At 35.2% G+C, this 115,343-nt stretch carries 99 protein-coding genes, 5 tRNA genes and 1 pseudogene; 41 read left to right on the top strand and 64 right to left on the bottom strand.

Annotated features, from left to right (window positions below):
- Positions 1 to 298: 298 nt before the first annotated feature.
- The 19 genes from ACODST_RS15280 to ACODST_RS15190 all read right to left on the bottom strand — a co-directional run bounded on the left by ACODST_RS15280 (position 299) and on the right by ACODST_RS15190 (position 17,912).
- On the bottom strand, positions 299 to 610 hold the full coding sequence (locus ACODST_RS15280) for a DUF3467 domain-containing protein (RefSeq protein ID WP_008466913.1): 312 nt from the start codon (positions 608 to 610) through the stop codon (positions 299 to 301).
- An 11-nt stretch (positions 611 to 621) separates the two neighbouring features.
- Positions 622 to 4,929 (bottom strand): DNA-directed RNA polymerase subunit beta', encoded by a 4,308-nt coding sequence (gene rpoC, locus ACODST_RS15275; protein WP_488932966.1) that lies wholly within the window; start codon positions 4,927 to 4,929, stop codon positions 622 to 624.
- 289 nt (positions 4,930 to 5,218) lie between these two features.
- Positions 5,219 to 9,031, bottom strand: a complete 3,813-nt coding sequence (rpoB, locus tag ACODST_RS15270; protein ID WP_111422298.1) for a DNA-directed RNA polymerase subunit beta — start codon at positions 9,029 to 9,031, stop codon at positions 5,219 to 5,221.
- Between the two features lie 270 nt (positions 9,032 to 9,301).
- Positions 9,302 to 9,673 (bottom strand): 50S ribosomal protein L7/L12, encoded by a 372-nt coding sequence (gene rplL, locus ACODST_RS15265; RefSeq protein WP_320566427.1) that lies wholly within the window; start codon positions 9,671 to 9,673, stop codon positions 9,302 to 9,304.
- A gap of 93 nt (positions 9,674 to 9,766) precedes the next feature.
- On the bottom strand, positions 9,767 to 10,270 hold the full coding sequence (rplJ, locus tag ACODST_RS15260; protein WP_488932965.1) for a 50S ribosomal protein L10: 504 nt from the start codon (positions 10,268 to 10,270) through the stop codon (positions 9,767 to 9,769).
- 22 nt (positions 10,271 to 10,292) lie between these two features.
- Complete coding sequence (gene rplA / locus ACODST_RS15255; RefSeq protein WP_025572415.1) at positions 10,293 to 10,982, bottom strand: 50S ribosomal protein L1; 690 nt, start codon at positions 10,980 to 10,982, stop codon at positions 10,293 to 10,295.
- A gap of 13 nt (positions 10,983 to 10,995) precedes the next feature.
- Positions 10,996 to 11,433 carry a 50S ribosomal protein L11 gene (gene rplK, locus ACODST_RS15250; protein WP_008466923.1) on the bottom strand — a complete coding sequence of 146 codons (438 nt, stop codon included), beginning with the start codon at positions 11,431 to 11,433 and terminating at the stop codon, positions 10,996 to 10,998.
- 67 nt (positions 11,434 to 11,500) lie between these two features.
- Positions 11,501 to 12,052 (bottom strand): transcription termination/antitermination protein NusG, encoded by a 552-nt coding sequence (gene nusG, locus ACODST_RS15245; RefSeq protein WP_488933011.1) that lies wholly within the window; start codon positions 12,050 to 12,052, stop codon positions 11,501 to 11,503.
- Between the two features lie 10 nt (positions 12,053 to 12,062).
- A complete protein-coding gene (gene secE, locus ACODST_RS15240; protein WP_008466927.1) occupies positions 12,063 to 12,260 on the bottom strand; it encodes a preprotein translocase subunit SecE in 198 nt (65 codons plus the stop codon).
- Positions 12,261 to 12,278: 18 nt separating this feature from the next.
- A tRNA-Trp gene (locus ACODST_RS15235) sits at positions 12,279 to 12,349 on the bottom strand.
- A 56-nt stretch (positions 12,350 to 12,405) separates the two neighbouring features.
- Complete coding sequence (gene tuf, locus ACODST_RS15230; protein WP_012024011.1) at positions 12,406 to 13,593, bottom strand: elongation factor Tu; 1,188 nt, start codon at positions 13,591 to 13,593, stop codon at positions 12,406 to 12,408.
- A 55-nt stretch (positions 13,594 to 13,648) separates the two neighbouring features.
- Positions 13,649 to 13,720: transfer RNA gene (locus tag ACODST_RS15225), tRNA-Thr, on the bottom strand.
- Between the two features lie 92 nt (positions 13,721 to 13,812).
- Positions 13,813 to 13,896 (bottom strand) — tRNA-Tyr (locus ACODST_RS15220).
- A gap of 121 nt (positions 13,897 to 14,017) precedes the next feature.
- Positions 14,018 to 14,091 (bottom strand) — tRNA-Thr (locus ACODST_RS15215).
- A gap of 90 nt (positions 14,092 to 14,181) precedes the next feature.
- Positions 14,182 to 14,484: a ribosome hibernation-promoting factor, HPF/YfiA family gene (hpf, locus tag ACODST_RS15210; protein ID WP_488932964.1), complete on the bottom strand. Its 303-nt coding sequence runs from the start codon at positions 14,482 to 14,484 to the stop codon at positions 14,182 to 14,184.
- A gap of 34 nt (positions 14,485 to 14,518) precedes the next feature.
- The gene (locus tag ACODST_RS15205; protein WP_488932963.1) at positions 14,519 to 15,412 is read right to left on the bottom strand and encodes a tyrosine-type recombinase/integrase; all 894 of its coding nucleotides are present in this window, start codon (positions 15,410 to 15,412) and stop codon (positions 14,519 to 14,521) included.
- 106 nt (positions 15,413 to 15,518) lie between these two features.
- On the bottom strand, positions 15,519 to 15,713 hold the full coding sequence (gene rpsU / locus ACODST_RS15200; RefSeq protein WP_012024008.1) for a 30S ribosomal protein S21: 195 nt from the start codon (positions 15,711 to 15,713) through the stop codon (positions 15,519 to 15,521).
- A gap of 156 nt (positions 15,714 to 15,869) precedes the next feature.
- On the bottom strand, positions 15,870 to 17,012 hold the full coding sequence (locus tag ACODST_RS15195) for an acyl-CoA dehydrogenase family protein (protein WP_488932962.1): 1,143 nt from the start codon (positions 17,010 to 17,012) through the stop codon (positions 15,870 to 15,872).
- Positions 17,013 to 17,024: 12 nt separating this feature from the next.
- Positions 17,025 to 17,912: a ComEA family DNA-binding protein gene (locus ACODST_RS15190; protein WP_488932961.1), complete on the bottom strand. Its 888-nt coding sequence runs from the start codon at positions 17,910 to 17,912 to the stop codon at positions 17,025 to 17,027.
- A 274-nt stretch (positions 17,913 to 18,186) separates the two neighbouring features.
- Here ACODST_RS15190 and ACODST_RS15185 point away from each other — a divergent pair, with 274 nt between their 5' ends.
- On the top strand, positions 18,187 to 19,641 hold the full coding sequence (locus ACODST_RS15185; RefSeq protein ID WP_488932960.1) for an amino acid permease: 1,455 nt from the start codon (positions 18,187 to 18,189) through the stop codon (positions 19,639 to 19,641).
- A gap of 74 nt (positions 19,642 to 19,715) precedes the next feature.
- Here the strand turns inward: ACODST_RS15185 and ACODST_RS15180 are convergent, their stop codons facing one another.
- From ACODST_RS15180 to ACODST_RS15165, 4 genes are all read right to left on the bottom strand, one after another.
- The gene (locus ACODST_RS15180; protein ID WP_029273438.1) at positions 19,716 to 19,943 is read right to left on the bottom strand and encodes a PspC family transcriptional regulator; all 228 of its coding nucleotides are present in this window, start codon (positions 19,941 to 19,943) and stop codon (positions 19,716 to 19,718) included.
- Between the two features lie 89 nt (positions 19,944 to 20,032).
- On the bottom strand, positions 20,033 to 21,304 hold the full coding sequence (locus ACODST_RS15175; protein ID WP_488932959.1) for a DUF2851 family protein: 1,272 nt from the start codon (positions 21,302 to 21,304) through the stop codon (positions 20,033 to 20,035).
- Between the two features lie 159 nt (positions 21,305 to 21,463).
- Positions 21,464 to 22,825 (bottom strand): pyridoxal-phosphate dependent enzyme, encoded by a 1,362-nt coding sequence (locus tag ACODST_RS15170; protein ID WP_488932958.1) that lies wholly within the window; start codon positions 22,823 to 22,825, stop codon positions 21,464 to 21,466.
- Between the two features lie 46 nt (positions 22,826 to 22,871).
- Positions 22,872 to 24,845: a putative porin gene (locus ACODST_RS15165; protein ID WP_488932957.1), complete on the bottom strand. Its 1,974-nt coding sequence runs from the start codon at positions 24,843 to 24,845 to the stop codon at positions 22,872 to 22,874.
- 170 nt (positions 24,846 to 25,015) lie between these two features.
- On the opposite strand from ACODST_RS15165, the gene rnhB reads away from it, so the two are divergent.
- A complete protein-coding gene (gene rnhB / locus ACODST_RS15160) occupies positions 25,016 to 25,678 on the top strand; it encodes a ribonuclease HII (protein ID WP_488932956.1) in 663 nt (220 codons plus the stop codon).
- A gap of 50 nt (positions 25,679 to 25,728) precedes the next feature.
- Here the strand turns inward: rnhB and ACODST_RS15155 are convergent, their stop codons facing one another.
- The 11 genes from ACODST_RS15155 to ACODST_RS15105 all read right to left on the bottom strand — a co-directional run bounded on the left by ACODST_RS15155 (position 25,729) and on the right by ACODST_RS15105 (position 37,754).
- Positions 25,729 to 27,228: a SusD/RagB family nutrient-binding outer membrane lipoprotein gene (locus ACODST_RS15155; protein WP_488932955.1), complete on the bottom strand. Its 1,500-nt coding sequence runs from the start codon at positions 27,226 to 27,228 to the stop codon at positions 25,729 to 25,731.
- Positions 27,229 to 27,231: 3 nt separating this feature from the next.
- Positions 27,232 to 30,519: a SusC/RagA family TonB-linked outer membrane protein gene (locus ACODST_RS15150; protein WP_488932954.1), complete on the bottom strand. Its 3,288-nt coding sequence runs from the start codon at positions 30,517 to 30,519 to the stop codon at positions 27,232 to 27,234.
- A gap of 213 nt (positions 30,520 to 30,732) precedes the next feature.
- The gene (locus ACODST_RS15145) at positions 30,733 to 31,473 is read right to left on the bottom strand and encodes an SDR family oxidoreductase (protein WP_488932953.1); all 741 of its coding nucleotides are present in this window, start codon (positions 31,471 to 31,473) and stop codon (positions 30,733 to 30,735) included.
- Between the two features lie 63 nt (positions 31,474 to 31,536).
- Entirely contained in the window at positions 31,537 to 32,112 is a 576-nt protein-coding gene (locus tag ACODST_RS15140) for a Crp/Fnr family transcriptional regulator (RefSeq protein WP_488932952.1), read from the bottom strand.
- 13 nt (positions 32,113 to 32,125) lie between these two features.
- Entirely contained in the window at positions 32,126 to 32,980 is an 855-nt protein-coding gene (locus ACODST_RS15135; RefSeq protein ID WP_488932951.1) for a nuclear transport factor 2 family protein, read from the bottom strand.
- Positions 32,981 to 33,146: 166 nt separating this feature from the next.
- Positions 33,147 to 33,746, bottom strand: coding sequence for an NAD(P)H-dependent oxidoreductase (locus ACODST_RS15130; RefSeq protein ID WP_488932950.1), 600 nt, complete (start codon positions 33,744 to 33,746; stop codon positions 33,147 to 33,149).
- A gap of 78 nt (positions 33,747 to 33,824) precedes the next feature.
- Entirely contained in the window at positions 33,825 to 34,643 is an 819-nt protein-coding gene (locus ACODST_RS15125; protein WP_488932949.1) for an AraC family transcriptional regulator, read from the bottom strand.
- 19 nt (positions 34,644 to 34,662) lie between these two features.
- Complete coding sequence (lipB, locus tag ACODST_RS15120) at positions 34,663 to 35,364, bottom strand: lipoyl(octanoyl) transferase LipB (RefSeq protein ID WP_488932948.1); 702 nt, start codon at positions 35,362 to 35,364, stop codon at positions 34,663 to 34,665.
- 5 nt (positions 35,365 to 35,369) lie between these two features.
- On the bottom strand, positions 35,370 to 36,122 hold the full coding sequence (locus tag ACODST_RS15115) for a hypothetical protein (RefSeq protein WP_488932947.1): 753 nt from the start codon (positions 36,120 to 36,122) through the stop codon (positions 35,370 to 35,372).
- A 71-nt stretch (positions 36,123 to 36,193) separates the two neighbouring features.
- Positions 36,194 to 36,970, bottom strand: coding sequence for a hypothetical protein (locus ACODST_RS15110; protein WP_488932946.1), 777 nt, complete (start codon positions 36,968 to 36,970; stop codon positions 36,194 to 36,196).
- A gap of 58 nt (positions 36,971 to 37,028) precedes the next feature.
- Positions 37,029 to 37,754, bottom strand: coding sequence for a hypothetical protein (locus tag ACODST_RS15105; protein WP_488932945.1), 726 nt, complete (start codon positions 37,752 to 37,754; stop codon positions 37,029 to 37,031).
- Positions 37,755 to 38,080: 326 nt separating this feature from the next.
- Here ACODST_RS15105 and lysS point away from each other — a divergent pair, with 326 nt between their 5' ends.
- Both lysS and ACODST_RS15095 read left to right on the top strand, forming a co-directional pair.
- Complete coding sequence (lysS, locus tag ACODST_RS15100) at positions 38,081 to 39,781, top strand: lysine--tRNA ligase (RefSeq protein ID WP_488932944.1); 1,701 nt, start codon at positions 38,081 to 38,083, stop codon at positions 39,779 to 39,781.
- A gap of 36 nt (positions 39,782 to 39,817) precedes the next feature.
- Positions 39,818 to 40,090: a hypothetical protein gene (locus ACODST_RS15095; protein WP_488932943.1), complete on the top strand. Its 273-nt coding sequence runs from the start codon at positions 39,818 to 39,820 to the stop codon at positions 40,088 to 40,090.
- 98 nt (positions 40,091 to 40,188) lie between these two features.
- On the opposite strand, the gene ACODST_RS15090 is transcribed toward ACODST_RS15095, so the two are convergent.
- The gene (locus ACODST_RS15090) at positions 40,189 to 40,785 is read right to left on the bottom strand and encodes a hypothetical protein (protein ID WP_488932942.1); all 597 of its coding nucleotides are present in this window, start codon (positions 40,783 to 40,785) and stop codon (positions 40,189 to 40,191) included.
- A 75-nt stretch (positions 40,786 to 40,860) separates the two neighbouring features.
- Positions 40,861 to 41,862, bottom strand: coding sequence for a 2-hydroxyacid dehydrogenase (locus ACODST_RS15085; RefSeq protein ID WP_488932941.1), 1,002 nt, complete (start codon positions 41,860 to 41,862; stop codon positions 40,861 to 40,863).
- Positions 41,863 to 42,045: 183 nt separating this feature from the next.
- Here ACODST_RS15085 and ACODST_RS15080 point away from each other — a divergent pair, with 183 nt between their 5' ends.
- Together ACODST_RS15080 and ACODST_RS15075 are read left to right on the top strand one after the other, a co-directional pair.
- Positions 42,046 to 42,474, top strand: coding sequence for a DUF4890 domain-containing protein (locus ACODST_RS15080; protein ID WP_488932940.1), 429 nt, complete (start codon positions 42,046 to 42,048; stop codon positions 42,472 to 42,474).
- Positions 42,475 to 42,636: 162 nt separating this feature from the next.
- Positions 42,637 to 43,380 (top strand): DUF4890 domain-containing protein, encoded by a 744-nt coding sequence (locus ACODST_RS15075; protein ID WP_488932939.1) that lies wholly within the window; start codon positions 42,637 to 42,639, stop codon positions 43,378 to 43,380.
- A gap of 43 nt (positions 43,381 to 43,423) precedes the next feature.
- On the opposite strand, the gene hemL is transcribed toward ACODST_RS15075, so the two are convergent.
- From hemL to ACODST_RS15050, 5 genes are read right to left on the bottom strand one after another with little or no spacing between them, the layout of a single operon-like run.
- Positions 43,424 to 44,710, bottom strand: coding sequence for a glutamate-1-semialdehyde 2,1-aminomutase (hemL, locus tag ACODST_RS15070; RefSeq protein ID WP_488932938.1), 1,287 nt, complete (start codon positions 44,708 to 44,710; stop codon positions 43,424 to 43,426).
- Positions 44,711 to 44,745: 35 nt separating this feature from the next.
- Positions 44,746 to 44,997, bottom strand: a complete 252-nt coding sequence (locus ACODST_RS15065) for a hypothetical protein (protein ID WP_488932937.1) — start codon at positions 44,995 to 44,997, stop codon at positions 44,746 to 44,748.
- 41 nt (positions 44,998 to 45,038) lie between these two features.
- Positions 45,039 to 45,905: a glucosaminidase domain-containing protein gene (locus ACODST_RS15060; RefSeq protein ID WP_488932936.1), complete on the bottom strand. Its 867-nt coding sequence runs from the start codon at positions 45,903 to 45,905 to the stop codon at positions 45,039 to 45,041.
- A complete protein-coding gene (locus ACODST_RS15055; RefSeq protein WP_488932935.1) occupies positions 45,898 to 46,806 on the bottom strand; it encodes a 1-aminocyclopropane-1-carboxylate deaminase/D-cysteine desulfhydrase in 909 nt (302 codons plus the stop codon). The genes ACODST_RS15060 and ACODST_RS15055 overlap by 8 nt, the downstream gene beginning before the upstream one ends.
- Positions 46,803 to 47,138: a hypothetical protein gene (locus ACODST_RS15050; RefSeq protein ID WP_488932934.1), complete on the bottom strand. Its 336-nt coding sequence runs from the start codon at positions 47,136 to 47,138 to the stop codon at positions 46,803 to 46,805. The genes ACODST_RS15055 and ACODST_RS15050 overlap by 4 nt, the downstream gene beginning before the upstream one ends.
- 114 nt (positions 47,139 to 47,252) lie before the next feature.
- Here ACODST_RS15050 and ACODST_RS15045 point away from each other — a divergent pair, with 114 nt between their 5' ends.
- The 5 genes from ACODST_RS15045 (at position 47,253) to ilvA (ending at position 53,071) form a co-directional block, all read left to right on the top strand.
- The gene (locus tag ACODST_RS15045) at positions 47,253 to 47,435 is read left to right on the top strand and encodes a C1orf53 family protein (RefSeq protein ID WP_012023986.1); all 183 of its coding nucleotides are present in this window, start codon (positions 47,253 to 47,255) and stop codon (positions 47,433 to 47,435) included.
- Between the two features lie 16 nt (positions 47,436 to 47,451).
- The gene (locus ACODST_RS15040) at positions 47,452 to 48,426 is read left to right on the top strand and encodes a 2-hydroxyacid dehydrogenase (protein WP_488932933.1); all 975 of its coding nucleotides are present in this window, start codon (positions 47,452 to 47,454) and stop codon (positions 48,424 to 48,426) included.
- Between the two features lie 497 nt (positions 48,427 to 48,923).
- Complete coding sequence (hutU, locus tag ACODST_RS15035; RefSeq protein WP_488932932.1) at positions 48,924 to 50,900, top strand: urocanate hydratase; 1,977 nt, start codon at positions 48,924 to 48,926, stop codon at positions 50,898 to 50,900.
- A gap of 30 nt (positions 50,901 to 50,930) precedes the next feature.
- Positions 50,931 to 51,470 carry a DUF4136 domain-containing protein gene (locus ACODST_RS15030; protein ID WP_488932931.1) on the top strand — a complete coding sequence of 180 codons (540 nt, stop codon included), beginning with the start codon at positions 50,931 to 50,933 and terminating at the stop codon, positions 51,468 to 51,470.
- Between the two features lie 356 nt (positions 51,471 to 51,826).
- Positions 51,827 to 53,071, top strand: coding sequence for a threonine ammonia-lyase IlvA (gene ilvA, locus ACODST_RS15025; RefSeq protein WP_488932930.1), 1,245 nt, complete (start codon positions 51,827 to 51,829; stop codon positions 53,069 to 53,071).
- An 81-nt stretch (positions 53,072 to 53,152) separates the two neighbouring features.
- Here ilvA and ACODST_RS15020 read toward each other — a convergent pair whose 3' ends face one another.
- Positions 53,153 to 55,561, bottom strand: coding sequence for an RICIN domain-containing protein (locus ACODST_RS15020; protein WP_488932929.1), 2,409 nt, complete (start codon positions 55,559 to 55,561; stop codon positions 53,153 to 53,155).
- A gap of 386 nt (positions 55,562 to 55,947) precedes the next feature.
- Between ACODST_RS15020 and ACODST_RS15015 the strand changes: the two genes are divergently transcribed.
- From ACODST_RS15015 to ACODST_RS15005, 3 genes are all read left to right on the top strand, one after another.
- Positions 55,948 to 56,358, top strand: a complete 411-nt coding sequence (locus ACODST_RS15015) for a group III truncated hemoglobin (protein ID WP_488933010.1) — start codon at positions 55,948 to 55,950, stop codon at positions 56,356 to 56,358.
- Between the two features lie 72 nt (positions 56,359 to 56,430).
- Positions 56,431 to 56,874, top strand: coding sequence for a hypothetical protein (locus tag ACODST_RS15010; protein WP_488932928.1), 444 nt, complete (start codon positions 56,431 to 56,433; stop codon positions 56,872 to 56,874).
- 137 nt (positions 56,875 to 57,011) lie between these two features.
- On the top strand, positions 57,012 to 58,775 hold the full coding sequence (locus ACODST_RS15005; RefSeq protein ID WP_488932927.1) for an aromatic amino acid hydroxylase: 1,764 nt from the start codon (positions 57,012 to 57,014) through the stop codon (positions 58,773 to 58,775).
- Positions 58,776 to 59,001: 226 nt separating this feature from the next.
- Here the strand turns inward: ACODST_RS15005 and ACODST_RS15000 are convergent, their stop codons facing one another.
- The 5 genes from ACODST_RS15000 to ACODST_RS14980 form a co-directional block, all read right to left on the bottom strand.
- Positions 59,002 to 59,631: a DUF4230 domain-containing protein gene (locus ACODST_RS15000; RefSeq protein ID WP_488932926.1), complete on the bottom strand. Its 630-nt coding sequence runs from the start codon at positions 59,629 to 59,631 to the stop codon at positions 59,002 to 59,004.
- 207 nt (positions 59,632 to 59,838) lie between these two features.
- A complete protein-coding gene (gene tamL, locus ACODST_RS14995; protein WP_488932925.1) occupies positions 59,839 to 62,157 on the bottom strand; it encodes a translocation and assembly module lipoprotein TamL in 2,319 nt (772 codons plus the stop codon).
- Complete coding sequence (locus ACODST_RS14990) at positions 62,141 to 67,240, bottom strand: translocation/assembly module TamB domain-containing protein (RefSeq protein WP_488932924.1); 5,100 nt, start codon at positions 67,238 to 67,240, stop codon at positions 62,141 to 62,143. Before ACODST_RS14990 ends, tamL begins: the two co-directional genes overlap by 17 nt.
- A gap of 308 nt (positions 67,241 to 67,548) precedes the next feature.
- Positions 67,549 to 68,505, bottom strand: a complete 957-nt coding sequence (locus ACODST_RS14985; RefSeq protein ID WP_488932923.1) for a GSCFA domain-containing protein — start codon at positions 68,503 to 68,505, stop codon at positions 67,549 to 67,551.
- A gap of 96 nt (positions 68,506 to 68,601) precedes the next feature.
- Positions 68,602 to 69,375, bottom strand: coding sequence for a hypothetical protein (locus tag ACODST_RS14980; protein ID WP_488932922.1), 774 nt, complete (start codon positions 69,373 to 69,375; stop codon positions 68,602 to 68,604).
- A 401-nt stretch (positions 69,376 to 69,776) separates the two neighbouring features.
- Here ACODST_RS14980 and ACODST_RS14975 point away from each other — a divergent pair, with 401 nt between their 5' ends.
- Positions 69,777 to 70,934 carry a matrixin family metalloprotease gene (locus ACODST_RS14975; RefSeq protein ID WP_488932921.1) on the top strand — a complete coding sequence of 386 codons (1,158 nt, stop codon included), beginning with the start codon at positions 69,777 to 69,779 and terminating at the stop codon, positions 70,932 to 70,934.
- A gap of 33 nt (positions 70,935 to 70,967) precedes the next feature.
- Here the strand turns inward: ACODST_RS14975 and ACODST_RS14970 are convergent, their stop codons facing one another.
- Positions 70,968 to 71,717: a hypothetical protein gene (locus ACODST_RS14970; protein WP_488932920.1), complete on the bottom strand. Its 750-nt coding sequence runs from the start codon at positions 71,715 to 71,717 to the stop codon at positions 70,968 to 70,970.
- Positions 71,718 to 72,136: 419 nt separating this feature from the next.
- Here ACODST_RS14970 and ACODST_RS14965 point away from each other — a divergent pair, with 419 nt between their 5' ends.
- A complete protein-coding gene (locus ACODST_RS14965; RefSeq protein WP_488932919.1) occupies positions 72,137 to 73,882 on the top strand; it encodes an ABC transporter ATP-binding protein in 1,746 nt (581 codons plus the stop codon).
- A 274-nt stretch (positions 73,883 to 74,156) separates the two neighbouring features.
- Here the strand turns inward: ACODST_RS14965 and alaS are convergent, their stop codons facing one another.
- A complete protein-coding gene (gene alaS, locus ACODST_RS14960; RefSeq protein WP_488932918.1) occupies positions 74,157 to 76,796 on the bottom strand; it encodes an alanine--tRNA ligase in 2,640 nt (879 codons plus the stop codon).
- Between the two features lie 276 nt (positions 76,797 to 77,072).
- Between alaS and ACODST_RS14955 the strand changes: the two genes are divergently transcribed.
- From ACODST_RS14955 to ACODST_RS14915, 9 genes are all read left to right on the top strand, one after another.
- Positions 77,073 to 78,050 carry a peptidoglycan DD-metalloendopeptidase family protein gene (locus tag ACODST_RS14955; RefSeq protein ID WP_488932917.1) on the top strand — a complete coding sequence of 326 codons (978 nt, stop codon included), beginning with the start codon at positions 77,073 to 77,075 and terminating at the stop codon, positions 78,048 to 78,050.
- A 45-nt stretch (positions 78,051 to 78,095) separates the two neighbouring features.
- Complete coding sequence (locus ACODST_RS14950; protein WP_012023968.1) at positions 78,096 to 78,428, top strand: MerR family transcriptional regulator; 333 nt, start codon at positions 78,096 to 78,098, stop codon at positions 78,426 to 78,428.
- Between the two features lie 37 nt (positions 78,429 to 78,465).
- Complete coding sequence (locus ACODST_RS14945; protein WP_488932916.1) at positions 78,466 to 79,056, top strand: LemA family protein; 591 nt, start codon at positions 78,466 to 78,468, stop codon at positions 79,054 to 79,056.
- Positions 79,057 to 79,133: 77 nt separating this feature from the next.
- The gene (locus ACODST_RS14940) at positions 79,134 to 79,571 is read left to right on the top strand and encodes a TPM domain-containing protein (protein WP_488932915.1); all 438 of its coding nucleotides are present in this window, start codon (positions 79,134 to 79,136) and stop codon (positions 79,569 to 79,571) included.
- Between the two features lie 3 nt (positions 79,572 to 79,574).
- A complete protein-coding gene (locus tag ACODST_RS14935) occupies positions 79,575 to 80,384 on the top strand; it encodes a TPM domain-containing protein (protein ID WP_488932914.1) in 810 nt (269 codons plus the stop codon).
- Positions 80,385 to 80,478: 94 nt separating this feature from the next.
- The gene (locus ACODST_RS14930; RefSeq protein WP_135221884.1) at positions 80,479 to 80,892 is read left to right on the top strand and encodes an RrF2 family transcriptional regulator; all 414 of its coding nucleotides are present in this window, start codon (positions 80,479 to 80,481) and stop codon (positions 80,890 to 80,892) included.
- A 250-nt stretch (positions 80,893 to 81,142) separates the two neighbouring features.
- Positions 81,143 to 83,689: a TonB-dependent receptor gene (locus ACODST_RS14925; protein WP_488932913.1), complete on the top strand. Its 2,547-nt coding sequence runs from the start codon at positions 81,143 to 81,145 to the stop codon at positions 83,687 to 83,689.
- A gap of 209 nt (positions 83,690 to 83,898) precedes the next feature.
- A complete protein-coding gene (locus tag ACODST_RS14920; RefSeq protein WP_488932912.1) occupies positions 83,899 to 84,444 on the top strand; it encodes a hypothetical protein in 546 nt (181 codons plus the stop codon).
- Positions 84,445 to 84,569: 125 nt separating this feature from the next.
- Positions 84,570 to 85,307 (top strand): DUF2490 domain-containing protein, encoded by a 738-nt coding sequence (locus ACODST_RS14915; protein ID WP_488932911.1) that lies wholly within the window; start codon positions 84,570 to 84,572, stop codon positions 85,305 to 85,307.
- 106 nt (positions 85,308 to 85,413) lie between these two features.
- Here ACODST_RS14915 and ACODST_RS14910 read toward each other — a convergent pair whose 3' ends face one another.
- Positions 85,414 to 88,176 carry an outer membrane beta-barrel protein gene (locus tag ACODST_RS14910; RefSeq protein WP_488932910.1) on the bottom strand — a complete coding sequence of 921 codons (2,763 nt, stop codon included), beginning with the start codon at positions 88,174 to 88,176 and terminating at the stop codon, positions 85,414 to 85,416.
- A 342-nt stretch (positions 88,177 to 88,518) separates the two neighbouring features.
- On the opposite strand from ACODST_RS14910, the gene ACODST_RS14905 reads away from it, so the two are divergent.
- Entirely contained in the window at positions 88,519 to 90,390 is a 1,872-nt protein-coding gene (locus tag ACODST_RS14905) for a transthyretin-like family protein (RefSeq protein ID WP_488932909.1), read from the top strand.
- 69 nt (positions 90,391 to 90,459) lie between these two features.
- Here ACODST_RS14905 and der read toward each other — a convergent pair whose 3' ends face one another.
- Together der and era are read right to left on the bottom strand one after the other, a co-directional pair.
- A complete protein-coding gene (der, locus tag ACODST_RS14900) occupies positions 90,460 to 91,770 on the bottom strand; it encodes a ribosome biogenesis GTPase Der (RefSeq protein ID WP_488932908.1) in 1,311 nt (436 codons plus the stop codon).
- Between the two features lie 260 nt (positions 91,771 to 92,030).
- Positions 92,031 to 92,912, bottom strand: a complete 882-nt coding sequence (gene era / locus ACODST_RS14895) for a GTPase Era (protein WP_488932907.1) — start codon at positions 92,910 to 92,912, stop codon at positions 92,031 to 92,033.
- A gap of 116 nt (positions 92,913 to 93,028) precedes the next feature.
- Here era and ACODST_RS14890 point away from each other — a divergent pair.
- A tRNA-Met gene (locus ACODST_RS14890) sits at positions 93,029 to 93,101 on the top strand.
- 49 nt (positions 93,102 to 93,150) lie between these two features.
- On the opposite strand, the gene ACODST_RS14885 is transcribed toward ACODST_RS14890, so the two are convergent.
- The 5 genes from ACODST_RS14885 to ACODST_RS14865 form a co-directional block, all read right to left on the bottom strand.
- The gene (locus tag ACODST_RS14885) at positions 93,151 to 94,728 is read right to left on the bottom strand and encodes a recombinase family protein (protein WP_488932906.1); all 1,578 of its coding nucleotides are present in this window, start codon (positions 94,726 to 94,728) and stop codon (positions 93,151 to 93,153) included.
- The gene (locus tag ACODST_RS14880) at positions 94,685 to 94,957 is read right to left on the bottom strand and encodes a hypothetical protein (RefSeq protein ID WP_488932905.1); all 273 of its coding nucleotides are present in this window, start codon (positions 94,955 to 94,957) and stop codon (positions 94,685 to 94,687) included. Before ACODST_RS14880 ends, ACODST_RS14885 begins: the two co-directional genes overlap by 44 nt.
- 229 nt (positions 94,958 to 95,186) lie before the next feature.
- Complete coding sequence (locus ACODST_RS14875) at positions 95,187 to 95,504, bottom strand: hypothetical protein (protein ID WP_263524476.1); 318 nt, start codon at positions 95,502 to 95,504, stop codon at positions 95,187 to 95,189.
- 21 nt (positions 95,505 to 95,525) lie between these two features.
- Positions 95,526 to 95,864: a hypothetical protein gene (locus ACODST_RS14870; protein ID WP_488932904.1), complete on the bottom strand. Its 339-nt coding sequence runs from the start codon at positions 95,862 to 95,864 to the stop codon at positions 95,526 to 95,528.
- A gap of 11 nt (positions 95,865 to 95,875) precedes the next feature.
- Positions 95,876 to 96,730 carry a hypothetical protein gene (locus ACODST_RS14865; protein ID WP_488932903.1) on the bottom strand — a complete coding sequence of 285 codons (855 nt, stop codon included), beginning with the start codon at positions 96,728 to 96,730 and terminating at the stop codon, positions 95,876 to 95,878.
- Positions 96,731 to 96,903: 173 nt separating this feature from the next.
- Here ACODST_RS14865 and ACODST_RS14860 point away from each other — a divergent pair, with 173 nt between their 5' ends.
- Complete coding sequence (locus ACODST_RS14860; RefSeq protein ID WP_488932902.1) at positions 96,904 to 97,311, top strand: helix-turn-helix domain-containing protein; 408 nt, start codon at positions 96,904 to 96,906, stop codon at positions 97,309 to 97,311.
- Between the two features lie 69 nt (positions 97,312 to 97,380).
- On the opposite strand, the gene ACODST_RS14855 is transcribed toward ACODST_RS14860, so the two are convergent.
- The 4 genes from ACODST_RS14855 to ACODST_RS14840 all read right to left on the bottom strand — a co-directional run bounded on the left by ACODST_RS14855 (position 97,381) and on the right by ACODST_RS14840 (position 100,143).
- Complete coding sequence (locus ACODST_RS14855; RefSeq protein WP_488932901.1) at positions 97,381 to 98,040, bottom strand: hypothetical protein; 660 nt, start codon at positions 98,038 to 98,040, stop codon at positions 97,381 to 97,383.
- Between the two features lie 30 nt (positions 98,041 to 98,070).
- Entirely contained in the window at positions 98,071 to 98,877 is an 807-nt protein-coding gene (locus ACODST_RS14850; RefSeq protein WP_488932900.1) for a hypothetical protein, read from the bottom strand.
- A gap of 26 nt (positions 98,878 to 98,903) precedes the next feature.
- Positions 98,904 to 99,800, bottom strand: a complete 897-nt coding sequence (locus ACODST_RS14845; protein WP_488932899.1) for a pPIWI-associating nuclease domain-containing protein — start codon at positions 99,798 to 99,800, stop codon at positions 98,904 to 98,906.
- Between the two features lie 118 nt (positions 99,801 to 99,918).
- Positions 99,919 to 100,143 carry a hypothetical protein gene (locus tag ACODST_RS14840; RefSeq protein ID WP_488932898.1) on the bottom strand — a complete coding sequence of 75 codons (225 nt, stop codon included), beginning with the start codon at positions 100,141 to 100,143 and terminating at the stop codon, positions 99,919 to 99,921.
- Positions 100,144 to 100,750: 607 nt separating this feature from the next.
- Between ACODST_RS14840 and ACODST_RS14835 the strand changes: the two genes are divergently transcribed.
- Together ACODST_RS14835 and ACODST_RS14830 are read left to right on the top strand one after the other, a co-directional pair.
- Positions 100,751 to 101,143 carry a plasmid mobilization protein gene (locus ACODST_RS14835; RefSeq protein ID WP_488932897.1) on the top strand — a complete coding sequence of 131 codons (393 nt, stop codon included), beginning with the start codon at positions 100,751 to 100,753 and terminating at the stop codon, positions 101,141 to 101,143.
- Positions 101,131 to 102,375 (top strand): relaxase/mobilization nuclease domain-containing protein, encoded by a 1,245-nt coding sequence (locus ACODST_RS14830; RefSeq protein WP_488932896.1) that lies wholly within the window; start codon positions 101,131 to 101,133, stop codon positions 102,373 to 102,375. The genes ACODST_RS14835 and ACODST_RS14830 overlap by 13 nt, the downstream gene beginning before the upstream one ends.
- A 57-nt stretch (positions 102,376 to 102,432) precedes the next feature.
- Here ACODST_RS14830 and ACODST_RS14825 read toward each other — a convergent pair whose 3' ends face one another.
- The 3 genes from ACODST_RS14825 to ACODST_RS14815 all read right to left on the bottom strand — a co-directional run bounded on the left by ACODST_RS14825 (position 102,433) and on the right by ACODST_RS14815 (position 105,845).
- Entirely contained in the window at positions 102,433 to 103,470 is a 1,038-nt protein-coding gene (locus ACODST_RS14825) for a PD-(D/E)XK nuclease domain-containing protein (RefSeq protein ID WP_488932895.1), read from the bottom strand.
- Positions 103,458 to 105,458, bottom strand: a complete 2,001-nt coding sequence (locus ACODST_RS14820) for a Piwi domain-containing protein (RefSeq protein ID WP_488932894.1) — start codon at positions 105,456 to 105,458, stop codon at positions 103,458 to 103,460. The genes ACODST_RS14825 and ACODST_RS14820 overlap by 13 nt, the downstream gene beginning before the upstream one ends.
- 246 nt (positions 105,459 to 105,704) lie before the next feature.
- Positions 105,705 to 105,845, bottom strand: a complete 141-nt coding sequence (locus ACODST_RS14815) for a hypothetical protein (protein WP_488932893.1) — start codon at positions 105,843 to 105,845, stop codon at positions 105,705 to 105,707.
- A 276-nt stretch (positions 105,846 to 106,121) separates the two neighbouring features.
- On the opposite strand from ACODST_RS14815, the gene ACODST_RS14810 reads away from it, so the two are divergent.
- The 11 genes and pseudogenes from ACODST_RS14810 to ACODST_RS14760 form a co-directional block, all read left to right on the top strand.
- On the top strand, positions 106,122 to 107,447 hold the full coding sequence (locus tag ACODST_RS14810) for a hypothetical protein (RefSeq protein ID WP_488932892.1): 1,326 nt from the start codon (positions 106,122 to 106,124) through the stop codon (positions 107,445 to 107,447).
- A 55-nt stretch (positions 107,448 to 107,502) separates the two neighbouring features.
- Positions 107,503 to 108,393: a hypothetical protein gene (locus ACODST_RS14805; RefSeq protein ID WP_488932891.1), complete on the top strand. Its 891-nt coding sequence runs from the start codon at positions 107,503 to 107,505 to the stop codon at positions 108,391 to 108,393.
- 142 nt (positions 108,394 to 108,535) lie between these two features.
- Positions 108,536 to 109,240 (top strand): hypothetical protein, encoded by a 705-nt coding sequence (locus ACODST_RS14800; protein ID WP_488932890.1) that lies wholly within the window; start codon positions 108,536 to 108,538, stop codon positions 109,238 to 109,240.
- Between the two features lie 540 nt (positions 109,241 to 109,780).
- On the top strand, positions 109,781 to 111,118 hold the full coding sequence (locus ACODST_RS14795; RefSeq protein WP_488932889.1) for an AAA family ATPase: 1,338 nt from the start codon (positions 109,781 to 109,783) through the stop codon (positions 111,116 to 111,118).
- On the top strand, positions 111,118 to 111,612 hold the full coding sequence (locus ACODST_RS14790) for a hypothetical protein (RefSeq protein WP_488932888.1): 495 nt from the start codon (positions 111,118 to 111,120) through the stop codon (positions 111,610 to 111,612). The genes ACODST_RS14795 and ACODST_RS14790 overlap by 1 nt, the downstream gene beginning before the upstream one ends.
- Positions 111,613 to 111,957: 345 nt before the next feature.
- Positions 111,958 to 112,284, top strand: a complete 327-nt coding sequence (locus ACODST_RS14785; protein ID WP_184161282.1) for an ArsR/SmtB family transcription factor — start codon at positions 111,958 to 111,960, stop codon at positions 112,282 to 112,284.
- Between the two features lie 54 nt (positions 112,285 to 112,338).
- Entirely contained in the window at positions 112,339 to 112,803 is a 465-nt protein-coding gene (locus ACODST_RS14780) for a DUF6428 family protein (protein WP_488932887.1), read from the top strand.
- Positions 112,804 to 112,815: 12 nt separating this feature from the next.
- Positions 112,816 to 113,307, top strand: coding sequence for a GNAT family N-acetyltransferase (locus ACODST_RS14775; protein WP_488932886.1), 492 nt, complete (start codon positions 112,816 to 112,818; stop codon positions 113,305 to 113,307).
- 16 nt (positions 113,308 to 113,323) lie between these two features.
- Positions 113,324 to 113,944, top strand: coding sequence for an arsenate-mycothiol transferase ArsC (locus ACODST_RS14770; protein ID WP_488932885.1), 621 nt, complete (start codon positions 113,324 to 113,326; stop codon positions 113,942 to 113,944).
- Complete coding sequence (gene arsB, locus ACODST_RS14765; RefSeq protein ID WP_488932884.1) at positions 113,941 to 114,987, top strand: ACR3 family arsenite efflux transporter; 1,047 nt, start codon at positions 113,941 to 113,943, stop codon at positions 114,985 to 114,987. Before ACODST_RS14770 ends, arsB begins: the two co-directional genes overlap by 4 nt.
- Before the next feature lie 164 nt (positions 114,988 to 115,151).
- Positions 115,152 to 115,241: pseudogene (locus ACODST_RS14760) on the top strand (transcriptional regulator); the annotation flags it as partial.
- Between the last annotated feature and the right edge of the window lie 102 nt (positions 115,242 to 115,343).

Below are 115,343 nucleotides of genomic sequence, written 5' to 3'. Positions count from 1 at the left end.
CATTTTATAAAAAGGTTGGGAAACAAAGAAAATATTTTTGCGTCTTCTTATAACCATCTCATTCTTAAACATAAAAAAAAACGCTAATTACTATTAGCGCTTTCTTTTAATTTGAATTAAATCTAACCTTACTAAGTCATTATATTTCAAAAATTAATCTTTCATAGGATCTGCTAAAATAATCCAACACTGGAATCAGAAGAAATTTAGTCGATTAAAGTAAATTAAATCAGATAAACGACATATACCTTTTAGTAGAAATCAAAAAAAAGCCCCATTAAAATGGGGCTTCTTAAATTTATGCTTGTCCAGCCGGACCAAAATTAAGCGGAATTGGTGCTTGTTCCGTTTCTTTGATTTCGCCGTGAGCGGCTTCAAATCTGTGGATGTTTTCACCTATTGCTCTTAATAATCTTTTGGCATGCTGGGGTGTCAAAACAATTCTTGACTTTACCTTGGCTTTAGGAATACCGGGCATAATGCTCACAAAATCTAAAACAAACTCAGATGATGAGTGATTAATAATCGCAAGATTAGAATAAATTCCTTCTGCGACAGTTTCGTCCAGCTCAATATTAATTTGTTCTTGTTGTTGTTTCGGATTACTCATAGTTTCCTAAATTAATAAATATATTCTTCTTTATTAGCCATCATTTCGTTGTAATCGTCTTTAGATCCTACGATAGTGTTATCGTACTCTCTCATACCAGTTCCCGCAGGAATTCTGTGTCCAACGATTACGTTTTCTTTTAATCCTTCTAAATCATCTACTTTACCAGCTACTGCAGCTTCGTTAAGTACTTTCGTTGTCTCCTGGAATGAAGCCGCAGAAATGAATGATTTAGTTTGTAACGAAGCTCTTGTAATACCTTGTAAAACTGGCGTTGCAGTTGCAGTAATTACATCTCTTGCTACAACAAGATTTTTATCTGTACGTTTCAATAATGAATTTTCGTCACGTAACTCACGAGGCGTAATAATCTGACCTGGTTTCAATACTGAAGAATCTCCGGCATCTTCCACCACTTTCATTCCGTATAATTTATCATTCTGAATGATAAAGTCTTTAGTATGGATCAATTGATCTTCTAAGAATAGAGTATCTCCCGGATCTTCTACTTTTACTTTACGCATCATCTGACGAATAACAACCTCAAAGTGTTTGTCATTGATTTTTACCCCTTGCAGACGGTAAACCTCCTGAATTTCATTTACCAGATACTGTTGAACAGCTGCCGGCCCTTGAATTCTTAAGATATCATCTGGTGTAATGGCACCATCAGACAATGGTACTCCCGCTCTTACGAAGTCATTCTCCTGTACTAAGATCTGGCTTGAAAGTTTCACTAGATACTTTTTAATCTCACCAAATTTAGATTCGATAACGATCTCACGGTTACCTCTTTTGATTTTACCGAAAGATACAACTCCGTCAATTTCAGATACAACCGCTGGGTTTGAAGGGTTACGAGCCTCAAGAAGCTCAGTAATTCTTGGTAAACCTCCCGTGATATCGCCCGCTTTAGAAGAACGACGTGGGATTTTTACTAATACTTTACCTGCTTTAATTTTCTCACCATTTTCAACCATAAGGTGTGCACCTACCGGTAAGTTGTATGAACGAATCAATTCACCTTCTTTACCATAAACCAATAAAGTTGGGATTAATTTTTTGTTTCTGGCTTCAGAAATTACTTTTTCCTGGAAACCAGTCTGCTCATCGATCTCCACCATGAACGATTGTCCCTGCTCTAAATCCTCGTAAGCAATCTTACCAGTAAACTCAGAAACAATTACACCGTTATAAGGGTCCCATTTACAGATTACAGTTCCTTTTCCAACAGTTTCACCATCTTTAACAAAGATACTCGAACCGTAAGGGATATTATGTGTATTTAAGACAATTCCGGTTCCTTCGTCTACTAATTTTAACTCTGTAGAACGGGATACAACGATATCAACCTCGTTACCTTCACTATCTTCACCTTTAACTGTTTTTAAATCTTCAATCTCAAGTCTACCATTGAATCTTGTAACAATACTAGACTCTTCAGAGATACCTCCTGCAACCCCTCCAACGTGGAACGTACGAAGTGTTAACTGTGTACCTGGCTCTCCAATAGACTGAGCTGCAATAACTCCGACAGCTTCACCTCTTTGTGTCATTTTACCAGTAGCTAAGTTTCTACCGTAACATTTAGCACAAATACCTTTTAAAGCTTCACAAGTTAATGGAGATCTAACTTCTACTTTTTCAACTGGAGAAGCTTCAATAGTTCTCACAATCGATTCTGTAATTTGCTCTCCGGATTTAACCATTACTTCATTAGTAAGAGGATTAATTACGTCTTGCAATGCAACACGTCCAAGAATTCTCTCTCCTAAAGATTCAACGATTTCCTCATTTTTCTTCAATGCTGCAACTTCAACACCTCTTAAAGTTCCACAATCTTCGATGTTAACAATAACATCCTGAGAAACATCATGAAGCCTTCTTGTCAAGTAACCAGCATCGGCCGTTTTAAGAGCCGTATCCGCAAGACCTTTACGGGCACCGTGAGTAGAAATGAAGTACTCAAGGATCGAAAGACCTTCCTTAAAGTTAGAAAGAATCGGGTTTTCAATAATCTCACCACCACCAGCAGTAGATTTTTTAGGCTTAGCCATCAAACCACGCATACCAGTTAACTGACGAATCTGCTCCTTAGAACCCCTCGCCCCAGAATCAAGCATCATATATACAGAGTTGAAACCTTGCTGGTCTTCTCTAATATTTTTCATTGCCAACTCTGTTAACTGAGCATTTGCTGAAGTCCATACGTCAATAACCTGGTTGTAACGCTCGTTATTTGTGATAAGACCCATGTTATAGTTAGTTGAGATACCTTCAACCTGCTCTCTGGCATCTGCAATTAACTTCGTTTTTTGTTCTGGAATTCTAATATCACCTAAAGAGAATGATAAACCTCCTCTAAATGCGAATTTATACCCCATATCTTTCATATTATCCAAGAAAGCAGCCGTTGTAGGTACATCAGTCACACTTAAAATGTGTCCAATAATATCTCTAAGGTTTTTCTTAGTCAATACGTCGTTGATATATCCAGCTGCTTCAGGTACTACTTCGTTAAATAATACCCGTCCTGCAGTTGTCTGGATGATTTTGTACACTAATTCTCCGTTCTCATTAAAATCTTTTGCTCTGATTTTCACACGAGCATTCAATTCTAATCTTCCTTCGTTTAATGCAATATTTACTTCTTCAGCAGAATAGAAAGTTAAATCCTGACCGATAATTTTGTGATCTTCTGTAGAAATACGCTCTTTGGTCATATAGTATAGACCCAAGACCATGTCCTGAGAAGGTACCGTAATTGGAGCACCATTTGCAGGGTTCAGGATATTGTGAGAAGCCAGCATTAATAATTGTGCCTCTAAAATAGCTTCTGGTCCTAATGGTAAGTGAACCGCCATCTGGTCACCATCGAAATCGGCGTTGAAAGCCGTACATACTAATGGGTGTAACTGGATCGCTTTTCCTTCAATTAATTTTGGCTGGAAAGCTTGGATACCTAATCTGTGCAAAGTAGGAGCACGGTTCAGTAATACTGGGTGTCCTTTAATTACGTTTTCAAGGATATCCCAAACTACTGGCTCTTTTTTGTCAATGATTTTCTTAGCAGATTTTACTGTTTTTACAATACCTCTTTCAATCAATTTACGGATAACGAAAGGTTTGTATAACTCAGAAGCCATATCTTTTGGCAATCCGCACTCATATAATTTTAACTCCGGACCAACAACAATTACCGAACGAGCAGAATAATCCACACGTTTTCCTAAAAGGTTTTGACGGAAACGTCCTTGTTTACCTTTTAAAGAGTCAGATAATGATTTTAATGGTCTGTTAGATTCTGTTTTAACAGCAGAAGCTTTACGAGTATTATCGAATAATGAATCCACAGATTCCTGTAACATACGTTTCTCGTTTCTTAAGATAACTTCTGGAGCTTTAATCTCCATTAATCTTTTTAAACGGTTGTTACGGATGATTACACGACGGTATAAGTCGTTCAAATCTGAAGTTGCAAAACGACCTCCATCAAGTGGTACAAGCGGACGTAATTCTGGTGGGATAACTGGAACCACTTTCATAATCATCCATTCTGGACGGTTTTCGCGGTTTTCGTTAGACTCACGGAAAGATTCCACAACTTGTAATCTTTTTAAAGCCTCAGTTTTTCTTTGTTTAGAAGTCTCGTTGTTAGCGCTGTGTCTTAATTCATAAGATAAAGCATCTAAGTCAATACGAGCTAATAAATCCATAATACACTCTGCTCCCATTTTGGCAACAAATTTATTAGGATCTAAATCATCTAAATATTGGTTTTCCTGTGGAAGAGTATCTAAAATATTCAAATATTCTTCTTCAGTTAAGAAATCTAATCTTTGTAACGATTCTCCATCTGCATTTTTAGCAATACCAGCCTGGATTACTACGTATCTTTCGTAGTAAATGATCATATCTAATTTCTTAGATGGAAGACCAAGGATATAACCAATTTTGTTTGGAAGAGAACGGAAGTACCAGATGTGAGCGATTGGCACAACAAGGTTGATGTGTCCTACTCTGTCACGACGTACTTTTTTCTCAGTAACTTCAACACCACAACGGTCACAGATGATACCTTTGTAACGAATTCTTTTATACTTACCACAAGCACATTCGAAATCTTTTACTGGTCCAAAGATTCTTTCGCAGAAAAGTCCGTCACGCTCTGGTTTGTGAGTTCTATAGTTAATTGTTTCCGGCTTTAAAACCTCTCCTCTTGATTCTTTCAGGATAGATTCTGGTGAAGCCAATCCAATAGAGATTTTGTTAAATCTTTTTACCGGATTTTTGTCTTTATTGTTTTTGTTATTCATCATAGTTTTTACTATTGATTTATTTTGCAATTAAAAAATTGAATTTAGATTTATAATCTACTCTTTAAAAAATCAAAGAGTTAATCATTCAGCTACTACCTCGGGTTACTTCTCTAAACCTCAAACTTAAATTTGAAGTGCTAGTTATAAAATGCCTTGCATTGTTATAAAAAATCGGAACGGGTTACGGGTATAAATCTTTAAAAACTTTTATAAAAAAGTGCTCAGTATCCAGTATTTAGTGTTCAGTTTATCACTGATTACTAAATACTGAACACTGAATACTAAAACATTATTCTTCCAAACGAAGATCTAAACCTAGACCTTTCAATTCGTGCATTAATACATTGAATGATTCTGGTAAACCTGGTTCTGGCATAGTTTCACCCTTAACGATAGCCTCGTAAGTTTTAGCTCTACCAATAACGTCATCAGACTTAACAGTTAAGATTTCACGTAGTGTACTAGAAGCTCCATAAGCCTCAAGTGCCCAAACCTCCATCTCTCCAAAACGCTGACCTCCAAATTGAGCCTTACCTCCAAGTGGCTGCTGCGTAATCAATGAGTATGGTCCGATAGAACGTGCGTGCATCTTATCATCAACCATGTGTCCTAATTTAAGCATGTAAATTACACCCACAGTCGCTTTTTGTGCAAAACGCTCTCCAGTTCCACCATCAAACAGGTAAGTATGTCCAAAACGTGGTACTCCAGCCTCATCAGTCAAAGCATTGATTTCGTCCAGAGAAGCACCGTCGAAAATTGGAGTAGCAAATTTTCTACCCAAGTTCATACCAGCCCATCCAAGAACAGTCTCATAAATCTGACCAATGTTCATACGTGAAGGTACCCCAAGTGGATTCAATACGATATCTACTGGTGTTCCATCTTCTAAGAATGGCATATCTTCATGACGAACGATTCTGGCAACAATACCTTTGTTACCGTGACGTCCTGCCATTTTATCACCTACTTTTAACTTACGTTTTTTAGCGATATAGATTTTAGCCAGTTTCAAGATTCCAGATGGTAATTCATCTCCAACTGTAATAGTGAATTTCTCTCTTCTTAAAGCTCCTTGTAAGTCGTTCAGCTTAATTTTATAGTTATGAATTAAATCATTAACCATTTTATTAGTAGCGTCATCAGCAACCCACTGACCTTTGCTTAAGTGAGCAAAATCCTCTACTGCGTAAAGCATTTTTTGAGTATATTTTTTACCTTTTGGTAAAACTTCTTCACCCAAATCATTCATTACACCCTGAGATGTTTTTCCGTTAACGATCAGGAATAATTTCTCAACCAATCTGTCTTTTAATTCAACAAATTTAGTTTCGAACTCCATTTCTAAAGCGCCTAAAGCATCTTTATCCTGAGTACGTTTACGTTTATCTTTTACGGCTCTTGCAAATAATTTTTTGTCAAGAACTACACCATGTAAAGATGGAGACGCTTTTAATGAAGCATCTTTTACATCACCCGCTTTATCTCCGAAGATTGCACGAAGCAATTTCTCTTCTGGAGTTGGATCTGATTCTCCTTTTGGTGTAATTTTTCCGATCAAAATGTCGCCAGGTTTAACCTCTGCTCCAATTCTGATCATACCGTTTTCATCTAAATCTTTAGTAGCTTCTTCAGAAACGTTAGGAATATCGTTTGTTAACTCTTCGTTTCCTAACTTAGTATCTCTAACCTCTAATGAATAATCATCAACGTGGATAGAAGTAAAAATATCATCACGAACTACTTTTTCAGAAATTACAATCGCATCCTCGAAGTTGTACCCTTTCCATGGCATGAACGCAACTTTTAAGTTTCTACCTAAAGCTAATTCTCCATTTTGAGTAGCATATCCTTCAGACAATACCTGACCAGGAACAACTCTGTCACCTCTTCTTACGATTGGTTTCAAGTTGATACTTGTACCTTGATTGGTTTTTCTAAATTTAATAAGGTTGTACGTTTTCTCATCAGCATCAAAACTTACCATTCTCTCGTCTTCTGTACGATCGTATTTAATAGTAATGATGTTAGCATCTACGTATTCAACAGTACCATGCCCTTCAGCATTGATCAATACTCTTGAATCAGAAGCTACCTGACGCTCTAAACCTGTACCAACAATCGGCGCTTCAGGACGGATCAAAGGAACTGCCTGACGCATCATGTTTGATCCCATCAACGCACGGTTCGCATCATCATGCTCCAGGAAAGGAATCAAAGATGCAGAAATCGAAGCGATCTGGTTAGGAGCAACGTCTGTATAATGAACTACTGATGGCTCAACAACCGGGAAGTCACCTTCCTCACGAGCAATAACATTGCTAGCTGTAATTTTACCAGAAGCGTCCATTTCAATGTTTGCCTGAGCAATCATTTTACCTTCTTCTTCTTCAGCACTTAAGTAAACCGGAGTACTTTCTAAATCAACTACTCCATTAGTTACTTTACGGTATGGAGTTTCGATGAATCCCATTCCGTTTACTTTTGCATAAACACCAAGAGATGAAATCAAACCAATGTTTGGTCCCTCAGGAGTTTCAATCGGACATAAACGACCATAGTGCGTATAGTGAACGTCACGAACCTCGAAACCAGCTCTCTCTCTCGAAAGTCCACCTGGTCCAAGTGCAGAAAGTCTTCTTTTGTGTGTAATCTCAGCTAATGGATTCGTTTGATCCATAAATTGAGATAACTGGTTAGTACCAAAGAAAGAGTTGATAACTGATGATAATGTTTTAGCATTGATCAAATCAATTGGTGTAAACACCTCGTTATCTCTAACGTTCATTCTCTCACGAATAGTTCTAGCCATACGTGCCAAACCAACACCGAATTGTTGAGACAATTGTTCACCAACTGTTCTAACACGACGGTTTGATAAGTGGTCGATATCATCAATCTCTGCTTTAGAGTTGATCAACTCGATCAAATATTTAACGATTGTAATGATATCTTCTTTAGTAAGCACTTGCTTATCCATAGGGATATCTAAATCTAATTTTTTGTTCATTCTGTAACGACCAACTTCACCTAAGTTATAACGTTGATCAGAGAAGAACAATTTATCTATAATACCACGAGCAGTTTCCTCATCAGGCGGTTCAGCGTTACGCAGCTGACGGTAAATGTGCTCTACAGCTTCTTTTTCAGAGTTTGTAGGGTCTTTTTGTAACGTGTTGTGGATAATAGCATAATCTGCCTGGTTATTATCCTCTTTGTGTAACAAAATAGATTTTACATTAGAATCAATGATTTCTTCAACATTATCTTTGTCGATAATAGTATCACGATCAAGGATAATTTCGTTACGTTCGATAGAAACTACCTCTCCGGTATCCTCATCTACGAAATCCTCGTGCCATGTGTTCAAAACACGCGCAGCAAGTCTTCTTCCAATATATTTCTTAATACCAGTTTTAGAAACTTTAATTTCTTCCGCTAAGTCGAAAATTTCAAGAATATCCTTATCTCTTTCGAAACCGATAGCACGGAATAAAGTTGTTACAGGTAATTTTTTCTTTCTATCGATATATGCGTACATTACGCTGTTAATATCTGTAGAGAATTCTATCCAGGAACCTTTAAAAGGAATTACTCTGGCAGAATATAATTTAGTTCCATTTGCGTGGAATGACTGTCCAAAGAAAACCCCTGGAGAACGGTGTAACTGAGATACTACAACACGCTCGGCACCGTTAATAACAAAAGTACCACTAGGAGTCATGTAAGGAATTGTTCCAAGATAAACATCTTGTACAATGGTTTCAAAATCTTCGTGTTCTGGATCTGTACAGTATAGTTTTAATCTGGCTTTTAAAGGCACACTATAAGTAAGACCTCTCTCTATACATTCTTGAATTGTATAACGCGGCGGGTCAACAAAATAATCCAGGAATTCCAATACAAAGTTGTTTCTTGTATCTGTAATTGGGAAGTTTTCCATGAAGGTATTGTATAACCCTTCGTTGCCTCTTTCGTCAGATTTCGTTTCTAATTGGAAGAAATCTTTAAAAGATTTAACCTGAACATCCAAAAAGTCTGGATAGTCAGGGATATTTTTTGTAGAGGCAAAATTCAATCTTTCAGTCTGATTTGTTATCATCAATGGACAAAATTTTGATTAAAAAAAAGTAATTTATTTTTGTGTAAAAACACACTGTTTAATCTATACTTTCTTAATTATAATCAATACATCTTTAAAAATAAAACAAGTAAAACAGGTTTGATTTTCTTTCTTCGTATTGATCAAAAACTTTTTCGTATTTTAAACTATGGGATAATAAAACTTGGTATATATTTTATTATACGAAAAATGGTTTAGGCCTTTGAGTGTTAACTCAAGGCCTAAACCTAGTTCTTAAACTGAGTTTAATTATTTAAGCTCAACAGTAGCTCCAGCCTCTTCTAAAGATTTTTTAAGACCTTCAGCCTCTTCTTTAGAAACACCTTCTTTAACGTTGCTTGGAGCACCGTCAACTACGTCTTTAGCTTCTTTAAGACCTAAACCAGTTAATTCTTTAACTAATTTTACAACAGCTAATTTAGAAGCTCCTGCATCTTTCAATACAACTGTAAATTCAGTTTGTGCTTCTTCAGCAGCACCTTCTCCACCACCAGCAGCAACTACTACAGCTGCAGCAGCAGGCTCGATACCATACTCATCTTTTAATATTGTTGCTAATTCGTTAACTTCTTTAACTGTTAAGTTAACTAATTGTTCTGCGAATTGTTTCAAATCTGCCATTTTCTCTATCGTTTAAAATGATTTGTAAAAAATATAATTTAATTATTGTGCGCTAATTAAGCAGCAAGGAAGAATGCTTCCTTACATTGATAATTACTCTGCTCCTTCTTCTTCGCTTCCAGCGAATTTGTTTTGTAAAGCAGAAATAATTCTTTGAGCCGGAGATTGTAATAATCCAATGATTTCTCCAATAAGCTCTTCTTTAGATTTAATTGTAGCTAATGCATCTAATTGGTTATCTCCAATGTATACTTCAGAATTGATGTAAGCTCCTTTTAAAACTGGTTTATCAGATTTCTTACGGAAATCTTTGATAATTTTTCCAGGTGCGTTAGCAACATCAGAAATAAAGATAGCACTGTTACCAGTTAAAACTGTAGGTAAATCTCCATAATCATTATCAGAAGCCTCCATTGCTTTGGCAAGCAAAGTGTTCTTTACAACCTCTAATTTGATACCTGCTTTGAAACAAGCTCTACGCAAGTTTGAAGTTGTCTCTGCGTTTAAACCAGAAATATCAGAAATGTAAATGATATTTGTACCAGCTAACTGCGCAGTTAAATTTTCAATCGCGATTGATTTTTCTTCTCTAGTCATACTAAAAATTTTTAACTACCAATTATACTGCTTTTGGGTCTAATGCGATAGCAGGACTCATTGTGCTTGTAAGGTGAATACCTTTAATGTATGTACCTTTAGCAGCAGTTGGTTTAAGTTTTATTAATGTTTGAATAATTTCGTGTGCGTTGTCAACAATCTGCTCAGCTCCAAAAGAAACTTTACCGATTCCTGCGTGTACGATACCAGTTTTATCAACTTTAAAGTCAATTTTACCAGCTTTAACTTCTTGAACAGCTTTAGCAACATCCATAGTTACAGTACCTGTTTTAGGGTTTGGCATTAAACCTCTAGGTCCTAAAATACGACCTAACGGACCTAATTTACCCATAACAGCAGGCATAGTAATGATCACATCAACATCTGTCCAACCGTCTTTAATTTTTTGTAAGTAATCGTCAAGACCAACGTGATCTGCTCCAGCTTCTCTTGCTTCAGCTTCTTTATCCGGAGTAACCAATGCTAATACTTTAACGTCTTTTCCTGTTCCGTGAGGTAAAGTAACTACACCTCTCACCATTTGATTCGCTTTTCTTGGATCAACACCCAAACGAACTGCGATATCAACAGACTCATCAAATTTTGCAGAAGCAACAACTTTAATTAATGCAGCAGCATCTTTTAAAGAGTATAATTTGTTCTTTTCAATTTTTGAAGCAGCCTCTTTTTGCTTTTTTGTTAATTTTGCCATTTCTTTTTCTTAATTAAAAAGGAGCATCTCCTGATACAGTTATACCCATAGATCTAGCTGTTCCAGCAACCATACTCATAGCTTTCTCAATTGTGAAAGCATTTAAGTCCGGCATTTTGTCTTCAGCAATAGTTCTAATTTGTTCCCAAGTAACGCTAGCTACTTTTTTACGATTAGGCTCACCAGAACCAGATTTTAGCTTTGCAGCTTCCATTAACTGAACTGCTGCTGGAGGAGTCTTAACAACAAAATCAAATGATTTGTCTTTGTACACAGTGATTTGCACTGGACAAATTTTGCCAGGTTTATCCTGAGTTCTAGCATTAAACTGCTTACAAAACTCCATGATGTTAACCCCAGCAGCTCCTAAAGCAGGTCCAACCGGTGGCGACGGGTTCGCAGCACCTCCCTTAACTTGTAGTTTAACTACCTTACTAATTTCTTTAGCCATTTTTAAAAAATTTAACACTGTAATCAATGGAAGCGATCACAGTGGTTTATTATAGTGTAACAAAAAATTATACTTTTTCGACTTGCATAAAACTTAACTCTAATGGGGTTTTTCTTCCGAAAATCTTAACCATTACTTCAAGTTTACGCTTCTCTTCATTGATTTTTTCAACCGTACCATTGAAACCATTAAAAGGACCATCGATCACTTTTACTGTTTCACCTAAGCTAAACGGAATTGATCTTGTATCTGTATTAACAGCAAGCTCATCCACTTTTCCTAACATACGATTTACCTCAGACATTCTCAAAGGAACAGGTTCTCCGCCTTTAATCTCGCCTAAAAAACCAATTACACTCGTAATAGATTTAATAATATGAGGTACCTCACCAACCAGGTTCGCTTCGATCATAACATATCCAGGGAAATACACTTTATCCTTAGACATCTTTTTCCCTTCTTTTACAGTAACCACTTTTTCAGTAGGCACCAAAACCTGGGAAACATAATCTTCCATCCCTAGTCTGGCAATCTCAGTTTCGATGTAAGCTTTAACCTTATTTTCCTGGCCGCTTACCGCTCTAACCACATACCATTTCTTCACATTATTATCTGCCATCACAAAAAAATTATCCTTTTAACCAGTTAAAAAATCCAGCTAAGGCTTTTGCAAAAAATTCGTCCACTCCCCAAGTTGCCAAAGCGAACAGAATCGAAAATACAGCCACAACAATTGTCAATTTTTGAACCTCAGCCCAAGCTGGCCAAGTAACATTTGACTTTAACTCCTCGAAAGCCTCTGATAAATAATTAGTAACTTTTGTCATTTGATATATTTTTTATTGCACGGGCGGAGGGATTCGAACCCCCATCAACGGTTTTGGAGACCGCTATTCTACCCTTGAACTACGCCCGTAATTAAAGCCAGTGATTAAAAAAATAATCACTGGCTTTTTATTTATTTTAATAGAATTACTCTACGATTTCAGTAACCTGACCAGCACCAACTGTTCTACCACCCTCACGGATAGCGAAACGTAAACCTACGTTCATAGCGATTGGGCTTAATAAAGCAACCTCAATAGTTAAGTTATCACCTGGCATTACCATCTCTACACCTGCTGGTAAAGAAATAACTCCTGTTACGTCAGTTGTACGTACGTAGAACTGTGGACGGTAGTTATTGTGGAATGGAGTGTGACGTCCACCTTCTTCTTTTTTCAAGATATAAACCTCAGCTTTGAATTTAGCGTGTGGTTTTACTGAACCTGGCTTAATAATAACCATACCTCTTTTGATATCAGCTTTATCAATACCTCTTAATAGTAAACCTACGTTATCTCCAGCTTCACCTCTGTCAAGGATTTTACGGAACATCTCAACTCCAGTGATAGTAGAAGTTAATTTTTCAGCCCCCATACCAATGATTTCAACAGGATCTCCAGTGTTAGCAACTCCAGTTTCGATACGACCTGTAGCAACAGTTCCACGACCTGTAATTGTAAATACGTCCTCAACTGGCATCAAGAATGGTTTAGCAACGTCACGTACCGGCTCTTCGATCCAGTTGTCAACAGCTTCCATTAATTCGATAATTTTAGGTACCCAGTTTGGATCATTGTTTAATCCTCCTAAAGCAGAACCTTGAACTACAGGACCATTATCTCCATCATATTCGTAGAAAGATAATAAATCTCTGATTTCCATCTCAACAAGCTCTAATAACTCAGCATCATCAACCATATCCACTTTGTTCATGAAAACAACGATTCTTGGAATACCAACCTGACGACCTAAAAGGATGTGCTCACGAGTTTGTGGCATTGGACCATCTGTAGCAGCAACTACTAAGATAGCTCCGTCCATTTGAGCAGCACCAGTAACCATGTTCTTTACGTAATCCGCGTGACCTGGACAGTCAACGTGAGCGTAGTGACGGTTAGCTGTTTCGTACTCTACGTGTGATGTATTAATAGTAATACCTCTTTCTTTCTCCTCTGGAGCGTTATCGATTTGATCAAACGATTTTGCTTGACAGTAACCAGCATCTGACAATACTTTAGTGATTGCAGCAGTTAATGTAGTTTTTCCGTGATCTACGTGTCCAATTGTACCTATGTTTAAGTGCGGTTTGGAACGATTAAAATTCTCCTTTGCCATTTTACTTAATTTTTAATCTTAGTTATATATTAATTTTCAATTTCCTACTTACTTGAGCCAATGTCGGGATTTGAACCCGAGACCTCTTCCTTACCAAGGAAGCACTCTACCCCTGAGCTACACCGGCAAGGTTTTAATTTTAAATTGTTAATCACAGATTTTTAGATTACGTTTATTTCCTAAATCTAAAATCTGCAATCATTAATCCGAAATTAAGTTTGGTGGGGAGAGCAGGATTCGAACCTGCGAAGTTTTCACAGCAGATTTACAGTCTGCCCTCGTTGGCCGCTTGAGTATCTCCCCTAAATCATTTATAATTTTAAATTTCAATTTCAAACATTCAAAATCTCAATTCACATCATAAATTCTTGTTTTTCAATATTTTAAAAGAACCTGTTTCAAATCGCATCTGAAACTTTTTCTGAGCCGATAGAGGGACTCGAACCCACGACCTGCTGATTACAAATCAGCTGCTCTAGCCAGCTGAGCTACATCGGCAATTACATTAAAAAAGTCCGCTATTTCTAACGGACTGCAAATGTAGGTATTTTATCTTTTAATCAAAACATTTTTTAAAAAAAATTTCAATTATATGTGCGCTCTTATTTTTTCTTTCCTTTTTACCAGCAAACGCTCTAGCGATTCCGCCGAAAGTTCCACAGCTTCCTCAAAGGACTTACACTGCTTTTTAACCAAAAACTCATCTCCCGGAACATTAATCTTAATCTCTACTGCTTTATTCTCCTTCTCACTTGTTCTTTCTACTTTCAAAAAAACATCAGCCGAAACAACGCGGTCATAATACTTTTCAAGCTTATCCATTCTCTCTTGAATAAAATCCACCAATTTTCTGTCGACAGTAAAGTTAACTGCATGAACATCTACCTTCATAATAATAATTTTAGGGTTAAACTTTTCGGAATTACTATTTATTTCTCGGATGCGCATCTGTATACACCTTTTTCAACTCTGCTAAACTATTATGAGTATAAACCTGCGTAGACGCCAAACTCGAATGACCTAATAATTCCTTAACTGAATTCAAATCTGCCCCGTTATTGAGTAAGTGGGTCGCAAATGTATGACGAAGCACATGCGGACTTTTTTTTACCTTTTCAGAGACCCTACTAAAGTAACAATTTATTAATCGATACACAAAAGATTCGCTTAATTTTAACCCTTTTTTCGAAATAAAAAAATAATCCGAATCCACAATCTGATCAAGCCCTTCTCTCTCTTTTAGATACAACACAATCTGATCTGTCACAACAGGCAGAAGCGGCACTATACGCTCCTTGTTCCGCTTACCCAGCACCTTTACCACACCAGAAGACAAATCCACATTTCGCAGCATCAAACCTATTAATTCTGCCCGACGCATCCCGGTAGTATAAAAAAGCTCCACAACAAGCTTGTCCCGCACTTCCTCAAACCCAGCCGGAGACTCAACATCCTGCATTAAATCCCCTACCTCTTTTTCAGAAAAAGGAATCTGAACTATTTTTGGCGTTTTGAGTGCCTTATGCTTAAGCATCGGATTAACTTCTATCTGCTTTATTTTCAAAAGAAACTTATAATAAGCCTTCAGAGAAGCCATTTTCCGGTTAACCGAAACATTTGAAATTCCACTATCCACCAAAGAAACAATCCAGCTTCTTATCTGACTGTAATTAACCTTATCAATCCCATCCTGCTCAAAATACCCTTTATTAAATTCTTCAAAAAAGCCAATATCAGCCAAATAAGCATTCACCGTATGAGAAGAATATTTTTTCTCCAGCTGCAGATAATCCCAAAACGCTTCTTTATTCGTCTTCATAAAAACTCAACCATTAACATCAAAAAGGCTTTTAAAACAAAAAACCGTTAGGATCAAAATTAATACATTTTGATCACTAACGGTAATTATTTACTAAAAGCCGCTATTAACTCTCTAAACTATCTTTCAAAGTCTGGATGTAAGCTGCTTTTTGAATTTGAGCTCTTTTTACAACAGATGGTTTAATAAAAGCAGTACGTGCTCTTAATTGACGAACAGTTCCTGTTTTATCAAATTTTCTTTTATAGCGCTTTAATGCTCTATCGATATTTTCTCCGTCTTTAATTGGTATAATTAACATAATATAGACACCTCCTCTCGTTAAGGCTGCAAATGTAAAAATTAATTATGAATTATGAGTTATAAATTTTGAATTATTTTTTTTTCAGAGAATAGAAAAAAGAAAACAGAACATAGACAAGATCTTTTTTACCCTCTTTCCTCTATTCTCTTTTTTCTATTCCCTCAACAAATTTCTTGAAATAACTAATTTCTGAATCTCGGTAGTTCCTTCTCCAATAGTACACAGCTTAGAATCCCGGTAAAATTTCTCTACCGGAAAATCTTTAGTATACCCATATCCTCCATGAATCTGAACCGCATCGTTTGCGATTTTCACACAGGCTTCAGAAGCATACATCTTAGCCATTGCCCCTGCGGTCGTGACGGGTTTATGCTGCTGTTTTAAATAGGCCGCTTTATGCAATAGCAATTCTGAAGCTTCAATTTCCGTTGCCATATCAGCCAGTTTAAATGAAATTCCCTGAAAATTACTAATCGGCTGTCCAAACTGATGTCTTTCTTTTGAATATTTTAAAGCGGCTTCATAAGCTCCTTTTGCAATACCTAAAGATAAAGCTCCAATTGAAATACGGCCTCCGTCTAATATTTTCATAGCCTGAACAAACCCCTGACCTACTTCTCCCAGCCTGTTGGCATCAGGCACACGACAGTTGTCAAAAACAAGCTCGGCAGTTTCACTTGCCCGCATTCCTAATTTATTCTCTTTTTTTCCTGAAGAAAAACCGGACATTCCTTTTTCAAGAACAAAGGCAGTCATTCCTTTAGAATCTCCTTTTTCTCCCGTTCGGACTACTACTACTGCTACATCGCCTGATATACCATGGGTAATAAAGTTTTTAGCTCCATTTATAATCCACGAATCACCATCCTTAACAGCCGTTGTATTCATTCCTCCTGCATCAGAACCGGTATTATGTTCCGTTAGACCCCATGCTCCTATATATTCAGCCGCAGCGAGTTTAGGCAGGTATTTTTGTTTTTGCTCTTCATTACCAAAAGTCAGAATATGATTGGTACAAAGTGAATTGTGTGCCGCAACCGAAAGCCCTATTGAAGGATCTGCTTTTGAAATTTCCTCAATTATAGTAATATATTCATGATACCCTAATCCTGAACCGCCGTATTCTTCGGGAACTAAAACCCCCATAAATCCCATTTCTCCTAATTTTTTAAATAGCTCAACAGGAAAAATCTGGGCTTCGTCCCACTCCATTATATAAGGTTTGATGTTTTTTTCAGCAAAGTCCTTTATAGATTGCGCAATCATCGACTGCGTTTCATTATAGTCAAAATTCATTTTACTAATTTTTTAGAACTCCAAATATAAACTAATTATTTTTGCTTTTTCAACAGGAAAACCTTTAATTTTTGACAAATCCTCAATATTATTAAAATTTCCGTTCATACTTCGACAGGTAACAATTTCTTTGGCCAGGGCATATTTAAAATACGGAAACTGCGACAATTCCTTTAAAGACGCATCATTTATTGCTATTTTCTTAAGTCCGGCAGGGACAACAACTGTAAAATGAACATTCAGTTCTTTAATAACTTCCGGAGAAAGCCCCCAGATTTCTTCCATTTGTTCCATTGAGACAAATCCTCCCAGTATTTCTTTTTGTTTCAGTATTCTCGAAGACAATCCTTCCCCTATTCCATATATTCTGATCAAATCTTCCTGACTGGCCTGATTAATATCCCTCAAAACAATCTTTTCTTTCTTTTCAAATGTTTTTGGAACATATTCCTTTTTCTCTGATTTAAAATCATTTTTCTTTTGTGTCCAGTCCGGAAATTTAAAAAGAGGAGACAATACCTTTAATAAAGAATCCGACACCTGTGTCACCTTTTGAAATTCTTCTGCAGAGTTTACATACTTATTTTCTTTTCGAAAGGCTAAAAGCCTGTCGATCTCCTGCACTGACATTCCAAGTTTATATCCTTTATAGTCGGTAATAAAATTGGGATTAAAAGTATATACCTTATGTGTATCGTTTGATTTTAACTCTTTCGCAGCATCAATTTCTGCTTGCAGTGAAAGCCATTGATTCTCTTCCGGAAACTTTTGTTCCGGCTGGCTGAAATCAGTAAAAAAATAAACCAGCTGTAAAACCACTATAATAAGAAATAATAAAAAAATCCCTATTCGTTGATGATTTGTAAACTTAAAATAGACGTTAAAGACCTTAAAATTCATTTTTAACAAAAATATACAGGTTATAGCAAAGTCTAAATTAAGGGAAAATAAATTGAATTATTAAGAAAAATATTAAAAATTTAAAGAAAATACACTTTAACAGTATCAGAACCCTTCTTTAATTAAATTAATAAATTTCAGGCTATAAAGTACATAGCACTTCTGATTCTCTAAAAAATTAAATATTTTATAACTTAAAACATGATAATTGTTTTTATTTTTTACAAAAAACAATACATTTGGAGCTTAATAACAAATAAACCAATATTATAATATGTCAATTTGGAAAACTAAACCTCTTTCGGTATTGCTTGGTGAAGCATCCGAATCTGAGAAAGGACTAAAAAGAACCTTATCTTCACGTTCGCTTGTTGCACTTGGAGTTGGAGCAATTATTGGAGCGGGACTATTTTCGCTAACAGGAATTGCCGCTGCCGATCATGCTGGTCCGGCTGTTACCATTTCTTTCGTTTTAGCTGCTGTAGGCTGCGCATTTGCCGGACTCTGTTATGCTGAATTTGCCTCCATGATTCCTGTTGCCGGTAGTGCTTATACGTATTCGTATGCTACTATGGGAGAATTTATGGCCTGGATTATTGGCTGGGATTTAGTTTTAGAATATGCATTAGGAGCCGCTACGGTCGGAGTAAGCTGGTCACGTTACCTGCTGGAACTGCTTGCTAAATTCAATATTCACCTTCCGCCTGAATTGATTTGTTCTCCATGGGAAAAATTAACTTTAAGTAACGGAACTGTAGTTGACGGCGGAATCATAAACTTACCTGCTATTTTTATCGTTTCCTTACTTTCATTACTATTAATAAAAGGAACAAAAGAATCTGCTACAATCAACAATTTATTAGTGGTTGTAAAAGTAGCGGTTGTTATTATCTTTATTGTTTTAGGATGGAAATTTATCGATCCTACCAATTACGTTCCTTACATTCCTGAAAACACAGGTGAATTTGGTAAATTTGGATGGTCCGGAATTGCGGCGGGAGCTGGTACCGTATTTTTTGCTTTTATTGGTTTTGATGCTGTTTCTACAGCTGCACAGGAAGCCAAAAACCCTCAAAAAGGAATGCCTATTGGTATTTTAGGTTCACTTATCATTTGTACTTTATTATATGTATTGTTCTCTCACGTAATGACAGGACTTGTACCTTACTATAAATTTGCCGGAGATGCAAAACCTGCTGCTACTGCATTTGCTGTAACTGGTTATGACTTTTTACAAACTGGTTTGATTATCGCTATTCTGGCTGGTTATACCTCTGTAATGCTGGTAATGCTTATGGGACAAAGCCGTGTATTCTACACCATGAGTAAAGATGGTTTACTACCTCCTTTCTTTAGTGAAATTCATGCTAAATTCCGTACACCATGGAAAACGAACCTTTTCTTCTTAGTATTTGTTAGTTTATTTGCCGGACTTGTTCCTGTAAGTGATTTGGGTCATATGGTAAGTATTGGAACCTTATTAGCATTCGTACTGGTTTGCGTAGGTGTTATGGTAATGCGTAAAAAAATGCCGGATGCACCAAGAGCTTTCAGAACTCCATGGGTTCCATTTGTACCTATTGCCGGTATCATCATCTGTTTTGCCTTAATGTATTCGTTACCAAACGAAAGCTGGGCACGATTAGTAATCTGGATGGCATTAGGAATCCTTATTTACTTTGTTTACGGTAAGAAAAACAGTAAATTAAATAATCCTGAAAAAGCATAATTTTGCTGTACATACAAAACAAAAAACGGATCATAATGATTATGATCCGTTTTTTTTATGCCTGTTGTTTTTCTTTATAAATCAAATACTGAAGTTCTTTTAGCCCTGATTAAATCTTTAAGACGAATCCAGAATGCAAGCGTGAGATAAACCCCAAATCCTAAACCGGCTGTTACAAACGAAATGTAGATAAAAAACAACCGGACACTTGTAACACGCATACCCAGTTTATCTGCTAATCTGGAAGATACATGAAAACCATATTTTTCGAAGAAAAACTTTAATCTTAAAATAGCTGACATTCGTACTTTTAATTTTGTGTCTATTATGAAAAAGACGGTTAGATTTTACAAAACTACAAATTATCTGGTGATCCGTTTTTTTAAATTGCTTAATTATTTTTCAGCAGCTCCATTCCTACTGCACATCTCAGACAAGCTTTGTGATTACAATATTCATTTTTCAACTCTAATAGAGCCTGAGTTTCAAAAGCACTTTTCGGTTTTATCCCAAAAGAATGAAACTTTTCTACAATGACATTTTTCTCAGGATCAACTTCATTCATAAACCTAATCAATTCTTCTGATATAAATGTTCCAATCGTTCCTGAGTAAGCAAACTGAACCGGAATTATCGTATTAATGATGACAAGATCAAGAAAAGCCCTGGAGAGCATTTTGCTTTTATAACGACTCTTCTTATCAAATAAATAATGATTTTCCCAATAGGTACTTACTGAGACCGCAAGCAGTTTATAAACACTCGCAACCGACTGCAGACGGACAATTTCTGAAAATAAATTTTGGTATTTATGATATAAAGCGGCCAGTTGAGAAAGCCGGATTGTTGGAAAATTATCCGGTCTGTGTTTAAAAAACTGAACCGGTTCTGTAATAACTTTTTCCAGCTGGTATTTATTAAGAAGATAAAAATACCGGAATTTTAAATCTTTAAAATACACATCTTCTTTTTCACCCTCCAGCAAACCAGCAGCTCCAAATAACAATGCTTCCAGATTTTCCACTTCAAAACCTTCTTTTCTTATCACCGAAAAAGGAATTGATTTGGCAATCTGCAAAAAGGAAGATCCGTTCGTATTTAGACCGAAATTCTTGGCCAGCAGACAAAACAAAACAGCTTCCCAATCCTGATGGGTTTCGTCCAACAGTTTCAAAACCGTTTTAGACTTTCGTTCCAGACGCTCGAAGAACAATCTTTCCTGCCAGTTCTTAAAAACAAAATCGTCTGTTTCACTAATTTGTTTCTCGCACGAAATCCAGCTTTTGGGTGTTGTGAGGGTTGTATAACCTGCCAGTGTTTCTTTGGCAACATAATCTCTTAAAACCAATACCGGAATTTCTGTATTATCTTCCCTAAAAACAGCAGTGTCATTTTCCCATACCACGTGCAGAATTACATTTTCGTAAGCCGGATCTTTTTCGTGATGATGCAGGTACCAGTCTGAAGATTTCAGGTGAATTTCTACATTCCCCGCCCACTTCTGATCTCCGATTTTAATTAGAGCATTAAAAAAATCAGGTCCCGAAAGTTCTAAATAATCTCCCGTTTTAATAATAACAACGGGTTCATTCTGCACCGTTCTTAAATTCAGAGTATCAAACTTCCTGAATTTCCAAAGATAATGAAGGAAATCTTCTTTCATTTTTTTTAGATTTTAAAGCGTCAAACAAAACCTAAAAATAATAAATTTTAAAACTATTCTTACATTTTTAAATTGTTTTTTCAAACAATTATAAAAAAAATCCGCAAAGGTTGATCTAAAAATCAATCTTGCGGATTAAACAGGAGATTAAAAAGCGGTTTATTTTATAGCCCCAATAATATCATATTTAGTAATAATATGGTGGCTTCCGTTTCCTAAATCAACCAAAACAGCATCATTTTCTTTACTGAAAAGTTTAGAAACTTCTTCAATTGGTGTACCTAATTTTACAATTGGAAAAGGTTTGCCCATTACTTCTTTAATTGGTTTTTCGGCTACATTTTTATCCGCTACATAACTTCTGAATAAATCTGTTTCATCTACAGAACCAACAAATCCGGTTATGTCTACCACCGGAATCTGTGAGATTTTGTATTTACGCATACGCTCAATAGCATGCGAAACCAATTCTTCTGTTCTGACTACAATTAATTCTTTATCGATATGATCTTTAATAACATCCTCGGCTTTAGTTACATTTTCTTCTAAAAACCCACGCTCGCGCATCCAGTCATCGTTGAACATTTTACCTACATAACGACTTCCCGAATCGTGAAAAAGTACCACTACAACATCATCCGGTTTAAAATGCTCTTTTAACTGAAGCAGGCCTTTTATACAGGCTCCGGCTGAATTCCCTACAAAAATTCCTTCTTCAAGCGCAATTTTTCGGGTATAAACTGCTGCATCTTTATCGGTTACTTTTGTAAAACCGTCAATCAGCGAGAAGTCAACATTTTTAGGTAAAATATCTTCTCCGATACCTTCTGTTATATACGAGTAAATTTCATTTTCATCAAAAATTCCCGTTTCATGGTATTTCTTAAAAACAGAACCATAAGTATCAATTCCCCAGATTTTAATATCCGGATTTTTTTCTTTCAAATATCTTCCCACTCCGGAGATCGTTCCTCCTGTTCCTACTCCTACCACAAAATGTGTAATTTTACCTTCTGTCTGTTTCCAGATTTCAGGCCCTGTCTGCTCATAATGTGCCAGTGAATTGGACATATTATCGTACTGGTTTACATACCATGAGTTAGGTGTTTCTTCGGCTAAACGTTTTGAAACCGAATAATAAGAGCGGGGATCAGTAGGTTCAACATCGGTAGGACAAACTACAACTTTTGCTCCTACAGCACGCAGAATATCCATTTTTTCTTTAGACTGTTTATCTGAAATTACACAGATCAGCTTGTAGCCTTTTACAATAGCAACCAGTGCCAGTCCCATTCCGGTATTGCCGGAAGTTCCTTCTATAATGGTTCCTCCTGGCTTAAGTCGTCCGTCTGCCTCAGCATCTTCAATCATCTTTACCGCCATCCTGTCTTTTACAGAGTTCCCGGGATTAAAAGTCTCGACTTTTGCTAATACTAACGCATCAATTTCAGCAACAATTTTGTTGAGTTTTACCAATGGTGTATTACCAATTGTTTCTAAAATATTATTTGAAAAGTCCATTTTTATTTAAGTTTTATGTGGTATTTAAAATAAGTCCCCGCACTTTTTACTGGAAGAAATTCCAAACCAGACCGAATCGGATTACGAAATCGCGATACGGATTATTGGGTGCCGAATAATAATTACTTGGCGAAAATAGCGCGTTTAAATGCTCTGTTTTTACATAGAAACGGGTTTGACGGATTCTGGCATTTATAAAAACATCAATAGTAGCATAATTTCCTATTTCTTTATCTGTCTGCACAAAAAATTCGCCTATAACAGGATTAAAACCATTACCGTAATATTTAGTAAAATAGTTAAATACAACTCCTCCCTGTGCATATAATGCCTTCTTGAAATAGTAATTAGAATAGTACAATGTATTTCGGGTTACAAAATCAGGTACATTTAAAATTAAGTCCGACTGATCTACTTTTTGATACAGCAGGGTATTATCAAACCCAAACTTTCCAAATTTAAATTCTTTATTAGCCTTAATTTCGAGGAAATTAATATTATTTCCGTATTGTGCCGGTTTTATAATCTGGGTTTGTTCTGCAATCTGATCAGCTGTAGAAGCATCTTCAAAATACAAATGGTCTTTTAAAACTGTATAAGTCGCCTCAGCATTTAACCACGGGGTGTAAATCTTGGCCCCTAACATATTTATTTTTTCATTCTTAAAATTGTTCGACCAGTTGTACGCTACATAACTGCTCTGGTACAAATTGTAGTTGTTGTTAGGCAGTTTATTAATGTTACGAAACCTGAAATCAAACTGGATTTTCTCGCTTAAATCATATCGCAGTTTGGCATCGAGGTCAGAAAGGGACTGATTGGTAATAGATCTGGTATATAAAAATCTTCCGTTCCACTTATTCTTTTGGTATTCGTACTGTGCTCCGGCGTTATTGATCTGAAGAAACAAATTATCCGGAATCGTTCTCCCGTCTTTAAAAACTATGATTTTATCATATTGGTAATTAGATCTGTAGTCATCTACAAAGAAATTAAATTTTCCTAAAAGAGAGTTTTCATAAGCCAGCCCCACTTTATTATAAAGTCTTTCAAAATGCGTCTGATCGTTTATCCCGCTGGTTACATATGATTCTCCAAAACGCTGAATCAGTTCTCCGTCAACTGTTGATAAAACTGTTGCCTGATTGTATTCATAAAATTTGTTTTCATAATTGAACTGATGGTTGACGTACAAATTATTGCTTACGTTTTTAGGATTTATTCTAAAAGCATGGTCAAAAAACAAACGTCTTCCTTTTAAAAAGGATTTTGCATCAGTCAGGTAAACCTGTAAACGCTGACGGTTTTTATAATCAGGATTGTCGCTTTCAAAATCTTCAGGAGTGGTAATCCCTCCATTTTCTTCGTTTGAATTGTCCTGATAAGTATAATGTGCATTTAAAGTGTATCTTCTGTTGGTTGTGGCATAACTGGTGGTAAACCTAAAGTTTCCGGCACTAACCAGCTGGTTGATATAATCTCCTTCTGAACGTAACCCTCTGTAAGCAATAGAAAAATTTAGGTTCTTGGACGTATTCAACGTTATAAATGAGTCCACATTCTGCCCTTTGTTAATCGTTGTATTAAAAAACAACTCTGTAAAAGGGGTTGCCGCAGAATAATAGCGTACATCTTCTGCCTGTATATAATTAAAATGTTTGGCGCTAAAACCAATTTCAGGATAAGGCGAATAACTGGTTAAACTGTATTGCAGGGTATTTAACGGCTGTCCGATATTGGAAAACTCCAGCAGTCCAAAAAGATCTTTTCGAAGATGATTCTGCTTATAAGCACTTTTTATCGTCAGCGAAGTATCGGCATAAATCGTATCATGCTCCAGCGTAATAATCTGATATTGATCTATAGTCGCAATTTTTGATTTTTTCTTTTTAACCGTATCTGTAATACTGGAATATTGCGTATTCATATCTAAATTATTCTTAGAGGCGGGTTTTGGTTTTTCCTGAGAAAACAATAATGCAGGTACAACTAATAGATATAGAAAAATGAATATTCTCATTGGATAGCTTTATAGATAATTATTTCGACAAAATTTGCTAAGCAAAGGTAAATGATAAATATGTATAAATAAAAAAACACTTCAAATTCTGCATTTACCTTGGCAGACAGTATGAAAACGAATATTTTTGCTGAAAATTTTATTTCATTTCTCTTTTAAAGTTTAAAAAAATGCTTGAAAAAAATTTCTCCGGATTTGTTTTGGAAACCGGAACCGATGAGGCTGGCCGAGGCTGTCTTGCAGGTCCTGTAACGGCTGCTGCCATTATCCTGCCTGCAGATTTTGAGCACGAAATTTTAAACGACAGTAAACAGCTTTCTGAAAAAACAAGAGCCTCTTTAAAACCTATTATTGAACAGCATGCTGTTTGTTTTGCGGTTACTCATTTGTTTCCGGATGAAATTGACGAAATAAATATTTTAAATGCTTCTATGAAAGGTATGCAGGAATGTATTTTAAAGCTGAAACAGGTTCCTGAATATATTATTGTCGACGGAAACCGTTCATTAAACGCTAAACTTGGTTTAAAAAATACTTTTGGAAAACAATTTTCTGCTGAAGAAATTGAACTTCTGAAATCCATTCCAAACAAAAGCATCATAAAAGGAGATTCAAAATACCTCAGTATTGCGGCAGCTTCGGTTCTGGCCAAAACCTACCGTGACGAATATATGGACATGATTCACGAAGAGTTCCCAATGTACAACTGGAAAAAAAATAAAGGCTATCCTACCAAAGAACACCGTGAAGCGATTAAAAAATACGGCACAACAAAATACCACCGTATGAGTTTCCGGCTTTTACCGGATCAGCTGGAACTTAATTTCGAATAATATAAAAGGGCTGTCTAAATCTTTAGACAGCCCTTTCTCTTTCCAGCTATTTAATATTTATCCCAAAATAACTTTGTATTCATTTTATCTCCTCCAATATCATTGGCCGCTTTTGTATAATTGGTTCCATTTACAGACTGTTCTTTTCCCGGATAGGTATATCGCACAGGAACTGTCAAAATATTTTTATCAATAGCTGACTTAGGTGCTTTTAAAACCGGAAAATCCAGCCTTCTGTAGGATGTCCAGGCTTCGAATCCTCTGTTATAAAGGGCAAACCAGGCCTGAGTTCCTATTTTTTCTTTCCAGGTAGCACCGCTCTGAACATTAGAATAATCAACTTTGGGTTTTTCAAGATAAGCTGCGGCATCGGCTTCTGTTAATCCCCAATCCAGCATTGAGGCCGTGATACCGGCATTGTAATAGTGTTTAGCCTGAACAGATCCACCCGGAATTAAATTTTTCTCTGCGGCTTCTGCCAGTAAAAACTGAAGTTCTGCGTAATCAAACAAGGTTCCCGGAAATGTTGGGCTGTTAAAAGTTTTCGTTAAATGTGAAGAAGCAGCATATACATTGGCCTCTCCGTAAGTTCCACCAACAAAAGTTCTTCCGGCAGGAAGCTCCGGCGTTGGGGTATCATTAACAAAATACTTTACCATTCGCGGATCTCCAACAGCATCCATTGCTGCTACAAAAGGTTCAGCCGGAACAAAATCAGTTCTCTTACTGGCAACCAGATCAGTATATAACGGATTCTGATTTCCTGTCGTAGCCAAATATACAAGTCTTATATTGTCTGCATTACCGGAAAGAGGTCCGTTTGCTAATGCTGCCTGAAGCTGTGCTGCCGCATAAGCCGGCTCGACATCGGAAATATTTACAGCCAGTTTTATAATTAAGGAATTAACAAATTTGGCCCACTTAACATTGCTGGCAGGATTTCCTGAATAAATAATATCAGCACTGCCAAAATTAGGACTTAAGGCATTTTTTTTAAATACAGCTTCATCCTTAACCAGTCTTGCGATAAGATCTCTATAAATGGTTTTGGCATCATCATAAGCCGGAAGCGGATATTTTACAATATCACCAGCCTGTGTATATGGAACATTTCCAAATGTATCTACTAATATACTATATGAATATACCTGCAGCACATCAATAAGGGCTAATTTATTCTGCTGTACAGCAATTTCAGCATCTGTAATAACCGACTGAGCTTCAATCATTGATTTAGACTCTGCTAAATCAGACAATACATCTCTGTAAAATATAGTAAAATGATTATCCGGTATTTTTCTGCCGGTAAGATCGTACTGGCTTTCACTAGGATAAGTTGTTTCTGCCCATTGCTGAGCAAAAAGCCTGAAAACATTATTATTAACGTTAGTATTTACCATTTGGTCCACCAATTTTTTCTGGGCACTTGAAAATAAATATTCAGGTTTAGTAGTCGTTGGCTTCTTTGGATCGACATTTTCATCTGTAAGATCAGCACTGCAGGAAACCAGAATACCCAGAAAAGACAGTAATAAAAGTATTTTTTTCATGATTTAAAATTTTAAGGTTAGGTTACAGCCAATGTTTCGTGTAGTAGGCAGTGAGCCGCTTGAATAACCTGCTGACAGATTACCTGAACTAAGTCCGCTTTCCGGATCTGCACCGGGAAGATTTTTATGAATGATCCATAAATTGGAACCTACCAGAGACAGTTTTAAACCTGTTAATTTCATTTTAGATACCATCTCCGTTGGAAAAGTATAGGTGATACTTGCTTCTCTTAATTTGATATAACCCGCATCATAAATAAAAGCTTTTTGTGGATTTTTAGTATAACCGTAAACTCCTCCTGCCACTTCCGGAGCAGGTGTTCGGGTTGTATTTGGAGTTCCGTCGGCATTTACACCCGGCAATATTACCCCGCCTCCGTTGGCCAGTGTATTACGTACCGGATTTCCTAATTCGTTATAACCGGCGGTAGATTCGTAAAGCCCGGAATTTTGTCCATAATACTGATCTAATGAAAAGATATCACCGCCTTTTTGCATATCAATCAAAAAGCCGAATGAAACTTGTTTGTATGTAAATTTGTTTCGAATTCCGCCTATCCAGTCCGGTGTTACATTTCCAATCACATTCGTAGTGGTTGATGTGATCACATAAGTTCCGTTTTTCGTGATTTTTTGTCCATCGGCTGCGTAGACATAATCTGCCCCGATAATATTCCCATAGGGCTGGCCTTTTTTAGCTACAATACTTACGCCTCCCTGGAAAGAACCCAAAGTCAGTGTTTCTATACCCTCTGTCAGTTCCACGACTGTATTCTTATTTTTGGACCAGTTTACAAAAACCTCCCATTGAAAATCTTTCATTTTAACTGGTGTGGCATTAAGCTGGATTTCGACACCTTTATTCTCAACCGAACCGGCATTTACATATTTTGAAGAATATCCTGTTGCCGTAGAATAATCAACCGGAAATATCTGATCTGAACTTAAACTCTTGTATATACTGGTATCCAGCCCGAGCCTTCTGTTAAAAAACTGCAGTTCTAAACCCACTTCCTGAGAGGCTGTTTTTACGGGGCGCAGATGGGCATTTGCCGCAATATTAGGCTTTGAATAAAGCGGATTGGAACCGAAATTATCAAATTTATCAAAAGTATCCTGCAGGGCATACAAGTCAATATTTCCCTGCGGATTTTCAGCATAACTTACTCTCAGCTTCCCAAACGAAAGCCAATCCTTATTAACGTGCTGTGTGAAGACATAACTTGCCGATGTTGAAAAAGTATTTACGGCATTGTCTCCTTTAGGTAAAGTAGAAAATGCATCATTACGTACCGTGCCTTCCAGGAACACAAAATCTTTATACCCCAAAGAGGCTGAGGCGTACACACTGTTAACTCCCGAATTATCTTCTCTTTCAACCGGAAACGGTGCTGCCGAATTTGAATTGTTTAAGGAATAAATACCCGGTATAATGAGTCCGCCTTCTGTAGAGGCTAAAGTTGAAGTTCGTCTCGTTCTTAAAGCATTGTACCCTAACAAACCATTTAAAGAAATAGCATCAGTAAGCTTTTTATTGAAGTTTAAAGTAAACTGATAATTCTGCTCAGAGAACATACCGTTGTATTTTTGATATCCTGACGGAACAGATGCCCTGCTTACACCAAAAACGGCACTACTTGCCCCATCTGCTCTTCTCTCTTCCCGCAGCTCGGCATAACTGTCTGTACTGGCCTTTCCTGAAGCTGTTAACCAGTCTGTGATTTTATAATCTAATTGTACATAGCCGATAAAACGGTTTCTCTCATCAGACTGAAAGTTTTTATATCGGGTAAAGTACGGGTTATTTTGAGACTTAACATTTGTTTTTCCATTAGCAGGATCCTCCATATGCCAGGCTATGTTTTGTCCTCCTGAATTTTCAAAAACACTTTTCAGTTCTTTTATATCAACATTTACCGGCCACCATTGCCTAAAACTGCTCACTACATTATCTCCGCTGTATCCGGTGGAATTTCGTCCAACCGTGGTTTGCGCCATATAATTCGCAAAAACATTCGCTGATAATTTATCCGTGAATTTATGGTTTAACTTAAGGCTTAAGTTATTCTTTTTTAATTCACTGTTAGGCAATATTCCGTTTTCCTTAAAATTGTTGTAATTGATCACAATATTGCTTTTTTCATTTCCGTCTTCAAACGAGATGGAATTATTGAATGTTTGTGCCGTTTGAAAAAAAGTTACCGGGCCGTTGGCTGCAGCAACCCAGGGTGTTTTTTGCCCGTAATTCGAAGAATAAGGGGTGTAGGCATTCCATTGGTAAACCATTAAACCAGGATCAAAAGCGACACCGTAAGAAGCATCGTCAAAAGTAGTTGCCACCTGATTCCCGTCTTTATCAATTACAAAAAAAGCTCCTGTTGGCCCAACCGGTATTCCTTTTGGATTTCCTTTATCATCATAAGTCGGTCCGTAGCCCTGACCATATTTATTTTGATATACTGGAAAAGTTTTTTTATCAAGTGATCCTAAAGTGAATTCACTCGAAACCGTAATTCCAATTCCTTTTTTTGCTTTCCCTTTTTTAGTGGTAATCATGATCACACCATTACCTGCCTGCCAGCCGTACAAAGCAGCCGCCGCTGCTCCTTTCAGGATATTTAACGATTCGATATCATCCGGATTAATGTCCATACCCGCATTTCCGTAATCATAAGTATTTCGGACTCCTTCTGTCTGCTTTGCCGTATTGGAGTTAATATTACTGTTGTTAATAGGCATACCGTCTATAACAATAAGCATCTGGTTATCACCTGTCAGGTTTTTAACACCTCTTGATACCACATTGGTCGAACCTCCAAAATTGGTATTTTTTCGAATGTAAACGCCGGCCGCTTTTCCTGAAATTTCATTTAAGAAATTCCCGCTTGCAGCTCCTGAATTCAAATCGGCTCCTTTTATTTCCTGCGAAGCATATCCAAGGGATTTTTTCTCTCTTTTAATTCCTAAGGCTGTTACTACAACACCTTCAAGTTCATTAGAAATGCTGGCCATCTTTGCGTTTACAACTGTAGACGACGCCTGAATTTCCTGAGTCTTCATACCCACGTAACTAAAAACTATAACCTCTCCCGAAGCTGCTTTGACGGAGTAATTCCCATCGATATCGGTTTGGGTTCCTTTTTTTGTTCCTTTAATCAGAACACTAACACCCGGAAGAGGAAACCCGGTCTCATCAGATACCTTTCCGGAAACTACTCTCTCCTGAGAGAAAGCCATTTGTATCATTAACATCATAAATAATGTTAAAATACATTTCAACTGTAATTTCATTTTTTGCTTTTATTTGGTTAATAAATAGCCGGCAAATCTGAAATTATTTTCTTACATTAACAATTTGAAAATGTTAAATTTTAACTTTTTTCTTACTTTTTATTTAATTTAAATTAGCTTTTGTATTACATAAGCATCTAGTAAGGGGAGCAACTATCTGGAATTCAAATAGTAACAAAAAACTATTTATACAAAAAACCACTGCAAATTTCTTTAATCAAGACCATTTATTTTCCTGAATGCAAAACGGGGCATTATTCGAAAAAGAAGATAAAGCAGTTTTACTTTTGCAACTCTGACCTCAGGCTGATTATTGGTAATTCCTTTAAGCATTTCTGAAACGGCTCTTTCTGCCGAAATAGCTGTTTTAGGCACTTCTCCTTGGTGCCAGGGCGTATTTACTACCGGAAACAGGACTTCTGTAATTTTTATTTTTTCATTTTTAAGCTGTTCCCTTAAAACTTGTGTGAAAGAATGTAATGCAGATTTAGCCGCATTGTAAAACGGATAAATAATTCTTGGTACATACACCAGCCCGGTCGTAATGTTTATGATTTTAGGATTTTCATTTTGTATCAAAAGCGGATACAATAATTTGATCAATCGTATCGGAGCCCTGAGGTTTACCGCTAATTCAGCATCTAATTTGTCCAGAATAAAACGGTCTTCTGTAAAATTGCTTTTGTTCGCAGCAGCGGCATTATTGATTAAAATATTTATTTCAGGGTAGTTAAGACGAAGCCATTCAGCAAAATCTTCGCATTGGGATTCCTGCGCAATATCGCACTGGTAGATAATTAGACCCGGAAGCTGCTTCCGGGCTTCTTTTAGTTTTTCGAACGAACGCGAACAGGTAATTACTTTGTTTCCTTTTTGGATTAGCTGGCGGCACATTTCAAATCCCAGACCGGAACTGCCTCCTGTTATTACAATGGTATTATTTTTAATTTCCATAAACTATTATTTTAAACAAAATTCAAAAATAGTTTTACAGAAACTCTTTTCCATTGACCTGTGTTAAGTCCTGTATTTTCTTTTTAGTCTGCTCAGGGATTCGGGCTGAATCCCTAAATAGGAAGCAATGATCTGCTGTGAAACACGATTTTCTAAATGGGGAAATTCATGTACAAACAGCTCATATCTCTTTTCTGCATCCAGCAGAAGGAGTTCTCTTTCTCTTTTTTCTTTTACACAAAAAGCTTTTTCGATTATTTTGAGCAAAAAACCATTCCAGAACGGATTTCTTTCTTTTATTGCCAGCCAGCCAGCATAGTCTATCTCTATAAATTCAGATTTTTCCAGTGCTTCGACTGAAAAATAAGAAGGACTGCTCTGAATCATTGCGGAATAGGAACTTATAAAATTCTTTTCCGTGATGATATTCTTTGTCACTTCATTTCCTTTTGCATCCACATAGACATACCTAAATAATCCCTCAATCACAAAAGCTATTTTTCGGGGAGTCTGGCCTTCATTAATAAAACAATGTCCTTTTGGCAGTACGGCATATTCCGAAATTTCGGTTAGTTCCTGTAATTCCTTTTCCGGAATTTGCAGATGATTTAAAAATAATTTTTTTTCTTCATTTTCCATAGGCAGCATTGTTCTACTTTCTGCTTTTCAGGAATTCGGCAAATTGTTTGGTATCAAAATAAAACGGTCTCACCGCCGTAATTTTTCCATTTTTTAAATCAAAATGTTCCGAAACAGGTACCGAAATGGCTTTACCGGATTTTTTAGCGGTGGCTTTTATCGTAAAATACAAAATGACTTCATTTTTGGAAGCATCAGTAAAATAAACCGGTTCTTTTTCTATTTCCAGACTGCAGAACTCTGCCGATTTGGTAAACATTTTGGTCCATTCATTAAATCCTTTGTAAGTCCCGCCATACGGTAATCCTTCGGCCTGATAGTACGGAGCTCCTTCTTCAATCAAAGCAGACATTTTAATCAAATCCTTTGTTTTGAAAAGGCATTCAAAATATTGTGACACTACTTTTAAATTATCGGCTTCCAATTTGTTTAAAATATCTGTTTCAGACAATTCGGCTCCTGAATCCCAAAAACTAATAATTTTACTTACCTGGCCTTTACCGTTTAAACGGGCAAAATCGCGTCCGCCCATTATAAGTGTATTCTTTTTAGCATCCATAATTTTCCATTCCCAGGTAATGTAATTGTCTTTTACAATTTTAGGACCTGAGCTAAATAAGGCATCGGGATTTTTTTTATAAAACTCGCTGATCACATTATTAAAAGGCACTATACCTTTTACAGAAGCCGAAGGATCTTCAAAAGTACTGTCGTCCAGCCAGACTGATTTTATTAGTTTTAACCGGGCATCACTATTACGTTCCTGCCATACTTTTTCATAAACCGCAATGGGATTTAATTTCTCCTTTTTCTGGGCAAAAAGTCCGTTAAACATAAAAAGGAAGCAGATGAAGTAGAGTTGTTTCATAAGTAATGGGATTTAGTTAAAGCCTTCGATAAAAGTATAAAACCAAATTTAACTTAAAAACCTCAGAAATCGGCAAGATCTGCCTAATTTGTTATCCTTTCAAAATCCCGGCTCCTGTTCTCTCATTTTTACATTTTTTACAATATTTTTTTTCAAAAATACTTTTCTAACCAAAAACAGGGGTTTCTTCCGGAGATTTAAAAGCACTCTTAAGCTGCTGTTCCCAGTCTAAAACAGATTCCAAAGAAGCCCTGTCGGCTTTATCAAAATAAAAATGCTGTTTAATTTCCAGTCCGCAGTACCCGAAAATTCCGGTGTCTGAAGTTAAAGCCAGCGCTTTGTCCATGCCTGATGCCTGATATTCGGCATTTGATTTTCCGTGCGAATTAATAATAACCGTCTGTTTCCCTTTGAGTAGTCCTTTTTGCACTCCCTGATCATACCGATAAGCAAAACCGTAACTAAAAACACGGTCAATATAACCTTTCATAACAGCCGGCATTCCCGTCCACCAGATCGGATAAATAAAAATAATCTGATCGGCCCAACTGATAAAATCCTGTTCCGTTTTTACATCGGCAGCTACCTGCCCTGCCCGCTGTCCGTACATATCCTGCAGAGAAAGTACGGGATTAAAACGAATCGCATTTAAATCACGGACTATGATTTCCTGTCCTGATTTTTCCAGAATTTCGACAATTGTATTTTTAAAGAAATGGTTTAAACTTTCCGGATTAGGATGCGCATAAATAATTAGATTTTTCATGTTTACTGTTTTTTAAAGATTAACATGACAAATGTAAAACGCGGGTTCCGGTACCCATTGTAAGAAAACGAAATCGGCTTATTCTGCCCCTGAACTGCAGATATCGTTTTGAAACTGTAAAAATTTTGTGGGAGAAATATTCATGTAAAATTTAAAATCATGAATAAGCTGGCTCTGGTCGTAATAACCGCATTCTTCTACAACTGCCAGCCAGTCTGTTTTAGAATCGCCTGTGGTATTTTTCTGAATCTGACCAACAGCTTTTAAAAACCTTTGATAACGGTTTGCTTCCTTTATACTATAACCAAAAATTTTCTTCTGGCGGAGCTGAATGTTTCTTTCGGTCTGATTGATTTTTGAAGCGATTACTTTTACAGGATTCAGATTAGGTTCCTGAAAGTCTTTCAGGAGTTTGGTTATACTGTTTTGCTCCCTTAAATAAGGTGTACAAAAATCCAGGATATAATTTACCCGTTCCTGCGTATCCGAAAGTTTTTTAAGTTCTTCCCATAAAAGGGAAAAACAGTTTTCCTGCATCAGCTGATCGGGATGAACAGGAAGGGAATCAAAAAGTACATTTCCAAAAAACCGATAAAAAGCATCTTCTTTAAAATTAGCGACCAGGATTTCGGACCCCGGCTGCAAAGTATATTCAAAAGCTTGTTTTACAGGGCCGAGAACAATACATTTTTCAACTTCTAAAAACGTATTCTGCTGTGATTTGAGAGAGGCTTTAGTTCCAAAATTAAAAGCCAGCAGAGTCTGAAAACTGGGCAGTAATGTTTTGGTTACAGGAACTGCTGTTTTGTTTTCGGCAAAATAAAAGTGGGAAAAAACAGTTTCAAATGCCGAAGGAACTGCAATTCTGTAATTGTTATTTTCTTCGGCATTTTTCATATGCTGTTTTTATAGAACCTTACTTAACAAATTCCGCTTCGAATAAATCCGTAAGGTGTTTTATGATTTTCGATTTTACTTCTTCTTCGTCTACTTTTTCTACGCCAAGTTCAACATTTAAAGAGGTTACTCCTTTACCGCGGATACCGCATGGAATAATATTATCAAAATAACCTAAATCGACATTTACATTTAAAGCAAATCCGTGCATGGTTACCCAGCGCGAGGCACGAACGCCCATTGCGCATATTTTGCGGGCAAACGGTGTACCCACGCCCAGCCATACTCCGGTTTCGCCTTCGCTCCTGCCGGATTCCAGACCGTATTCTGCCAGAGTTAAAATCATAGATTCTTCGAGCAGACGAAGGTATTTATGAATATCCGTAAAGAAATTTTCTAAATCGAGAATCGGATAACCTACAATCTGTCCCGGACCGTGATAGGTAATATCGCCGCCACGGTTGATTTTATAAAAAGAAGCTCCTTTGGCTTCGAGCTGTTTTTCGTTTAATAGTAAATTTTCTAAATCGCCGCTTTTACCCAAAGTATACACGTGCGGATGCTCTACAAACAATAAATAATTAGTTGTTGGCAGATCAAGTTCTTCCCGTCTGTTCCTGATTTTTAAATCGACTATGTCTTTGAAAAGTTCTTCCTGATATTCCCAGGTCGATTTATAATCCCGGTTTCCCAGATCCTGAAGTTGGATTTTCTTGTTCATTGTATTTATTTTTCAAACTCTACTTCAAAGTTGAGTTTGTCAGGATTCTCCATATAATCCGTGAAAGGGTATTGAATTGTAATTGATTTTCTGTCGTCACTGAACAAAGCGTTCGGATTGGATACTTTTTTAATCTTCTTCGGAAAATGATATTTCACGACATAATTAGATGAAGCAAACATCATTTTGGACATATCAGCTGTCGAATCTTTTGCTTTTTCGGCCAGTTTCTGTTTATCGATAACGGCTTTTCTAATAAATTTCTTTCCGTCGTATGAGTAACTTAGTTTGCTTTTATTGTCTCCAAAACCGCTTCCCATTGGTGTCGCTGCGGCACTTCCTTCCAGTTTTTGCAGGGCACTTGCCGTTTGCAGAATATCCTGCAGTTCATTTACATTTTTAAAATCAGTCGTAAAAATCATTTGAAACTGCTTTTTCTCGGCACTCATTTTTGTCGATACCACAAAATTTTCCAGTCTTTTAAGTTCCTTCTGCACCTCTGGTGAAAGTTTAGCAATACTGTCTTTTTTTTCTTCAAATAACTGTTTGAAAGTAAAAGTAGAATCGATATCCTTTTTAGCATCGGCTCCCATCTGGCTTCCAATCTGATCGCCTGCCATTTCCATCAAAGCAGAACCATCCATGTCTACAGAGAATTTTCCGGTTCCGTTATCGTTGATATAGATATTTTCGGTAAAAGTACAGCTGGTTAAAGCTGCTAATAAAAAAGAAAAACTTAATAGTTTATATAATTTCATCGTGGTGTAATTTTTTATCAAAGATACGAAGTCTATTTTTAATTGTCTGGTTCTGAATTTTAAGTCTCCTGTTAATTTTCAAACAGTACTTTGAAGCCTAATTCTTTCTCATTCTCCGGAAGTTCCTTTAACGGAATATCTAATGTAAAGCTTTTTCTGTCTTTTGAAATAACTGCTTTTTTTAGTGAAACCGTTTTTATTCTTTTTGGAAAATGGTACTCAAACGAATATTTACATTCTTTAAGCATTTCATCCATCTGTTTTGTCAGCACATTTTCCTCCTGTTTTTCCTTTTTCTTCTTGTCTTTCTTTGCTTTATCCTCTTCTCCTGTACTCAAAATCTTTTCAAAAACCTTTCCATCATAGTTATAGGTAAACATACTTTTTTCCTTTTCTTTTTCTGAAACGGCACTTAAGTCCCCTAATTGTTTACCCGGCCCTACTTTGGGCATCGCTTCAAGAACATCAAAAGGCGAAACCATTTTTTTGAGACTATCGGCAGAAGAAAAATTATATTCCATATCAAACTCTAACTGCTTTTTGTCTTCATTGGACTTAACATGTACTTTGAATTTTTCAAGAATCTTTATTTTCTGCTGATCAGTGTCAGACAATTTGGCAATACTGTCCTTTGCTTTTGCAAAAACCTCCTTAAAAGTAAAAACGGTATCCATTGTCTGCTTCTTTTTTATAGAATCATTGCTCTTAAATCCCACTTTAAAGATGCCCGAAAAATCGAAACCATATGAAAAACTTCCTGATCCGTCTTCATTAAGTATCATTTTTTCTTTCATAACGCAGCTGGACACAGCAAAAACAATAAAAAAACTAAGTAGAATTTTTTTCATAAATTATAGATTTGGGTTGTGCGGCGAAGATAGTTTCTTTTCAGAATTATTTTAATTTTTATTCTAAAACAACTTCCAGATTTGTCTTTTCAGGATTTCCATAAAATGCTGAAAGTTGAAATTCTACCGTTAACTCTTTTTTATCTGAACTAATAAAAGCATCCGGATTAGAAACAGATTTGATATTTCCCGGAAAACGATATTTCAAAGTGTAAGTCTGCATCAGGTTCATATTGTTATAGCGTTCCAAAAACTTTTCAGATTGTTCTTTCGCTTTTTCTAATTCAGCCGTGTTAATAACAGAAACAGACCGTTTAAAAATTTTCCCATCAAAATCATATACTATTCTGTAATAATGATTTTCTGCCGTAAGAGCATAATTATGCTGAATATCCGACGCATAATCTTCGGTTTTAAATAAATCCGGAATTTCTGAAACTTTATCAAAATGCAGCGAAAATTTATTTTTAAATTCTTTTTCGAAAGAACTCTTTTTCAGATGCACCTTTACCCTGGCATATTTTTGGAATAACTGCTGTTCTTCTGTTTTATATTTTACAAAGTTCTCATTGTATTTATCAATAAAATCCTGAAAAACATAGGTTGTATCCTGATATATATTTTCACGGGAATACTCTCCTCCTGCCAGTTGCATATAACTGTTTTCATCCCGAATCTGTTCTGTTTCTATGGTGCCGCTTCCATCAGAGTTGATTGTAAGGGTTTCTGTAATCTGACAGCCTGATGCTAAAATCACAAGTAATATAATTACTAAATATTTCATTTTTTGTAAAAGGTTTTGATTTTAAAAGATGCTAAGATAATTAGTTTTTTATTTAATTTTCTTACAATTAAAAGTACTGCTGAAAACAAAAGTCTCTTATCCGGCCCCGATTACTTCCCATAAAATTTATTTTCAAAGGAGTTCAGTGAATTTCATTTGAAGCGGTATTGTTTTTCCTGCTTCTTTAGCAACGAAAAGATACAAGCGGATAGCGGGACTAAAGGTCATTGAAACCCAATAAATTGATGCTTCAAAAAATCTAAAATCTGCATTCTAAAATCTGCATTCTTTTCTTTATCTTTGCGCACTTAAAAAAATAGCACAAAATGGCATTATCAGAACAAGAAATCATCAGAAGAGAAAAACTTCAAAACTTACGCAATCTGGGAATCAATCCTTATCCAGCTAATCTTTTTCCAGTAAATCATACTTCAAAACAGATAAAGGAAACTTTTGAGGAAGGTAAAAAGGTTATCGTTGCCGGACGTTTGATGAGTGTTCGTGATCAGGGTAAAGCCTGTTTTGCTGAGTTGCAAGATAGCGAAGGTCGTATTCAATTGTATGTGACTCGTGATGTTTTGTGTGAAGGTGACGATAAAACCTTATATAATACTGTTTTCAAAAAATTAACCGATTTAGGAGATTTTATTGGTATTGAAGGAGAATTGTTTACTACTCAGGTAGGTGCACAATGTATTCGTGTAAAAGGTTTTACTTTCTTAAGCAAAACATTACGTCCTCTTCCACTGCCAAGAGTTGACACAGATGGAAATGTACACGACGCTTTTAAAGATGCTGAGTTGCGTTACAGAATGCGTTATGTAGATTTAACAGTAAATCCGCAGGTTAAAGAAACTTTCCTTAAGAGAACTAAATTGTTCACGGCTATGAGAGAGTATTTTAATAATGCAGGATATCTTGAAGTAGATACTCCGGTTTTACAGTCAATTCCCGGTGGTGCTTCGGCAAGACCATTTATTACGCATCATAACTCTCTTGATATTCCGCTTTACATGCGTATCGCAAATGAGTTATACTTAAAAAGATTAATTGTTGGTGGATTCGAAGGTGTTTATGAGTTTTCCAGAAACTTCCGTAACGAAGGTATGGACAGAACCCATAATCCTGAATTTACTGCAATGGAAATATATGTAGCTTACAAAGACTACAACTGGATGATGGATTTTGCTGAAGGTTTATTGGAGCACTGTGCAATTGCTGTAAATGGCACAAGCGAGGTTACTTTTGGTGAGCACAAAATCAACTTTAAAGCGCCTTATGCACGTGTTACGATGACCGATTCTATCAAACATTTTACTGGTTTTGATATTTCCGGAAAAACGGAACAAGAATTGTTTGAAGCGGCAAGAGGAATGGGAATCGAAGTTGACGAAACAATGGGTAAAGGAAAATTAATTGATGAGATTTTCGGCGCTAAATGTGAAGGAAATTATATTCAGCCAACTTTCATTACAGATTATCCAAAAGAAATGTCTCCGCTTTGTAAAGAGCACCGTGATAATCCAGATTTGACGGAACGTTTTGAATTAATGGTTTGTGGTAAAGAAATTGCAAATGCTTATTCTGAACTAAATGATCCAATTGATCAAAGAGAACGTTTTGAAGATCAAATGCGTTTAGCAGCAAAAGGTGATGATGAAGCAAACGGTATTATCGATGAAGATTTCTTAAGAGCTCTTGAATACGGTATGCCTCCAACATCCGGAATGGGAATTGGAATGGACCGTTTGATTATGTATTTAACAAACAATGCCTCTATTCAGGAAGTTTTATTGTTCCCGCAAATGCGTCCTGAGAAAAAGCAAGTAGAATTAAGTTTAGAAGAAAAGAAAATTTTTGAAGATTTGAAGCTTAATCTTCGTATACCTCTAAATGATTTAAAAGTAAGTTCTGGATTAAGCAACAAGCAATGGGACAAGGCTATAAAAAACTTAACTTCATTAGGATTAGCAAAAGTACATCTTCAAGAAGATGAAAATATTAAATATGTTTTATTAGTAGGATAAAAAAGTAAATCATTTATATTTTTTAAATTATAAAAAATGGCATTAAGTAGAGAATATACAGATTGGCATTTAACCCCAAACGGGTGGTTTGCTGGAGATACAAGAATTGATACTGGTGTATTTTTTGATGTACCTGCACCTCAAGATAAGGTATTAACAATAAGATATGAAGAACTGATGACTTCAGTATTTAGTGACTTAAAAGAAAGTGAAAATGTTACTTTTGAAATTGATGATAAAAACATTATTAATCAATTAAGAACAAAATTCCCAATTTCTTTTTATATCTGCCCACCAGATAATAAATAACACATTCAATTATAAACTTGTAGTATCTAATTGAATAATATTAACATTCAAACCCGGCAGTTTTAAACCTGTCGGGTTTGCTATTTAAAATAATCAGATTAAAACGAGTACTTTTCCATTTTCTGATTGTAGATATCCAGAACCTCTGTACTTTCTTTAGGAACATCTCCTTTCCATTTTTCCTGCACCGAAGGATTCGAAGGATATTTACCGTTTTTCATTTTAACATGATGTAGCAGACCCCCGCTTTTCATTAAAAGATCATAAAATTTTTCAGTTACTGATGTCGTTACATAAACTGGAAAATCAGTCACCGTAAAATGATTGATCACACTTCCGTCTGCATTTAAAATGTAACCCGAACAACCTCCGCTTCCACAGAAATAAGCATTGGAAAACCCAACGAAATATTCATTTTTATGATCATTATTTAAATCAAAAGCCTGGTAATAAAAATAACGATCGTCTTTTGTCATTGCCGGCAGATCTTTTTTAAGCAAAATATTCAATTGTTTCCGAATCAAGGCGACAGCTTTATCATCTCTGGGTGGTGCATCACTCAAATTAGCTGTTCCACCTATGGTTTTCGATAAAGTATCCTGAACAATGGTTTTGATGATATTTTTCGATTCGTTTTTATTTTGACAAGAGTACAATGTCAAAATTCCGATTAGAATTACAATTTTATTTTTCATAATCTAATATTTTTCAAATATTTGCTAAACCCGACAGGTTTTGAAAACCTGTTGGGTTTAACTTAGAGAATAATTTTAAACCAGCAAAGCCGCTTTATTTTCAATATCATTTTCCGCCAGCAGCGATTTTATATTATTAAATGTTACCAATGCAATCTGCGTTAAAGCTTCATTGGTAAAAAACGCCTGGTGTGCCGTTACCAATACATTTGGAAAACTCATCAGTCGCTGAATCGCATCGTCCTGAATAATATCTGCCGATAAATCCCTGAAAAACAGCTTTTCTTCCTGTTCGTAAACATCGATTCCCAAATAGCCTATTTTACCTTCTTTTAAACCTTCAATTACACTCCCCGTTTCGATTAATCCGCCGCGGCTTGTATTGATAATCATCACATTGTCTTTCATTGAAACAAGAGACCTTTTATTGATTACATGTTTCGTCTGATCGTTCAGCGGACAATGAAGCGAAATAATATCACTTGATTTAAAAATTTCTTCCAGTTCAACAAAAGACACACCGTCCTTAACCATCTCCTCATTCGTCACAATATCATAAGCCATTACTTTACAGCCAAAACCCAGCGCAATTTTAGCAAAGGCTTTTCCAATATTTCCCGTCCCGATAATACCAATTGTTTTTCCAAATAAATCAAAACCTAACAATCCGTTTAAAGAAAAATTCTGCTCGCGGACACGATTATAAGCTTTATGTGTTTTTCGGTTCAAAGTCAGGATCATCGCCATAGCATGTTCTGCCACCGCTTGCGGCGAATAGGCCGGAACACGGCATACCTTCAGGTTGTATTTTTTAGCCGCCTCCAGATCGACATTATTAAAACCAGCACAGCGTAAAGCAATTATTTTTACATTTTTCTCCGCCAGCTGTTTAATTACCGCTTCATTTACAATATCGTTTACAAAAACACAAACAATAGAAGCATTCTCAATTAAAATGACGGTTTGCGGATTTAACTGTGTTTCATAATAATCCAGCTCAAAATCAAAGTCGGTATTGTACTTATCAAAGAAGGTTTTATCGTAAGGCTGGGTCGAAAAAAAGGCAATTTTACTCATAATGGTATTCTTCAGGTTTTAAATTTGTTGGTACACTAAAAATAAGAAAATATTTTCAATACTACCCGTATTATACTTTAATCAATTCCATATCAATGCAATAAAAATCTTGTTTTACAAACAGGATTAAACCTTTTTGTTTTGGAAAAGTCTAAATGCCATAACCTTTAAAAGAAATAAATCATGAAAAAATTACTAATCGCAGTATTATTACTGGCCGGAATAACCGGTTTTGCACAGGAAGATCAGGCTGCCGGACGCGAAAGATTAACTCCGGAACAGCGTAATGAAAAACAATTACAGAAATTAACTTCTGAATTGAGTTTAGATGCCAGTCAGCAGACTCAGGTAAAACAGCTTTTAGCTGAAAGAAGTGCCAAAGCCGAAAAACTGAGAGAAGCCCGAAAAGACCAGAAAGAAAGCGGTGTAAAACCAACAGCTGCCGATAGAGAAGCACTTAGAAATGAATTAAAAACCGAAAAAGAAGCCAACGATGCTAAAATGAAAACAATTCTAAATGCCGATCAGTATACCAAATGGCAGTCGATACAGGAAAAAAACAAAGACAAAGCCAGAGAAAAAATAAGAGAATACAGAAAAGAAAATAATTAAACAAGATTGACAGAAAGAGGCTTTAAGGCCTCTTTTTTATTTATGTCTGTCATTATATTTTCATTAATACTTTCTGTTAAATAAAAGATAAACCCGAAAATTCGATTAAACTTAATAAAACCGTCAAAGTCTAATAGCCATAAACCTTTAAAAAAACGAAAAATGAAAAAATTATGTATGGCAGCTTTATTGTTCGTTGGAATGGTAAGTTTTGCACAGGAAACCAATCAGAAACCTGCAGGTAATCAAAAAGAAAAATTAACTCCGGAACAGCGAAATGAGAAGCATCTTCAAAAAATGACTTCTGATCTGAATCTGGATAAAAAACAACAGGAACTGGTAAAACAGCTTATAGCAGAAAGAAGTGCCAAAGCCGAAAAATTCAGAGAAGACAGAAAAAACAATAAAACCAAACCGACTGCCGAAGAAAAAGAGGCTTTTAAAAAACAAATGAAAGCCGACAAAGAAGCAACTGATGCTAAAATGAAAGCTATTTTAAATGCGGATCAATATGCTAAATGGACGGCTCTTAAAAAAGAGCACAAAGACCACGGCAGAAAAGGAGACCACAAAGGTCATTTCAAAAACCCTCAGGAACGTGATCAGGCCCATTTACAAAAGTTAACCACGGATTTAAACTTAAATGCAGATCAGCAAAAACAAGTGAGTGAACTTTTATCAGACAGAAGCACTAAAATGGCCATGCTGAAAAAAAGCAGAAAAGAATCGGGTATACCACCTTCTGAAGCTGACAAAAAAGCTATGAAAAAACAAATGGAGGAAGATCACAAAGCATTTGATACCAAAATGAAATCGATTCTAAATGCAGATCAGTATAAAAAATGGACCGCTATTCAAAAAGAGCGTAAAGACAAAATGAAAGAGTATAAAAAAGAAAAAAAATAATCTGGTTCTAAAAGAAAAGGAGGCTTAAAAGCCTCCTTTTTTATTAAAATGTTTTTGATACTTTATCAATTGCATTGATTGTAAAATCTAAATCTTCGTAAGTCAATGCATCTGTAATAAACCAGGTTTCATAAGCCGATGGCGCAATATAAACCCCTTCCTGCAATAATCCATGGAAGAATTTCTTAAACGTTTCGTTATCCCCTTTTGCAGCCGTTTGAAAATCGGTAACCGGATCTGCATCAAAGTGAACCGAAATCATCGAACCTACTCTATTGATTGTGAAAACAATATTGTTGGCTTTTAAAACGCTGTCAATTCCAGCTTCTAAATACGCTGTTTTTTCTTCTAAACGGGTAAAAATGGCTCTGTCATTATCTAAAGCTTTCAGCATTGCCAGTCCCGCTGCCATTGCTAACGGATTTCCAGATAAAGTTCCTGCCTGATAAACCGGGCCAAGAGGCGCTAAATGATTCATTATTTCCTCACGGGCAGCAAAAGCTCCAACCGGAAGCCCGCCGCCAATAACTTTTCCAAAAGTCACAATATCAGCATCTATTCCGTATAATTCCTGAACTCCGCCACGAGCTAAACGAAAACCTGTCATTACCTCATCAAAAATCAATAAAATTCCGTTTGCTGTACACAATTCTCTCAAACCTTCCAGGAAACCTTTTTGAGGCGGAATACAGCCCATGTTTCCCGCAACTGCCTCGATAATAATCGCTGCAATTTCTCCTTTATTGGCTTCAACCAATGTTTTGACATTTTCTAAATCATTGTATTTGGCTAATAAAGTATCTTTTGCAGTTCCCTCTGTAACTCCCGGACTGTTTGGTGAACCAAAAGTTACAGCTCCGCTTCCGGCCTGAATCAGAAATGAATCAGAATGTCCGTGGTAGCAGCCTGCAAATTTGATGATTTTATCTCTTTTTGTAAATCCTCTTGCCAGACGAATAGCACTCATACAAGCTTCTGTTCCTGAATTTACAAAACGTATTTTATCGATATTCGGGACCATAGAAACGGCCAGAGCAGCAATTTCGGTTTCAAGTTCGGTAGGCATTCCAAATGAAGTTCCCAGTTTTGCTTTTTCAATAACCGCATCCACAACCGGCTCATAAGCATGACCTAAAACCATTGGTCCCCAGGAATTGATGTAATCTATTAATTTGTTTCCGTCTTCATCATATAAATAAGCCCCTTTGGCACTTTTTACAAAAATTGGAGTTCCGCCAACGGCTTTAAATGCTCTTACTGGTGAATTTACTCCTCCCGGAATTACTTTTTCTGCTTCAGCAAAAAGCTGACTACTTCTTTTATATAACATTTTTTAATTTAGATTTTTGAGTTCAGATTTTAGATTTATCGACTTAAACCCTGGTCTCTTACAAACTCATTGAAATATTTTTGTTCTGTTTGTTCTTCTTTTGAAAGATCTTCCATTTTCAAATCCGACATTCCTGTTGGAGAATAAAATCTCCATTTCCACGCTGGCCGATGTTTTATGAAAAAATTTGTTTCTGCAAATTCATCATGCTCATAAACCCCACAAAAAAGCCTAATAGTGAGAACAACTGCGAAAATAACAACTACAATTAATACTTTCTTCTTCATTTACTAAAAACTCAGGCTGAACACTAAAAACTGAACACTGACTACTTAACCCTAAGCCTCTGCCCAATCGAAATAGCATTATCTGTCAGGTTATTCTTTTTCTTCAAATCATCCACTAATAAATTGAACTTCTTCGAAATCGAATACAAAGTATCTCCCTTTTGTACTTCATATAAGTTGGGGTCATTTGAATTCGAATTCGACGGATTGTTTTTCACAGAAGTTGCTGTATTAATAGGCGTATAATTTTTTCCGGTAACCTGACAATCGTACTGATGAAGATTATAGCGCTCGATATAGCTGATTAATTTTTCCGGATAATTTGGATCTGTGGCATAGCCGCATGCCCGTAAACCTTTTGCCCAGGCTTTGTAATCGTCTTTTTCATAAGTAAACAACGATTCATATCTTTTTTTCCCAACTAAAAACAAAGCATGATCCCTGTACGATTCTGATGCCTGCGGATATTTTCTGAAACATTCCTGAGCGGCATCATCATCGTGGCGAACACTTTCTCCCAGCCAGTCTTTGTGACATTTTATTCCGAAATGATTATTGGCTTCCACTGCTAAATCTCCTTTACCCGCACCCGATTCTAAAATTCCCTGAGCCAAAATGATACTTGCCGGAATTCCGTAGGTTTTCATATTTCCCATTGCAATTTCTTTATATTGCAATACATAGTCTGTAATTACGCTGTTGGTGACAACTGTTTTTGATGTAGATTGAATAACCTCAGTTGTATTATTGGTAGAAGGATAATTTTTAACGGTTTTTACCGGTTTCTTAGCTGCCGCAACTCTCGCTTTCTGGGCTGCTGCTTTTTGAGTCGTCGCGATAGCAGGCTTGCTTGAAGAACAACTCGCCAAAACTAGTACTGTAAAGAGCAATACAATTTTTTTAATCATTGGTTTTGAGTATTGGTAATTTTTTCTGCTTCAACTTTATATTCATTCCGTCAATTCCCTGTAATCCGCCTGTGTGAATGAGTAAAATTTTTGAATGTTCAGGGAAATAATTTTTGCTGATTAAATCTATAACGCCAAAAACCATTTTTCCTGTATAAATTGGATCTAAGGGCACTTTTGTTTCTTCAAAAAAAGCATTGATAAATTCTATTAATTCTAAATTTATCTTGCCATAACCTCCAAAATGATAGTCAGAAATTAAATTCCAGTTATCTTTTTTTGCAAAAATACGAATTTCATCGGTTAAAAAGTCACCTTTTAACGCCGGAAAACCTAAAATTTGCTGATTTGGTAATGCACTATTGATTAATCCCGAAATTGTGCCTCCGGTTCCAACTGCACAACAAATGTAATTAAAACCCGAATCTTCATCAGTCAGAATCTCTTCACAGCCTTTTACTGCTAGTTCGTTTGTACCGCCTTCGGGAACCCAATAAAAATCACCAAACTTATCTTTTAGTTTTTCTATAAAAGACGTTTCACTCTTTAAACGATAGTATTCTCTCGAAACAAAGTCAAACTGCATTCCGTTTTCCTGTGCAAATTTTAAAGTGGGGTTTTCCTCTATTCTATCAAACAATTCATCTCCGCGAATAATTCCGATAGTCTTCAAACCCTGTTCTTTTCCTGCATAAGCCACAGCTGCAATATGATTAGAAAATGCCCCGCCAAAAGTCAGTAAGGTGTCTTTGTTTTCGGCTTTCGCCTGAAGCAGGTTGTATTTTAACTTTCTGAATTTATTTCCGGACACAAAAGGATGAATTAAATCTTCGCGTTTTATGGTCAGCGAAACAGAATTCGGAAACTGGATATTTATGGATTGATTGTAAATTGGATTCATTTTAATTTGATGTAATGCAGAAACTGAAAAAAAGATCTGTTTTTCAAATAGTTTAAATTGGTTTCATTTGTATAAGCTTCTCTTTCAAAACTGATATTTCGATACGCCAAAACGCCATTTTTATATTGGATCAGACGAATTAAATATTCTAAAAAATACCACACAAAAAATGGGATCACTAAAAGTTCTAACTGCTGTCTCAAATGAATTTTTTCATGATTAACGAAAACTTCGTTAGTCTTGTCAAACTCATATTTTGCAATTACAAACGGAAATACAGCCATTCCGCGATATCCTTTCGGAATTAAATATTTGGCAACAATCAGAAACATTGGCTGTAAAATTTATAAATTTGTAGTTCTAAAATTGTTCGATTCCGATAAAATCATAATCAAATATTTATATTTTTGATTTTAATTATTCGAAAAAGAACACGAAGCAGATTTATGAAAGAGCAAAGTAATGAAAATAAATTAATCGAAGGAGAAGATTTTTACTATACGCCTGAAGGTTATAAATGCTTTACTGAAAAACATCATTTAAAACGAGGTTACTGCTGTAAAAGCGGCTGTCGCCACTGTCCGTACGGATATGATAAAAAAACAGGAAGAATCAATAAACCTTCATAAAAATTACAACAACACAATGAACGTTTTTATCAATAAAAATATACCGGAAGCCGGCATAAAACTACTTCAGGAAAAAGGCATTAATCTGACTATAAATCCAACGGAGAATATCTTATCGAGAGAAGAGTTTATAAAAATCTGCCAGAAAAATGATGTTCTTTTAAATGTTGGAACCAATAATTTAGATGAAGATTTTTTTCAGCAATGCCCTAATTTAAAAGGTATAGCTTTGTTTTCTGTGGGATTTGACTCGGTTCATATTCCATCAGCAGACAGCAGAAAAATTCCTGTTGGAAATACACCAGACGTTTTAAGCAGAGCCACTTCTGATGTTGCTTTTTTATTGATGCAGAGCGCAGCCCGAAAATCATTTTTCAATTATAAGAGGATTTTAAATGACCAATGGGGAAGTTTTGATCCGTTAGCTAATTTGGGACAGGAACTGTATGGCAAAACTTTAGGAATATTGGGTTTGGGAAGAATTGGTTTCGAAATGGCTCAAAAATGCAAAGCCGCATTTGGAATGAACATTATTTACCATAATCGTTCCCGAAAAGAAGAAACCGAAAAAGAATTGGATGCTAAATTTGTAGATTTTGAAACCTTACTTGCTGAAAGTGATGTTTTAAGTGTTCATGCAAGTTACACAGCTGAAAACAACGAACTCTTCAACAAAAGTACTTTTGCCAAAATGAAACCGAATTCGATTTTCATCAATACCGCAAGAGGAAAATTTCATAATGAAGCCGATTTGTTTGAGGCGCTAACAAATAATACAATCTGGGGTGCCGGACTGGATGTTACCAATCCTGAACCCATGAAATCTGATAATCCGTTATTGTCTCTGCCAAATTGCTGTATTTTACCGCACATTGGTTCAGCAACTTATGAAGCGAGAAACGGAATGGCGGTTTGTGCCGCGCAAAATATAATAGCGCTTTTTGAAAATAAAAAAATGCCGTTTTGTGTTAATGAGGAAGTTTACTCTTAATGAGATAATGTGACAATTTGAAAATTAGATAATGGAGAAAAAAATCTCAAATTTTTAAATTTTGAATTCCAATCTGAAATCAACAATCTAAAATATCATATATGGATATCCATTTACGAAAATTCAGGATTACGATCCACAAATCGTATCACAGGTCGGATATCCGGTATCCTTAGTTTTTTTTTTAATTAGAAAATGTGACAATTTGGGAATTAGATAATTCGACAATTTGAAAATTAGATAATTTTTTTTGAATGATCGAGTATTTCGCTCCGCTGGAGCTTTTATCTATTAACCATTGTTTTTCTATAAATATTAAACTCTTCCAGAGTTTTTAAGCCTTGGAAAGGCGAAATATTTATAGAAATCGTTTATTCGTTCACAATACATAAGCCCCGGCGGGGCGGCATAATTAAAAAACAAAAAATTAATCTGTTGTTAATCTAACCGCAATATCTTAGCATCTTAGATCCTCAGCACCTAAGAATCTTAAAAAAATGACTTTTAAAGAACAAATACAACAAGGAATTCCTTCTATATTACCTCCAAAGACGGCATACGATCCGGCCATTAATCATGCTCCGAAAAGAAAAGAAATTCTTTCGGCAGAAGAAAGAAAGCTGGCGCTTAAAAATGCTTTACGTTATTTCGATCCAAAACATCACGCCGAATTAATTCCTGAGTTTTCAGAAGAATTAGAAACTTACGGCCGTATTTATATGTATCGTCTTCGTCCTGATTATAAAATGTATGCTCGTCCAATTGACGAATATCCGGGGAAATCGCTGCAGGCAAAAGCGATTATGCACATGATTCAGAACAACTTGGATTATGCCGTAGCACAGCATCCACATGAATTGATTACGTATGGAGGAAACGGAGCTGTTTTCCAAAACTGGGCACAATATTTATTGACGATGCAATACTTGTCTGAAATGACAGATGAGCAGACATTAACGATGTATTCCGGTCACCCAATGGGATTATTTCCTTCGCATAAAGAAGCGCCGAGAGTTGTGGTAACAAACGGAATGGTAATCCCTAATTACTCCAAACCGGATGATTGGGAAAAAATGAATGCGCTTGGAGTTTCGCAATACGGGCAAATGACAGCGGGAAGTTATATGTACATTGGTCCGCAGGGAATTGTACACGGAACTACCATTACAGTTCTAAACGGTTTTAGAAAAATAAAGCAAAATCCTGAAGGAAGTTTATTCGTAACTTCCGGGCTTGGCGGAATGTCTGGCGCTCAGCCAAAAGCCGGAAATATTGCAGGCTGTATTACGGTCTGCGCCGAAGTAAATCCCAAAATCACTAAAATCCGTCACGAGCAGGGATGGATTAATGAAGTTGTTACATCTACAGACGAACTGGTTGTCAGAATAGCTTTAGCGAAAGCGAATAAAGAAACGGTTTCCATAGCCTATTTAGGAAATGTAGTTGAGGTTTGGGAACGTTTTGATCAGGAAAATATCAAAATTGATTTAGGTTCAGATCAGACTTCGCTTCATAATCCGTGGGCGGGAGGTTATTATCCGGTTGGGATTTCGTTTGAAGATGCCAATAAAATGATGGCTGAAAATCCGGAATTATTCAAAGAAAAAGTTCAGGAAACGCTGCGTCGTCATGCAGCTGCCATTAACAAACACACCGCAAAAGGAACTTATTTTTTTGATTACGGAAATGCTTTTTTATTAGAAGCTTCACGTGCCGGAGCAGATGTCATGGCTCAAAACAATATTGACTTTAAATATCCTAGTTATGTTCAGGATATCATGGGACCAATGTGTTTTGACTACGGATTTGGTCCTTTCCGCTGGGTTTGTACTTCCGGAAAGCCTGAAGATTTATTAAAAACAGATGCCATTGCCTGCCAGATTTTAGAGAAAATGGCTGAAACCGCTCCAGACGAAATTCAGCAGCAAATGCAGGATAATATCAAATGGATCAAAGGAGCACAGGAAAATAAACTGGTTGTGGGTTCGCAAGCAAGAATTCTTTATGCCGATGCCGAAGGAAGAATAAAAATTGCAGAAGCCTTTAATCAGGCTATTGCAAAAGGCGAAATTGGCGCTGTGGTTTTAGGACGTGATCATCATGATGTTTCCGGAACTGATTCCCCTTACAGAGAGACTTCAAACATTTATGACGGTTCCCGTTTTACGGCCGATATGGCGATTCATAACGTGATTGGCGACAGCTTTAGAGGAGCGACCTGGGTATCCATTCATAACGGCGGCGGCGTGGGCTGGGGAGAGGTTATAAACGGCGGATTTGGTATGGTTCTTGATGGTTCTAACGAGGCTTCAAAACGTTTAACATCAATGCTTTTTTGGGATGTTAACAACGGAATTTCGAGACGAAGCTGGGCCCGAAACGAAGGTGCTGTTTTTGCCATAAAAAGAGCAATGGATGCTGAGCCTTTACTAAAAGTTACTTTACCCAACCTGGTTGACGAAAGTTTACTTTAATTAAAATGAAAACATTTAATTCTTCAAAATATGAAAACGTTCAAATTAATTCCTGTCTTTTTGCTCCTGATACTGACTTCCTGCAGTAGTGTTACAGTTTATTCTGATTATGACAAAAATGTTGATTTTGCGCCTTATAAAACATACGCTTACTTTAAGCCGGGAATTGATAAGGTCGAAATATCGGATTTAGATAAAAGGAGAATCCTTCGTGCCATAGACGACCAGATGCAGGCTAAAGGATTTACCAAAAGTGATAATCCTGACTTACTTATTAATATTTTCACCAAATCAAGAGAACAGGTTGATGTCAACCAGTTTAGTGCCGGCTGGGGTTATGGCTGGGGCTGGGGCTGGAACCCATGGATGATGTATGGAGGAAACCAGACGACGGTTTCAACATCTACTGAAGGAACTTTATACATTGATTTTATTGATGCAAAAAAGAAAGAAATGATCTGGCAGGGTGAAGGAATCGGAACCCTAACCCGAAACATTGATAAAAAAGACCAGAGAATAGCTGAATTTGTAGGCAAAATTTTAGCTCAATATCCGCCAGTTAAAAAATAGTTTTCAGTCACTCCCGATAATTATCGGAATCCGTTTTTTTATAAAACTTAAAATGATTTTTGAAAACTTCAATAAATAATTAATACATTTGCGGTTCAATCAGCTAAGAAAATGAACAACTTTAACAACATTATTATCGCTATTATCAGCATTATTGCAATTCAGCAGTAATGGCGAGGTGTTATATAAGTTTGTAAAATATAATTTGTAAAACCTCCCGCATCGGGAGGTTTTTTATTTTAAAAACAATTTAAAAGTCGCCACGAATTACACAAATTTCCATGAATTATTTTTTCTTTAAAATAATTAAAATTAGTGGTAATTCGTGTAATTCGTGGCAAAAAAAACAAAACATCATGAGTTTATTTAACGAAGTACTTAATGCTAAAAAGCAGCTTGAAAATGTGGTTGCTGCTACTCCTCTTACCCAAAATTTGAATCTTTCAGATGAATTTAAATCGACTATTTTATTAAAAAGAGAAGATTTACAAATTGTGCGGTCGTACAAAATCAGAGGGGCTTATAATAAGATTTCTTCGTTAAACGAAAAAGAAAAAAGCAACGGAATTGTCTGCGCCAGTGCCGGTAATCATGCACAGGGAGTTGCTTATTCCTGTCACCTTCTTAAAATAAACGGCAAAATCTATATGCCCAAAACAACACCCAAACAAAAGGTAAAACAGGTGCAGTTGTTTGGAAAATCATTTGTAGAAATTGTTTTGACCGGAGATACTTTTGATGATGCTTACGCTTCGGCCACCGCAGATGCCATCAAAAACCATAAAACTTTTATCCATCCTTTTGATGATGAAAAAGTAATCGCCGGACAGGGAACGGTTGGATTAGAAATTCTCGAAAATTTTAAAGAACCTATCGATTATGTTTTTGTCCCAATTGGCGGCGGCGGACTGGCTTCTGGTTTATCAGAAGTTTTCAGACATTTGAGTCCAAATACTAAAATAATCGGTGTTGAGCCAAAAGGCGCTCCTTCGATGAAAACTTCAATTGAAGAAAACAAAAACACGCCATTAAAAACAATCGACAAATTTGTGGACGGTGCAGCTGTAAAACAAGTAGGTGATAAAACTTTTGAAATCTGCCGTTATAATCTGGAAGATATTATTCTGGTTCCTGAAGGAAAAGTCTGCACAACCATTTTAAGATTATATAATGAAGAAGCGATGGTCGTAGAACCCGCAGGTGCTTTAACTATTGCCGCTTTGGATTTTTATAAGGATAAAATTAAAGGTAAAAATGTAGTCTGCATCGTCAGCGGAAGTAACAACGACATCGAAAGAACTGCCGAAATAAAAGAGCGTTCCCTGCTATATGAAGGTTTAATGCACTATTTCATGATTCAGTTCCCGCAGCGTCCCGGAGCTTTAAAGGAATTTGTAAACCACATTTTAGGACCAGATGACGATATTACTTATTTTCAGTTTGCCAAGAAAAACAGCCGCGAAAAAGGCTCTGTAGTCGTGGGACTGGAATTAAAAAACAAAAAAGACATTATGCCTATTAAGCTGAAAATGACACAATACGGCTTTGAATTTCAATATTTAAATGACAATCAGGATTTGTTTACCCAGTTAATTGGATAAGAAAAAACAGAAGGCTGCCTAAAATTCAGACAGCCTTCTAACATCAAATATAAAATTACTAATTGAATTCCAGATTTGCCGTTATTGCTTTAGTACTTTTTTAGAATAAGATCCTGTACTGTCGTTTACCCTCACAATGTAAACTCCTTTTGGCAGTCTGGAAACTTCAATTTCAGAAAGGTTTCCTTTTACAAAATTTACATTCTGCCTGATTACACTTTGTCCGCTAATATTAAAGATTTGCACATCGGCACTACCTTCATGGGTGGTTTCAATTTTTAAATGATCGCTTGCTTCATCTATAAAAACCGCCATATCGGCTGTGCTTTCATCTTCTTCAGGATTTACAGCCAGTGCTTTTTTGGCTGTAGATTCTACCTGTACAAACTGCCATTGCTGATTTAAACCGCCAGTATAATCCCATACCTGAATATTGGCTCCATTGGCTGTCGATACATTTTCCACATCAAGAGCTTTGCCGCTGTTCACGTTGATAATACTATAATATCCACCGCCAAGATTATTCACAGTCCATTTGAATTCATTAGAAGATGAAAAAGTTTTTTGCTGTACTTTCAGTCCATTTGCTGTCCCGTTATTTTCAACTGCCAGATACATACTTGTAGATTTTACAATAATGTAATAATTACCACTTCCTGCAGAAACAAATTTCCATCGCTGGTTGCTTCCTCCCCCATTGGTTACATCATACTGTTGAATTCTGCTTCCGCTTGTAGTGGCATTGTCTGCTACATCCAGTCCTTTATTACTGTTTCTTGAAATAATATTGTAATACCCCGGAAATCCGGTTGTTCCTCCGTTTACTGTGATCGTACTTGTCGCTGTTTTTGCTCCGTCAACAGTTGTAGCTGTAATTGTAGCCGTTCCCGCCGAAACCGCAGCAACCAGTCCGTTTGAATTGACAGTAGCAACAGAAGTATTGCTTGAACTCCAGTTTACCGCTGTATTAGTGGCGTTTCCTGGTGAAACTGCCGCTGTTAACTGCTGTGTCTGTCCTGCGGTAATAGTGGCCGAACCCGGACTTACACTTACACCTGTTACAGGAACCGTACTGCCTGCCGCCCAGGTAAAGGTAACTGCTGATGATCCCGGAACGGCATAATTAAACGCCGAAGATCCTGAAACTACTTTAATCGTGTTAGATGATCCTGATGTATTGTATAATACCAATGCAACAGAACCATCAGGGTTTCTAAAGGCTGCTGACAAAATACTGCCGCTGGTACTTGAAGAACCAATTCTTACAGCGCCTGGTTTTACATATTTAGAAATCTGTCCAATAATATAATATGCTACATTTTTAGTATAACTTGTACTGTTGTTAACCGTAATTGCTCCTAAACAGGTACTGCATCCTCCCGGAGTACGGGGACCAAAACTGGAATTATTGGCGGCATTCCACTCCAGAACCGTTTTTGACCAGTTATTGGTACTTCCAATCACAACATTCTGCATGTGCCAGCCAAAATCCCCGCTAAAACTTCCGCCGGAACCTGTATATTGCTCTGTAAAATAAACGTTTTTATTGGTTTGTGTTTTTACGGTTGACATTGCTGAAATATTTCCTAAATACAAATGAAATGCCGCTCCGTCAACGTAACTGCTGTTATTTAAAACATCTATCGGATACGCTGTATTATCACAGTTATGGTCAAAGGCAATAATTTTGACGTTTCCATAACCTGCCGCTGCTAATTGAGGTCCAAGCTGCTGATTAATGAAATTCTTCTGCTCTGTTGAATTCATCAGCATACTTGGTTCATTATGCGGATTTTCAGGCTCATTCTGCGGTGTAATAGCCCAAATAGGAATTCCCTGTGCCTGCATTGCCTGAAGGTATTTTACAAAATATCGGGCGTAAGCGGCGTAGTATTGTGTCTGTAGACTTCCTCCAATCCAGGAACCATTGGTTTTCATCCAGCGGGGTGCCGACCATGGTGTCGCTAATATTTTGATGTTGGGATTAATAAGCTGGATCTTTTTAATAATCGGAATTAAATACGTTAAGTCCGGCCCGTTCAGACTAAAGTTATTCATATTCGTATCTCCGGAAGTTTCGTTATAACTATAGGAAGAACTGCTTAAATCTGAAGCAGCAATACTAATACGAATTACGCTGGCATTTAATCCCGTTGTTGGATTATACAAATCATTTAACAACTGATTCTGCTGTGTGGCTGCCATTCCGCTTATTACTTCAGCACTTCCTTCGGTAAGGGTATAACCAAAACCGTCCATAGTCTGATAGGTAGTTCCTGTATTAACTGTAACAGTGGAAGGATTGGTTCCCGAATTGGTTCCGAAACTTACCGTTCCCTGCTGCTGTAATAATCTTGTCTGATCGCCTGATGTTATAAAAGGCGTAACCGTCTGAGCATTTACTTTAATACTTAATAAAAGTGTTACAATGATGCACTGCATCATTATACGTTTTACCCGATTGGTAGGTTTTTGAGTAGTTTTGTGCATTTTTTTTTGATTTTTGTGGTTTTTAGATAGTTAATTTTTTCTCATTTTATTGTGATTATTTTTATTAAAATATCTCAAAATTATATTTTTCACAACGAAATCGATATATTTAAACCTTTACAAATACACATCATTTGTAAAAATTGCCTTAACAAAAACCTATCTAACAAAAACACAAATAACTAAATATCAAAACATTAACAAAAATAAAAACACTAAAAATCTTACTTTACAATTTCATAATATGCAAAATACTGTCATAAAGAATATTGCATAGCGTTACTGCGTCATTTTTCCTGAAAATACCGGGCTGTTAAATGACAAATATCATGGATCAAACAGGGAGTTATGTTGTAATTTTGCCATTCATTTATTTTTTACAAATCATGGAGACTCTTAAAGATATTTCAACTATAGAAGATATTAAACAAATGGTGAACAGCTTTTATGCTAATGTTAGAAAAGATGACCTTATAGGCCCTATTTTCAATGACAAACTGCAGGATCGCTGGGAACCGCACCTGCAAAAAATGTATGGTTTCTGGCAGACCATTCTGTTTGATGTCCGGGCCTATTCCGGAACGCCTTTTCCACCGCACAAACAATTACCTGTAGATAAAACGCATTTTGAACGCTGGATTGCCCTCTTTAATACTACAATCGATTCGCAGTTTGCAGGGCCAATTACCGAAGAAGCCAAAATGAGAGCTACAAACATGGCTTTTATGTTCAGCCATAAGATTGAGTATTTCAGAAATGCTGAAAATGAAATGAGAAATTCTGCGAAAAAATCTTAGAAAATTCTTTCAATAACAATCAGAACTTTATATTTGGCTAAATGAATTAACCCCAAATCTATATTTTTAGTTATGAAAAAAGCAATTTTATTTGTTATCATCTGTTTTGCATTTATAAATCAATTATCAGCACAATCACAAGCACCGTTTTCCAATTTATATAAAGGAACGGTTGATGGAAAAACTCCGGTTACTTTTTATATTAAAGCATCAGAAAACCAATGTACAGCTGATTTAAGTTATGTTGCAATATACCGTTATAAATCAAACAAATGGCTTCATCTGGACATTACACAGAACAGAAAAGCTGAAAATGAATTTATTATGGTGGAACATGGTTTCAGCGGTGTTTTAATTTTAAAGAAAACTGGAAATACTTTCTCTGGTTTGTGGATTAGTCCCGATACTAAAAAGCAGTTAAAAGTTGATTTAAAAGAAGTTTCAATGACTAAAAAAGACATTGAAAACTATGAACAAACACTGGAAAGAGTGAGTTTCGAAAATAACGACTGCTAAAAACATCAATCCTTTATTTCACTAAAAACCAACGAAAACGCAATAAAAGGCATTTTCAAATAAAAATATTGTGATAAAATGTAAAAATTAGCAGTCTAAATTCGTAATTTTACATTCTAATCTACAACGTTTTCGAAATGAATCCAAATATTGAAACCAATCCGTTATTAGAAAGACTGCCTAAACATTTACAGCAATTTATCAAACCTCAGGATTATAGTGATTACAGTCCTATCAATCAGGCGGTTTGGCGATATGTGATGCGCAAAAATGTTGATTATCTTTCAAAAGTAGCGCATCATTCTTATTTGGAAGGTTTGCGTAAAACCGGAATCGAAATAGATTCTATTCCGAGTATGTACGGCATGAACCGAATTCTAAGCGAAATTGGCTGGGCAGCCGTTGCCGTTGACGGATTTATTCCGCCAAATGCTTTTATGGAATTCCAGGCTTATAATGTTTTGGTAATTGCTTCAGATATTCGACAATTGGAACATATAGAATATACCCCTGCTCCGGATATTATTCATGAAGGTGCCGGCCACGCTCCTATTATTGCTAATCCTGAATATGCCGAATATTTAAGACGTTTTGGCGAAATTGGCTGTAAAGCGATTTCTTCTCATAAAGATTATCAAATGTATGAAGCGATTCGTCTGCTTTCTATTTTAAAAGAAGCCGAAGATACGCCTCAGGAAAAAATCGACGAAGCTGAAAAAGCAGTTGCCGATTTACAAAATGATATGGGCGAATTGTCTGAAATGGCTCAGATTCGAAACCTGCATTGGTGGACAGTGGAATACGGTTTAATTGGAACAGTCGAAAATCCAAAAATATATGGTGCTGGATTGCTTTCTTCTATTGGTGAAAGTGCGCACTGCATGACCGATAATGTAAAGAAAATCCCTTATGATATTTCGGCAGCCAATCAGAATTTTGATATTACACAGTTACAGCCACAGCTTTATGTAACACCTACTTTTTCTCATTTAAGTTTGATTCTGGAAGAGTTTGCTAATAAAATGGCTTTACGCACCGGAGGTCTTTCAGGAATTAAAAAACTGATTCAATCGAATGCTTTGGGAACTATTGAATTGAGTACTGGTTTACAAATTTCAGGCGTTTTTACTAATGTTATTGAAGAAGAAGGAAAACCGGTTTATATCCAAACTACTGGAAAAACAGCTTTGGCTTACCGTGAAAAAGAATTAGTTGGACACGGAACTCTAACACATCCACACGGATTTGGAAGTCCGATTGGAAAATTAAAAGGCTTTAATCTTGCTATTGAAGATATGAGTCCGAAGGATTTACAGGCTTACAGCATTGTTGAAGGCGAAAAGATTACACTGGAATTTGAAGGCAATATTATTGTGGAAGGTGAAATTATTACGGGTTCCCGAAATCTTCACGGAGAAATCATTTTAATTAGCTTTAAAAACTGTACGGTTACTCATGGTGAAACTGTTTTGTTTGAGCCTGATTGGGGTAATTATGATATGGCAATTGGTAAAAAAGTCATTTCTGCTTTCTCTGGTCCTGCCGATGTGAATAGTTTTGATCTAATCAATATTGTTCCGTCAACCAAAACCATCAAAGCAAAACATACTGATGAACGCAATGAATTAGAGCATTTATATGCAGCTGTTCGTGAAATCAGAAATAATAAATCTTCTAAAACAGAATTGAAAGCTGTTTTTGAAAAGCTTAAAAACAATCATTCAAACGATTGGCTTTTGTCTGTTGAAATTACAGAACTTTTAAAAGATTCTGAAGAGAAACAGCTTTTACAGGAAGTGTTAGTCCATTTAGATCAATTGAAAGTAAAACGTCCTGAAATTGCGCATTTAATTTCCGGCGGACTGGATTTGATTTTTGATAATTTGCCACAAAGGCACTAAGGCGCTAAGTTATTTTGAATTGCCTCCTGCTTTAGCTGGAGGAAAACAAAAATCCATTAAAAAAGGCTTTAGCCAAATAATGACATTTGGCTAAAGCCTTTTCTAAATTTCTTATGACGCCCCTCCAGCTAAAGCAGGAGGCAATTCAAAAAATCATTTTAATCCTTTAATCTGTGGCAAAAAACCTTTGCTACTATGTTCCTTTGCCTCTTTGAACCTCAAAAAATTACAATTTTAAATCCTGACTCAATTCCGTCTCAGATTCAATAGTTTTTCCGTTATATTGCAGTTTCCAACCCATCGAATTAGTCATAATCAAAATTTTAGACAATTCGCTTATTAGTCTGTTTTGGGCGTTTGTTTTTAGGGTTGATTTTTCGATTTTCTTGGCTAAATTAGCCTTTACCGATTTGTTGATTTTATTGTAATCATCACCTGTAAACGGATTTAGTTTGCTTTGTTCCACATCATAAAACTGAATATCCGGATTAATCGTAATTTCTTCTTTTGGAATGTTTAGAATCGTAATGGTTTTATTTTTCTCATCAACATCATATTTCATTTGATGCAGATCGTAAGCAACCGTTACGTTGGCATTGACTACAACCAATGCTTTTTTTTCAAAAGAAATCATGTCTAAGAAATATTTCTGCTGATTTTTATAGGTGATCACTTCCGAAAAATGTCCTTCGGTGACAACCAATTTTCCAACATTAAGAATCTGCTGTTGAATTAAATTGGTATTGTATTGAATATCCGAATCGTCCTCTTTTTTAAACTGGCAGTATTTAAAAGCCAATACAATAAGTAAAACGATAACACCAACACCTATAATTCTTTTGATTAAGTTTTGCATTCCTCTAAAATATTTTAGACCAATTTACTTTATTTTTTCTTTTTTTCTGCCATGAATTCACGAATTTTCGCTAATCTCTTTGTCTATTATTTTCTCAATTTCACAAATCAAAATTCGTTTAATTCAATTATAAGCATCCATATAGATTATATTAATTCGTGAATTGCTTCGCCAGTTCGCTATCGCTCGGGTCGTGGCTAAAAAAAATTAGAACGGATAACCAATAGCGATATTCAAAATGAGGTTATCTTTTCTCCAGGAACTGCTTCCAAAATTTATGTCGTCAATAACCCATCTTTGTCCGTCCGGAAGAGCTGGATTTCTTAATGGAATAGCTAAATCTGTTCTTAGGATTAGGAACGACAAATCAAAACGTAAACCTGCTCCTGCCCCCACAGCAATTTCTTTCATAAAATCTTTTGAGATTTCGGCTCCGGGTTTATTGGGATCGGCATGTAAAAGCCAGATATTACCAGCGTCCAAAAACACTGCACCTCTTACAATACTAAAAAGTTTCGCTCTGTATTCGGTATTAAATTCCAATTTCAAATCGGCTGACTGGTCTGGGGTATAATTAATATTGGTAGTGGTTTCCGGAATCACATAACTTCCCGGCCCAAGTGTTCTGGCTCTAAAAGCACGAATACTGTTTGTTCCTCCTACTACAAACTGTTTTGATGCCGGCATTGTATTCGAATTTCCGTAAGCAAATCCTGCCCCAACAATTAATCTACTGGCGAGTTCGCTTTCTTTTCCCAATTTTAAATAATGCCTGAAATCGGTTTTGATTTTTACATATTGACTAAACGGAACATCAAATATTGTTTTTACCTTATCCGGATAATCGGCACCAGTTACCAAACCTGTAATATTTCCCGCCAAATCTAATTCGCCATTAAAATAGATAGTGTTTTTTCGGCGTTTCTGCATCGTATTGGTATAGGTATAATTGTATGTCGGTCCAAAAATTAACTGTTTTTCGATTACCTTTCCTAAGGCCGGATCTTGCTGAATATCTTCTAAATATTCCGCTGTAACATGATTTGGACTGACATACGTCACATCAATTACATTCAATTGATTCTCTTTTCGAATATTCTCTTTCCACAAATAACCAAAGGAAGTATTGAAAGAATTCAGTGCATATAATTGCGTTCGTTTTTGATATTCATAACGAATCGCTGCTTTTGTTCTGGGCACATATTCGCTGTTGCCTTCAATATTAAAAGGTGTAATAAATCTCGGCCAGGTCAAACTGACTTCTCCCCCAAGTTTATAAATGTTCTTTCCTTTATTGACTCCGCCTAATTGAAAATCGGCCCCTCCAAAAACAGAGGCAGTAAACAATTCTGCTCCGTGAAGGAAATTTCTATTGTTCCAGTTTAAATTTACTTCTGTACCCGTATAACTTGCCGAATTAGTTTTACCTAAAACCTCAACACGAATAAATTTTTTAGGTAAAAGCGTTAGATAATAATAGGAATCTAAAGCATTTTCAATACTGTCTGAAGGCTTAAATTCGTTTTTAACAAAGCTGAAAGTTCCCAGATTGACGAAACGATTCAAAGTCAGATTATGATCGGTTCGGTTGTACAAATCGCCTTTTTTGAAATAAATTGTTCTGTCGTAAACTCGTGGTTTAAAAGTTTCTGCCGTATCAATAATCGTAAAATCTTTATACTGCGTTATATTCTTTTTCCTGTAAACCATACTATCGTTGGCCAGAGAATAATTCGGATACACAAAAATGTTATTCATGGTATAAGCTCTTAAGGCTTTTGCAGGCGTTTCTTCTTTAATAACCAATCTGATTTTTACTTCATGATCGCCTTTACTGCTGTCTACTTTCGCCAGAAGATAATCGGGACTGAAATAATAATATCCTTTTTCTTTCAATCTGGCATCAATACGTTCTCTTTCTGCTTTTATAACATCTAAATCATACGGTTTCCCTACTTTCAATAAACTGCGTCGGCTTGATCTGGCGATTATTTTGGACATTTTTAAAGAATCATCGGGAAAAGTCACACTTTTAATAATGTATTGTTTTTTGGGAACAACGGTATATTCTGCCGTAACTCTTTTATTCCTTACGGTAGAATCAGCACTGACACGGGTTTTAAAGTAACCTCGGTTTTCGGTAAAATTTCGCAGAACGGAAGCATTATAATCTAAATCGACTTTACTAAAAAGCACTGGCTCTTCTCCCACTTTAGTTCGTAACCAATATCGAAAACCTTTTTGCTTTTTAGGTTCGCCGGCAATATTATAAAACCATAATTTGGGACGTAATCCTAAAAACGTTTTGTTTGGTTTTGGGCGAAGAAGTCCTTCAAGTTCCGTTTCCAAGGCTTTTCTATCTTTCTTTTTCACAATAGAATCTTTCACTTTTACCGAACCGCCTGTGTACAGCAAATCGCCTTCTGGAAGATATTTTGTATTACTGCATCCAAAAACAAAAAACAAGGATATCAGTACAAAATACTTTACCAGATGATTTTTTATATGATTATGTTTTTTGTTCATTTCCTTCAATTTGATTTTCCTGCAATTGCTCCTTCTCTTTATCCTCCTTTTTTTTCTGCTTTTCTTTTTCTTTTCGGAGCTTTTCTTCCCGAATCAATTCTTTTTCTTTTTCAGTTCGATGGAAAAGTTCTCTGAATTTATTGTAACTCATCGTGATAATAAAAGCAACACCTGTTTCTACCACCTGTCCTTCTACTGCTACCTGATATTGATTTTTTCTGTAGGCACGAACAATATATCTACCATCTTTTGTCAATTGATAATCTAAAGCAACATCTCCAGCGATATTGGTACTTTCTTCGTTGGCGCGCTCTGCACCTTCAACTCCAAAACTGCTTCCAACAGTTACTTTCAATCGGTCATCCAGCAGTTTTTTAGAAACTTCCACATTCAAATCTGTTCTGTTTTGCATCGTTCCGGAAGTGTAATCTTCAGAGGATTCTAAATCAAAATTGACTTCAAAACCTGTAATTAATTCTCCTGCCAGATTATTCAATTGCTGCGAAAGTATTTTACTCACACTTTGTCTTGCCATCGTTTCGGCACTAATTCCTCCACTTTGACTCGCAAACGGATTTTCGCCCACAAAACGGTTTAGTAATAAAAGCGCAAAAACCTGTTTGTTCAATTCGGCTGGATCTTGTTCCAGTTGTTTTAATTTAGCTTGTGTTGTCGTAACTACATCTGTTGAAACATTATAATTTCCTTCCGGTAATACAATTCCAAAGGAGATTTCAGGCTTCATCAATTCTCCATTCATTTTCAACAAAGTCTGAAAAGGAAGTTTTTGTTTATAAGTATTCTGAATAGACTGTTCCATTCCTGCTAATTGATTTCCAAGTAAATCAATAGGAGCTGCATCTACTTTATAAATAGCTGTAATATTTATGTTCGCCATCGTTGGCTCGCCATTCCAGGTAATATAACTTCCTTCCTGAATATCGAATTTTCTTTTGATTCCGTTAAAATTCATTTGATAAGCTCCATCCGAGAACTCATATTTCCCAGTCAAAGTTGTTTTTCCGGACTGATCAATTCCACCGACTAATTCTGCTTCTCCTTTTAAGTTCAGATAATCACCGTTTGATTTATCAATCAGCAAAGTCAATTCAGCTTCTTTGTCAATCGTAATGGCAACATTCACGTTCATTCCTTTTAGTTCCGACTGATCCAATTTAGTCTGCATTTCAACTGTTTGTTTCAGATACAAATTATCTTCATCAACAAACTCCACTATTCCTTCACGATCTGCAATGGACGGATCCGACTGCGGCATAACCACTGTAAACTTGGTTTCCTTGTTTATTTTGATTGTACCATCGACAACCGGACTTTCTAAACTTCCTTTGATATTTAATTTAGTGTCCAAAAATAAATCACCATAAAACAAATCATTGTCGGCGGCTTTAGAATTTATGGCTCTAAAATCATTGGCTTCAACCAAAAGGTTAAAATTATACTTTGTAAAATCAGCCGATTGAACGGTTCCATTCACAAACAATTCATTGTCATTTTCATCTAAAAGAGAAAACTTATCAAACGAAATTACGCCCTCGTTGAAAGTGATTTTTTCTTGTCCGGTTTTAAAATAGGAATTCAGCTGTGTTACTCTGAAACCGGCATCATTAAAATTCAATTCTCCATTCACTTTTGGTGCAGAAGTACTTCCCGTCACTTTAAAATTTCCTGATAGAAAACCTTTTCCTTCGGTAATATTACCCATGCTGAATCCTTGAATGCTTTTGATGTACAGCTTATTAATTGCCATATCCAAATCAAAAGTACCTTCTTCGATTTTATATTCTCCCGTCAGTTTTACATCATTTCCTTCATCACTTAAAACGATATTTGCGGCAAGTGTATCTTCGGTTTTATTGTCTACTTTTATTTCTAAATCTCCGACTTTTTCTCCTTTAAAAGTAAAATCATCTATTTTTAAATCAGATGTAAAAGTGGGTTTGGTCATGACATTTTCGACCAAAGCATTTCCGTTAATTAATCCCTGCATTAACAGTTCGTCTTTTTTGACCATGTTCATAATGGTTTCGATTTTGAAATTCACAAAATCAACCTCAAGTGGTGCATTATTTTGAGTTCCCTGCGATTGGATTTTTAATTCGTTTCCAGAATTGCTCAGGAAAAATTTATTGATATAAAGTCGGTTATCCCCAAATTCAATTGCGTTTTCCGGATCAACTGTCCACTTATCGTAATTTAAAACAAAACTGTCTGCATCGATTTTAAAGATGTTTTTGGAGTCTTCATGATTCAGGTTTCCGGCGATAAAATACTGCTGTTTTTCTTTGGCGTCTTTTACTTCCAACGCGTACGTCAGTTCATTATTTTCTACTTTTCCTGACAAACTCGTAAACGGAATTTTAAGCGAACCGCTTTCAACAGAGGCTACAGAAACCAAATATTCTAAAGCATTTTCTTTGGTTTCGATATTTATTTTTCCGTCCGAAATGGTATTTCCTCCATACACAATTCGTGGAATTGTTCCTTTTACTTCTAATGAATCGGCCTGGCTGTTGTATTTTCCGTTTATACTAAAAGGTTCTAAACTCGTTAATTTTGGTAATAATTTCAAAAGCACCGGATCATTATCCACTTTCAAAGTAAAGGCCAGTCTTTGTTCATCTGATTCAGCGTTGACTTTAGGATTTTGAAGGTTAATATATTTAGACAATGATTTCTGAACTGAATTCGCCAAAGTCGTCAATTTGTATTTTCCAGTTACTTCTGCTTTTAGAAACTGGGACGAAATTTTAATCGAATTACTGTCTTTATCTACAAACGCAAAAACGCGGATAGAATCTAAAACAATGGGTTCTTTGTCCTGTAAAATCTGAATATTCGACAGAAACACTTTTCCGTTCAAGAAATCGGGATTACTGTTGGCAATATCAGCATCTACATTTCCGCGGAGTTTCATTGGGCCGGCATGAAGATTTAGTTTTTCTAAATCGGCTATATCGAGATTTAATTTCAGTTTTACGGTTGGATATTTGTCTTTTGTATCACCAGAAGCCGTTAAATTAAAATTCAGATTTGGATCTTCCATTCCTGATTTTACAGCAAAAGAACCGTTTTCGATGTTTCCTTTCAGCGTTAAATCTTTATAGGTATATCGGTTAAAAACAGCTTTTTTGACAATTCCGTCAACGACAGCATTTGCTGTTTTTGGATCTAAACCGTTTCCTTTTACTTTCGCGTTAAGCGTAATTTTTCCAATCGAATCGTTTTTTATTAATCTCCCTAAATCAAACTCATTTAAGGAAACTGTTGCATCGTATTTTTCTCTTTTTTTAATACGCTGATCAAATAAAGCATCCACTTTTGCATTTCCGAAACTGCTGTTTAAAGCTAGATTCGTTTTAAAATTCTGAACAGAACCTTTAAATTTTCCTTGTAAACTCAGCTGCGACGGAAGCTGAATATTCTTAGGAATTGTTCCTGCCGGCACAAACATATTAATGTCTTTTGCGGTGCTCGACATTTTTTTAATATTCAAATCGTAATACGCTTTTTCAGCATCTGGCAATCCAGTGATTTTCCCCGAAAGGGAAACTTTTGTAGTTCCAATTCCGCTCATTTCGAATTTAGAAATATTCAGATCTTTAACTTTTCCACTCACACGGCTGTCCACATACAAAATTGCATTTGGATTGCTCTTAAACGGATTGGTATTTTGAAGTGTAGGAACAAATAGCAAAATATCTTTGAAACCGATTTTAGATTCTTTCAGATTGGCATCAATAGCCAGATTTCCTAAATCTTTCTGTAATGCATCAAGCGATTTGTATTCTGCTTTAATTTTATCCTGAACAAGTGTTTGTGGTGTCTTCAAATACAAGTTTTCCAGAGAAGCATTTTTTGGTCCGTAGAAGAAATTGGTTTTTAAGGACTGAATCTGCAAACCACTTTTTTCATTAACCGTAAGCTTATTTATATTTCCCGAAATCGTATCGTTTCCGTAATACAATTTCTCTGCTTCGAAGTTAAATTTACTCAAATTCAAATGACTATAATCTAAACCTTTTGCAACAGGTTTTGACTGCATATCGTCAAACTTGAAGGCAACATTTTCAATATTGACTTTGTTTAATTTTGCTTTCCAGCCGGTTTGTTTTATGGCAGTTGTATCTAAATCCGGCGTTTTGATTTGTTTGTCTTTGGCTCCTAATCGCAGGTTTCCGCTAAGATCTTTTACTTCGAAAGTATCGAAATCTAAAAGCTGTTTGTTTAGATCGATTTCATTTACGGCTAAATTTAAGTTTCCTAAACGAATGCCGGAATTTAGTTTTGAATCTTTATTATCGTATAAAATATCAATCTTAGACAATGAAATTTTATTTAATGCCAGTTTGAAATCCGGCTGTTTCGAAATGGTATCAACCGTTTTAACCGAAACTTCTGCAATTTTCTCTACCACATCCTGATCTAAAACTACTTTTAATCCGTTTAGATTAATCGTTAGAATATTAAAATCCATTTGATCCAAATCGAATTTCCGGAATTTGGTATCAAAATGCGTCAGGTTTACGCGTATATCATTTTTAGCAAAATCATCTTTAAAATTGAATTTAACCTGATCGAGGTTTACTTTGACAACCGAAATTTTAAAAGGTTTCGCATTTGGATCTTCTACTTTCGGTTCTTTGGATTCGAATGCTTTGATAATGTAATCGAAATTGAAAACGCCTTCTTTATTTCTTGCAATATTGGCTTTTACATTTTCAAGGGAAACGGAATTGATTTCGAGTTCACTGCTAACGAGTTTAAAAAGATCAACATCAACTTCTAATCGTTTACCTGCCAGCAAAGTATCTTTCTTTTGGTCTTCAAAATAGAAACCTTCCAGCACTACATCTTTTGGGAATTTTATGGAAATATAATCTAAGGAAACTTTGGTTTTTATTTTATCCTGAAGATACGTAACCGCTTTATTTTTAACGAAATTCTGAACCGACGGAACCTGAATTAAAATAATAACAAGTAATAAAAGTGCCACTACAGAAACCACGCACCACATCAGGATACGAAGTATTTTTTTAATAAAATAAGCGGGTTTCTTATTCATACGTCAATAAAATCGGTTCGATTAAAATTGCTTCTGAAAAAAGCAGGGTTAGACATCTTACAAAAATGTAAAATTTAAACCTTAACAATTTACATAATTCCGAGCAATTATTCTAAAATTTTATTGTTGTTTTTGCCACAAAGGCGCGAAGTCGCGAAGTTTTGAGTTGTTTTTTTGCCACAGATTACACAAATTAACACAAATTAAAATAAAGCTGGATTATTTAAAAAAATCCTTGAAATCTTTATAATCTGTGGCAAAAAAAGTCAGCTAATTTCTAAACTGTTGGTTTTAACCAGTCACTGCTATTAAAATTTAATATGCGGTAATTTTTCTCCCAGCTGATTTATTTTCTGTTGGAGTTTTGCTAAGAATTTTTGATGTTGATCTGATTCGGGATTGAAACTTCTGTGACGAAGGCTTTTCTGGATTTCATCTACTTCCTGCATTGTTGATGTACTTTCCTGTGAAATATAATTTTCGCTGAAAAGCTTCCAGATATAGTCGATCGCGATTTGATTGGGATGCAGCATATCTTCGTTGTAAAAACGATAATCGCGGAGCTCATCCATCATGATTTCGTATGAAGGAAAGTATTCGGTGGTCAGTTTTAAGTGGTCAGTTTTGAGAACCGAATGCAAAGCTGAAAATAAATGTGATTTACTTAACTGATTTTCTACAAAACCGTCTTTAATATGTCTTACAGGGGAAATCGTAAAAATGAAATTGATTTTCGGATTTATTGTCTGAATTAAATCAATTGTGTTTTGAATGTTTTTCTGGATTATTTCTACCGATAACAATTCTTTTGAAAATTGTTTCTGTGGTACTTTATGGCAATTAGCCACTACTTCATCTTTCTCTAAAATTTTATAAATCCAGGAAGTTCCAAAAGTAATAATGAGATGCGTTGCTTCTTTTAGTTGTTTGCGTGTTTCTGAAATAGCTTTGTTCAATGTTTCCAGTAATTCTTGTCGGTCGGCATTACTTAAATCAGAATGTACTTCAAAAGAATGCCAGCGTTCATTATGAAAGAAAACGTCTTTTTCTTCAAACCATACTTCTTTACAAACTCTTTCGAATAATTTCTCGATAGAAACTGGATTAAAAATAATCCCAAACGGATTGGTTTCGTTTTGGAATTTAAAATAATCAAATTTAGAAGCCATGTTTTCTGCAAAACAGGAACCAATAGAAAGTATTTTCGAATGATAATCGATTGACGAATTACTTTTTGAAATTGGGATCTGTGTTCTGAATTGCATGAGATTGTATTTGAACACAAATTTCGTTAATTATCATCAATTAAAAAACCCAAATACAGCCGTATTTGGGTTTTATTAAAATAAAAAAAACAAAAATTAATATAGGTATTCTGTAATTTCTCCTGCCCCTGAACCATCAGATTCAGACTGGGTCTGCTTAGTTGGATAGTCGTTAGAATCATATTCATAAATACAATTGTAAACACTCGTTGTTGTGCTTTGACCATTATCATACACGACAGTCCATTTTGTAGCATTGTTAATACCTGATTTAGTAAATCCAATGAGTAAATTGTAACCTAATATATTCTTAAACGGATTGTTTTTATTATCGTATTCATAAGTCTCAACATAACTGGATCCGGTATATACTTCCGTTTTCTTCATAAGATTTCCGCCAGCATATGTTAAAACTCCTTCTGATTTTTTCTCTTCTTCTTTTGTTTCAGGATCAACAGAGTATTTTAAAAATGATATTGTTCCATCTGCATTATGTGTATAGACAATTTTACTGATATAGGTAATATCATTTCCAGTTTCTGCCAGCAGTGATGTTTTTACTTTTCCATTTTCATAAGTAAATTCATTTACGGAACTTATATTTCCATCCTCTGCAAAATCTTCAACTTTCGTTATAAAATCACCTGTATACGTATAAACTTCTTTATCCTTTTCGGAATAACTTGCGCTCACTATTTTATTTCCCTCATATATCATTACAGCTTCATCGTTATCATCTGGATAATCCGGATACTTATAAACTACTGTCTTTGGTAAAATTGCTGTTTCATTTTTTCCTGAATCATCATTTGATGAACAAGAAGCAATTATCAGAGTTAAAACTCCTAAAAGGAATACGATTTTTTTCATTTTGTCTCGGGTTACATTTGTAAGTACCGCAAACGTAACACAACCTAAAATCAAAACCTAACCGTTATCTTGAGGTCATTTAGCCCTAAAAATACCATAAATCCGCATCAAACAACTGCACTTGCTGCTAATACACTAACAAACAACAAGATAATCGGATTCTGTTTTTTCTAAGAAATTTTAGCAAAACCATTAAAATCAGGTAGAAATACTTAGTCCTTTTCCTGCTTTGTTAAAAAAGGTTTTCTGTTCTTGAATTATTAGGAAAGAAATACTAACATCAAATCATATTCACATTAAAAGTCATATTTATTACAACATAAGCCATAATTGATGCCCGGCTGAAAAAGAAAATCTTTTATTTGCTAATTTACCCTCAGAATCCGGTTTTAAAATAATTTATGAGAGAAACAAGCTTTCTAATTACCTGTCTTATATTCACTTTATCTGCGTATGCTCAAATAAAAGAGCTGGCCCAAACAGAAACTGACCTTTTTAAAGACATTCATATGTGTACTTTTGACCGGGCTGGCACTCGCAGCAGTCAGGTTTCAAAAACAAGTGCCGCTATCATAAACTGGCCACGGTGGAAAACGGGTCAGACTATCAAAATTAAATTTTTAAATGGGGAAACTTCTCTTCAGGAAAGAGTGAAAGAATGTGCCCGGGAATGGACTTTATATGCTAATCTCAAATTTGAGTATGTCCCTGTTAGCGAATATGCCGATATCCGGATTAGTTTCAGATGGAATAATGATGGCAGCAGCTGGTCTGTATTAGGAAAAAGTTCAACTACTTATACAGTAAACTATCAAAACGAACCTTCTATAAATTTTGGATGGACTTCTCTGGGAAATGCATCCACTACAAAGAGAGAAGTACTACACGAATTTGGCCACGCCCTGGGTCTGGTGCACGAACAATCGAGTCCTGTTTCCAATATAGCCTGGGATCTTCCAAAGGTTTATAAATACTACAGTGAACTTATGGGATGGTCAAAAGAAGAGGTGGATGAATATGTACTTTTTAAATATAGTGTAAACCAGACGAATTACAGTCAATATGATCCTTTATCAATCATGCATTATTTTGTGGATCCTGCACTTACCACAAACGGAATTGGTGCAGCCGAAGCCAAAGAATTATCCATAACCGACATGGAATCTATAAGCAGATGGTATCCGTATCCTTCAAAATCAATCATATATTCAAACGAACGAATTGATTTGATTCCTTTTACCCGTCCGGTTATATCGCCAAACGGATTTTATAGGCTTGAATTCAGTAAGGGAATATTATCTGTTATCGATGTAAAGAATAAAAACACTATCTGGAAAACCGGTACAGCATCACAACGATCGACAAGTGCTTTGCTCGAATACGGAAATTTAGTGATTAAAAGTAAAATCAGCAGACTTTCTGCTTCTTCTTCTACCCTTTGGAGAAGCAGTAATTTTAATTATCTGGATGAATGTACTTTAGAGTTACAAGATGACGGAAATTTAGTTTTGTTTCATGGAGAAACCGCAAAATGGTCTTCCATCTCAGGAGAATTGTAACTGGATGAGCCCAATCTGCCGTTTTATATAAGTCTAATAGAAATATTCCGAAGAAGAAGTTTCTCCGTATTCCCTGTCAACACTTTTTTCAGGATATCCGGCACTATTGTAAACATAGGTATGGGCAGCGGCGGGCAATCCATTTACAACATCTGAAATTTCATTACGAAAAACTCCGTTCCCTTCATTATCTGCAAAAGCAATTTTATCCATTCCCAGTATGTTTCCGGTAAAACTGTTTTTTGTATCATAAACATATTTATGATCCGGTAAGCTGGTACTGTTTATTTCGCTTACTTCACCGTCTGTAAATGTTATCACAGAAGTGCCTGCTGCCTGATCCTGATTACTTCCGTTTCCACGATAAGACTTTACCAAAATTGTTCCGTTTGTTTTATAAGTGTACACCTCTTTATATCCTGTTTTTAGCATAACTCCGTTTAGTATTTCAGACTCTGTTTTTAAAAACACTGCCAGTTTTCCATCGCTGGTATACGTAAAGGTATTTACCTGCTCAATTGTCCCGTCCGGCCTTTTAAAATCAATTTGTGTAATTTGATTTCCTGAATAGGTGTAAAAAAGATTTAATTCTCCGGAATCATCAATGACACTTACAATCTTATTTCCGTCATAAGTATAGTGAATTGTGTTTTTTCCTTCAGAATGGGTGATGACCTGTTTTTTAAGAAGTAATTGTGCAGAAGAATCAGTATCAGAGTAATCTTCAACAGAACAGGAAACCAGCAAAAGCAAGGTTCCTAAAAAACAGGCTGTTTTTTTCATTTTCGTAGGTCAATTTGTTAGTGGGTGACCTAAATTTAAATAAAAAACAGCCTGATTGGCTAGAAAATGTAACTTATTTTGATATTAAAAAAACGTAAAGAGGATGTTGAACTATTTTTTTAAAAGCATAAAACATTAAAAATCAAACAGTAAAAAAAAGATTGAATTAAAGAGAAAAATAAAACCCAATACTGCTTGTACTATTTAATTTACAATCCTTTTCTTAATAATAATATTGAACCGTTTGTTTTAAACTTCCATTTTTGTCAAAGTACTTTCTCTCTTTTGGAAAATCAGCTTCATTATAAAAAGATGTTCAGCAACGGTTAAAAAAAATTACATTTTTAATAACAAAAATCGACTCTACAAACTCAAACAATTCATTACTTTTGCATCTTGCATTTTTTTAATATTCCCTTATGAAATTATTATATTCTTATATAGTCAAGCACAAACTTTTACTGTTTTTTGCTTTGATTATGGCTACTATAAACATTTGTTTCAGCTTATCAGATTCTATTATTACCGGTAAACTCATGCAGGACTGTGGTGTTGGCATTGCCAAATATGCCGGAAATGAAATGGGTTTTATCAAATCACTGTGTTTCTGGCTTGGTTTATCGCTTGGGGCCGCCATGATTTCCAGAATCACAAAAAACTTTCAGGATTACTTTACCAATGTAGTCATCCAGAGAACTGGTGCCCAGATGTATACGGACGGGATTAAAAAATCCTTAGACCTTCCGTATGCTGAATTTGAAGACCAGCGAAGTGGTGAAACTTTAAGTAAGCTCACCAAAGTCCGAATTGACTCCGAAAAGCTTATTACCCTTTCTATTTCTTTAATTTTTCAGACCATCATTGGATTTTTATTTGTCTTTTTTTATGTGGCCCGAATCGATTTCCGTATTTCGGTTATCTTTCTCGTTACAGCCCCAATTATTGCTTTGGTAAGTTTATATCTGGGTAAAAAGATCAAAATTGTTTCGCGAAAAATTGTAAACCAGACGAATGCCCTGGCAGGCTCTACAACCGAAAGTTTACGAAATATCGAATTGGTTAAAAGTCTTGGGTTAACCTATCAGGAAGAGAAACGTTTAAATCTGAATACGTTTAAAATCCTCCAATTGGAACTGGAGAAAATCCGTTTCATCAGAAGTTTAAGTTTTATTCAGGGAACAACGGTTCACTTTTTAAGAACCTGTGTGGTCTTTGCTTTGTATTATTTCCTGTTTGGAGGAAAAATTATCGTGGGAGATTTATTGACAATGGTATTTTTCACGTTCTTTATTTTTGGCCCTTTACAGGAATTAGGAAACTTTATTATCGCTCTGAATGAGACAAAAGTTTCCATGGAAAATTTTAAAAACTTATTAAGCGCTCCAAAAGAATTTCGCCCGACAAATCCAAAACACATTGGTACAATCGAATCATTATTATTCTCAAATGTAAGTTTCCAGCATAAAACAGCTAAATTCAAAGCGGTTGAAAATATCAATTTCGAAATTAAACAAGGGCAGACAGTAGCTTTTGTAGGCCCATCCGGATCCGGTAAAACCACTCTGGTAAAATTACTCGTTGGATTGTACACTCCTGCAGAAGGTGAAATTTTGTACAATGATATCGATTCTACAGATATTGATTTATTAGATCTCAGAAAACAATTGGGGTTTGTAACTCAGGATGCCCAGTTATTCTCGGGAACCATTCGTGAAAATTTATTATTCGTAAAACCCAACGCAACCGACGAAGAGCTGTACGATGCATTGCAGCGCGCGAGCTGTGAAAAACTTCTTAAACGTGCCGAAGACGGTTTAAATACTACAATCGGAGAAGGCGGAATTAAAGTTTCAGGTGGTGAAAAACAGCGTTTGTCTATTGCAAGGGCTATTCTGAGAAATCCAAATTTACTGATTTTCGATGAAGCTACTTCGGCTTTGGATTCAATCACAGAGGAAGAAATCAACGATACTATCCGAAACATTTCTGGTAAAGACCGAATCACGGTTCTGATTGCACACCGATTATCAACCGTCATGCATGCGGATAGAATCTTTGTTTTAGAACAGGGTAAAATCATTGAGCAGGGTAAACACGAAGATTTAATTGTCGAAAAAGGACTCTATTATGCTATGTGGCGCCAGCAGATTGGGGAAAGAAAGTAGTTTTTCTAAAGGTTCTGAGGTGCTAAGTTGCTAAGGTTCTAAGTTTTTTTGAATAGCGTCCAGCTTTAGCTGGATGTATAATAATTTAAAATTAAAGGGCTTTAGCCAAACATCATGGTTTGGCTAAAGCCCTTTTTTAATTCTTATCTTTTTCATCCAACTAAAGCTGGACGCTATTGAATTAAACACAAAACCCGACAGATTTTAAAAATCTATCGGGTTTACTTTTATAAAAACTTAGAACCTTACTATCTTAGACTCTTAGTGCCTTTAATTATTTAATGAAATCTACAGCTTTTGCTAAAGCCTCTCCAATTCCGTCAACATTTTTACCTCCGGCAGTAGCGAAGAAAGGCTGACCTCCTCCACCACCCTGGATGTATTTTCCTAATTCACGAACTACTTGTCCTGCGTTTAAGTTTTTGGCTGCTGCAATTTCTTTCGAAATGTAACATGTTAACATTGGTTTTCCTTCGTGAGCTGTAGCAAAAACTACAAATAAGTTGTTATAAGAACCTCCTAATTCGTAAGCTAAATCTTTTGCTCCCTCCGGATTTAGATCTACTTGTTTAGCTAAGAACTGAACTCCGTTGATTTCCTGTAATTCTTTAGCTAAATCCGCTTTCATATTTTTAGCCTTATCTTTTAATAAAGCTTCTAATTGTTTTTTCAACTGAGCATTTTCGTCTTGTAAAGCTAAAATAGATTTCACAGGATCCTGAGCATTTTTAAGTGCTTCTTTAATTTCGCTTAAAGAAACAGCCTGTGATTCAAAATATTCTTTTGCAGCTTCACTTGTAATCGCTTCAATTCTTCTGATTCCAGCCGCAACCGCCCCTTCTGAAACAATTTTAAAATGCCAGATATCTGATGTATTCGCAACGTGTGTTCCTCCGCATAATTCGACAGAATCACCGAATTTAATCATACGAACTAAATCACCATATTTCTCACCAAATAAAGCAATTGCGCCTTCTTCTAAAGCCTGCTCTTTTGGAATGGCTCTTTTTTCGATTAAAGGTAAACTTTCACGAATTCTTGCATTTACAAAGTTTTCAACTTCTACCAATTCTTCATCAGTAACTTTAGAGAAATGAGAAAAGTCAAAACGCAATGAAGCATTTCTTACCATCGAACCTTTCTGCTCAATATGCGTTCCTAAAATCTTGCGCAAACCTTGGTGCAATAAATGCGTAGCCGAGTGATTTGACGAAGTTTTAGCTCTCTGATTAGCATCAACAACCGCATTAAAAGTTCCGGTAAGGTTTTCTGGCAGCGATTTTGCTAAATGTATCGTTTGGTTATTTTCTTTTTTCGTATCGATAATGTAAACGATATCCCCATTTTGAGCTTCTAAATAGCCTTTATCTCCCGTTTGTCCTCCGCTTTCTCCGTAAAATGGAGTTGCGTTGAAGACCAATTGGAAAATCTCACCGTCTTTTGCACTTTCAACTCTGCGGTATTTCGTGATTTTTACCTGATGTGATAATCTGTCATATCCAATAAATTCCTGAATATCATCTTCTACAAGTACATTCCAGTCTCCTGCCGTTACTTTTGATGCTGCACGAGATCTTTCTTTTTGTAATTGTAACTGTTCCTGGAATCCTTCTTCGTCCAGTTTCAATCCTCTTTCAGAAAGAATTAAAGCGGTTAAATCGATTGGGAATCCATAAGTATCATACAATTCAAATGCTTTTTTACCATCAACAGTATCTCCTGTATTGTTTAAAATTACAGCATCTAAAAGGATCAATCCCTGATCTAATGTTTTTAGGAATGAGTTTTCTTCTTCACGAATTACATTCGAACAAAGTGCTTTCTGTGTTCTTATTTCCGGGAAAGAATCTCCCATCTGCTCACTTAAAGTCTCCACTAATCTAAAAATAAATGGCTCTTTTGTTCCTAAGAAAGTAAATCCGTAACGAATGGCACGACGTAAAATTCTACGAATCACATATCCTGCACCCGTGTTAGAAGGCAGCTGTCCATCAGCAATAGCAAATGCTACCGCACGAACGTGATCTGCTACTACACGAATAGCGATATTCATTTTATTTTGTTCTTCACTAATTCCTGTTACATCATTAGTGGTATATTTTGCTCCGGTAATGGTTTCGATTTCTCTGATTAAAGGCATGAAAACATCCGTATCATAGTTGGATGTCTTTCCTTGTAAAGCCATACACAAACGCTCAAATCCCATTCCGGTATCTACGTGTTGTGCCGGAAGTTTTTCTAAGGATCCATCCGCTTTACGGTTGAATTCCATGAATACGTTATTCCAGATTTCAACTACCTGCGGGTGATCATTGTTTACTAAGCTTTTTCCGGAAACCTGAGCTTTTTCTACTTCAGAACGTAAATCAACATGAATTTCAGAACAAGGTCCGCATGGTCCCTGATCTCCCATTTCCCAGAAATTATCTTTTTTGTTTCCAAGGATAATTCGGTCTTCGTCGATTAAAGTTTTCCAGATATCCCAGGCTTCCTGGTCAAACGGAACATTATCTTCTTTACTTCCCTCAAAAACAGAAACATAAAGATTTTCTTTTGGAATTTTGTACACTTCTGTCAATAATTCCCAGGCCCAGTTGATCGCTTCTTTTTTGAAATAATCTCCAAAAGACCAGTTTCCTAACATTTCAAACATAGTATGGTGGTAGGTATCGATCCCTACCTCTTCAAGATCATTATGTTTTCCTGAAACACGAAGACATTTTTGCGTATCGGCTATTCTTGGACTTTTTGGAGTTCCGTTTCCTAAGAAAAATTCTTTAAACTGGGCCATTCCCGAGTTGTTGAACATTAAGGTTGGGTCGTCTTTAAGTACAATAGGAGCTGAAGGAACAATAGTATGCCCTTTACTCTCAAAAAAATCTAAAAATTGTTTACGTACGTCTTGTGATTTCATATTTAAATTAGAAAAATGTGTCTGTTTAATGTGCCAATTTGAAAATTAGACTATTAGATAATTTATTCATTTGATGGTGCGTTAAGTTTTTTATAATGAATTCAAAAAACTTATATTATAAACAATAAATTGCCTATTTTGCGCATTATCTAATGATAAAATAGCCCCAATATCTAATCATTAATTCTTGTAAAAAAGCGCCGGACAAATGAAACATTTAGTAATTTTGTTCGTCTAACTCATTTTACAGGGTGCAAAAATAGCGTATTTTAAAATATGGCGAAAGTAAAATATTATTACGACTCAGAAAATCTGGCTTATACGAAAATAAAAACCAGAAAAAGAATAAAAATTGGTTATGCTTTACTGTTTTTACTGGCTTCAGCGTTGTTTGGTTTTTTAGTTTTTGTTCTTTTAATTAATACCCCCTATTTTGAAACTCCTAAAGATCGTTTACAGGCCCGCGAAATTGAGAATTTAAAGCTTCAGTATGCCATTTTGAATAAAAAACTGGACGAAATCGACGCTGTTGCGGATGCCCTTGAAGAACGTGATAATAATATTTACCGAATTTATTTTAACAAAGCCGAAATTCCGGATTCTGTCCGAAAAGCTGGTTTCAGAAATCCCGAAAGATATAAAGTCCTGGAAGGATATAACAATTCGCAGCTGGTTTTAAACACCACCAAACGAGTCGACAAATTATACAAAGAACTGGCCATACAGTCTAAATCATTAGATGACATTCTGAAACTGGCCAGCACCAAAGAAAACCTTTTACTGGCTATTCCGGCCATTCAGCCCGTGCGTAATGAAAATTTAAAAAGAGTTGCATCCGGCTTTGGGTATCGCATTGACCCTTTTACAAAAGTACGGAAAATGCATAACGGAATGGACTTTACAGCCAATACGGGAGCTCCGGTTTATGCCACAGGCGACGGTGTGGTGGCAAGAGCTGACAATACAGCCTCGGGCTTTGGAAACCATGTCGTAATCAGGCATGGTTTTGGATATGAAAGCCTCTATGCCCATTTAAGCAAATACAACTGCCGACCGGGACAAAAAGTAAAAAGAGGCGATGTAATAGGTTATGTAGGAAGCACTGGAAGATCTGAAGGGCCGCATTGTCATTATGAAGTACATAAAGACGGTAAGGTTGTAAATCCGCTGAACTTCTATTACGGCAATATTTCAGCGGCCGAATATGTGGTTATTTCACAAATGGCCAACCAGGAAAACCAGTCATTAGATTAATACTGCAAAATGTATTATTTTTGAAATAAATTAGAACGAAAAAACATGCACATTGAGCTTTCCAAAGACAAAAGATATTACAGCATTGGCGAGGTAGCCAAAGCTTTTAATGTCAATGCATCCTTAATACGATTCTGGGACAGTGAGTTTGATATCCTGAAACCAAAAAAAAATGCCAAAGGCAACAGAATGTTTACGCCTGAGGACATCACCAATCTGCAGCTCATTTATCATTTGGTAAAAGAAAGAGGTTTTACGCTTGAAGGAGCCAAAACCCACCTAAAAGAAGGACAGAAGAAAACGTTAGATAAATTCGAAATAATACGTAAATTAGAGTCCATAAAAACACAATTGAACGACATAAAAAACGAATTGTAATTAAAAATAGAAATAAAAACTTAAATCAAAAACAAATATGAAAAAAGGATTAATCATTCTTGGAGTTGTAGCTGTAATAGTTATCGGATTATACAGCTGGGCAAGCGGCATTTACAATACGGCTGTTACACTTGATCAAAACGTGAAAGAAAGCTGGGGAAATGTTAATACCGCATATCAGAGAAGAAACGATCTTATACCTAATTTAGTAAATACGGTAAAGGGATATGCTAAACACGAACAAACTACTTTAACCGCTGTTATCGAAGCTCGTGCTAAAGCAACAGGAATTACTATTGACCCGTCAAATGTGACACCAGAACAATTAGCAGCATTCAATTCTGCACAATCGGGTGTTTCATCGTCTTTATCAAAATTACTGGTAAGTGTCGAACAATATCCAAATCTAAAAGCTGATGCAAGCTTTATGAAGTTACAGGATGAATTGACCAGTACAGAAAATCAAATCTTAACAGCCAGAACCCGTTTTAACGAAGCGGTTAAACCTTACAACAATAACATTAATACTTTCCCAAGAAATATACTGGCAGGTATGTTTGGTCTTAAAGAAAAACCATATTTCGAAGCCTCTACAGGAGCAGAAAAAGCAGTTGAAGTAAAATTCTAAGAAAGTTTTACACAAAAATTTAAAATCTATCCCGTCCCGAAGTTTCGGGATCGGGACTAAACTCTAAAATTTTTCCCATGTCAAAAGTAGAAGATTTTTTAACCAAAGAAGAAGAGCACGAAATTGTTGAAGCTATTCGTATGGCCGAAAATAATACTTCTGGCGAAATTAGAGTACATATAGAAAAAACAGCTTCTAAGGCTCATTATGACAGAGCTTTAGAAGTTTTTCATGAATTACGGATGGATGAAACCAAATTACAAAATGGAGTACTGCTCTATTTTGCAGTAGAAGACAAAAACTTCGTAATCTGCGGCGATAAAGGAATTAATGATCAGGTGGCAGACGATTTTTGGGACTGCACCAAAGACATTATGATGAATCATTTTAAAGCCGGAAATTTTAAACAGGGAATTGTAGATGGTATTCTGAATGCCGGTGAACAGCTCAAAAAATACTTTCCGTCATCAGAAGACGATGTTAACGAATTATCTAACGAAATCTCAAAAGGATAAATAATGAAAAATTCCAAAAATCAAATCCCAAATTCCAAAGGAATCTTTCAATTATTCTTTTCTCTAATCGCTTTGTTTACCGTCACTTGTGCTTCTGCACAATTTGATATTCCTAAAAAACCGGATTTTCAGACTTCTGTTTACGATTATGGCAATGTTTTAAGTGCTTCCGAAAAAACACAGTTAGAAGAAAAATTAATTCGTTATTCCGATTCTACTTCCACTCAGATTGTCGTTATTAGTATTGAAAGCCTTAAAGGCGAAGATATTGGTATCCTTACACCAAAATGGGCCCATGAATGGGGAATCGGTCAGGCAAAAGAAGACAATGGTGTTTTAATTCTGCTGGCTAAAAACGAAAGAAAAATATGGATTTCTCCGGGTTACGGATTAGAAGATCGTTTAACCGCCGGAATCGGGGGAGAAATCATCCGAAATATTATTATTCCCGAATTTAAGGCCGGAAGTTATTACCAGGGACTTGACAAAGGCGCCGATGCTCTTTTTGATGTTTTTAAAGGCAAATACAAAGGCGAGCGCAAACAGCCTAAAAGGAATTTCCCGACGCTGCCCATCGTTATTATTGCTCTCATTGTGTTATTTTTACTTTCCAGAGGCAAAAAAGGCGGCGGTAATTCCGGAGGCAGCCATGGCGGCGGACCAAGCCTTCTGGATGCCATCATATTAAGCAATCTTGGAAGAAGCAGCGGCGGATTTGGAGGTTTTGGAGGCGGATCATCCGGCGGCGGCGGCTTCGGTGGTGGATTTGGCGGAGGCGGATTCTCAGGAGGAGGTTCTGGCGGAAGCTGGTAAATTTATTTTGTTTGAACTTTTCCTCTTTTCAAGTTTCAAGTTTTAGGTTTCAACATTAAAAAATCATACATTTACATTTTACAATTTAAGATAGATGTTATCACATAAAGCAAAATACGCCCTTAAGGCCTTACTTTATTTAGCAGAGCAAGACGAAAATCACATTTCCAGAACTGTGGAAATTGCTGATGGAGCCAATATTCCTAAAAAGTTTTTGGAACAGATTTTACTGGACCTGAAACGCGGTCGTTTTGTAAGCAGTAAGCAGGGAAAATTTGGCGGATACTATCTGATTAAATCCAAAAATGACATCACTCTGGCAGAAATTCACCGATTATTTGACGGTGCAATTGCCCTTTTGCCATGTGCTTCTTTAAATTTTTACGAGCCTTGCTCTGATTGTAAAACCGAGTCAGAATGCAACCTGCGCCACGGTTTAATGCTTATTAGAGACAAAACTTTAAAGGCTATGGAAGGCATTACAATCGCTTCATTAGTAAAGAAATAAAAAAATATTTTCTAATTCCTAGTAAATCGATAGAATTTATGTATATATTTGCAAAAAATAATTAACAAACCATTTACAAAATTCTAACTCATGAAAGTACAATTTAGTCCCTCAGGTGTAGCCAATTTTTTAAACGAAAATCAAAACAGACGTTTCACAACCGTGAACAGCGTTTCATTGATGATGTGTATATGTTGATTTAAAAAAATTTATTTTTAAATTCTACTAATCACATATACTTAATATAAAAATGAAAACATCTATACAAAATATATTTACAGTTCTATTCTTTTTAACCTTTTCTGTCTCATTTGCACAAAACATTGAAGGTGTCGTTACTACAAGTGAAAACATTCCTTTAGAAGCCGTAAACGTGGTAATTAAAGGAACTACATACAGTGCTGTTACCGATAACAGCGGAAAATTTACCATCGATTCAAACGGAAGACTGCCTCTTACCCTTTTAGTTCAGTACGTAGGATATACAACTGCCGAAATCGAACTTACTGCTATACCTGCAAATCCGGTTCAGGTAGCTTTAAAAGAGGAAAACGAACTTATAGAAGTTGTTGTATCTTCAAGACGAAGAATTGAAAAAGTTCAGGATGTGCCTATTGCCATTTCTGTAATTACAGGAAAACAAGCCGAACAAACCGGCGCGTTTAACGTGAACCGTATTAAAGAATTAGTACCATCTGTTCAGCTTTATTCTTCAAACCCAAGAAATACCGGAATCAACATCAGAAGTCTGGGCTCGCCTTTTGGATTGACTAATGACGGAATTGACCCGGGAGTAGGTTTCTATGTCGACGGAGTTTACTACGCCCGTCCGGCTGCCACTACCCTGGACTTTATTGATGTAGAACAGATTGAGGTTTTACGCGGGCCGCAAGGTTCATTGTTTGGAAAAAACACTACTTCAGGAGCTTTCAATATTACCACACGCAAACCAAGTTTTACGTCGAGTGCTGATTTTGAAGTGAGTTATGGAAATTATTCATTCCTGCAGGCCAAAGCATCTGTGACAGGTGCTTTAGGGAATAAAGTTGCCGGGAGAATATCTTTTTCAGGTACTTCACGTGACGGTTTAGTTGATAATATTGCAACGGGAAGACCTACCAATACTTTAAACAATCAGGGAATCAGAGGGCAGTTGCTTTGGACTCCAACCGTAAATACAAATGTTATTTTTGCTGCAGACATTACCACGCAGCGCCCGGACGGGTATGCTCAGGTAGTTGCCGGAGTTGCTCCAACGCAAAGAGCAGCTTACAGACAATTTGACGCTATTATTGCCGATTTAAATTATCAGTTACCAAGCTTAAATGCTTTTGACCGTAAAATTGATCAGGATACACCCTGGCGTTCTAATCAGGACATGGGAGGTTTGTCTTTAAATGTTGACACTAAAATTGGCGGAGGAACATTAACTTCTACAACAGCATGGCGTTTCTGGAACTGGGATCCGTCAAATGACAGGGATTTTACAGGCTTACAGGTATTAGCTAAGTCACAAAACCCAACCAGACAAACCCAGATTACGCAGGAGGTTCGTTATGCCGGACAAATTACATCTAAAATAAGCGGTGTAGCCGGAGTATTCTTTATTGACCAGACATCACAGACAGACGGAACAGAAGAATCCGGAAGTGCGCAATGGAGATTCTCTCAAAGTACAACAAGTGACTTATGGAAAACTCCGGGACTTTTTGAAGGTTACGGAATTAAAACAGATGCCAGAATCAGGGCTTCGAGTGCCGCAGTATTTGGACAAATTGACTGGGCTATTACCGACCGTTTACATGTTTTACCAGGTTTACGATATAATTTTGACAAAAAAGATGCCCATTATGCCCGTACAACTTATGGAGGATTACAAACTACAGATCCGCAATTACTGGCTTTAAAGAAACTGGTTTATTCTAACCAGGCATTTGATTCAAGTACTGACAACACTGACTTTTCCGGAAATATTACGGTGACTTTTAAAGCTTCAGACAAAATCAATGCTTACGGAACTTTTGCAAAAAGCTATAAACCCGTTGGAGTAAACGTTGCTGGTCTTCCAACAAACTCCGCTGGAGAACCGCTATTAGAACTTGCTGTGATTAAACCGGAAAAAGTGTATCATTATGAAGTAGGAGTAAAAACTTCTCCTTTCAAAAACTCTATCTTTAATATTGCTTTATTTAAAACGGATATTAAAGATTTCCAAACCAACGTTCAGGCTGCTGAATTGGGTGTAAACCGCGGTTATCTTGCCAATGCTGACAAAGTACGTGTACAGGGTGTTGAAGTAGACGGAAGTTTTGTGGTAAGCCAGAACCTGACCATAAATGGGGCTGTAACTTATACTGATGGTACTTATGTGAAATTTACCAATGCCCCGCTACCTTTAGAAGAAACAGGAGCATCGGTATCTTTCAAAGATGTATCGGGAACTGATTTACCGGGAGCTTCAAGATGGGCAGGTTCTCTTGGAGGAGAACTTTCTGATCGTGCCAGATTCTTCGGGAATGCAGGAAAAATTTTCCTTGCTGTTGATTCTTACGCGCGCTCAGAATTTTCATCAAGTCCTTCCGCTTCTAAGTATTTAGTGGTTCAGGGGTACGCTATTTTTAATGCCCGATTAGGTTTCCGTGCTTCACAAGGTTTGTCTGTTCATTTCTGGGGACGTAACCTTTTAAACAAAGATTACTATGAGCAGCTGCTGCCGGCCGGAGGAAATGCAGGACAATATGCCGGTGTACTGGGAGATCAGAGAACTTATGGTATTACATTAAAATATTCTTTGTAAACAAGTTAGTTAGTTTAAATAAAAAAGCGAGATGTGTTTGAAATACATCTCGCTTTTTTTATGCAAAAGGTTTAAAAAAAACTAAAACTGTTATTCTAAAAACGTATAGTAGTATTCCGCCTCATTTTTATCCATGACATTTACTGTTTTTCAAATAAATATTTCTTCATCTCACTGGATTTACAATAAGACTAAATTAAACGCCAATAATGCAGAACTATTACAATTTTAAAATATCAGCCAGTCAGATTTCTTATGAACCGTATTGGTACGAAAGATCAAATATTATTCTCAACACTTTTTTGAGCATAGTCATTCTGATAGTTGGAATCACTTTATCTCATTCCAATGATTTCAAAAAAGGGATAGTACTTTCTGTTTTTATCAGTGTACTGTTGTTTCTTAACAGCCTTTACAAACTTAAGGTCAGAAACAAAACCATTTTTATTTTCGATAAAACAGATAATTTCTTTTATATCTACACACCTGTGGGCAATAAGAAAATTATAGAACTTCATACTATTCTAAACATCACAACAAAATCAGGATCCGGCAGGTTTAGTTATATCCTGAACTACAAAAACAAAACTTCGGTAAAAAAGGTTCCTTTAACAGCCAGCATCAAAAATGAAAATCAAAACAATCCTGAAGTTCGTTTTTTAGAAATGGAAATAATCCCTGAGCTAGAATCTTTCCTGAATTTACAAAACGAAAACTACCTGGTTTTTGATTCAGAAGATTGTTCTTCTATTTAAATTTCTTCTTTAAAAAAACAGAAGAATCACAAAATCAGCTGAAAAACGCAATAAAAAAATAAATTTCAGGATAGGGCGTCTATTTCAGTTTGCCTATATTCGCAGCCTGAAAGTATCCCGGTTAAATGAAATTTTACAAATTTGCATTTGTTTTGTGCTTTACACCTTTATTTCTGTCAGCCCAAAACCAAAAGAAAACAGATCAGCAGACACTGACCTGGATTCGTTATTACAACATTTTTCCTTTAACCGAAAAATGGGCCCTTCATTCTGAATTCGACAACCGTAGTTTTGTGAATCCTGTTCATCAAAACTTGTTTGTAATAAGAGTTCAGGGACGATACAGGGTTTCTAAAATTGCAGATCTGGGCGGCGGCTTTGCTTATTTTAATGTCAACACACAAGACCCTAATACTGATCCTGATTATTCAGTTCCCGAATACAGGGCACAGCAGGATGTTACCTTTATCAATGACATTGCCAAAATTACCTTTCATAACCGGTTTCAGCTGGAAGAGCGTTTTATTCAAAAGGCCACTAAAACAGAATTACTGGATGATTTTTCTTTTGCTTATCGTTTTCGATACCGTTTACAGTCAACCTTTGATCTCTGGAAAAAAGAAAAACAAAGTCTAAAAGTCACCATTTCAGACGAAATTCTCTTTAATTACGGAAAAGACAACAAGAGAAATACTTTTGACCAGAATCGCTTTTATGCGGCCCTGCGTTATCATATTAATCCCAATATCGGACTGGAATTAGGTTATTTAAAGAGTTATCAGAGACGTGCCAGCGGAGTTGATTTTTACGATCGTGATATTATCAGGTTTACTTTTTATCACAGAATCGATCGCAAGATCTGATTATACAAAAAATCCTAAATCAAATTTGATTTAGGATTTTTTTTCTATTTAATGGTTTTCGTTCTCTTCGCCTTTAACCTTTGTCCCTTTGAACCTCAGGAAAAACCTATTCTCTTGGTCTTCTCTTTCCTCCTTTTTCAGCTCCGGCAAAATTTCCAATTTTATAAGCCAGAGAGAACATTACATAACGTCTTAAAACGGTATTTTCTTCATCACGAATCGATGTTGCAGAAATCGTTCTTGTTGCGCTTTGATTTTGGTTTAACAAATCATAAACCTTAACCTTTGCATATAATGTTTTATTCAAAAATCCATACGATAAACTGGTATTCCAAAGGAAGAAATCTTTTTTAAATCCGTCTGAAATGTTGGAATTATATGTATATCCAAAATCGTTTCCAAAAACTAAATTCTCCGGCCAGTAGGATGTTGTCTGTAAATTAATTCTGTGTACAACATTTGAAGTCTGACCCAGTAAATAATTTTCATATTTAGACTGATTGTATGACAAATTATACGATGGTGCAATTGTTAATACCTCTCCGTAATCATAAGACATATATACTTTTGGAGTGATTCCGAAAGATTTAGAATTATATAAAATTTCATTGGTATATCCTTTATCAAAAGAATAATTTCCGCTTAAACCTAAGCCATATCGCAGTGTATGTGCATCTTTTTTGATTTGTTGATTCCAGTTTGCTCCCAGGGAAAGATTATAAACACCGGAAATATTTGTATAGGTAGTTTCCTTTTGCCCGCTTTCATTAAAACTGGAAATAGAAACAATATCATTATTATAATAATCTCCTTTTACATTAAAGCTGTAACCTGAACGAGATCTAAAATCGTAATTTCTAAACTGGAAATTAACACTGTTTTTTTCCACCGGTTTCAAATCAGGATTTCCAATAATGGTATTCAAAGGGTTGTTTAAATTTACAATCGGCATTAACTGACTGGCTGAAGGTAATGCATTTGAATAATCATACTTGAATGATAAGTTTTTAGAACGGTTAAATTTATATCGCAATAAAGCAGTTGCAAAAGGCAGGGCATATTTTTTACTTAAATCTGTTGCTGTATTTTGATAAAGCGAATAATTCTCAAAATTTACAATTGAAGTCCGGCTGTCCAGATTTACAGTAAACTTGTTTTTTTGCAGCGTAACTCCAACTTTTGGCGTAAATGAATTTTGAACAGAACTGGTATAATTACTAAATCTTGAATCATAATCTGTATAGGCCTGAGTATCTTCGCTGAAATTGTATGTTTTTTGATCATTACTATTGCTTTTCCAGTCTAAATCGGTACCAATTCTAATTCGCAATGAATCGGTTATTGGCTCTGTATATTCTATGTCTGCAGAGTAACTATCACTTACAGCTCTCTTTTTTACATTCTGATTTCTTAAATCATTTGGTGTAGTCCCTGCATAATAAATGGTTTCAGAGATATTGAGCCCGTCAGAATCGCTGTCTGTATTATTATTTGTAAAAACAAAACTGAAATTACGGGCTTTTTTATCAAAAGCCTTATTAAAGTTTATGGTGTTGGCAAAATTTGTGTTTGTACCTTCAGAGATTGAGCTTCCCTCACTTTTATTCAGTGCATTTCCATCTTCATCTTCTGTAGAGCTAAAAGATGATGAAACACCATTTGTTCGTGACTGGCTTACTTTTGGAGCAACTACAATTCGGGTTTTAGGATCTAACTTATACTCCAGTTCAAAATTGGCATTATTACCTGTGTTTTCATTTCTGGATTTAGATTCGCTTTGTGTTATATTATTTCCGGTTGGCTGAAAAACAACTTCATTTGACTTACTATCGTTTTTATTGACGGTGTTCGAAAAATTATAACTTCCCATAGCCAGCAATTTTTCAGTCCAGTCGTCAGAATAGTTAACCCCGACTAAATTAGATTGTGTAATTCCTTTTCCTCCTCCGCCAGAACTGGTACTTCCGCCTCTTCCACTGCTGTTACGGCCGCCGCCCATATTATCAAAAACATCATCCATCGAAAATCCGGTTGAATTGATATTATTGGAAGATGCCAGCAGACTTATCTTTTGTTTATTATTGAAATAGTTAAGGTTTATATTGGCTTCATAACGATCATCGGTACCATAACCGCCCATGATCTTACCAAAATAACCTTTGTTTTTCTTTTCATCAATTGTAATATTGATACTCGAAAAATCGGAAGTGGATTCTTGTTTTGAAAGTTCTTCTTTTTTGGTTTTAAAATCCGAAACCTGGACTTTTTTAATAATATCAGCTGGTAAATTTTTAATAGCAATAGCACCGTCTTTATCAAAAAAGGTTTTTCCGTTTACGAGAACCTGATTGACTTCTCGCCCGTTTACTGTAATTTTCCCGTCATTATCAATATCAAATCCCGGCAGTTGTTTCAGGAGCGTTTCTACATTCGAATCAGGACGTACTTTATAGGAAGCCGCATTAAATTCTAAAGTATCTTTTTTGATGGTAATGGGCGCTGCTTCCGTTTTAATCACAACATCATTTAGGGCATTTACATTTTCAATCATGTACAATTTACCAAAATCTTTACTCTCGGTAAGTCCTTTGTACTCTTCAAAGTAAGTTTGATATCCCATATAACTCACCTTTAAAAAAACAGGTTTTTCATATTTTTTGATATCCATTCTAAAAGCACCGTTTTTGTCTGTAGTAGCGTATTCAATAACGGTAGAATCTTTAATGGTTGTAAAATAAACGGTTGCCATTTCTAAGGGCAGCTGGGTATTGACATCGAGTACTGTCCCTTTAAGGGTGATGTCATTCTGCGCCTGGGCAGCAGAGACAAAAAGAAAAAGAAATGATAAAAAGGAATAAATTCTGATCATAAAATTAGGTTAGTTAGACGGGTTAGACTTCAAAAAACCGAAAAGGTTTAATTGTAGTTTTCACATTTAACCAAATAACGTGCCATTTAGAAATCCCCGCTCTTTAAAAAAAACTTTCGCCTACCTCAACAAAAACACATAAATCACTAAAAAACAATACTTTACATTCGATAAAAAAGGGTAAAAATGCCCTGATAAAAACCGTATTTCACCTAAGTACCGCTTCATTAAAATTCAAAAACTTTGCCATAACAAATATAAGGAGTATTCAGAAAATCCTAAAAAAGAGTATGACAGAAAAGTCGAAAACTGATAAGAGTAGACAACTAAAAACCAATGATCATGAGAAATATTTTTAAAGGTTCCTTAAAAGGATATGTGTGTGAGGACTGTATTGAAGCGGTATCTGAAGTTGAAATTTTAATTTATCATCCCTATAGAAAAACAGATACTGCCTCTGAAACGGCTGTGAATGCAAAAGAAACGTTTCGTTTTGTTTCCAAAGAAGAGGCTAAACAACGGGCAGAATTACTGGCTTATAAAACCAAAACAGATGCTGAAGGCAATTTTGCAGTTGAAATTGACGAAAGACATTTTAACTCCAGTTTTGATATTGATTTTGTCTGCGGATCTGTTCCGCCCAAACATCCAAAACCTAGAAGAGAGGAAATCGTACAGCTGCATATAATGACGCTGTCTATGAGTGCCGAACTTGAAAAACAAGCCAAAGACCAAAATTACAGATGGGAATATTTCATTGCCCATAAATGGTGGTGTTATATTCGCGGGCACTTTTTTGATGCCTGGGTGATCTGCGGTCATTTGATGAACTGCCGAACCAACACTCCAATCCCGAATGCAAAAGTTACGGCCATGGATGCTGATTTTTTAACCGATGACAATTTGGGATCAGCCACAACGGATGCCAATGGGCACTTTAGAATTGATTATACTTCTGCCGACTTCAAAAAAACGTTTTTATCTCCCTGGATTAATATCGAAACGGATCCTAGTTTTCTTTCTTTCCACAGCGGTCCGGATGTTTATTTTAAAGCGGAACTGGGCGGAACCAAAATCGTCGATGAAACAAAAGCCGATGCGCGTAAAAATGTAGGTTTCTGCTTGTGTGTTAATTTATGCGCCGAAGTAAATGTAGTAGATCCCGGTGATCCTAATTTTCCAAGTGCCTGGACCGGAATTGGGAATGCTTTCAGTTCTTCTTACGGAACTGGTATTCATGATTTTGATGCCGATGGTTATGCGGGAACTGGTAAAAATGTGCTGTTTTCAGTAATCCGGTTAACGGGTCAGGCGGCTTTAAAATCGGCTGCGGGAAATCCGGTCGAATACCGTTTTAGAATCAGTGATACAACGGCTCCTAACAATACTGTAAGTTTACCGGAGTCTAATTTTACCAAAATCATCGGGGTTACACCTGATTTATTTGTTCCCAGTGTGGTTTCAAAACTGACCCGTAAAGTTTTTTCTTTTATTCTGAATGATATATTTGTATACAGCCACCAAAGTGATTTTGATGCCGAAGGCTGGTTTGATGTTAACCATGCGATTGAAAGAACGCTGATTGAAGTGGGATTAACCCCGGCAGATTTAGCCCTTTACAACATTATTGAAGAAGATACACTGATTTCCTTAAACACCACTAAACTAACAACCGCTGCCAGTATTGCTTCGGGAAGTATTAATCCCGGGCAGAATATTCCGGGCGGAAGTAAAATCCCGGTTGAAAAATTCGCCATCCGTTTTGAAATCAGAGAAGTAATTGACAAAGCGACAAATAATTTTGCGATTATTGGTGGAAACGGAAAAACACTGAATTCTGTTGTCATGAACAATAATCCTATTTACAGACAATTGTCAATAAAAGAACTGGAAGACAGCAGTTTGTGCAGCCCTATAAGCGGCACGATACATGCCAAATACACCCTTTATCATCCGTATCTGGCGGCCTGCAGCCTGCATTTAAACAACAACAGTCATACGGTAGAAAGGGATATTGCAGACGGGGTAATCAATACACTTCCGGTTGTTGACGAAAGAACAAACAACAGTTCTCAGCTTAACAATCCGCCGGCCGATATGACCCGCTGCACCTATACGCTGAAACTGTATTCTTCTACCCGAAAACACAACGGGGATTATGGAGATTCTGACGGGGCTTCACCTCTGGAACAAATATTCTTTTACGAAGCTTAGCTATATATCTTATAAAAAGGCCGCATTTTCGAAATTTGAAAACGCGGCCTTTTGGTATGTTTAAAAAAATTATTTTTCTCTGATGTAAATATCAATCGGAACTCCTGCAAAATCCCAGTGATCACGAATTTTATTTTCCAGGTATCGCTTATATGGTTCTTTTACATATTGCGGCAGATTGGCGAAGAAAACAAACTGAGGTGTTTGTGTTGGCAGCTGCATACAGTATTTAATTTTTACGTATTTCCCTTTCATTGCCGGCGGCGGATAAGCTTCGATTACTTTCAGCATGTATTCGTTGAACTTAGAAGTCGAAATTCTTTGTTTTCTGTTTTCAAAAACCTGAACCGTAGCTTCCAGTGCTTTTAATAAACGCTGTTTGGTTAAGGCCGAAACGAATAAGATTGGCACATCGGTAAACGGCATTAATTCTTTGCGGATTTTTTCTTCGTAATCACGGCTCGACATGGTATCTTTTTCAACCAGATCCCATTTGTTAACCAAAATGACTACTCCTTTTCGGTTTTTCTCTGCCAGCCAGAAAATACTCTGGTCCTGCCCTTCAAATCCGCGGGTAGCATCGATTACCAGTATACAAACATCGGCATGTTCAATCGCTCTTACAGAACGCATTACCGAGTAAAATTCTAAATCTTCTTTAACTTTTGCTTTACGACGAATTCCGGCCGTATCTACTAAATTAAACTCAAAACCAAAACGGTCAAATTTGGTATCAATGGCATCACGGGTTGTTCCGGCAATATCGGTTACAATATAGCGGTCCTGCCCAATTAAGGCATTAATAAAACTTGATTTTCCGGCGTTTGGACGTCCTACTACCGCAAAACGAGGCAGTTCTTCTGCAACCTCAACCGGCTCGGGTTTAACCGGAAAAGCTTCAATTAAAGCATCTAACAGATCTCCCGTTCCGCTTCCTGAAATACTGGCGAAAGTATAATAATCTCCCAGACCCAGGTTATAGAACTCCACAGCGTCTTTTTCACGCATGGCGTTGTCGACTTTGTTTACAGCCAGTAAAACCGGTTTAGTCACTTTACGAAGTAATTTAGCCACCGTTTCATCCATTGGTGTAATACCTTCTTCAACGTCTACCACAAAAATAATAACATCGGCTTCGTCTATTGCCAATTCTACCTGTTTACGGATTTCACCTTCAAAAATATCGTCAGATCCGCGAACGTATCCTCCGGTATCAATGACAGAAAACTCTTTTCCGTTCCACTCGCTTTTACCATAGTTTCTATCACGGGTAACCCCAGATACTGAATCTACAATAGCTTCTCTTCTTTGTATCAGCCTATTGAAAAGGGTTGATTTCCCCACATTAGGTCTTCCTACTATCGCAACAATGTTATTCATTTTTTTGAATTTTAGATTTCAGATTTACAATTTTAGATTTTGTTTTTGACTAAATCACAATAAATTATAAATCCAAAACACCTTATTTAAATTTTTTGCAAAGGTAGTCTTTTTTAGTTTGCAGTTAACAGTTTTAAGTATTCAGTAAAAAAACTGATACAACTGTGACTATAAACTGAAAACGGACTACTTTTTCAGGAGCTGTTTCCTTATTGATTTTAGTTTCCGTACTGTGACTGAAAACGGAGACTGAAAACATTTTACTGATTATAACCAAATCGTTTAAGCATATTGGCGTTGCTTCTCCAGTTTTTGTTCACTTTAACATAGAGTTCCAGGTGAATTTGTTTTCCGAAAAATTTCTCCAGATCAGCACGGGCATCTGTTCCTACTTTCTTTAGAGCAGCACCTTTGTGTCCTATGATGATTCCTTTTTGTGTATCACGCTCTACCATAATCACAGAACGGATTCGGATAATTTTGTCGTCTTCCAGAAATTCTTCGGTTACGATTTCTACTGCATAGGGAATTTCTTTGCTGTAGTTCAGCAGAATTTTTTCACGAATGGTTTCGTTTACAAAAAAACGTTCCGGTTTATCGGTCAGTTGGTCTTTTGGGTAATAAGGGGGTGATTCCGGTAATAATTGAAGAATTCTGTCGAAAACCTCCGGAACATTAAAGTTCTGAAGAGCCGAGATTGGGAAAATTTCGGCATTAGGTACTTTTTCTTTCCAGAATGCCACCTGCTCTTCTAATTGTTCCTGATTCGAATTGTCGATTTTATTCAGCAGCAGTAAAACCGGGATTTTAGCGTAAAAGATTTTCTTGAAGAAATCCTCGTCTTTTAAATTCTGCTCTCCTATTTCGACCATGTAAACTAAAATATCAGCATCTTCAAAAGCCGATTTTACGAAATTCATCATCGACTCCTGCATTTCATAAGCCGGTTTTATAATTCCGGGAGTATCTGAAAGTACGAGTTGAAAATCATCGCCGTTTACAATTCCAAGAATTCTGTGGCGTGTTGTTTGTGCTTTTGATGTGATGATGGATAATCTTTCTCCAACAAAAGCGTTCATTAGTGTCGATTTTCCAACATTTGGATTCCCGATGATGTTTACAAAACCTGCTTTATGTGACATTTGCGTAATATTTATTTTGCAAAGGTAGTCATATCAAGTTAATACAGAAAATAAAACATTTTTTAAAATTTTCATTGGAATTCTCAAAAATCGCTGTATCTTTGCACCCGAAACATCGCGGGATAGAGCAGTAGGCAGCTCGTCGGGCTCATAACCCGAAGGTCACAGGTTCGAGTCCTGTTCCCGCTACACAGACAAAAAGCTTCAGAGAAATCTGGAGCTTTTTTTATTTTAAATTCTAACAGCTTAACAGGCTCATATCCGCTGCGGCGGACACAGGTTCGAGTCCTGTTCCCGCTACTAATTGGGACAAAGAAGAAAATTTCTTCTTTGTCCCTTTTTTATTTAGCCCTATAAGCCTGTTAATACTGTAGATGAGATGCACCACTTCGTTTACTCTAGCGGTTCGAAACCCGCTTTCTGAGATCGTAAAATTCTCAGGAAAAATCGAACCCAATAAATCTCGCGATTCAATCCAGTTGCCGTTTTCATAATATTCGTTAAGCTTCATCAGGTTCTCTACTCCCGCTTTTAAAAGCTCTTGAATATCTTTATTCTCATCATCGATACCAGATAATTTCAGTTCAAGCCTTCTTACCATCTCTCCATAATCTGACTTCATATCTCGGTAGTCCGAGGCATCTATCTGTTTTGTTGCGAGAAGATCTCTTGCATTTGAGATTCTGGTTTCATAATCTTTGATCTGGCTTATGATTTTAGTTTTTTCTTCCAAGACATCCTTGATCTTTTCTTTATAACAGTCACCTATGACATTGGCATAGATATTTTTAATTTCAGGAATTGGCACATATTTTTTAAGATTTTGTATAAATATTTCATTGGCGGTTTCCGAATTAATCCTGTATCTGCAACCTGCACTGCAATGATAATACGGATAATATTTATGTCGTCCTTTTGATATGCTACCAGTGAGTATTTTTCCGCAGTCGGGACAGATGAAAAAACCTCTCAGCGGAAAAGGCTTGGCTGAAAGAGTTTTTGGAAGATATTTGCGGGATCTCCCGTCCAGCACATCCTGAACTTTATAAAATAGTATTTCCGAAATTAATGCTTCGTGCTGTCCTCTCACTAAAGTACGTTCCTCATCCTTATATTTAGGAACTTCTATCTTTCCACAGTAAAGAGGATTGCGGATCGCTCTCCAAAATTGATTCTTGGCTGCTTTAAGCCCCTTTTCTTTTGCCATGTGAAGCACCTGTTCCGTATTGAAAATTCCTTTGGAAAGTTCTTCAAAAGCCCATTTTAAAATAGAGGCTTCTGGCTGGTCGAATGCAATATATTTTGTACCGTCTTCTTTTACTCGGTTAACATATCCAATGGGAGCAATTCCCATATATCTTCCCTCTTTTCTAGCTCTTCTCATTCCGTGAAAGGTATTCAGGGCTCTACGGTCATTCTCCACCTCGGGAGCAGCCAGATAAAAAGCCAGCATCATTTTGTTCTCGGGTATTGAAAGATCTAAAGGCTGTTCTATAGCCTGAGGCTCAACTCCCAGTTTTCTGAGCATACTGATCATCTGGTAGGCATCTCCTGCATTTCTGCTGAACCTGTCCCATTTTGTAAACAGGAGAAGATCACTTTTATTCTTATGCTTCTTTAAATCCGCAAGCAGTTTCTTCCACTGCGGGCGGTTGAATGTCTTTGCCGAATGGTCTTCATAAATAACATGTCTTATTTCAACTGCATTTATATCGCAGTACTTGCGAAGCATTTCTTCCTGATTTCTCTGTGAGTAGCCCCTGTCTGCCTGTTCATCGGTACTCACTCTCACGTATAGGTCTGCTATTTTTCTCATCTTTTTTCTTTAAATAGTTTGAAACTGCCATGTTTGCCAGTTTTCTTAAAAATTCTAAAATCATTACCGCCTGTTCCAGCGTTACTTCCACTCCTTCATCTTTCAGCATTTTTCTGGTCTTTTCTGCTGTCATTTTTCCTTTTTCTTCTCTTCCATCTTTCTCCATTTGAAATTCCTCTTCATTAAAAAAAGACCGAGCCTCGGTCTTTTTTGTTCCACAATCATTCATCGCTATAAAGTTATAACACTTTTTTCATTTTATCCTGATCAAAATATGGTGGGGATAATACAAATATAAAACCTAATTCACTGAGGATCATAAGTAAAATTTACCTATCATAACTCAATCCATTTTCAGATTCTCTCCCAAAGTTAAATCGCTTTTCTGTCAATGTCATGGACATAATATGTACATAAAATAGTTCTATCATTATGGAAAAACTTATTTAGTTTAGTGTTCATTTATCTTCGCTCTTTTCATTGAGCATTCTGTATATTTCATCCAGAACCTCTATTTCTGCACTTGGAATCAACTGAAGAGCAAGCTCCAGAACCGAACCTATGTAAATATCCCTGTTGTCAAGTTCATCGGAATAAACCACATTCAGGCACATTTTAATAAGATTCACTCCCAGACATGTCATATCTGTATAACCATAAAATCTTATCTCACGTATTGATTCCCCATCTTTGTCCTGAATGGGTTTCAAAAGTTTAAAATGATAGGATGCAAAATCTTTAAATTCTTCCAATGTTTTTATCTTATCAGTTTCCATAATTTTAAGTCTTAATATTAGTTATTTCATTTCTTCTTTATTTTCTGAAAACAGATCATTAATCTCATTTAAAAATTCAAATTCGTCAACTGGAAATAACTGAAGAGCTATTCCCAGTATAAGTCCCACATCAATGTATTGGTTTTCAATCGTAGGAGGAACTTCTGCGCTGTCGTGATCTAAAGCGATAATACAGAGCTTCATCAGGTTTCTTATAACACAAGCAAGCTCTTGATAGTCATAAACTCTTATCTCTGCATTGTACATTCCCCTTTTATCGTCTGCTGGTTTCAGGGTATTAAGCATTCTTCCGCTTAATACCCTGATATTATCCAGTTTTTTGATTTCATCAGTTTCCATAACTTCATTTTTTAAGCTGATAAAGTCACATCTTGATGAATTTCCGCAAGTCTCTCTAATTCTTTTTGAATCATAGCTTCTGCCTCCCTCATAAAATCACGGCATCTGTCTTCCATCAACTGATAGTACAGATAATCAGAACTGTTTCTTCTGCTGAATCGAAGTGTGTTCGGATTCTTTTTCAGAAGTCTGAACATATTTTTTTCATCCCTGCTGTTTCGAGGGAAGTATTCAGAAGTTATGCCTGTAAAATATTCACACACTTCAAATAAGTAGCCCATAGAAAAATGGTTAGGCGTGTACCCGAGAAATACCCTTATAAGTGAAAGGCAAGTCTGCTCTACGATCTGATGAAGAGAACTCATTCTGACTTCATAGGAAAAATACTGGTCATTATTGTAAATAAGATCCCAGATCGATGCAGAAACACTGCTTCGGTCTCCAGCGTATAATGTGGTACTTTTGACATGGCGCATCCCAGAATCAATGTCAATTTTAGGATGCTTTTCGGCATCAATAAATAGAGCCTGCGAACTTCTAATAATATTGCATAAGAAAAACTTCTGATCGCCGTATAATTTCACAATATTTCGCAGGCTGTGCATGAGGATAGTAACGGTTATCATACCTTTCGATCTGCCCTTAATCTTATCGGTAATATCATTGGCGATATTATCCTCGAACTCTTCTGCTATGACCAGAAGATAAAGATGAGCATGCTTTTCTTTTTTAACAGGCTTTTGAAAAGGCTCATTAAAAGTATAACTGCTCTTCTTCTCTGCAAAACAGTAAATGCCTATCGGATCGATGTTCTGCGAAATAACTCGATAAATTAAATCGGATGCGGTGTTTTGAATTGCTTTCATAATTTTACTCATTTTAGTTAATACTTGTCTGAAAAATTGTATTTTTGTTTAACACACAGGCAAGTAAGCAATTACTTGTACCGTACCGTATCAAATTTTACCGTACCGTACATGATATTTTTTGTATCATACATGAATCTCGCTTTTTTATTCTTAATTATTATCTTTGAGCTATGAGTACATTAACAAAACCAAACCACATGGGGCGCAAAATCAGCCGTATCCGTGAACTGAAAGACATGAAGCAGGAAGCACTGGCACAGGCTATGGGTACAAACCAGCAGACTGTTTCGATATTAGAAAATAGTGAAGAAATAGATGATGAAAAATTAAAAGAAGTGGCAAAAGCCCTAGGAATAAGTGTGGAAGCAATTAAAAATTTTTCTGATGAAGGTGTAATTAATTATTTCAACAGCTTTAACAATTTTAACGATAACTCGTCATTAAATAGCCAATGCACTTTTAACCCATTGGATAAATTAATGGAATCTGTTGATGAAAATAAAAGACTTTACGAAAGATTATTGAAAGCCGAGCAGGACAAAGTTGAATATTTAGAAAAATTACTAAAAGCTAAATAAGCTTTTATAAAAGAAATATTAATTCAAATAAAAAAAAGAGACTCTAAATATAGTCTCTTTTTTTATTACCTAATCGTCAAGTTCAAAAGTTTTTATTAAATCTTTTATATCTCTAAGAAACATACAATAATCAATTACAAACTCATTTATAGCCACAGTATAAAATTGTGGCTCATTAACAGTGCTATTACGTTTTAAAGAATAAGCATATGCGATAGGATAGTCTGCACCATGGTAAGAATGGACTTGCGAATTAAGAAAAGAATGTTTATAAGCATTAGTTACCTCATTCAAAATGGTTAATAAATGATTGTACATTTTGACAAAGTCGATATAAAAATCTGAACTACTTAATAGCGATCCGATACAATCAATTTTTATTTTAACTGGATATTCGTTATTCAAATTATGATAGTCCAAAACATATAACAATGAAATAAGCTCATCTGCAGATTTACGTAACCAATAAAAAATTTGTTCAATTGCGAACTTCTCTTTGTGAAAAAAAATAGATATAAGATTAGCCGTTTCCACATCCGCATCTTTTATATTGATGATTTTAAAATACTTTTCCAGCTCTGAAATTAAATCATTAATACTATCAAATCGCTCTACAACATCTAACCACTTAAGATTTAAATTCCCATATGGTGTATCATGTGGAAGTTTTAGAAAATGTTTCTCATTGAGATTTTCGTTTCGTAGTTTTAATATTTCTATTTTATTCATATTTTTCGATTGCAATAGATTTTTATAATGTTATTTTATGCGTCCATTAAATCTTCTTCGTTCTTTGTCATATGACATAATTCCCAATTCCTCTTCTCCATTATATTCCATTATGACTTCATATTCTTTTCCATCTTCTAATAATTCAATTTCAGCAGTAAACTTGTTGTGATAACAATTTTGAATAAGTGTAGAAGTTAAAAAACGAATTGTCCAATCATCATAGCTTAAAAACTCAATATTGTTACTTCTACCATCATAATTTTCTAAATACAAATTATGACCATTTATCCCAAAATTGAATAGAGAATGTGAAAAAGCATTTCTTAATTGGCGACTATAAGCTTTTTCCATTATAGTATATAATTTCAAATTATGCTTTTCAAAACTATCAAGGATATTTTTTTTAATGAATTTTGACCTAGTATCTCTTCCAAAATCTATATTCCAGTTATAATCCTTTGAGTCACATAAATCTGCAAGCTTCTGAAAATTATACAAGTTATGTTTTGACTCCCAAATTTGACAATAAATCATAAATTCTATGGTCAAAGTAAATTTTGAATCGGCTGAATTTTCTGTTTGAAAATTATATTGCTCGTTAAGATATTTAAGTAAAAAATCTACTCTGTGTCTATCATACAATTCATCTGAAGAACGATCAAAATGCCAAGGAGAAAAGCCATTTGTAAAACCTTCTTTATCGTAATAAGAACGAGATAAGAACAAAATGTAGTCATTTTGATTTTTTTCATGGTTCTTCGCGTAATCGAATGCTTCATTTATAGCCTCTTCAACTTCATATCTTAGTCGTATAAAATCGTCTCGTCTTATCATGTTTTTTAAATTTAATCTGTGATTCTTTATTCTTCTAAAATATCATATAAGTAGGCTAATAACCAAACTGTTATTCCTGTCTTTACTTTTAAGCTTCTAACTTGATTTTCAGTTAATCCAATATCTGGCTGATGGATATTGCATAAAATAGAGTAACAATCACAAACATATTGAATTTCATTTTTTGTAAAATCTTCAAGCGTCTTATATTCAAATTTTGAAGTAAAATATTCTATTTTTTGTGCTCTTTTAATTTTTATCGATTCGATATTTTGTCTTCCCAAATGATATTTTTTAAAATTACTTTCAAACATCTCGACATCTTTTATTTTTTCAAGTGGAGCTAATATTTCATCAATTAAATATTCTAAAATAGTTCTCAAAGAAATTAAGCATTGTCTTAATTTATCAGGATTATTTTCTGATTCAAGAACTTGAGTTGCTCCAAGCCAAAGGTTTTCAAGGTTATGATTTTCTAAATATGGTATTAGATTATCATTCAAAATTTTTTCTTTTTCTTTAATATCGGCATCTGTCAAATCAGATGCTAATGATTCCTTGAATTCCGCAGCAGATCTTAAATTTAATATTTCTAAATCGCTAATAAAACCAAATTGTAATTCCGGATTATTTTTAATTCTTTCCGGAATAGTAGAAATTTGTTTTAATGTTTCTAAAAATTCTTCATTAAATAAATTGCCAAAATTTGGAATTTCAATTTTTGGTAAAACAAAATTTGGAATTGGCATAATTTGAAAATCAATTTTAGGAAAGTCAAAACTAGGGATATTAGATTTAAATTTATTGTGCGCTTCGATCATTTGCCTTACACTTTCTGGAATTGGGTTAGCAAGTTTAGCAAACTGATTTAAAGTCTTATTAATTCCTGCAATTTTTTGCATTTTATCAAAGTTAGTTTCCATTTTCTTGTTTTGTTAAATGCATTACGCATATATTAATTTACCTAGCTTAATCAAAATATTCTCAAAAAAAATCTATTAAAAGTATATAAAATTTTTAGGGCAAATACTCAGTGATGATTTATCTTTTAAATGCTTTTTTTAACATCTTGTCAACAGCTAACTTTGTTTGTTCGGCAACATACTTTTGTGTTTTTACAAGTAATTTTTTTTTAAATTCTTCACAACAGCAATTAATTTGAAATCCTTTGGTTGTCTTTATAAATTCAGGACTGACATTATGCTCTGTACATACTTCACTTTCAATTTTACGTTTAATGGCACTATAATCTAGAAAATCACTCATATTTTTTTATTTTTATTTAATTATTGAACAAAGCTACTCATGTAGTGCGCAATCTTTTTGCGTAGTTAAAAATTCATTCAAATTACGATTGTTATCATTTAAAAGTTACCTGCAGGAATTCATTTCTTTTACCATTAGTAATGACATCATAACCTAATCAATACTTCAATAAATAACTATCTAACTGCTTTAACTTCAGAATTCCAATAACTACTTCTAAAAGAAAAAAAGCAAAGCAAGGTATTGGACACAGCCAGAGAAGTGCGCATAACATTTTTCTTCGTTCCTCAAAAAATGCCCTTCGGGACTTATAGCACTTCAACTGTCTGGATGTCCAATTTAAGACTGCTTTCTTTTTTCCTTTTTCTTTTTTAAATATTTCGTTGTAACACTCTACGGCCATCATGACCATATTTTGCGCATGATACATTCAAATATTTTCTTTAAATTAGAAGCCTGCTTTTAAAAATCTCAAAAGATTGCCACGTTCCTGCAATCAGCAAGATGAACGGTTGTTAAACAACCGCCTATCTTGCCACCTATTGCCTCGGAACTCGGTGGTGGAGAAACTTAAAAGAAAAGAGTTTGATAACAATGAAAATGAAAGATGATGAAAAGAGAAAATTCAAACAGAACACGAATCGTGGGACTGCGATTCACTCCTTTGGAGTATGCCGAACTCGAAAAAAGATTCAGAGCAAGCACCTGCCGAAAATTAAGTGACCACATCAGAAGCCACTTATTCAACAAACCCATTGTCGCCACATACAGAAACCAGTCTTTAGACGAACTGATGGAAGAGACAGCTATACTTACTTCCGAATTAAGGGCAATAGGCAATAATATCAATCAGATTGCCAGAAAGATAAACACGCTCAAAACAGTTCCCGAATTCAAAGGACATCTTTATCTGTTCGAAATCCAAAGAGAAAGGCTTTTTGATAAAATGGAGGAGGTTTCAGGTCACACCCAGAAAATCGCAGAAAAATGGTTGCAGTAATAAAAACAAGCTCGTCCATAAGAGGCATTCTGAATTACAACGAAAATAAAGTTGAGATCGGAAAAGCTGAATGCATCAGTGCCGTGAATTATCCGCTGGAATTGGAAAAACTGAGTTTCACTTCAAAATTAAACCGCTTCCTAAAACTCGCAGAACTCAATACCAATGCGAAGCGAAACACAGTTCATATCTCGCTCAACTTTGATCCCTCGGAGAATCATTCGAAAGAAAAACTGGCTGAAATTGCAGACACCTATATGGAAAAACTGGGATTCGGCAGACAGCCTTATCTGGTGTATCAGCATTATGATGCAGGGCATCCGCACTGCCATATAGTGACAAACAACATTCAGAGAGACGGAAAAAGAATCGATCTGCATTTACTGGGAATCAGAAAATCAGAACCTGCCCGAAAAGAAATTGAAGAAATGTTCGGACTTGTAAAAGCAGAAGGAAGAAAACTGAAAGAAAACTTCTCATTAAATCCGATAGATGTCGGCAGAGTCCAATACGGAAAAGCAGAGTCAAGAAAAGCTATCAATTCAGTTTTAAACAAGGTTTTATTTGACTATAAATATTCAAGCCTGCACGAACTCAATGCCGTTTTAAACCTTTATAATGTTCATGCTGACAGAGGAAGTGCGGAATCGAGAGTTTTTAAAAACAATGGACTGCTTTACAAGATACTTGACCAGAATTCAAAACCCATAGGCGTACCGATAAAAGCAAGTGAATTTTACAGCAAACCCACCTTAAAATTTTTGGAAGGAAAGTTTAAATCTAATGAGGCACAGAAAGAGTCTTGTAAAAAATATGTAAAAAATGCCATCAAATTGGCTTTCTTTCGCAAAGACATAATTTCTCCCGAAAAATTATGCAAGATATTAGAAAAAGAACGCATTCAAATGATACTAAGAAAGAGCGGAGAAGGACAACTTTACGGAATAACTTATGTTGACCATAAAACCAGATCCGTTTTCAACGGAAGCAGTTTAGGAAAAGAATTCAGTGCAAAAGGAATTCAGGAAAGCTGCGCTATGAACATTCTTGCATTTGAAAGAAAACATCAAAATTCTATTTCAAGAAATTCTAAAAACTTACAAGATCTTGAATCAAGAGAATATTTAAAAGAAAATCTTGCAGAGATCCTACTTCGTGGGGAGAAAATATATGACTATGTTTCGAAACAATTTAAACAGAAGAAGAAAAAGAGGTTTTACCGAGGAATTTAAAAAGTTAAGTGAAAAGTATCTAATAATTTTTACTGTGTTTTTAAAAACAGCTGTCAATTAATTAACAACAATTACCTCAACGTTAAAATCATGACCTCCTTTTATTCTATCTCCATTCAGATCTTTAAAATTTGTAATATCTCTAGTTTTTTTATACGGATCATAAACGAAGCAGTATAGTTTTCTCAACCATTGACATTCATGATAAGATTCAAAATCTACTTTTAACTGTTCGATAAAATGTGTTTCATTTGAATCTTTAAGTTTTATCATTTTTACCTCGATCAAAATCTTTTCTTCTCTTATGATTAAATCAATTTTCGTGGATTTTTTGCCAACTTTAGGTATAGGATCTTCTTCTCTCAAATTTGGAAAAACAGATTTTAATATTACATATAATATATCTTGTACATCATATTCATCCTCAATTTTAAATTCAGCATGATTTAACCTTCTACCTGATATTATTTTTTGAATGGCATTACTAAAATTATTCAAGACATCTCTTACTAATTCATCAGCATTTTTATTTGTAAATCTAATTTGCAAAAGTATCTGCTCTAAATCTTCTAAAAGAACTTGTAATTGTACATCTATATTATTACAAGAGGAAATAAATTTCAAAGCAAGATTTAGCTTGTCGTTTGTTATTGTGTCAACATTTAAAATTGTTTTAATAATAATTGCTATAGGATCATTCTCCTCCTTGATTTCTTCATATAATTTTATTTGATAAGATGGCTCTATGATACTAAGAAAGTATTTTTGCTTCCAGTCACTTTGTTTAAATTTTTCCTCAAAATGTTTTTGCAATTCATTCTTAGCAGACAAATAAAGACCCGAAAATTTATATATATTAGAAGTAGCGCTAATTCCCTTAATCGGAATCTTCGAAACAATTTTCATCACTTCTGAGCTATCAATTTCATCCTTTTTATAACCGATTAATGCAATTTCTTCTTCAGGACTTAAATCAAATGTACAATTGAATAATTCTTCAAACGAACGAATATATAAGTAAGAAGCCAGTTCAATATTTTTAATTTGAATTAATTTCTCTCTGTTATTTAGCAAAATTTCTCTTAAATAAACCATAACTTTTCACTCACTGCTTTTAATCTTTCATAATCCCATCCTTCAACCTTTTTAAGTTCTTCGGTCATTTTTGCCATTAAAGAAGGATACATAATTGTGACTGTCCTCTTAGAAGGCATATAGCTTCTATGTGATAAATGAGAAAACCAAAATACCTGCTTAGCAATATAAAATAGGCTGGTATACGTCGATCGCTTATCTAATTCAATTTTTAAAGGCAAATCGCTTTTAGCTACAAAATGTAATAAAGCAGAATATTTACTAAGCTGGATGTAAGTTCCCTGAAGTATATCATTTTTACCATCATTATTATATAATCGAAAGTTATGTCCATAAGCCAAATGGACAAGTGCAAATTCAAAATTATAATTTGCTAATTTTTCTTTAAGACTATTTATTGCTTTTATTTCATATTCCTCACTTGCGGATTTAAACAAATGAAAAATCAAACGAAATGTTCCTGATTTATTCATCTCTTCAACTAACGGTTTTAGCATTCTAAAAAGATGGTTCTCTAAATTTTCGGCATAATCGCTGAATGTAGATAAGGGAGAACAATCTCCAGTCATATACCTGCCGTCATTATGAAATACCTGGGCTATTCCTAGTACAAATTCTCCTTTTTCCGATAAAGTGGAACCAATTCCAATAACTAATTCATCTTTTACTTTATCCTCCTTCTCAATTGTCCACGCAGTTCCTCCTAATTTTGCATACGAGTTTAAAGAAATATTAGTCAATGTGAATTCATTCAAATTTTGTCTTATTGTCTCAATTTGAATATCCTGAGTAGGAATCCCGTTTCCTATAAATTTTGCTTTACATACGTAATAAGGCGAATAACTAGGACTTAATTTTTCTTGCATTTGATTTACAATTACATAAATTAAATCACATCCAAGCATTAAACTATCATATAATACGTCTTTGTAACTTTGTAAATCAGTATTGTCAACAATTTTAAAACAAAAACTTAAAGAATTAAAATGAAATACTTCTTTAAGTTTAGCTTCTATTTTTTTTATGAAAACTTCTGTTTCCCCTTGATATTCTGATGGACAAATAACACCTATTTTTATATTTTTATTTTGATATAATTCTAGTGAATAAGGCTGATATGTTTTAACCATTTGATCATAATTTCTAAGATTCAAGGTGTTTTTACGATTACTATAGAAATATCTTTGAGGTTTAGTAATCATCTCTGATTTGATCAAATCATTTTCTAATGGCAAATATTTTTTTGAAATTGTATCAATATTTAAGTCAAATGGAAGATTAATTTCGTCTCTATTTTTAAGAAGCCAGTTATAAAAAGCATCTATTATTGAAAATGTTTTAGTGTTGCTATTTTCAATAGATATAATTTTATCATATTTAATTGAAAGTCCTTTGGTTTCTAAAAAACGTTTTAAAGATTGCTTATTTGCAAAAATCCTTTCTTCATCTCCTTTTAATCCTTTAACATCAATACCTCGTTTTTCAAATTCAATTCGATTCCAAGTAAATGAATTCTTTAATGATGTGGATAAAGTAAAACCAAGCAAAAGCGTGTCCTCTTTATAAAAAAAACACGGGTTAAAATGCACTATCCTGTTAACCATTAACCCCTCGAACTCTCCCTTAAGGACATCCTTAGGAGAAATAATTTCCCATGAATTTGAATGCTTATTTTTAAATAGTTTATATCCTTTGGATTCAACCAAGCCAATAATTGTCCGTTCTAAAATTTTAGACAGCACTTTTGGCTTCTCAATGAAGTCAATATCTACAAGATAAGTGCCATTTGGAAATACTGCTTCTTGATTATTTTTCCAAATTAAAATTTTATCATTATCTCTATAAAATGAAAGGTCTGGAAATTGAACCTTTAATTTGTCAAATGCTTCCCTTGAAGAATAATCCTTATAGCTGAGAGAATGAATATAAGATATCCCTGCATTCGTAGAGATTGATATTTGATAAAAGTTTAAAAATAGACCACTCATTAAATTATTTACTTATTGTTTATATATGGGAAATTTAATGCCTTTGAGCTAATATACTATTAATAAGCTAAAAAGCATAGTCAATTTATCAATACATTTTTGTTTTGGCAGATCTCATGTAATAAAATAGTAAAAGCAAGAAAAGAAATTTCTCAGAAAATTTAATGAGTATTTATACTTGTTTTCTATAAATTATTATCTAATTACGACTTATTAAAATCCCATCAATAAAGATGGGATTGTACTTTAATCTTTAGGCTTATGCTTGTGTGGTTTTAAATCTGGATGTTTTTCTTTATTAGGAGGATTAACTCTCCTTCTTTTATCATCCTTCCCTTCATCGGTTTTGGGTTTTGGCCCGCGTTTAATTGAATAAATACTTTGCATAAATTTATATTTTTAAAGTTTTCGAATCAAAGAGATTCATCAACAAATAAATAAATTACTCAGATATGATCATTATGGAAAACCGTAATTACGAAAATTTACCTTTAAACTAATTGTTAAAGAAATTGATGTTTTGTAAGAGTAAACATTTATTCAAGATGGAAATCCCTCTGCGCAGAATAACTGCGTAGCAAAATTCTACCTTTGAATAAGTTTCAAAATTTTACTAATAATTAATATTTCAGAGATAAGTTTAATAATTAAAAAAGTCAAGTCATGAATGAAGATAACATAAAATTACAGCTATTCAGTTTTGTGGAGAAAATAATAACAGTAGAGAATGAGAGCAATAAAACTCATTTTGATACGTGGAAAGGTTCTTCATCACATCTAGGTTTCATCGATTTATCTGATAATTATATTGAAACCCCTGTAGTTGTAACTCAGAAATTTTCAGATTTATCAGATTTAAAAATCTATATTATGATTAAAAATTTAAAATATGGGTTTCAAGAAAGTGATTATAAGGATTTTTATAAATTAGTTTATGAAATTTCGGAATGGAATAATGTACATTCGAAAGTTTCTATTGAATACTTAAAGGAGAAAATATTGAAATGGATCGTTGATATTTATATATCTAAAATATCAACAATTGATATATTTACTTACATAGAAAATATTCTTTTAAAGGACGTAAAAAATTATACCTATTACTTTCCGCTTCTAAACATTGATATTGAGGAAAATTTTCATATTGGCGAATCTCGAATAATGTTTTTTTCAAAAGAATATTTCGATGAACTCTATAAAAAAAAATCTAAAGATAAGGAATACTCAGAAAAGAATTTTGATGACGTATATAGGAAGTATCAAGGACAAGTTTTTGTTGAATCAAAAGTTTTTGCTGAAAATAAAAAAGCAGAAAGTATAGCCTATGAAAATGCCTGCTTAGTTGTAGATATATTAAAATGCTTTAGTCCTACTGTGCATTTCCCAACAGAATTATGTTACTTAGATCTGGAAAGCAGAATACCATTTTCATATGATTTCTTAAGATTTGAAAATAACGACGATAATAATTTTTCAATAAATACTAAGATAAATCGTAGTCAATTACCATTTCATTCTGAACTTGTAATTGCGTTCAAACCTTTCTTCGAGGAATTTGCAAAATTGCTAGATCCAAAATTTGATTCAAACCTTGAAAGACTGGTAAAAAAATCAATTATATTTTTCTCTAAATGCATATCTGAAACTGACTTGCATTTAAGAGTTTCTCAATTTATTATGATTATTGAAAGTATTTTTTTGCTAGATGATGAAAAGTACAAAATGGAACATAAATGCAAAAAACGTTTTTTAGAGTATTCTTTTGAACATCGATATTCAGAAAAATTAAATTTTAAAGAAATTTTAGACGACATGTATCAGATAAGACATAAAATGACTCACAAATCAATTAGAATCTTTGTTGATTATTCAAAACTTGCAATTTTTCAAGGTGAAATTATTAATTTGTTTTATCATTTATTAAACGATGAAAATAATTTTGAAAGCAAAGAATTGTTAATTTCTTTTTTAGATAATTCACCGATATAAAAAATCGAAAACACAGTAAATAATATCTACAAGTACAGATAAAGTAAATAAAAAAATGAGACATAACATTGACGATTTCATCATAGTTTCCAATAACACTCAATTAAATAATTTAATACAAAGATTTACCGAAGGACAATTGTTTGCAAATCAATTTAAGTTTTCGGAAAGAAGTCTATTTATTGATCTACTTACTTCATTAAATATTGATTATAACGAATTTATTGAAACGTATTACTATTTCGATAGAATACGAAATTTACATATCGCTGAAAGTGAATTTGAATATGTTTGGATTAGCACTTTTGGTCTAATTGCAAAAAATAAATCTACAAAAAATAATGCTGTAAATGCTTGTATTAATCAATACACCGTCCTATCATTATTATTGGAAAAATCAATTGAAATCATGAAAAATGAAAATATTTATGATGTTGATCGATATGCTTTTGGATACCTAAGTGAATTAGCACCAGCTTTATTTCATAATATGTTATTCTATATTGAAGTATTTTGTAAAGCTTATCTATCTTTAAATAATGTAAGCTCACCACGCACACATAAATTATCACTGATTTATCAAAAAACTGTGGAAACTATGATCTTAAGAAATCATAGTAATTCGCTATTCCAAATTAGAATTTTAGAACCTCTATACAAATACATCGAGCATATAAATCATATTCCTGGCAACTTTAAAGAGCAATTTGTAAAATATGATGATAATTCGCAGGATGATACAATTATTATTTTCCAACCTGAATTCTTTCTTGTGAATCAAGGAATATTTGAATTATCGATTGATTTTATCACGGACTATTACTATCATGGTGAAAAGACACATTACCTTGAAACAAATCTATATCAGCGAATGCTAAATAAAGCCGATACAGAAGAAAAAAAACAGAAAATACAAACATTGTATTCTCATTTATCTTCATTATAATTTAATTATTGTTCTGTTCTAATTATCATTTTAAAAGCTTAAGATCTTCCTGAATAAAATCTGATTACTTTTCAACACAATAATTTCAAAATTTGAATAATCCTACTTAGCACATAGCACAACCTTAAATTTATAAATAAAGATGAATAAAGATGAAATTTACGAAACTAGAGAACTAAATAAAGTGAGCTTAGAAACTTTCTTTTTAAGCTTAAAACTAGATTCCTACAGCTATTCTGTCGAGGATTTGGTATTACAGCTTAATAAAGAACTTGAAGAGAGTTTTAAAGTTAAATTACGTGGTGAACATATACAAAATAATCAAATACATAATTGGTTCTTTTCCCATGATTTATTGGAGCAAAAATTGCTTGCAATTGCGGAAATGAAAGTGGTCTATCGTTTCAAAAATCTCGAAATTGACATAAAAAGGCTCTTAGAAGCTTCATACAATGCCAGTACAAAAGATTTATTCAAATGGGATAGCATAAGAGATTATTTAAAAACAAAAAATATTATTTTAAGTTCAATAAGTGGCTATAACGAAGTCAATGAATTAAGAGAAGTAAACAATTTAATTAAACATTCTGACTCATTAAAAAAACTAAAAATTAAAATTATTGAATTTAAAGATTTGGAAAGATTAAAGCACGCTGAGTTACTCTCATTTTACAATCGCGTAGCACATTTTTGTGATGAGTTTATCATTTCACTTGCCGAGAATATCTTTAACGACTTATACTTCTTTGATGATACCAAGCTAGATAAGATTGCTGAGGAATTAGCTTTGAGAATGACAAAAAATGAGTCATTAACTTTAATTGAGAAGCTTAAGCTAAAATATTAATCCTTTATATTAAATCGTAGATTTTTAGCAAATTATAATGATATATCAAATGATAGTAAAGAGATATTTTTAAAAACAGAAAATATGAATATCGATGATTTAGTTGTGACTTAAGTTTTTTTAATTTACACTACAGTTTCAAATTGAAAGGAGCAATTTATTTTTTTGATTCTTCTTTAATCGACAATATCAACGCGACAATTATAATATTACACTTAGAAACAAAAAATCTACTCTTGTAAAATACTAATAAATTTAAAATAAAGCTTTGCTAAGTTTCAATTAACTTTTATCTTTATGTGGCATAAATATGATATTGCAAGTATGCTTTTTTAAGATATTCGTTTTTTTGTATTAGAAGTCAAACAACTTTTTAAAAAAATACATAAATGTGAAAGGCTGTTTCTAATTTAATCTGAATTTAAAATTAAACATACTCAATTTTCAAAACAAAATCCGTATTCTTGACAACCACTGTTGAGTATAGTATTTTTTTATCTACTTTTGTTTAATAATATACAATTTTACCTAAATCGCACTATGATTTCTAATCTAAGAGTAAAAACCGAGAAATTTAGAGCTGTTAATGATGCTGATATAATTATTGACGGTATAACTTTAGTGGCAGGAGAAAATGGATGCGGCAAAAGCACACTTTCTAAACTTTTATATTTTCTTTTTAAAACTGCCTCTAATTATGATTCCCTTGTTAAGCAAAAACTGAATTCAAATTTAAGAGATGTTCTCCGCTTTTTAGAAATTTTTCAACAGGAAGTAGTTTATTCCCAAAAAGACAGAAAAATTAGAGAAGACTATCGAAAAGAAATTGAAGAATTAAGAAGAAACTTATATTACAGCGATTTTTTAAATGAAGAAGTTGATAAATGGATATCTTTAATTGATAAAGTGGAGTATCTATATTCTAATTATTCTAAAATTGAAGATGAGATTTCTTCAAAAAATGAAGGATCTATTGGATCGCCTAGATTAAATAGATTAAAGAGAATAATTAAAGAAGTATTAAGAGAAGATAATCAAAGTCTTGATCATAGAGAAGCCTTCGCTAATGTTAAACAACTTGTGAGGGATAAGTTTAAAGAGGCTAAAGGAAAAATTGATTCTAGACCAACTTCTATTTTTACAGAGGAACTACAAAAAGTTTTTGCCGATAGTAAATTACCTAGAAAATTTGAAGTTTATGAGTTTGAAGACATTATTGTGTCTTTAGAAAAATCTAATATGTCTATACCATTTACAATCGATAAAGCAATCTATATTGATACACCAATGATGCTTTCCATTCAGGATTCACATAATGAATACTGGGATGATTTAAATGAACTATTGTTAGACAACAACGATAGTAATAATAATAGTATTAGCGACATAATTAGTAAACAAATTATAAAAGGTGATGTTGAATATGATGAAGGCATATTTATGGCTGACGATTTCAAATTTAAAAGAATCGACGGTGCAATATTTAATTTATTAGACGTCGCTACAGGTATTAAAGCTTTTTCAATTTTGCAATTGTTATTAAAAAACGGTCATTTGAATGAAAAGACACTCCTAATAATAGACGAGCCAGAATCAAATCTTCATCCACAGTGGATTATCGAATATGCGAGAATAATTGTTCTACTAAATAAACATTTTGGTGTAAAATTTTTCCTTGCAAGCCATAATCCTGATATGGTAAGTGCAATCAGATATATATCGGAAAAAGAGGGTAAATTAGAAGATGTAAATTTTTATCTAGCAAATAGACAAGAAAATTCATTTGTATATAATTATACTTTCTTAGAAAAAAACATCGATCCTATTTTTGAATCATTCAATATTGCCATCGATAGAATCAATCAATATGGCATTTAATGAAGTACAACAAAACTGAAACTGAAAATCATATAGTATCTAAAACACATACATGTTGTGTAAAAGATTTTAATCAGATAATTTTAAATGAAGATGACAATTTAACATCACTACCAACAATCTTCAATAATATTACGGTTTTAGATCTAGATTGCGTTGAAATAATTAATGCAAAAAGTGAAAATAGAAATCAAAATAGAACTATGGATTGTACATTTGCCATTTCTGATGCTAAAACCAAGCAAATGTTATTAGTTGAATTAAGATTTAATTATAAAAACTTAGCTAATCTTAACAGGACAGTACTTCTTGAAAAAGTAGCGGGGTCTTATTTAGCTCTCGGCACTAGTGTAGATATAAATACAGATTATATTTTTATATTTCAACCCCATCTCGTACAACAAGCAATTAATAGATTACAAAGAATGAACCCAAAAATTCCTAACGGTTATATCGCAATGGACTTAAATCAATTAATTGCAAATTATTTCTAAAATTATTAATTCTTTTTTTATAAAAAATAATATTTACAATCTATAGCTCTGAATTATTGGATTCAAAATTTTTAAATCATCAGTAAAATGGTTCGAGAATTGTACTGTTAGGGCTCCAGAAATTATGCAAAGCCTGAGAAGTATATATTTCTCAGGCTTTTTTGTGGTTCGATAAAGACATCATACTTTTTTAAATATAGAAAAAATCCAGCATTTACAGGCAATATCGGTTCGAGTCCCGTTCTGGTAAATGATAGCATTCCATAATAAGAACCGAAATATTTCTTCAAATATTTTTTTCAACAAATTATTAATCGTAATATTGCAATATAAAAATAAAATGAAATGGGAGCAACAAAAACAGATCACTTTACAGACCAGCAAAACAAGATTGCTATAATTGCAAAAGCATTGGGACATCCTGCAAGAATTGCTATAATAGAATATCTGCTAAAGGTCAATGCCTGTATCTGCAGTGACATTGTAGATGAACTGCCATTAGCCCAGCCTACCATTTCCCAACATTTGAAAGAGCTGAAAAACGCAGGGCTGATCAAGGGCAGTATTGAAGGAACTTCGATATGCTACTGCATTAATGAAGAGACTTTCAGCCTACTAAAAGAATATTTTGCAAATATAATTTCGACAGTGGCAAATCAAAAATGCTGCTAAAAAAATTTGCCATCAAATATCGCAATATTACTATATAACAATAATAAAAAAACTATGAAACTATCAAAAATTAAAGAGCTGCTTCCAACATTGCAGAATGTGGAATTTCAATTGGAAAACGGCACATTTGTGCCTGAATATTTTCATGTTACGGAAATAGGCATTGTAACCAAACACTTCATTGACTGCGGGGGAACAATCAGAAATGAAAAAGCGGTTAACTTTCAGTTATGGAATGCTGATGACTTTGAGCACCGACTAAAGCCAGCAAAACTGCTAAATATTATCAGCCTTTCCGAAGAAAAACTGGGGATTGAAGACTCAGAAATTGAAGTGGAATACCAGAATGACACCATCGGCAAATATGATCTGGACTTTAATGGAGAAGTTTTTATCCTGAAAAATAAGAAAACCGCGTGTCTGGCGAATGAGGCCTGCGGCATACCGCAGGAAAAATTTAAAACCTTACCTACTGAATCCAACAACTCGTGCTGCACTCCTGAATCAGGATGCTGTTAAACTTTTGCTGTCATGGAATTCAATACTATTACCGATAAAAATTTTTCTCAGGCGAAGGAAATCTACAGCCAAGGTCTGGCAACAAATTCAGCAACTTTTCAGAACGTCTCACCGCAGTGGGAAGAGTGGGACAGCTCCCACCTGCCCTTCTGCAGAATAAGCATCTTCCAAGATGGGATTATGAAAGGATGGACGGCATTGACCCCAGTATCTGGCAGGTGTGCCTATGCAGGTGTGGCAGAAGTAAGCATTTATATTGCAGAGGATCAGAGAGGCAAAGGCATTGGAAGCATCCTGCTGAAAGAACTTATCAGCCAGAGCGAAAAACATGGAATCTGGACTTTACAGTCCAGCATATTTTCTGAAAATCTAGGAAGCATTAAACTGCATGAAAAATGCGGATTCAGACTTGTGGGATTTCGTGAGAAAATAGGAAAGAAAAATGGCGTGTGGAAAGACAACGTCATAATGGAGCGACGCAGCAGCATTATAGGAATAGATTAATCTTAACATAAAAAACATGCATCTAAAATTAATAAAAACGATTGAACATCTAAACTTTAATGGCATAAGCGAAGAACGAAAATCGATTTTGAGTCCTCTCATTGAATATATAAAGGATAAGGTTAAAAGCGGAGATAAGGCGAATATCAACTTCATCTGCACACATAATTCCAGAAGAAGCCATTTGTCTCAGATCTGGGCTCAGACTGCTGCTTCACATTTCAGCATACCAGCTGTATACTGCTATTCAGGGGGCACGGAAGAAACTGCGCTTTTCCCAAAAGTGGCAGAGACTTTAGCTGGACAGGGGTTTGAAATTTTAAAAATCAATGAAGGCAGCAATTCCATATATGCAGTAAAATACAGCCCCAATGCATTACCAATAATTGGGTTTTCTAAAAAATATGACAGCCCTTTCAATCCTGCATCGGATTTTGCTGCCGTGATGACCTGCTCGCAGGCAGATGGCGGATGCCCCTTTATTGCAGGAGCAGAAAAAAGGATTCCAATTACTTACGAAGATCCTAAACTATCGGATTCAACTCCTATTCAGACAAAGATCTATGCAGAAAGAAGTCTTGAAATCGCAGCTGAAATGTTTTATGTCTTTTCACAAATCAACAGCTGCAACCAATGAAGCCAAAATTAAAGTTTCTTGACCGATATCTTACATTGTGGATATTTCTTGCCATGGGCTTGGGTATACTGCTGGGGCATTTTTTTCCAGTCTTTCCAGATGCCATAAATTCACTCTCATCAGGGTCGACAAATATTCTTTTAGCTTCTGGGCTTATTCTAATGATGTACCCACCATTGGCAAAAGTAGATTACACCCTCCTTCCCCAAGCTTTAAAAGACAAAAAGGCGATAGGAATTTCGCTTCTTCTAAACTGGATTATTGGCACAGTTTTAATGTTTTCGCTTGCTGTCTTGTTTTTAAGGGATGAGCCAGATTATATGGCTGGCTTAATTTTAATTGGTCTGGCGCGATGCATTGCTATGGTTATTGTCTGGAATGATTTAGCAGGCGGCAATAGAGAATACGCAGCTTTATTGGTTGCTTTAAACAGCATTTTCCAGATGCTGACATATAGTTTTTTTGTATGGCTGTTTATTAATATACTTCCGCAAAGGTTAGGGCTGGCAGACTTCAATATTCAAGTTTCAATATGGGAGGTTTCAAAAAGTGTTCTTATTTATCTGGGAATTCCTTTCCTTGCAGGATTTATGAGCCGTTACTCACTTGTAAAATTAAAAGGAAGGGACTGGTACAATAGAAAGTTTATTGCTAAAATTTCACCGATTACCTTATATGCTTTACTGTTTACGGTCGTTTTAATGTTCAGCTTGAAAGGTGATAAAATTGTGGAACTTCCAATGGATGTTATAAAGATTGCCTTACCGCTTGTGATTTACTTTACGGCAATGTTTTTCATTAGCTTCTTTTTAAATAAATCTCTTAAAATTCCATACGAAAAGAATATATCAATAGCTTTTACCGCAACAGGGAATAATTTCGAACTGGGAATTGCGGTAGCCATAGCGGTATTCGGACTGCAGTCTCCGCAGGCATTTGTAGGTGTGATAGGTCCTTTAATAGAAGTACCTGCATTAATATTATTAGTGAAAGCTAGTTTCTGGTTAAGAACAAAATTTTATAAAAAATCAAGCTTGGCTTAAATTTAATTTTTTCAAGTCATTTTGAAAATGGTTCGAGAATTGTCCCGTTGGGGCTACTAAGTAAAACACCACTTGAAAAAGCTGGTGTTTTTTTTATTTTAAATTCTAACAGCTTAACGGGCTCATATCCACCGCGGCGGACACAGGTTCGAGTCCTGTTCCTGCTGAATAAAGTTGTTGAGCTTTATGAACGATTAGTTCAAGCAGAAAAAGATAAGATTGAATATTTGGAGAAATTACTAAAAGCCAACTAAGCTTTTATAAAATAGATATTAATTCATAAAAAAAAGAGGCTGTCTCTAATGAACTGCCCCCAAAAAGTTAGACACTATTTGAGGGCATTTTTATGGAAAGAA

This window comes from Flavobacterium sp. FG19 (assembly GCF_057809475.1).
Note: the sequence above shows the minus strand (reverse complement) of the source record. Positions and strands in the feature narration are given on the sequence as shown.

What these genes read in the sequence shown, in the direction of transcription:
- ACODST_RS15280 (WP_008466913.1), bottom strand. Translation starts at nt 610, where the DNA reads ATGAGTAATCCGAAACAACAACAAGAACAAATTAATATTGAGCTGGAC.
- rpoC (WP_488932966.1), bottom strand. Translation starts at nt 4,929, where the DNA reads ATGATGAATAACAAAAACAATAAAGACAAAAATCCGGTAAAAAGATTT.
- rpoB (WP_111422298.1), bottom strand. Translation starts at nt 9,031, where the DNA reads ATGATAACAAATCAGACTGAAAGATTGAATTTTGCCTCTACAAAAAAT.
- rplL (WP_320566427.1), bottom strand. Translation starts at nt 9,673, where the DNA reads ATGGCAGATTTGAAACAATTCGCAGAACAATTAGTTAACTTAACAGTT.
- rplJ (WP_488932965.1), bottom strand. Translation starts at nt 10,270, where the DNA reads ATGACTAGAGAAGAAAAATCAATCGCGATTGAAAATTTAACTGCGCAG.
- rplA (WP_025572415.1), bottom strand. Translation starts at nt 10,982, where the DNA reads ATGGCAAAATTAACAAAAAAGCAAAAAGAGGCTGCTTCAAAAATTGAA.
- rplK (WP_008466923.1), bottom strand. Translation starts at nt 11,433, where the DNA reads ATGGCTAAAGAAATTAGTAAGGTAGTTAAACTACAAGTTAAGGGAGGT.
- nusG (WP_488933011.1), bottom strand. Translation starts at nt 12,052, where the DNA reads ATGGCAGATAATAATGTGAAGAAATGGTATGTGGTTAGAGCGGTAAGC.
- secE (WP_008466927.1), bottom strand. Translation starts at nt 12,260, where the DNA reads ATGACAAAAGTTACTAATTATTTATCAGAGGCTTTCGAGGAGTTAAAG.
- tuf (WP_012024011.1), bottom strand. Translation starts at nt 13,593, where the DNA reads ATGGCAAAGGAGAATTTTAATCGTTCCAAACCGCACTTAAACATAGGT.
- hpf (WP_488932964.1), bottom strand. Translation starts at nt 14,484, where the DNA reads ATGAAGGTAGATGTTCATGCAGTTAACTTTACTGTCGACAGAAAATTG.
- ACODST_RS15205 (WP_488932963.1), bottom strand. Translation starts at nt 15,412, where the DNA reads ATGAAGACGAATAAAGAAGCGTTTTGGGATTATCTGCAGCTGGAGAAA.
- rpsU (WP_012024008.1), bottom strand. Translation starts at nt 15,713, where the DNA reads ATGTTAATTATACCAATTAAAGACGGAGAAAATATCGATAGAGCATTA.
- ACODST_RS15195 (WP_488932962.1), bottom strand. Translation starts at nt 17,012, where the DNA reads ATGAATTTTGACTATAATGAAACGCAGTCGATGATTGCGCAATCTATA.
- ACODST_RS15190 (WP_488932961.1), bottom strand. Translation starts at nt 17,912, where the DNA reads ATGAATTTTAAGGTCTTTAACGTCTATTTTAAGTTTACAAATCATCAA.
- ACODST_RS15185 (WP_488932960.1), top strand. Translation starts at nt 18,187, where the DNA reads ATGTCAATTTGGAAAACTAAACCTCTTTCGGTATTGCTTGGTGAAGCA.
- ACODST_RS15180 (WP_029273438.1), bottom strand. Translation starts at nt 19,943, where the DNA reads ATGTCAGCTATTTTAAGATTAAAGTTTTTCTTCGAAAAATATGGTTTT.
- ACODST_RS15175 (WP_488932959.1), bottom strand. Translation starts at nt 21,304, where the DNA reads ATGAAAGAAGATTTCCTTCATTATCTTTGGAAATTCAGGAAGTTTGAT.
- ACODST_RS15170 (WP_488932958.1), bottom strand. Translation starts at nt 22,825, where the DNA reads ATGGACTTTTCAAATAATATTTTAGAAACAATTGGTAATACACCATTG.
- ACODST_RS15165 (WP_488932957.1), bottom strand. Translation starts at nt 24,845, where the DNA reads ATGAGAATATTCATTTTTCTATATCTATTAGTTGTACCTGCATTATTG.
- rnhB (WP_488932956.1), top strand. Translation starts at nt 25,016, where the DNA reads ATGCTTGAAAAAAATTTCTCCGGATTTGTTTTGGAAACCGGAACCGAT.
- ACODST_RS15155 (WP_488932955.1), bottom strand. Translation starts at nt 27,228, where the DNA reads ATGAAAAAAATACTTTTATTACTGTCTTTTCTGGGTATTCTGGTTTCC.
- ACODST_RS15150 (WP_488932954.1), bottom strand. Translation starts at nt 30,519, where the DNA reads ATGAAATTACAGTTGAAATGTATTTTAACATTATTTATGATGTTAATG.
- ACODST_RS15145 (WP_488932953.1), bottom strand. Translation starts at nt 31,473, where the DNA reads ATGGAAATTAAAAATAATACCATTGTAATAACAGGAGGCAGTTCCGGT.
- ACODST_RS15140 (WP_488932952.1), bottom strand. Translation starts at nt 32,112, where the DNA reads ATGGAAAATGAAGAAAAAAAATTATTTTTAAATCATCTGCAAATTCCG.
- ACODST_RS15135 (WP_488932951.1), bottom strand. Translation starts at nt 32,980, where the DNA reads ATGAAACAACTCTACTTCATCTGCTTCCTTTTTATGTTTAACGGACTT.
- ACODST_RS15130 (WP_488932950.1), bottom strand. Translation starts at nt 33,746, where the DNA reads ATGAAAAATCTAATTATTTATGCGCATCCTAATCCGGAAAGTTTAAAC.
- ACODST_RS15125 (WP_488932949.1), bottom strand. Translation starts at nt 34,643, where the DNA reads ATGAAAAATGCCGAAGAAAATAACAATTACAGAATTGCAGTTCCTTCG.
- lipB (WP_488932948.1), bottom strand. Translation starts at nt 35,364, where the DNA reads ATGAACAAGAAAATCCAACTTCAGGATCTGGGAAACCGGGATTATAAA.
- ACODST_RS15115 (WP_488932947.1), bottom strand. Translation starts at nt 36,122, where the DNA reads ATGAAATTATATAAACTATTAAGTTTTTCTTTTTTATTAGCAGCTTTA.
- ACODST_RS15110 (WP_488932946.1), bottom strand. Translation starts at nt 36,970, where the DNA reads ATGAAAAAAATTCTACTTAGTTTTTTTATTGTTTTTGCTGTGTCCAGC.
- ACODST_RS15105 (WP_488932945.1), bottom strand. Translation starts at nt 37,754, where the DNA reads ATGAAATATTTAGTAATTATATTACTTGTGATTTTAGCATCAGGCTGT.
- lysS (WP_488932944.1), top strand. Translation starts at nt 38,081, where the DNA reads ATGGCATTATCAGAACAAGAAATCATCAGAAGAGAAAAACTTCAAAAC.
- ACODST_RS15095 (WP_488932943.1), top strand. Translation starts at nt 39,818, where the DNA reads ATGGCATTAAGTAGAGAATATACAGATTGGCATTTAACCCCAAACGGG.
- ACODST_RS15090 (WP_488932942.1), bottom strand. Translation starts at nt 40,785, where the DNA reads ATGAAAAATAAAATTGTAATTCTAATCGGAATTTTGACATTGTACTCT.
- ACODST_RS15085 (WP_488932941.1), bottom strand. Translation starts at nt 41,862, where the DNA reads ATGAGTAAAATTGCCTTTTTTTCGACCCAGCCTTACGATAAAACCTTC.
- ACODST_RS15080 (WP_488932940.1), top strand. Translation starts at nt 42,046, where the DNA reads ATGAAAAAATTACTAATCGCAGTATTATTACTGGCCGGAATAACCGGT.
- ACODST_RS15075 (WP_488932939.1), top strand. Translation starts at nt 42,637, where the DNA reads ATGAAAAAATTATGTATGGCAGCTTTATTGTTCGTTGGAATGGTAAGT.
- hemL (WP_488932938.1), bottom strand. Translation starts at nt 44,710, where the DNA reads ATGTTATATAAAAGAAGTAGTCAGCTTTTTGCTGAAGCAGAAAAAGTA.
- ACODST_RS15065 (WP_488932937.1), bottom strand. Translation starts at nt 44,997, where the DNA reads ATGAAGAAGAAAGTATTAATTGTAGTTGTTATTTTCGCAGTTGTTCTC.
- ACODST_RS15060 (WP_488932936.1), bottom strand. Translation starts at nt 45,905, where the DNA reads ATGATTAAAAAAATTGTATTGCTCTTTACAGTACTAGTTTTGGCGAGT.
- ACODST_RS15055 (WP_488932935.1), bottom strand. Translation starts at nt 46,806, where the DNA reads ATGAATCCAATTTACAATCAATCCATAAATATCCAGTTTCCGAATTCT.
- ACODST_RS15050 (WP_488932934.1), bottom strand. Translation starts at nt 47,138, where the DNA reads ATGTTTCTGATTGTTGCCAAATATTTAATTCCGAAAGGATATCGCGGA.
- ACODST_RS15045 (WP_012023986.1), top strand. Translation starts at nt 47,253, where the DNA reads ATGAAAGAGCAAAGTAATGAAAATAAATTAATCGAAGGAGAAGATTTT.
- ACODST_RS15040 (WP_488932933.1), top strand. Translation starts at nt 47,452, where the DNA reads ATGAACGTTTTTATCAATAAAAATATACCGGAAGCCGGCATAAAACTA.
- hutU (WP_488932932.1), top strand. Translation starts at nt 48,924, where the DNA reads ATGACTTTTAAAGAACAAATACAACAAGGAATTCCTTCTATATTACCT.
- ACODST_RS15030 (WP_488932931.1), top strand. Translation starts at nt 50,931, where the DNA reads ATGAAAACGTTCAAATTAATTCCTGTCTTTTTGCTCCTGATACTGACT.
- ilvA (WP_488932930.1), top strand. Translation starts at nt 51,827, where the DNA reads ATGAGTTTATTTAACGAAGTACTTAATGCTAAAAAGCAGCTTGAAAAT.
- ACODST_RS15020 (WP_488932929.1), bottom strand. Translation starts at nt 55,561, where the DNA reads ATGCACAAAACTACTCAAAAACCTACCAATCGGGTAAAACGTATAATG.
- ACODST_RS15015 (WP_488933010.1), top strand. Translation starts at nt 55,948, where the DNA reads ATGGAGACTCTTAAAGATATTTCAACTATAGAAGATATTAAACAAATG.
- ACODST_RS15010 (WP_488932928.1), top strand. Translation starts at nt 56,431, where the DNA reads ATGAAAAAAGCAATTTTATTTGTTATCATCTGTTTTGCATTTATAAAT.
- ACODST_RS15005 (WP_488932927.1), top strand. Translation starts at nt 57,012, where the DNA reads ATGAATCCAAATATTGAAACCAATCCGTTATTAGAAAGACTGCCTAAA.
- ACODST_RS15000 (WP_488932926.1), bottom strand. Translation starts at nt 59,631, where the DNA reads ATGCAAAACTTAATCAAAAGAATTATAGGTGTTGGTGTTATCGTTTTA.
- tamL (WP_488932925.1), bottom strand. Translation starts at nt 62,157, where the DNA reads ATGAACAAAAAACATAATCATATAAAAAATCATCTGGTAAAGTATTTT.
- ACODST_RS14990 (WP_488932924.1), bottom strand. Translation starts at nt 67,240, where the DNA reads ATGAATAAGAAACCCGCTTATTTTATTAAAAAAATACTTCGTATCCTG.
- ACODST_RS14985 (WP_488932923.1), bottom strand. Translation starts at nt 68,505, where the DNA reads ATGCAATTCAGAACACAGATCCCAATTTCAAAAAGTAATTCGTCAATC.
- ACODST_RS14980 (WP_488932922.1), bottom strand. Translation starts at nt 69,375, where the DNA reads ATGAAAAAAATCGTATTCCTTTTAGGAGTTTTAACTCTGATAATTGCT.
- ACODST_RS14975 (WP_488932921.1), top strand. Translation starts at nt 69,777, where the DNA reads ATGAGAGAAACAAGCTTTCTAATTACCTGTCTTATATTCACTTTATCT.
- ACODST_RS14970 (WP_488932920.1), bottom strand. Translation starts at nt 71,717, where the DNA reads ATGAAAAAAACAGCCTGTTTTTTAGGAACCTTGCTTTTGCTGGTTTCC.
- ACODST_RS14965 (WP_488932919.1), top strand. Translation starts at nt 72,137, where the DNA reads ATGAAATTATTATATTCTTATATAGTCAAGCACAAACTTTTACTGTTT.
- alaS (WP_488932918.1), bottom strand. Translation starts at nt 76,796, where the DNA reads ATGAAATCACAAGACGTACGTAAACAATTTTTAGATTTTTTTGAGAGT.
- ACODST_RS14955 (WP_488932917.1), top strand. Translation starts at nt 77,073, where the DNA reads ATGGCGAAAGTAAAATATTATTACGACTCAGAAAATCTGGCTTATACG.
- ACODST_RS14950 (WP_012023968.1), top strand. Translation starts at nt 78,096, where the DNA reads ATGCACATTGAGCTTTCCAAAGACAAAAGATATTACAGCATTGGCGAG.
- ACODST_RS14945 (WP_488932916.1), top strand. Translation starts at nt 78,466, where the DNA reads ATGAAAAAAGGATTAATCATTCTTGGAGTTGTAGCTGTAATAGTTATC.
- ACODST_RS14940 (WP_488932915.1), top strand. Translation starts at nt 79,134, where the DNA reads ATGTCAAAAGTAGAAGATTTTTTAACCAAAGAAGAAGAGCACGAAATT.
- ACODST_RS14935 (WP_488932914.1), top strand. Translation starts at nt 79,575, where the DNA reads ATGAAAAATTCCAAAAATCAAATCCCAAATTCCAAAGGAATCTTTCAA.
- ACODST_RS14930 (WP_135221884.1), top strand. Translation starts at nt 80,479, where the DNA reads ATGTTATCACATAAAGCAAAATACGCCCTTAAGGCCTTACTTTATTTA.
- ACODST_RS14925 (WP_488932913.1), top strand. Translation starts at nt 81,143, where the DNA reads ATGAAAACATCTATACAAAATATATTTACAGTTCTATTCTTTTTAACC.
- ACODST_RS14920 (WP_488932912.1), top strand. Translation starts at nt 83,899, where the DNA reads ATGCAGAACTATTACAATTTTAAAATATCAGCCAGTCAGATTTCTTAT.
- ACODST_RS14915 (WP_488932911.1), top strand. Translation starts at nt 84,570, where the DNA reads ATGAAATTTTACAAATTTGCATTTGTTTTGTGCTTTACACCTTTATTT.
- ACODST_RS14910 (WP_488932910.1), bottom strand. Translation starts at nt 88,176, where the DNA reads ATGATCAGAATTTATTCCTTTTTATCATTTCTTTTTCTTTTTGTCTCT.
- ACODST_RS14905 (WP_488932909.1), top strand. Translation starts at nt 88,519, where the DNA reads ATGAGAAATATTTTTAAAGGTTCCTTAAAAGGATATGTGTGTGAGGAC.
- der (WP_488932908.1), bottom strand. Translation starts at nt 91,770, where the DNA reads ATGAATAACATTGTTGCGATAGTAGGAAGACCTAATGTGGGGAAATCA.
- era (WP_488932907.1), bottom strand. Translation starts at nt 92,912, where the DNA reads ATGTCACATAAAGCAGGTTTTGTAAACATCATCGGGAATCCAAATGTT.
- ACODST_RS14885 (WP_488932906.1), bottom strand. Translation starts at nt 94,728, where the DNA reads ATGAGAAAAATAGCAGACCTATACGTGAGAGTGAGTACCGATGAACAG.
- ACODST_RS14880 (WP_488932905.1), bottom strand. Translation starts at nt 94,957, where the DNA reads ATGAATGATTGTGGAACAAAAAAGACCGAGGCTCGGTCTTTTTTTAAT.
- ACODST_RS14875 (WP_263524476.1), bottom strand. Translation starts at nt 95,504, where the DNA reads ATGGAAACTGATAAGATAAAAACATTGGAAGAATTTAAAGATTTTGCA.
- ACODST_RS14870 (WP_488932904.1), bottom strand. Translation starts at nt 95,864, where the DNA reads ATGGAAACTGATGAAATCAAAAAACTGGATAATATCAGGGTATTAAGC.
- ACODST_RS14865 (WP_488932903.1), bottom strand. Translation starts at nt 96,730, where the DNA reads ATGAAAGCAATTCAAAACACCGCATCCGATTTAATTTATCGAGTTATT.
- ACODST_RS14860 (WP_488932902.1), top strand. Translation starts at nt 96,904, where the DNA reads ATGAGTACATTAACAAAACCAAACCACATGGGGCGCAAAATCAGCCGT.
- ACODST_RS14855 (WP_488932901.1), bottom strand. Translation starts at nt 98,040, where the DNA reads ATGAATAAAATAGAAATATTAAAACTACGAAACGAAAATCTCAATGAG.
- ACODST_RS14850 (WP_488932900.1), bottom strand. Translation starts at nt 98,877, where the DNA reads ATGATAAGACGAGACGATTTTATACGACTAAGATATGAAGTTGAAGAG.
- ACODST_RS14845 (WP_488932899.1), bottom strand. Translation starts at nt 99,800, where the DNA reads ATGGAAACTAACTTTGATAAAATGCAAAAAATTGCAGGAATTAATAAG.
- ACODST_RS14840 (WP_488932898.1), bottom strand. Translation starts at nt 100,143, where the DNA reads ATGAGTGATTTTCTAGATTATAGTGCCATTAAACGTAAAATTGAAAGT.
- ACODST_RS14835 (WP_488932897.1), top strand. Translation starts at nt 100,751, where the DNA reads ATGATGAAAAGAGAAAATTCAAACAGAACACGAATCGTGGGACTGCGA.
- ACODST_RS14830 (WP_488932896.1), top strand. Translation starts at nt 101,131, where the DNA reads ATGGTTGCAGTAATAAAAACAAGCTCGTCCATAAGAGGCATTCTGAAT.
- ACODST_RS14825 (WP_488932895.1), bottom strand. Translation starts at nt 103,470, where the DNA reads ATGGTTTATTTAAGAGAAATTTTGCTAAATAACAGAGAGAAATTAATT.
- ACODST_RS14820 (WP_488932894.1), bottom strand. Translation starts at nt 105,458, where the DNA reads ATGAGTGGTCTATTTTTAAACTTTTATCAAATATCAATCTCTACGAAT.
- ACODST_RS14815 (WP_488932893.1), bottom strand. Translation starts at nt 105,845, where the DNA reads ATGCAAAGTATTTATTCAATTAAACGCGGGCCAAAACCCAAAACCGAT.
- ACODST_RS14810 (WP_488932892.1), top strand. Translation starts at nt 106,122, where the DNA reads ATGAATGAAGATAACATAAAATTACAGCTATTCAGTTTTGTGGAGAAA.
- ACODST_RS14805 (WP_488932891.1), top strand. Translation starts at nt 107,503, where the DNA reads ATGAGACATAACATTGACGATTTCATCATAGTTTCCAATAACACTCAA.
- ACODST_RS14800 (WP_488932890.1), top strand. Translation starts at nt 108,536, where the DNA reads ATGAATAAAGATGAAATTTACGAAACTAGAGAACTAAATAAAGTGAGC.
- ACODST_RS14795 (WP_488932889.1), top strand. Translation starts at nt 109,781, where the DNA reads ATGATTTCTAATCTAAGAGTAAAAACCGAGAAATTTAGAGCTGTTAAT.
- ACODST_RS14790 (WP_488932888.1), top strand. Translation starts at nt 111,118, where the DNA reads ATGAAGTACAACAAAACTGAAACTGAAAATCATATAGTATCTAAAACA.
- ACODST_RS14785 (WP_184161282.1), top strand. Translation starts at nt 111,958, where the DNA reads ATGGGAGCAACAAAAACAGATCACTTTACAGACCAGCAAAACAAGATT.
- ACODST_RS14780 (WP_488932887.1), top strand. Translation starts at nt 112,339, where the DNA reads ATGAAACTATCAAAAATTAAAGAGCTGCTTCCAACATTGCAGAATGTG.
- ACODST_RS14775 (WP_488932886.1), top strand. Translation starts at nt 112,816, where the DNA reads ATGGAATTCAATACTATTACCGATAAAAATTTTTCTCAGGCGAAGGAA.
- ACODST_RS14770 (WP_488932885.1), top strand. Translation starts at nt 113,324, where the DNA reads ATGCATCTAAAATTAATAAAAACGATTGAACATCTAAACTTTAATGGC.
- arsB (WP_488932884.1), top strand. Translation starts at nt 113,941, where the DNA reads ATGAAGCCAAAATTAAAGTTTCTTGACCGATATCTTACATTGTGGATA.